This is a genomic window from Pseudomonas grandcourensis (assembly GCF_039909015.1).
Lineage (GTDB): Bacteria > Pseudomonadota > Gammaproteobacteria > Pseudomonadales > Pseudomonadaceae > Aquipseudomonas > Aquipseudomonas grandcourensis.
In genome coordinates, this window is record NZ_CP150919.1 from 5378114 (window position 1) to 5492006 (window position 113893).

The window sequence follows — 113893 nt, forward strand, 5'->3', positions numbered from 1 at the left end:
CCGGTGGCGTGCGGGTCAGGCGCAGGGCGATATCGGCATCCCGACGGCTGAGGTTGGCAAAATCATTGGACGTGCTGAGTTCGAGGGTCAGCGCCGGATAGTTCGGCATGAACTGCGCCAGCGCCGGCAACAGCAAACCTTGCAGGACCGAATCGGTACAGGTCAGGCGCACGATGCCGCTGATCACTTCACCGCCCTGCTCTACACCGATACGCGCTGCCTCCAATGCCTGCTCAGCGCGCTCGGCCTGTTCCGCCAGGGACTGCGCCAGGGTGGTGGGCAGGTAACCGGCACGGCTTTTTTCGAACAGTTGCTGACCCAGCGCAGCCTCCAGCCGGCGCACCGCTCGAAACACCGTCGAGACATCCACCTTGAGCAGTTGCGCGGCCCGGGCCAGAGAGCCGCCGCGCACCAGCGCGAGGATCAGGGCCAGATCCGGGTAGTCGAGTCGATAGTGCGTGGCTGCATTGATCACTTGGTTAAACGCCAATGTTGAGTGCGTGAACGCCAATCTATAGTGGGCACCAGCAATCAACAAGTGCAGAGGCCCCACATGGAAACCCGCCCGATTCGCATCGCCCTGATCGGCGACTACGACCCGCAAGTCACCGCCCACCAGGCCATTCCTGTCGCCCTGGAAAAAGCCGCCGAACACAGTGGCCTGAACGTGCAATGGCAATGGCTGGCCACCGATGAAATCCACGTCGAGACACCGCTGCACACATTCGACGGGTTCTGGTGTGTGCCGGCCAGCCCTTACCGCAGCACGGACGGCGCATTAAAAGCGATCCGTTTTGCCCGCGAACAACGGCGACCTTTCCTCGGCACCTGCGGCGGTTTTCAACACGCGGTGCTGGAATATGCGCGCAACGTGCTGGGCTGGTCAGATGCCGAACATGGCGAGACAAATCCCGATGCAGCACGGGCGCTGCTGACGCCGCTGTCGTGCGCGCTGGTGGAAGCGGTCGATACGATTCACCTGTGTGAAGGTTCGTTGATATCCGAGGCGTACGAAACTTCCGAAATTCGTGAAGGCTATCGCTGTCGCTATGGGGTGAATCCACAGTTCGAAGGGGAGTTGCTCAAGCGCGAACTACATGCCGTCGGCCACGATTCGGAACACGGACTGCGGGCGATCGAACTCAGCGGTCATCCGTTCTTTGTCGCGACCTTGTTCCAGCCCGAGCGGGCGGCGCTCAAGGGCGTCTTGCCGCCGCTGGTTGGGGCCTTTGTCGAAGCCTGTGCGGGGCGCTCGTCATGATCGCCGATACGCCAGCTGCGCCTTATTACGCGGTGATCTTCACCTCACTGCGCACCGAGGGTGACCAGGGTTACGCCGAAGCGGCTGCACGGATGCTGGAACTGGCCCGTGAACAGCCGGGGTTTCTTGGTGTGGAGTCGGCGCGGGGCGAGGATGGGCTTGGGATTACGGTGTCGTACTGGGCCAGTGAAGCGGCGATTCTGGCGTGGAAGCATCATCCGGAGCACACAGAGATTCGCGAGCGTGGGCGCTCGACCTGGTATGCGCGGTGTCATACGCGGGTATGCAGGGTTGAGCGGGCTTACGGGTTCAGTCTGTAAAGGATGCGGTGTTCTTGAGGACGTCTTCGCGGGCAAGCCCGCGAAGAGGCCAGTCAAGTCGGCGCAAAAACTCACCCCTGAACCAAACTGCGAACCGCCGAAATCTCCGGCACTTCCCGCCGGTTCATGTACACCCGCAACGGTTCGGTGATGTTGATCCGGTCATCGATGTTCTGGTCCAGCAGCAACTGAATCAATTCACGCTTTAGCATCATGGTCTGCTCAGGCCCCGCGGCCCAGACGAATTCGCTGGTCGGAATGATGCCGTCGTCCGCCACGTCCATGCCGAACGAGTCTTCGCTGAAGCGCACGATGTAGTGCCCGGTCTTGCGGTTGAGGCCGACGAAGCCTTTGAGTTGGTCAGCAGCCAGGCAGATGAGCTGGGAAGTGATGCGCATGGTAAACCCCGCAATGGTGATCGTTGGTTTGCACGCAGGGTCTGAGTTTCCCTCTACCGGGGAAATTGCAGGGCCCCAGCGTACTGCAAACGGGCGCACAAAAGCGCTGACGAAAATCAGCTTTAGACAGGTTTGTGTCGGTCTCGCGATAGCGCCTGCAAAGATGAATTGTTAAAAGGGACCGCTCACTTATTGCGAAAGGATCTCGACCATGCCCGCAACCTTTACCAAAAGCGCCCTGTTACTGAGCCTGTTGCTCGGCCTCGGTCACGCACAGGCCGCCAGCGAACCTGCCCCCTCGGCACTGGCGACCCGCTTGGGCATTCCGCATCCAGCGGTGATTGCCCACCGTGGCGCGTCGTTCGATGCGCCGGAATCTACCGCAGCCGCCTACAAGACGGCCCGCGACCTGGGCGTCGACTACCTGGAACTGGATCTGCAGCGCAGCAAGGATGGCGTGTTGTTTGCCCTGCACGACAACAACCTGCAACGCACCACCGACGTCGCGACAAAATTCCCCGAGCGCAAGGACAGCCCGGCCAATGCGTTCACCATGGCCGAACTGAAAACCCTGGACGCGGGCAGCTGGTTCAATGCCGCGTACCCGGATCGCGCACGTCCGGCCTTCGCCGGCCTGAAGATTCTGACCCTTGATGAAATCATCGACATCGCCGAGGGCAACAGCCTGCACAAGCCCGGCCTGTACATCGAAACCAAGGAGCCCAAGCAGTTTCCCGGCATCGAGCACGACCTCAAGGAAAAACTTCAGGACCGGGGCTGGCTGAGCCCGACCGCTTCGAAGCTGGCAAAAAGCGAGCTGGGAGTCGGCCAGGGCAAAGGCAAGGTGGTCCTGCAGACCTTCGAGAAGAGCAGCCTCGAATTGCTGCAAAAGGAGATGCCGATGGTGCCGAAGATCCTGCTGTTGTGGGTCGGTGAAGGCAGTATCGAGCCCAAGTCCAAGGTGACATTTGCCGAGTCCGGCGCCAAGGACAAGGCCGCGTACTACGCCGCACAGGAGCCGAAAGACAAAGCCGAATTCCAGCACTGGGTCGACTACGCCAAGGCCCAGGGCGCCATCGGCACCGGCCCGTCCGCCGCACTGACCCAGGGTGGCGACCAGAGCTACTCGGATCTGGTGCAACCCTGGATGAACCGGTACACCCACGACCAGGGCCTGCTGGTGCACGTCTACACCATCGACGATGCGGTGGACTACCGGAAAGTCATGGACGCCGGTGTCGACGGCATCTTCACCAATCGCGCCAGTGAGTTGCTGAAGTTCTATAAACGCCCGGCGCCGACGAGTGTCGATCAAGTGTTGAAGAACAACGGCTATTGAGCCCTGTCTGGCATGACACCGAGGTGCCTGCATCGCGAGCAGGCTCGCTCCCACAGGGATTGATGCAGGACATGTCGAGGGTTTTAAGGGTGGGTTAAGTTACACAAGGTAACCTGATCTCACTTGAACGGATCACCCAAGGAAAGAAGCCCATGAAGACCCTGACTGCTTTGTTTACCACTGCAACCCTGACCCTCACCGCCGGCCTGGCCCAGGCCGATGTGCGGGTCGATCAGATCCCGCAACTGGTCAAGGACGGCAAGATCAAGCCGTTGGAAGACCTGAACAAGATCGCGCTGGACCTGCACCCGGGTGCAACGATCACCAAGACCGAACTGGACAACCACTTCAACGGTTACGAGTACGAGATCGAGCTACGTGACGCCAAGAACGTCGAGTGGGATGTGGAGATCGATGCCTCCAACGGCAAGGTCCTGGAAAACAAACAGGACAAGTAATCCTCAAACAGACAAAAGCCGCACGATGGGAACATCGTGCGGCTTTTGCGTTTTCGGGATTCAAGCGCTCAGGCGCGCCGTCACCTCGTTCAACTGCCCCGACAAGCCGTGCAGATTGATGCTGGCCGCTTCGGTGCGCTGCACATTGTCCAGGTTGGTGCTGGCGATGCTGGTGATCTCGGTGAGGTTGCGCGAGATGTCTTCGGCCACCGAGGTCTGCTCTTCGGCGGCAGTGGCGATCTGGCGGTTCATGTCGCGGATGGCTTCCACGGCCAGGGTGATGCGTTCGAGCATGGCGCCGGCCTCGGTCACTTGCTGCACGCTTTGCTCACTGCGCGACTGACCGCTTTCAATCGCCTGGGCCGCTTCGATTGCACCGGTCTGCACGGTCTGGATGATCTGGTTGATCTCGATGATCGACGCCGCCGTGCGCTGGGCCAGGCTGCGCACTTCATCGGCCACCACCGCGAAACCGCGTCCGGCTTCACCGGCGCGGGCTGCTTCGATGGCCGCGTTGAGCGCCAGCAGGTTGGTCTGTTCGGCGATGCCGCGAATCACTTCCAGGACCTTGCCGATACGCCCGCTGTCGGTTTCCAGTTGGCGGATGACCGTGGCGGTGTTGGCGATTTCGCCGCGCATCTGGGTGATGGTATGGATGGTGCCCTGCATGACTTTTTCGCCCTGCTGGGCGGACTGGTCGGCATCGTCGGCGGCCCGCGCCGCTTCGGCGGCATGACGGGCGACTTCCTGTGCCGTAGCGGACATTTCGTTCATCGCAGTGGCCACCTGATCGGTGCGGTTGAACTGCTCGTTGGTACCGCCGGCCATCACGGTGGCGATCGAGTTCAACTCACCGCTGGCGCTGTCCAGGTCCGACGCACTGCGCTGCAAACGGCTGAAGGTTTCGGCGAGAAAATCGCGCAGGGTGTTGGCGGCCATCGCCAGTTTGCCCAACTCGTCCTGACGGGTGCTGGCCACGCGCTCGGCAATACGCCCCTGGCTGAGTTGCGCCACGTACTCGATCAGTTTGCGGATCGGCTCGACCAGGTTGCGGTTGACCAGCCACAGGCTCAGCAGGCCGATCAGCCCCCCCGAAACCAGCATCACAATGATCCCCAGAATCACCGTGCGATCGGCACTGGCACTGATCAGTGTCGATTGCTCGGCACCCTGCTTGCGTAGCTCGCTGACCAGTTCACTCATCTGATCGCTGGCCGCGCGGTCCACGCCCTTGACCGCCGCGTCGCCCGCCGTCGGATCACCACCGGCGGCCACGAACGCGTCCCGGCCCTTCTGATAGGCCGTGCCCAACTGGCGATGTTCGTCACGCAAGCGCTCGATGCGGCTCTTGAGTTGCGGCTCGATGCCCTTCCGCGCGGCCAGTTCGCCAAGGATGTTTTGCACATCGCGCTGACGCTCCTCGAATTGCCCCCAGTACTTGCTCAGGTCCGCCGGTTGCTTGCCGCGCAGCAGGACGTTTTTCCACTCTTGCACCTGCACCTTGAATTGCAGGTTGGCTTCATCAATCAATTGCGAGGTGTGCAGCGGGCCTTCGATCAGATTGGCGTAGTTCTGCACGCCGCTGGACAGGAAGTGAAAGCACGCCAGGGCGATCAACAGCATCGCCAGCAGGCTGCCGCTCAGCAGGGCGAGAATTTGTGCTCTCAGGGACTTTTGCAAAAGCATCGGAGGTTACTCATGACAGGAATGAGGCACGCCTGTTAAGGCGTGAAAAGTGTCCGGACATCCCTGTCTGCGGTCCCGGCCGAGGCCTGCGGCGCGCAACTTAACCCAAGCGTGATCGGCTGGCCAGAGCGGTTCTTGAGAAAATCCCGACCGCCGGTAGAACAATTGTTTGCGTTATTTTCCTGTCACAAAAACGTCATCCCCGCTTGCGATGATGCCGCTCAAGTGAACCTGTAAAACACGTGACAGGCGCCTCCCCTTGCGAGTCCTCATGAACCACAGCATCGATCAAAGCCATCGCGACACGGATCTGTTCGGCCTGCTTTACGGTTTCAGTTTTCGCCCCGGTGAGGCCGGTCGGGAAATCAATTCCGCCGAGGCCTTGCAGTACCTGCAACAACCGGAGAGCGACGAGCAATTTCTCTGGCTGCACCTGAACCTCGCCCATGCCGCGTGCGAGCGCTGGATGAAAAGCCATCTGGAATTGCCGGAGGAATTTTTCGAGGCGCTGCACGAAGGCTCGCGTTCGACGCGTATCGAACATGTCGACTCCGCGTTGTTGGCAGTGGTCAACGACGTGGTGTTCAACCTCAGCAACATGGTCTCGTCGGATGTCTCGACACTGTGGGTGTGCGCCCGCAGCCAATTGATCATCAGCGCCCGCCTGCAACCGCTGCACTCGGTGGACAAGTTGCGCTCGTCGGTGAAGGCCCGGGAGTGCTTTCGCTCCCCGCTGGAGTTGTTGGTGCATCTGCTGCGTGACCAGGGTGAAGTGCTGACCCAGATCGTGCGCAAGACCAGCCAGAGCGTGGATCAGATCGAAGACCAATTGCTGTCCTCACGCCTGTCGACCAACCGCGCCGAACTGGGCGCCAATCGCCGGGTACTGGTGCGATTGCAACGGCTGCTGGCGCTGGAACCGGGCTCGTTGCTGCGCCTGCTCAACCGGCCACCGCAATGGCTGCAAAAGGAGGACGTGAAGGAGCTGCGCAAATCCACCGAGGAGTTCGCGCTGATCATCAACGACCTCACGGCACTGGGTGAGCGGATCAAGCTGTTGCAGGAAGAGATCGCCGCCAACATCAACGAACAGACCAACCGCACGCTGTTCACCCTGACGGTGGTGACAGTGCTGGCGCTGCCGATCAACATCATCGCCGGTTTCTTCGGCATGAACGTCGGCGGCATTCCGCTGGCCGGTGATCCGGAGGGGTTCTGGATCCTGGTGGCGCTGGTCGCGACCTTTACCGTGATTGCCGGACGCTGGGCGTTTCGCAAGCAGCAGGATTATTGAATACACCTGTAGTCCCTGTGGGAGCCTGGGTTCACTTCCACAGACAGGTGACTTCAGATCACCGGCCCTGCAAAAAACCCAAACACTGACCCAGAGCAGTCTCGCTGTAACAATTGGCAACGATTATCACTGATACACCTCCCTCCTCAGGAATGTCAGTGATGGCTACGCCCTCCTTCACCGCCGCCTCGGCGCCCACCAGTAGCGCCAAACCGCAATTCGACAAAAAACCCGGCCTGCTCACCATCGTGGTGTTTTTCGCCGTGCTGGCCATCGGTTTGTTGTTTACCGCTTACAGCCTGATGCACGACATGAACGAACTCGGCACGGTGGTGACCACCTGGACGCCGTTCCTGCTGCTGGGCGTGGCACTTTTGATTGCCCTGGGCTTTGAGTTCGTCAACGGCTTCCATGACACCGCCAACGCAGTGGCCACGGTGATTTACACCAACTCGCTGCCGCCGAACGTTGCGGTGGTCTGGTCCGGTTTCTTCAACTTCCTCGGGGTGCTGCTGTCCAGCGGCGCGGTGGCGTTCGGCATTATCGCCCTGTTGCCGGTGGAGTTGATCCTGCAGGTCGGTTCGTCCGCCGGCTTCGCGATGATCTTCGCCCTGCTGATCGCTGCGATCCTGTGGAACCTCGGCACCTGGTGGCTGGGGCTGCCGGCGTCGTCTTCACATACCCTGATCGGTTCGATCATCGGGGTCGGCGTGGCCAACGCCCTGATGCACGGCCGCGACGGCACCAGCGGTGTGGACTGGGCCCAGGCCACCAAGATCGGTTACGCGCTGCTGCTCTCGCCACTGGTGGGCTTCGGCTTCGCGGCGCTGCTGTTGCTGGCCTTGCGCGCGTTCGTCAAGAATCGTGCGCTGTACAAGGAGCCAAAGGGCGAGACCCCGCCGCCATGGTGGATTCGCGGCTTGTTGATCGTGACCTGCACCGGTGTGTCGTTTGCCCACGGCTCGAACGACGGTCAGAAAGGCATGGGCCTGATCATGCTGATTCTGGTGGGCACGCTGCCAATGGCGTATGCATTGAACCGCACCATGCCGGCCGATCAAGCCTTGCAGTTCGCGGCGGTCGCCGAAGTGACCCAGCAGGCGCTGGTCAAGGCGGCACCGCTACCGGCCCCCGCCGACCCACGCGCGGTGCTGTCCGAATACGTGCGCAGCAAGGAAGCGACCCCGCAGTTGGTGCCGGCGCTGGCGGCGCTGACCGGCAGCATCGGCGCCCAGGTCAAGGGTTATGGCTCACTGTCGAAAGTCCCGGCCGAGGCCGTGGGCAACGTGCGTAACGACATGTATTTGAGCAGCGAAACCATTCGCCTGATGGACAAGAACAAGGTCGGCAATTTCGACGCCGACACCAGCGGCAAGCTGCAACTGTTCAAGCAGCAGATCGACAACTCCACGCGGTTCATTCCGTTATGGGTGAAGATCGCCGTGGCCATCGCCCTGGGCCTGGGCACCATGGTCGGCTGGAAGCGCATCGTGGTGACCGTCGGCGAAAAAATCGGCAAGACCCACCTGACCTACGCCCAAGGTGCCTCGGCAGAAACCGTGGCGATGCTGACCATCGGGGCCGCCGACATGTTCGGCCTGCCGGTGTCGACCACCCACGTGTTGTCCTCGGGCGTGGCCGGGACCATGGTCGCCAACGGCGGCGGCCTGCAGATGAAGACCATCCGCAACCTGCTGATGGCCTGGGTGCTGACCTTGCCGGCGGCGATCCTGCTGTCGGGCAGCCTGTACTGGTTGTTCACCCAACTCTTCTAAACACCGCAATACCCAGTGAGAGTGGGCTTACCCGCTCCCACTGGGACTCGTATCAGGCCACCGAGCGGACCACTTCCCCCAACCAATCCATGAACGCCCTGACCCGCAACGGCAGATGCCGCTGCCGTGCATAGAGCAGCGATGCCTCCATGGATGGCGCATTGAACTGCGGCAACACCTCGACCAGTTCTCCGCTTTGCAGGTAGGCGTGCATCCCCATTCTCGGCGCCTGAATCAGGCCGAAGCCCCCCAGGCACGCGGCCTCATAGGCATCAGTGCTGTTGACCGTGACACTGCCGGACATCGGCAGTCGCTGCACCTGCCCCTTGTCGACGTACACAAACCCTTCCGAACGCCCGCCCAGTACACCGACGTAGTGCACCAGCCGATGCTGCGCCAGGTCTTCCAGCCGCTCGGGCACGCCATGGCGCACCAAGTACGCCGGGCTGGCGCAGTTGACCATGGTGAAATCACACAGGTGTCGCGCCACCACCGATTGATCCGGTTGGGCGCCGATGCGCAGCACGCAATCGAACCCTTCGGCGAGCAGATCGACCCGGCGGTCGGTGCTGCTGATTTCCAGCTCCAGCAGCGGATGCTGCGCCATGAACGCCGGCAAGCGAGGCATCACCACTCGACGAGCGAGAATGTTCGGCAGGTCGATGCGAATCCGCCCGACCAGCGACGCCTCGTCCTGGCGAAACAATCCCTCGATCTCGTCCATGTGCGACAGCAGGTCCTTGCTGCGCTCATACAACGCCAGGCCATCCTGGGTCGCCTGGACCTTGCGCGTGGTACGTTGCAACAGGCGGGTACCGAGCAGTGCCTCCAGAGCCTGCACATGTTCGGACACCGTTGATCGAGGCAGGCCCAGGCTTTCTCCGGCCAAGGTAAAACTCGACATCTCGCTGACACGGACAAAGGTGCGCAACAGTTCCAGTTTGTTCATCAGCCCGCCTTTCTATTGTTCGGTCTATCCGACCAGTGATTCCGGTTTTACTCTGTTTATCACCACCCAGCGGATAAATAAACTTCCTCACATCACCCGCCCACTGCACTTGAGGAAGTCCCATGAACCGTAAAATCGCACTGATCACCGGCACCAGCCGCGGCCTCGGCAAAAACGCAGCCCTGCATCTGGTCGCCCAGGGAATCGACATCATCGGCACCTACAACAGCCGCGCCGATGAGGCGCAGGCACTGGTGGCCGAAATTGAAAGCCTGGGCGGTCGCGCCGTCATGCTGCAACTGGACGTTGCCCGGAGCGACAACTTCAGCGCCTTCGGCAACGAAGTGGCAAAGGTCCTGCAAAGCTACTTCGACCGCGAGCGCTTCGACTTTCTGGTGAACAACGCCGGGATCGGTCTGCACGCCAACTTCGTCGACACCACCGTCGAACAGTTCGACCTGCTGGTGAACATCCATTTGAAGGGGCCGTTTTTCCTGACGCAGACCTTGCTGCCATTGCTCAATGACGGCGGGCGCATCGTCAACATTTCCAGTGGCCTGGCCCGTTTCAGCCTGCCGGGGCACAGTGCCTATGCGGCGATGAAGGGCGCGATGGAAGTGCTGACCCGCTACCAGGCCAAGGAGCTCGGCGCGCGCAACATCGCGGTGAACATCCTGGCACCGGGCGCGATCGAAACCGACTTTGGCGACGGCGCCGTGCGCGACAACGCTGCCGTGAACCAAATGGTGACGAGCAACACTGCGCTGGGTCGCACCGGTTTGCCCGATGACATCGGCGCGGCGATTGCGATGCTGCTGTCACCGGGCAGTCAGTGGATCAATGGCCAGCGGATCGAGGCGTCGGGGGGGATGTTTTTGTAAAACGCTTAACGATGGCTGTTGGAAATCCTTGTGGCGAGGGAAATTGTTCCCTCGCCACAAAAACGGTACTTAGCAAACCTCGCGAGTCACCAGCATTCGCTCCCGAACCACGTCATACGCCCAGTGGTAGATGTAGGTGTACGGCAGGAAGAACAGCAACACACCGATATCCAGCAGGAACGCCTGCCACAGGCTGACATTCAGCCACCAGGCGATCAGCGGCACGCCAAGTGCGACCAGTCCACCTTCGAACAACAGCGCATGCACCACGCGGACCCAGGCGTTGTGCGCGATGGCGAGGCGCTTGAGTGCCCGATCGAACAGACCGTTGAAGACCACGTTCCAGCCCAGGGCCAGGCCGGCGATGAGGACGGTGACCATGCCCATTTCCAGCATCGGTTTTTTCATGATCCAGGCCAGCAACGGGGTACAGATCAGGATGGCCAGCAGTTCGAAGCCGATGGCTTGAAAAATACGTTCAGTAATGGATTTGTTGGCGCTCATGGCCGAACTCCCTTGAGTGACTGTGTGGTTGCCATGATCCGTCATCACATCGATACTTCATAACCAATAACCATCGATCAAGGCGATAGTTCATGGCGTCTCACGAAGTGTTGCTGGCCTTTGTCGAAGCCGCGACCCAAGGCTCGTTTTCCGCCGCGGCGCGCAAGTTGGGCCGCAGTCAGTCGACCATCAGCGCGGCGGTGGCCAGCCTGGAAATCGACCTGAACCTGACCCTGTTCGACCGCAGCAGCCGCAAGCCCGGCCTGACCCCGGCCGGGCACGTCATGCTGCAACGGGCCGAAGAGATCCTGGCCGCCACCAGTCGCCTGGAAATCGCCGCCAGCCAACTGTCCCAAGGGGTGGAAGCGAAGCTGACGGTGGCGCTGTCCGATACCTATCAGTCGGACCGCTTCGAAGCCGCCCTGAGTGCCTTCGAGCAGCGTTACCCGGACCTGGAGCTCGAGTGCCTGATCGCCGAATGCGATGACCTGATGTCGCTGGTGCAAAGCGGCCGGGCACAGATTGCCTTCGCCGAAATGCAGGACAGCTACCCGCCGGACCTGGTCAGCTCGACGGTGGACGAGCGCACGGAAATCGCCTTGTTCGTGTCCCCCACACACCCGCTGGCGACGCTGGACCACGTCGACCGGGACGTTCTGCAGCAACACCGCGAGCTGCGTCTGGCCACCATCATCAATCCCTATGAAAGTCGGGCGAAGGGCCGCGTCTGGTCGGCGCCGAGTTATCTGATGCTGCTGGAAATGGCCCAGGGCGGATTCGGCTGGGCGCCGTTGCCGCGCTGGCTGGTCGAGCGGTTCGGGCCCGGCACGTTGCAGGAACTGGTGGTGCGCGGCTGGCCGAAAACGGTGTCAGTGGATGCGTTGTGGTCGCGGCTGAATCCGCCGGGGCCGGCGGGGAGTTGGTTGTTGGGCAAGATGCTGGAGTGAAGGTCCTTCGGCCGCATCAATCCAACGCCTTGAGCCGCTCTTCGATAAACCGCCGCTCCGGCTCTTGCCGGGTCAACGCCAGCGCCCGCTCCCACGCCGCCCGCGCCTCTTGTTTGCGGCCCAGTTGCCAACAGAATTGCGCCCGCGCCGAATGCGCCAGGTGGTAGTCGAGCAGTTCTCCCCGCTCCAGAATGGCGTCGACCAACGTCAGCCCCGCCAGTGGACCATCGCGTTGCGAAATCGCCGCCGCACGATTCAACTCGATCACCGGTGACGGCACCGCCCGCAGCAGGACGTCATACAGCCCGACAATCTGCGGCCAATCGGTTTCCCCCGCCGTTGGTGCTTCGGCGTGCACCGCCGCGATCGCCGCTTGCAGGCAATAGGGTCCGAATCGTCCCATGGTCAATGCCCGCTCGACCAGCGTGCAGCCTTCGCGGATCAACCCGGCGTCCCACAGCGAACGGTCCTGCTCGTCCAGCACAATCAGCTCTCCGCTCGCCGAGGTCCTGGCCGGGCGGCGCGACTCGTGCAGCAGCATCAACGCCAGCAACCCCATCACCTCAGGTTCCGGCAGCAGTTCCACCAGCAACCGGCCGAGACGGATCGCTTCACGGGTCAAATCCTCGCGGATCAGTTCTGTCCCGATGGACGCCGAGTAGCCCTCGTTGAACACCAGGTAAATCACCCGCAATACGCTGTCCAGGCGCTCGGGCAACTCAGCGAGCGTCGGCACTTGATAGGGGATTTTCGCATCGCGGATCTTCGCCTTGGCGCGCACGATGCGCTGGGCGATGGTGGCCGGGGCCGAGAGAAAGGCCCGGGCGATTTCTTCCGTGGTCAGGTCGCAGACTTCCCGTAGCGTCAGCGGCACTTGTGCGTCGGCCGCCAGGGCCGGGTGGCAGCAAGTGAAGATCAGCCGCAGGCGATCGTCTTCCACGTCTTCATCACTCCAGTCGGCCTGCTCCAGCGCCTCCAGTTGCGCGATCAGCAAGGGCTGCGACGCGGCAAAACGTGCGCGCCGACGCAAGGCATCGATGGCCTTGAAGCGCCCGGTGGACACCAGCCAGGCCCGCGGATTGTCCGGCACACCATCACGCTGCCAGCGTTCGACCGCGATGAAAAACGCCTCGTGCAAGGCCTCTTCGGCGAGGTCGAAATCCCCCAGCAAGCGAATCAGAGTTGCAAGAATGCGCCGCGAGTCTTCGCGATAGACCCGCTCGACCTGCGCCTGAACCGGCAGCCCCGGCATCTTAAGGATTCAACTGCCGAACGGGGCGCACTTCGACACTGCCGACCCGGGCCGCCGGAATATTCCCGGCGACCTGGATGGCTTCGTTGAGGTCCTTGGCATCGATCAGGTAGAAGCCGGCCAACTGCTCCTTGGTTTCAGCGAATGGCCCGTCGGTGATCGACATCTTGCCGTTGCGCATGCGCACGGTGGTGGCGGTCTGCACCGACTCCAGTGCTTCGGCGGCGACCATCCGGCCGCTGCCCTGGATCGACTCGGCATAGGCCATGCACTCCTCGTCCTTCGGGCTTTCCGGCAGCGAATGCAGCAGACGCTCATCGCTGTAGACCAGGCATAAATACTTCATGAACGTCTCCTGAATCGAACGGATCAACTATGGCCGTGGATTGGCCATTTGGCGCGACGCCCCGACAAATAACATCGATCAGGGTTTCAGATCGAACAGGACGGTGCCGCTCATCATGTCGAACGGCGCCGACCAGTGCTCATGGACGATCTGCCACAACCCGTCTTCCTGGCGATAGCACGCACTGCCGCGCATCCAGCAGGCCTGGGTTTCGCCCTTGTCGTTGGTGCCGCCGCAATGGGCCAGCCAATGGGCGAAGGCGATCTCCTGGGACGCCTCGATGCGGATGTCCTGGAACTCGAAAATGTGCGGGCCGGGGCACATTTTCATGCAATCTTCCCAATGCGCGCGGTACGCCTCTTTGCCCTTGAATTGCAAGGCCTTGACCGCGTCGAAGGAGACGATGTCGTCGGCATACAGGGTCATGATTTTATCTACGTCCTTGGCCATCATGGCCTGACGATAGGTTTCGATCAGGTTCTGGATCTGGGTTTGCGAGTTCATGGTGGTTCTCCGTGGTTTTTATAGGAAGACACCCTTAGTCGTCTAGCGATCCGGCGAATCGACAGACGAAATAAAAATAATTCATAACGCCAGACTCGCTAGAATCCGAGACTCATTTTCAGTTGGAAAAAGGACACTCCAGTGACAGCCCGACTCGTGCCTTATGAAAGCCTGAACACGCTGCAGCGCCAACAGGTCGAGGCCATCGAAGTGCATCCGGAGCAAATCAGGTTCTCGGGTGACATCCACGGCGCCTTGCACACTTTGTTGTCCAGGCCCGGCCCCGGCGTCAAGGGGTTCGCCCTGCTGGCCGAAGATGTGCCGGTCGCTTTCCTGCTGCTCAAGCGCCCGCCGGTGTTGCCGGCCTGGGCCGATGAGCACAGCGCCACGCTGCACGCCCTGCAAGTCGATCAACGCGCCCAGGGCAAGGGCTACGGCAAGGCCTGCCTGCAAGCGCTGCCCGAAGCGGCGCGCCTGGCCTGGCCGGAAATCAGGGGGCTGGAGTTGTCGGTGGATGCCGACAACGAGGCTGCGATCGCCCTGTACGCCAGGTTTGGCTTTGTCGACAGCGGCGAGGCGTACAAGGGCCGGATCGGGTATGAACGGCGGATGGGGTTGGTGTTCTGACTGCGCGTTAGTTTTTTGCAGACATTACTGACACAGCTCCTACAGGGGATCTACGTCGGATCAGAGTTCGAGCACCATCTCATGCCACGCCATGCCGCCATGGTCGGACGCCGAGGGCTTGATGTAGGCAAAGCCGAAACCGGCATACAACGGAATATGCCGTTCCTTGCACATCAGGTTGATGGTGACCTTGCCCATCGCACGCATACGCTCGATGAACTCGCCCATCAGGCGCTTGGCCAGGCCTTGCCCCTGATAATCCGGGTGCACCACCACCGACATGATCACCACGTGCGGTCCGGCCGGGTCGTGACCGATCAGCTCCTTGAACGCCTCATCCGACATTTCCACCTGGAACGCCGCACCGGAATTGATGAAACCGGCGACGGCCCCATCCACTTCAGCGACGATAAACCCCTCGGGCCAGGTGGCGATGCGGGTGGCGATTTTCTCGCGGGTCGCGGCTTCATCACCTTCGTAGGCAAGGGTCTCGATGGCAAAGCAGCGGTCCAGATCGGCGGGGGTGACGTTGCGGATGACGGTGTTCATAGCAGCTCGGAATCGGCGTGGGAAAAGATGGGGATGATAAATCAGCCGCTGTGTGACATCGAGAGACGAATCGGCCGATCCGCCTCCCGACACACCTCTCACGCTTTGATCGGTATCCAGATCTCCAGCTTGCCGGTGTTGAGCTTCGGGTTGAAGTCTTCGCTGTATCGTTCCAGCTCCGGTGCATCCAACACCTCATGCCCCGACTGCGGCTGCCAGGTGCCGAAGATGTACTGAAACAGTTGCGGCAAGGTATCCAGCGACCCTTTGTGCTCGAACACCGCGTACAGCTGAGGCTGAACCTCTACCCAACGGTAGGTTTCCGGCAAGTCGTCGAGCTTGCTGATCTCGACGCCAGCGATGTAATCGAAGCCGCCCTTGCCGTCGAAATTGCAGCAGACACCGTAGGTGACTTCGCCTTTTTGGCCCGGAATGTTCCCAATGTGGGGCTCGAGTTTTTCCCAGAGCTTGGGAATGCCCTGGGTGGTTTGCTGGGTAAATCGTCCGCCCAGCCCTGCAATCAGCAGGAAGTGTCCGTGCTCAAAGCGTGGTTCCGTCACTTCGACGCGTGTTTGCTCATCCATGGCTCGGCTCCTGAAACGAAAAAATGGGTTCGGCTGGGAGTATAGAAGCCAAACCCGATTCGCCCAATTACAGTGCGTGCAACTGCTCGATGGCAGCGGCACCAACGAACTCGTTGTAACCCGATAGGATCACGTAGACCGCGAAATAGCAGAAGATCGCCGCTGATGCCATGTAGGAATAACGCAGCAGCTTGTCCCCCAGCAACTTGCCGCCATGGCTCGCGGCGAAGCACAACCCGGCTGACCAGAGCAGCCCGGCACAGAGGAAACCGCCGAGAAACAGTGCCGAGCTGAGCGGGCCACCGCCACCGGAACGCGCGATCAAGGTGCCGCCAACTGCCGCGAACCAGAGAATCGCGCTGGGCGAAGACATGGCCAGGAAAATCCCGCGGAAAAACTCCTTGCGATGGGAGTTGTTCCCGACCTCCGCCGTCTCGGCCAGCAGCGACTCGTGGTGAATCGCCGAATAGATCATCTTCGCCGCGAAGTACACCAACAGCGCCGAGCCACCGATCCACAATACCCAGCGCACGGTTTCGTATTGCAGCAACACGGTCATGCCGGCCAGTGCCAGTACCGCGTAGATCAGGTCGCCGACGCAGGTCCCCAGCCCCAGCGCAAAGCCCTGGAAATAGCCGCGCTGCATGGCCAGGGTGATCATCGCGATATTGGCCACGCCGATATCCAGGCACAGCGAGAGGCTCAGCAAGAAGCCACTGGTAAATTCCATCGAACCCTATCCTTCGGACAAATTTGTTTACATTGAGGCTGGACAGTCTGCCACAGCTGCCCTTACATTCCGCCACAGGTCACCGCAGTGACCAGCGTCGCTCGGACGGTTCCGGGCGCTTACGTTATCCGAGGCAACAATGGCCGAACAAGGTTCGCCGCGCCGCTTTGCGCGCATAGATCGACTCCCCCCTTACGTTTTCAACATCACTGCCGAGCTGAAGATGGCCGCCCGTCGTCGTGGCGAAGACATCATCGACTTGAGCATGGGCAACCCCGACGGCGCCACGCCGCCGCACATCGTCGAAAAACTTGTGCAGGTCGCTCAGCGTGAAGACACCCACGGTTACTCCACCTCCAAGGGCATTCCGCGCCTGCGCCGGGCGATTTCCAACTGGTACAAGGATCGTTACGCGGTCGACATCGACCCGGAAAGCGAAGCCATCGTCACCATCGGTTCCAAGGAAGGCCTGGCGCACTTGATGCTGGCCACCCTCGACCAGGGCGACACCGTGCTGGTGCCGAACCCGAGCTACCCGATTCACATCTACGGTGCCGTGATTGCCGGCGCCCAGGTGCGGTCGGTGCCGCTGGTGCCGGGCGTGGACTTCTTCGCGGAACTGGAGCGGGCCATTCGCGGTTCGATCCCGAAGCCGAAGATGATGATCCTCGGTTTCCCGTCCAACCCTACCGCCCAGTGCGTGGAGCTGGATTTCTTCGAGCGCGTCATCGCCCTCGCCAAGCAGTACGACGTGCTGGTGGTGCATGACCTGGCCTACGCCGACATCGTCTACGACGGCTGGAAAGCCCCGTCGATCATGCAAGTGCCCGGCGCCAAGGACATTGCGGTGGAGTTTTTCACCCTGTCCAAGAGCTACAACATGGCCGGCTGGCGCATTGGCTTCATGGTCGGCAACCCGGAACTGGTCAACGCCCTGGCGCGGATCAAGAGCTACCACGACTACGGCACCTTCACCCCGCTGCAAGTGGCGGCCATCGCTGCGCTTGAAGGCGACCAGCAATGCGTGCGCGACATCGCCGAGCAGTATCGGCAGCGGCGCAACGTGCTGGTCAAGGGCCTGCATGAACTGGGCTGGATGGTGGAAAACCCGAAAGCCTCGATGTACGTCTGGGCGAAGATTCCCGAGACTTATGCGCACCTGGGCTCGCTGGAGTTCGCCAAGAAACTGCTGGCCGAAGCCAAGGTGTGTGTCTCGCCGGGCGTTGGCTTCGGCGAGTACGGCGATGATCACGTGCGCTTTGCCCTGATCGAAAACCAGGACCGGATTCGTCAGGCCGTGCGCGGGATTCGCGGGATGTTCCGGGCGGATGGGTTGGCGCCGAAAACCAACGCCTGACCGATACCCCCTGTGGGAGCGAGCTTGCTCGCGATAGCGGTGTTTCAGTCGCCATTATTGTTGACTGATACGACGCCATCGCGAGCAAGCTCGCTCCCACAGGGTCTTGTATCCGTCCTTGAAATCGATCACCCACAAAAAAACCGCATCGCTGCGGTTTTTTTGTACCTGTCGAACCGCTTAGACGAACAGCGACAACAACAGGATAAAGCCCAGGCCAACCACGGAGAGGATGGTTTCCATCGCTGTCCAGGTCTTGAAGGTTTCGGCCACGGTCATGTTGAAGTACTGCTTCACCAGCCAGAAACCGGCGTCGTTGACGTGGGACAGGATCAGGGAACCTGCACCGGTGGCCAGCACCAGCAGCTCACGGTTAACCCCCGGAATCATCCCCACCACCGGCACCACGATGCCGGCGCCAGTAATGGTCGCCACGGTCGCCGAACCGGTCGCGATACGGATCACCGCCGCCACCAGCCAGGCCAGCAGGATCGGCGAGATCTGTGCGTTCACCGCCATGTGGCCGATCACATCACCCACGCCGCTGGTCACCAGCATCTGCTTGAAGCCACCACCGGCACCGATGATCAGGATGATCGCGGCGGTCGGCGCGAGGCTCGCATCCAGCCACTTCATCATTTGGCTGGAACCGATGCCCTGCTTGTAGCCGAAGGTGTACAGCGACAGCAGCAATGCCAGCAGCAACGCCGAAATCGGGTGACCGATCAGGTCCATGAAAGCGCGGAAGATGTTGCCATCGGGCAGCACCACGTCAGCAAAGGTTTTCAGCAGCATCAGGAACACCGGCAGCAGCACAGTCACCAGCGTGATGCCGAAGCTCGGCAGTTCGGCCGAATCGGTTTCGCGGGCCAGTTGATCCACCAGTTCCTGGTTCGGATGACCGGGAATGTGCTTGGCAATGAACGTACCGAAGATCGGACCAGCAATGATCGCCGTTGGCAGCGCCACGATCAGACCATAAAGAATGGTTTTACCGATGTCGGCACCGAACACGCCAATGGCCAGCAGCGGACCCGGGTGCGGCGGCACCAGGCCGTGTACGGCGGACAGACCGGCCAGCAGCGGGATACCGATCTTGATGATCGACACGCCAGTGCGGCGGGCCACGATGAACACCAGCGGAATCAGCAACACAAAGCCGATTTCGAAGAACAGCGGAATGCCGACCAGGAACGCGGCAAACATCATCGCCCACTGCACCTTGTCCTTGCCGAAGGCGCGGATCAACGTCTGCGCGATCTGATCCGCACCGCCTGATTCGGCCATCATTTTGCCGAGCATCGTGCCCAGCGCCAGGATGATGCCGACGAAACCAAGCACGCCACCGAAGCCGTCCTGGAACGCCTTGATGATGGTGCCGATCGGCATGCCGGAGGTCAGCCCGAGGAAGGCTGCGGCGATGATCAGTGCGAGGAATGGGTGCAACTTGAACTTGGTGATCAGGACGATAAGCCCGATCACCGTGACCACTGCATCAAGCAGCAGGAACGTCTCGTGGGACATGCCAAACATTAGGGGTGTCTCCTGGTTGTTGTTGTTATTAAAGCGGGTTGATCAGAAGTCGTGAGGACAGCGCTGTCTTTGCAAACACAGTCATACCGCCTGTTTCAGGCCGTTCGCCTGCCACCAGACATGAGCCTGCGCCGCCAGTTGCTCGACGCTATGGGTCGAAGCATCCAGCGCCAGGGTCAACGGCTCGCCGACGGGCGATTCGAGGGTGGCGAACTGGCTGTCGATCAGGGTCGACGGCATGAAGTGGCCTGGCCGATGGGAGACACGGTCGGCGGCGACTTCGGGGGTCAACTCAAGGAACACGAAGCCCAGGCCCGGCAAGGCACTGCGCAGACGTTCGCGATAGACGTGCTTGAGCGCCGAACAGGTCAGCACCGGGCGCTGGCCCTTGGCGTCGACACGGCGCAGTTCATCGCACAGGCTGTCGAGCCAGCCGGCACGGTCTTCATCGTTCAGGGGAATACCCGCGCTCATCTTTTCGATATTGGCGGCAGGGTGAAAAGAGTCGCCTTCAATGGCAGTGGCGCCGCTCAAATGGCACAGGGCCTCGCTGACGCACGTCTTGCCGCAACCGGCAACGCCCATGATGACCAGGGCGGTGATGGGATGATTCATGTAACACCTCAGCGCGCAGACAGCGCTACCTTTGCCAGTTATGACACTAGACCAAAAGCAGAAGTTGCCGACGCCTTTCTTGTCATTTTGTGGGTTGCAGCAGGTTAGGTCTCAACGCCAAAAAGCGAGGATCAGGCGAACCCTCGCTCACGCATTTGCAGCTGCATCGAGACAGCGCTACCTTAGTGCCTTGAATTTTGTTTGGCAAGCCGTCGATGAACACAACCAAGAACGATAAAAATACCCGCACCACTGGCCGCCCTACCCTGAACGAAGTTGCCCGATTGGCCGGCGTCAGCCCGATCACCGCCTCCCGCGCCTTGCGTGGCGTCAGCACCGTGGCCACTGAACTTGTGGAAAAGGTGCAGAAAGCGGCGCTGGAACTCAACTATGTGGTCAACCCTGCCGCCCGCGCCCTGGCCTCGGCCCAGAGCCATTCGGTGGTGGTGTTGGTGCCGTCGTTGTCCAACCTTCTGTTCATCGACACCCTGGAAGCCATTCATCAGGTTTTGCGCCCCAAGGGCTTCGAAGTGCTGATCGGCAACTTCCACTATTCGCGAGATGAAGAAGAAAACCTGCTGCGCAACTACATGGCCTATCAGCCGCGCGGCTTGTTGCTGACGGGTTTCGACCGCACCGAAAGTTCGCGGCGGATGATCGAAGCCAGCAACATTCCCTGCGTTTACATGATGGAACTGGACAGCGCAGCCGGGCTCAATTGCGTTGGTTTTTCGCAACTGGCCGCCGGTGAAACGGCTGCCGAGCACTTGCTGTCCCGCGGCCGCAAACGCCTGGCCTACATCGGCGCGCAGCTGGACCAGCGCACCTTGCTGCGCGGCGAAGGCTTCCGCAAGGCCCTGCAAAAGGCCGGTCGGTATGACCCGGACCTGGAAGTGCTGACGCCCCGCTCATCCTCCGTCGGCCTCGGCGGCGAACTGTTCCTGCAACTGCTGGCCAGTCATCCGGATGTCGACGCGATCTTCTTCGGTAACGACGACCTGGCCCAGGGCGCCCTGCTCGAAGCCATGCGCAATGGGATCAAGATTCCCGAGCAAGTGGCGATCCTCGGCTTCAACGACTTGCCCATGTCCGAACACATGGTCCCGCGCCTGAGCAGCATCAACACCCCGCGCGAAGCCATCGGCCGTCGCGCGGCGGAGCAGATGCTGACGCTGATGGCCGGCAACACCGTGGCCAAGCCGGTGCAGGACATGGGGTTTGAGTTGAAGGTGCGCGAGAGTACTTAAAGACACGTTCGGCGACACGGTTCAAGGAGTTTGCCGTGTCTGCCGTGTCAGGATCAGTTCCCATAAAAACGGGTCACAGTTTTGACGCACTTCACGCAAACGGCAGGATCATGGTAACCAACCCAGAAAGACGAACCATCCGTAATTGATGGGAACCAATACAACAAACGTTATGAATGCAAGCGCAAGACTCAATCGTAACGCTGCCATGAAAGGGATTTTTCCCATTTCAATAGCGAGAACAATCGGAGAGGATTGGTAAGGCAGGAGCGGTGTTGAAAACCCGATGACCTGAATCATCAGAACACTAAGTAAAGGCAATCCGGATGCGGTGGCTAACGTCTGTGCCAAGGGAGTAAATAATGCTGGTACACCGTTCGCTGTAACCACAAAATTTAGCAGCGTGGAAAGACCTACGATTGAGGTGTAGCTGCCGAACGGTGAAGCCGGATCCAACGGTGCGAGGGTAAGTACTTCATTACCAATTAATGTTCCGAGGCCGCTTTGTCCTACAAGTGCGGCGAGTCCGAGGATTGCTGCGACATAGAGTGCCGTCCGATGGTTGACCTCTTGTCCAAACTCTTCACTGGATACAAAGCCGACTCGTGGAAGGAGGCATACGCAAGCTGCCCCGAGACCGACCCATGCAGGGGAAATGCCGTGTAAGGAGTCGGTAAGCCAGAGCCCCAGAGTCATCAAAAGAAGGATACCCAACCTCTTTTCCTTAGGACTCAAAGGGCGAGCAGGTTCCACCTCTATGCTTTTTCCCGCTTTATCTGGAAACAACCAGACGATACATGCACATAGTGCAAGTCCCTTCAGGATGCCAAGTACGGGGGCATGCAATATCAGATAAGGCAGATAGGATAACTGCAACCCGTACGTGGTATCGATGGCCCCCGCCATGACAAGATTTGGAACATTCGCCGGCAGAATGGATGCTGAAAGCTGGAAGGTTCCAAAGCCGACAGCAAGTGAAAGGCCAATACGCCCTGGACTTTTCTCCCTGAAACCCACTCGATCAGCAAGCGCCAGGACAATCGGCATCAGTAGCGCAATACGCCCCATATTGGAAGGCATAACAAAAGCGAGCGCGTAAGTGAGGCCGACAATACCAAAGACCATTTGTGGATATGATCTGGAAAGATGGGTAGCGAGCACCCTCGCACTTCGAGCGGCCAATCCTGTCTTGCGGATAGCGATTCCAATGACATAGCCGCTGATAACGAGCCAGAATGCGGCCGAGGTAAACCCAGAGAAGATCAAGGAAGCGGGAGCGACATGGAGGATCATCGCGAACGCGAAGAACAAAAGTGCAGTCAAGTACTCTGGAAGTCTACGGGTTGCCCATAGCGCGATTGTCACAGCTACCAAACCGGCCACTGTTATGAGTTGAACATCCATATTGCTTTCCCATGTTCCGCGGACTCGGTTTACGTCTTGAATTATCTCAGTTCCCGAGGTCCGACTTCATAGCCGGGTTTATAACAAGTCCAAGGCAAGATACCGGCTGGTCTGAACGATTTTTTCGCGTTCCTCGAAGCTCGTCAATTGAGCTGCCATGGCGCTGCTATCTCCTGAGCGTTTGATTTCAGCCAAAACAATTTGCATCGCATGTATCGCAGCACGCTGCATATCCGAAGGAATGATGACGAGCTGATAGCCAAGGGAGGACAGCTCTTCAATGGGCATTAAGGGAGTCTTGCCGCCGTAAAACATATTCATCAGCTTTGGTCCCGGGATACGTCGGGCAATCGTGCGAATTTGATCCAGTGTCTCCGGGGCTTCTACGAAAATCATGTCTGCCCCTGCCTTCACATACTGTTCGGCTCGGGTTAACGCTGACTCAAAACCTTCTGTCGCAATTGCATCGGTACGGGCAATGATCATGCAGTCCTGATCGATCCGCGTATGGCGGGCAATCCGAATTTTTCGGCACATCTCGCTTACGTCTATTAGCTTTTTGTCATCCAGATGACCGCAGCGTTTGGGAAACGATTGATCCTCAAGGTGGAAGGCGGCGACACCGGCACACTCAAGAGCTCGAACCGTGCGCTGAACATTGGCTGATCCCCCAAATCCCGTATCGGCGTCTGCAATCACTGGCAAGCCACTTGCTTCAACAATTTTCTCGATCCGTTCTAATACTTCGCTGAAGCTCAGTAGACCGATGTCCGGATATCCAGCAGCACGCGCAATCGCACCACCGCTGGCATAGACCGCGTCGAAACCCGCCATGGCAACTAGCCGAGCGGATATACCGTCATAGGCGCCTGGTGCTATCACGGAAGAACCCAAGGATAGTTTTTCACGCAATTGTCGAGTTGGTTTCATATGAAATGCTCCTAATTCTCGGACCGTCAACGTTATGACCAAACCACTGGCGGTATCTTGGTTCAGAAGAAGCATGGCGCCACACAAACAAAATGTCTAATATTTAGAAAATACACAATTGGTATCTTTGGAGTCCTAATTGGAACTCAGGCATCTACGTTATTTCGTCGCTACGGCCCTGGCGGAGAACTTCACACGAGCCGCCGAACAACTTGGGATCGCCCAACCCCCGCTTGGACAGCAAATACGTGATTTGGAGGATGAAATTGGTACGCCGCTTTTTCACCGGGTAGGACGCGGCGTCATACTCAGTGATGCAGGCAAGGTATTCCTGATATCGGCACAAGATATTCTTGCGCGTGCCGAGGACGCCCAAAAAAATGCGCGGCGCGCCGCACGAGGAGAGATCGGCTCGTTGAACCTGGGGTTCACCGAATCCGCTTCGTTCAACGATACCGTCACCGGTTTGATCAGCCGTTACCAGCGACAACACCCCAAGGTGGAGGTAAACCTTGAGGAGAACGATAGCGAATCGCTTATTTCCAGGCTCGGCCGTGGAGAAATTGACGCCGCGTTTGTCAGGCCTCCGTTTGCTATGGGCGGCGACATTGACTTCATCACCTTATCCGAAGAACCGCTTATTGTTGTCCTGCCTGATGGCCACCCATTAACGTCACGCAAGCGCCTGTCGCTTGCTGATTTACGGCAGGAGAACTTCATCCTGTATTCACGCAAATCCGGTTATGGGCTGAGTGCGGATATCGTGGCCGCTTGCCGGCAATCCGGGTTCAATCCGACCATCCGTCAGCAGGCACCCCAACTATCTTCCGCTGTAAACCTGGTATCTGCCGGGATGGGTATTGCGGTGGTACCCGCATCGATGCAGCGAATTCAACGCGCTGACCTGCACTACAGAGCACTTCGGCTTGATTGGCCGAAGGCGATACTTGGATTGGCCACGCGAAAAGCGAATCAGTCAACCGTAGTCAAAGATCTGATCAGTTCGACGAGAATCGAAACTCCGTAGTTGATCCTCCGGATACAGATCATATTATTCCCGGGCTGCAACTGCTTGCCCAAGACCCGCAGCGCGACAAAAAAATGGGGGTTGGGTTGAAGGTTCTCCAGAGCACCTGAATCAACACTGTCCATTGTGGTGAAGGAGATTGCTCCCTCACCACAGCTGCACACTATTGCTGCGGATCGAGGTTATCCAGCACCCGGTTCACCGCCAACTCGGCCAGCATGATGATCTGTGCAATCGCCAATGCCGTATTGCGCTGGCTACCTTCCAGAAAAGCAGCAAAGTCACTGGTCATGACGCTCGCCGAGGCCAACGATTCGCAGGCGTGCGCCAACAGAGTCTCGTTATTGATGCCGGGTGAGATGGAGAACATCGGGCTGGGATTGCGCGGGGGGTTGGGCGTGGGTTTGAACATGGTGATGCTCCTGGAGTGATGGAGCTGCCACAGTTCGCTGCTAGACGAAAAACAAGGTGGCAGCTGTGCGCGGGCTAGCAGACCAGGACTCTAGTACCCGGTAGACCCGAAGGTCTTCCCACGCACAACCGCCATAACGTGAACTGACAGGCAAGATCACGAAGGATGGGCGTCATGCGTCTAAAGTATCCAGGCTGCTAGACCCGATCGCTGAATTTGCAGCGACGCGGAACGATAGAGTCCGGATACCAGGCGCACAAGCCGGCGGATTCTGGCGTAGTTGTAGGCAATGGAGCAAGAAACCGTAGCCTGCGGAAACCTGATGAAACCCCTTTCCTTCAGACCGCTCCTACAATTACATACACGCCATTCGCGATGGAGTTGCTCAAATGGAACACACCCTGAAGATTCTCGGCAAAGCCTCGTCCATCAACGTCCGAAAAGTCCTGTGGACCTGTGAGGAGCTGGGCATAACCTACGAACGCGAGGACTGGGGCAGTGGCTTCGCGTCCACCCACAGCCCCGAGTTCCTGCGCTTCAATCCCAACGCACAGGTGCCAGTGATCATCGATGAGGCCGGCGTGTTGTGGGAATCCAATACCATCTGTCGCTATCTGGCCGGCAAACACCAACACCAGCATGATCTGCTGCCTGGCGAACCGGCGGCACGCGCCCGGGTTGAACAGTGGATGGACTGGCAAGCCACCGAGCTCAATCCGTCCTGGAGCTATGCGTTCATGGCGCTGGTGCGCAAGGACCCGGAGTTCCAGGACGCCCATCGCCTGGAAGTCGGCATCCGCGGCTGGAACCAGAAGATGGGCATCCTCGAACATCAACTCGCGACCACCAAGGCGTATGTCGCCGGACCACACTTTACCCTGGCCGACGTTGTCATCGGCTTGTCGGTCAACCGCTGGCTGATGACGCCGATCGACCGGCCTGACTACCCCGCCGTCGATGAGTATTTCCAGCGCCTGGCGCAGCGTCCGGGGTTCCTCAAGCACGGCTGCAACGGCTTGCCCTGAATGGCCACAGGTTGCCGCCCGCCGCACAATAAAAAAGGGTCCCTCTACCGGAACCCTTTTTCATTTACCGCGACTAGTTCAATTGCAACGTCGAATTGAACTGACTGATCGCATCCACCACATGCCGCGAACCCTGCTGGATTTCCAGAATCACCTCCCCTGCCTCGTTCGCCAATTCAACGCCGAGCCCGGTTCGACTCAGGCTCGATTGCATGCTCGACACCGCACTCAACGACAAATCGTGGTTCTTGCGCACCACCTCGACAATCTCCAGCGTCGCCTGACTGGTGCGCGCCGCGAGGCTGCGCACTTCATCGGCCACCACCGCAAATCCGCGCCCGTGCTCACCGGCGCGGGCCGCTTCGATCGCCGCGTTGAGCGCCAGCAGGTTGGTCTGATCGGCAATGCCGCGAATCGTCTGCACGATGGTGCCGATGATGTCGGACTGTTTGCTCACGGCATCGATGCTCAGTGCCGCCTCGTTCAAGTCCCGGGAAATGTCCTGGATGATCTGCACTGTCTGCTGCACCACCTCGGAACCCTTGCGCGCGCAGACGTCGTTTTGCACCGAAGTGCTGTGGGCCGATTCTGCGGCGGTTTGCAGGGTGGTCATCTGGTGGGTGATATCGCTGGCGAACTTGACCACTTTGTACAACCGCCCCTTGGCGTCGAACAATGGGTTGTAGGACGCTTCCAGGAATATTGTCTGACCTTGCTTGTTCCTGCGCTCGAAACGATGGGAGTGATATTCGCCGCGGTTGAGCGAAGCCCAGAAATTCCGGTAACCCTGGGACTCGGCTTCGGCACGGTGGCAGAACAGGCTGTGATGCTGCCCCACCACTTCGTTGAGCGAGTACTGCATGGTTTTCAGGAAGTTCTCGTTGGCGGAGATGACCTTGCCTTCGGGCGTGAACTCGATCACCGCCATTGAGCGGCCGATCGCGGCGAGCCTGCTTTCGTTTTCGTGTTCCTTGTTGGTCCGTGCGGTGATGTCGGTGGCGACCTTGATCACACTTTTCACCTGCCGGTCGGGGCCCAGCACCGGCATGTAGCTGGCTTCGAGCCAAATCTCCCGGCCGCTTTTGTGCAAGCGTAGAAAGGTCCCGCTCAGCGGCTCGCCCCGCGCCAGGTCGCGCCACAACTTGGTGTACTCATCGCTGCGGTAATACTGCTCTTCACAAAAGACCCGGTGATGCTTGCCGCGTACTTCGTCGGCGCTGTAGCCCATGGCATTGCAAAAGCTTTCGTTGGCATCGATGACGATGCCGTCCGGGGTGAATTCAATCATCGCCATCGAACGACTGATCGCCGCCAACTTGGCATTAGCCTCAGTCAGCGCACAGCTGAATCGTTCGATTTCCAGCAGGTCAGCCTTGTGATGTAGGTTGAACATTGTTGTATCACCTTCAGCGCGGTTTTTTGATTGATGAAAGTTGCAGGTCTTTCAAATCCACCACTACGTTCCACGGAACAGGCACACGCATCCCTCCAAAAAGAAGGACTAGTCAGGTGATAATTGATGATCAATCGGAGGGTCCTTACAGCGACACGCTCATCAAGACATCCTTCTCTTGATAGCCCGCATGCGGGCCAGCCCTAACAGGTTCACAACAAAATCCATTTAGCGGACAGCTCCTTGTCGTCAAGTGTTGGTGCCTTCGATTGCGCACTCTTTCGCCAAGACATCGACCGCCTCATCACGGTCGACACAATTAGTTACAGCTGATCATAGACAGCAACCTCGGGCTTGCAAGGCCACTAGTCGGCCAGCATTGAGGACAAAAACGATTCAGCTACTTGCCGGGTGGTTGCCGTCCGTCGAGCATACCCAGCAGGGCTTGCACCGCCGCCGACGGTGGTTTGTTTGTCGCGACCACCAAAGCAAACTCACGGTCGATCCGCGGCAGCACCGGCACCACGCGCAAACCCTGCCGATTACCCGGCAGCGTCATCTCCGGAACCAGGCTCACGCCGATGTTTTCCCGCACCAGGGTAAACGCACTGCGCCACTCGCGGACCTCGACGCGCACATCCTGCAGTGGCAGCCCCGCATCGGCAGCCAGACTTCGCGCATTGGTCGAACAACCGCCCGTGGCCAGCACAAAAGGTTGCGTCACCAACTCGTCGAGGCGGACACCCTCTTCATGAGTGCGCCGCGCCAGCGGATGGCCACCGGGCAATACCGCCATCCAGGCATCGCGCCCCAAAGGACTGGCCTTGCGTTCGGCAGACGGATTGAGCACCACGCCGACATCCACCAGTCCCGCGTCGAGCAGGGTTTCCACTTCGTCATCGCTGACTTCCAGGGCAACCACCTCAATGCCGGGGTAAAGCCGATTGAACCGGCGCAGCAAAGGCGGCAGAAAGGTCGCCAGGACCATGGGAAAACTGGCCAGGCGAATCGTCCCGCGTTCAACACCTTTTGCGGCCTCGACGGTGCTGCGAATGGCTTGCAGCGCACCGAGCATGGTCCGCGCCTGCTCGATGACCGCCAGGCCGATGGCCGTCGGCAAGGTTTGGCGGTTTTCCCGGGTGAACAATTGAACACCGAGGTTTTCCTCGATCAATGCCAAGGCCTGGCTGGCCCCTGACTGGGTCATGCCGACCCGGTCGGCGGCCCGGGTGATGTTGCCGGTATCCGCCACAGCCACCACCATTCGCCAGTGCATCAGGTTCATCATGGCAGTAGCTTTCCTTATGGCAGTTTTCTGAAAGATTAATTTTATCGGGGGCGCCGTGCACTATGACACTGGCGTAAATCCACAACCAGAGCCCGCCCCATGAAGCTGTATTACGCCCCCGAAGCCTGCTCGCTGGCGCCACACATTGTGTTGCGCGAATTGGAACTGCCTTTCCAATTGATCCGCGTCGACAACATCAGCAAAACCACTGCCGACGGCGACGACTTTCTCGCCATCAACCCCAAGGGTTACGTCGCTGCCTTGCAACTGGATAACGGCGAAGTGCTGACTGAAGGGCCGGCGATTCTGCAATACCTGGCTGATCTACAGCCGCAAGCAAAACTGGCCGCTGCGCAGGAGACTTTCGAGCGGGTACGGTTACAGGAATGCCTGAACTTCATCTCGACGGAGATTCATGGCGGGCTCGGCTGGCTGTTCAACGCCCGATTTACCGAAGAGGTGAAGGCGCTGATCAAGGCGAAACTGTTCAAGCGTTTTGCCGTGTTGAACCAGACGTTGGAGCGGCAGGATTACTTGATGGCGGCCGGGTTCGGCATTGCTGATGTGTATTTGTTTACGGTGTTGCGTTGGGCTCGGTTGTTCGACATTGAATTGAATGAGTGGCCCGCGTTGGCAAGGTTTCAAGCCAGAGTGAATCAGCGGCCGGCGGTGAAAGCGGCACTGGCCGCCGAATTGGCGTAGGACGTTAGATCAATCGCGAGCAGGCTCGCGATGGCGACCTTCCAGACAACACAAAACTACAAGCTGGCACTCACCCTGGTGGCGACTTCCCCCGGCACCCAGCCCTTCCACACCTGCGGCTGCTCACGCAAAAACGCCTCGGCGACTTCGCGGGGTTTCTGCCGTTTTTCACTCATCTGGCCCAGGGTCTGGTTCAACAGATCGATCGGCAGATCGACCTTCTCGAAGAACGTCACCAGGTCCGGATACTGCGCCTTGAACGGTGCCGACACACCGATAGCCAGGCTCGCCGGCATCGAGCGCGTGCCCTTGGGGTTCGGGTTGTTGGCGTCGGCCAGGGTTTTCCAGGCTTCGGCGTCGAACGGCGGTTCGTCGAGCTTCACCAGTTTGAATCGCCCCAACAGCGGTGTCGGCGACCAGTAGTAGAACAACACCGGTTTGCCCCGGCGGATCGACGACGCCACCTCGGCATCCAGTGCGGCACCGGACCCCGTGCGGAAGTTGACGTAGCTGGCGGTCAGGTCATAGGCCTTGAGTTTCTGGCTGTTGACGATTTCCGATGTCCAGCCGGTCGGGCTGTTGAGGAAGCGTCCGCGGCTCGGGTCTTCGGGGTCGCGGAACACGTCCTTGTATTTCGCCAGGTCCGCAACGGATTTCAGTTCTGGAGCCAAGGGCTTGATGCCGCGCTCGGGATCGCCCTTGATCACGTACTCCGGCACCCACCAGCCTTCTGTGGCGCCTTTGACCGTATCGCCCAGGCCAAACACCTTGCCATCCGCTGCCGCCTTGACCCAGGCGGGACTACGCCCGGCCCACTCTTCACCGATGACCTGGATATCGTTTTTCGCCAGCGCCGCTTCAAGGCTGACGGTACTGCCCGGCAGTGTGTCGGTCGGGTAGCCGTAACCTTTTTCAACGATCAGGCGCAGGATTTCGGTGATGAGGCTGCCGCTTTCCCAGGTGATGTCGCCAAAGTGGATAGGCGCCGCTTTTTTCGTGGCCGATGCCGGGTGGGACAACAGGCTCAGGGCCAGCAGCGAACTGCCGAGCAGGGTTTTGATCGATCTCATGCGGACCTCTTGTTCTGGAGGGGACGGTTCGGTGATTGGTTGGCGCTGTGCCGGTCGCACAGGGCCTGGGAACGGGTCATGTAGTCGCTGACTGAACGCTGGGAGATGCCCAGCGCGGCGGCAATTTGCGGATAGGTCAGGCCGTCGACCCGCGACAACAGGAAGGTCGAGCGGACCTTGCCGGGCAGCCGCTGAAGACTGTGATCCACACGGGTCAGGGCCTGGGACACCTGAGCCAGTGCCTCCGGCGATTCGGCGTGGACCGGCTCGGCCTGTTGCAGTTGCTGAAGATACTGGCGCTCCAGATCCCCTCGACGCCAGCGCTGATAGAGCAGGCGCCGGGCGATGGTGGTGAGCAAGGCACGGGGTTCACGGATTGCCGTCAGACTTGGGGCCTGGAGCAGTTGCACGAAGGTTTCGCCGGCAATGTCTTCGACAGCAGCGGCATCGTTCAGGGACTGACGCAGGCGTTTGCAGAGCCAGTGGTAGTGAGCGCGGAACAGGCCGTCCACGTGTTTGCGATGAAGAATATCGGCGCCGGACATAGGGGCTCCTGGGTTAGGGGTCGCTGAATGTCCGGTGGTCCGGTGAGGCGAATCCTAGCAAGGAGCCTTATTCATTAATAATATTTAAAACTTATTTTTATATTCATTTATAGAATTAAAAGGAACACCTGACAGGCCTCTATCGCAAATCCCCATACCCCAACGTCTCAGCCTCACGCTGATAGTCGAGCACAATCTGATAGTCGCTTTCGTTGGCGGGCAGTACCTCTGGCAAACCGAGGGTTTCGGCAACCTGCGGCAGTTCGCGCAATGCCAGGTTCATCACCCGCAGAAGCGCTTCAGCCTGCTCATCGCTGACCGTCGCGGCGGTAATGAACGGTAAGGCAGGGCTGAGCGCACTGCGGGCAATCACCCGCAAACCGGCCACTTCCTCTGCGGCATGGCGTGCCAGATAGGCAAAGGTCACGCTGTCGATGGCCGCCAGATCGGCAAGGTCTTCACGTAACCAGCGCAGGCTTTCGCGATGGCTGCCGCTGATTCCCACCTGAGCAAAAAATCGCCCGTCACGTTGCAGCGGTGCCAAGCGGCGGCGCAGCAGATTCATGCCGCTGTTGGAGTCCTGGCCATTGATCACGCCTCGGCTGCCGCGAAAATCCGCCAGGGTTGGCCGTGCATCATCAAGACGTCCCAGAATCAGGCTGCAATGATTGCCGTTGCTGCTGTCCGGCAGTTCATAACGAGGGCGTCCCAGCACCCGGACCTTGCCGCGCAATGCCGTCATCAGCGGATAACCGCAGGTTTGTGTCAGCAGCAAGTTCGGCGACAACCACATCTGCATCAGGGACAGGCCTTCGGTATCACGGCGGGTGTCGCCCAGACGCTCGAGGATTCGCGCCAGCCAGCGTTCGTTGGCCCGGTGGATGGGTTCGGGGGCGGTGTACATCAGCAGTTCGGCGATGTGTTGGGTCATCAAAACTTCCTCATGCAACGCAATCCCCTGTGGGATTGGAGGTGATCCATACTTCAGTGAAACGGATGCCTGGGACTGTCGATGGCTTTGACGCCATGCTCACGCCACAACTGCCCATACCCCTGCACCAGGAATCCACCGCTGCGCGCCAACCATTGCTCGCGGCGGGCCTGGTATGCACGGGGCAAGTCGTACCAGGGCAACCCCGGCAACTCGTGATGCACCAGATGAAAGTTGAGGTTCAGGAACAGCCAGCGCCACGGCCAGGCCGCTTCGTTGAGTACCGTGCGTTGCTCCGGTGCCGCGTGAGGGCGATGTTCATAGTAGGAGCGAATCATGGCGATCGACAGCGCTGGCACACTGATCAACAACAGGTAATGCCAAACCGGCAGCACACTGACACTCGCGATGAACAGCAACATCACCCCGGTCATCAAGCCGTGACTCAACCACATCAACCACGCCTGACGCTCGCCGGCCCTGAGGCGCTGTAGCTCTTCACGGGCCAGCGCCAGCAAGGCCAGCGGTGCCCCCAGGGCAAAGCGGCCGAGCACGGTTTTGCTCAGCCAGTGCAGGCTGCGCACCAACGCCGAGCTGCCCTGCCACTGCCCGGCACTCAGGTAACGGCTTTCCGGATCGCGACCGGGGATCGTCAGGTCCTCGTCGCGGTGATGCAGCAAATGGCTATCGCGGTACAAGGTGTACGGATACCAAACGGCAAACGGTGCGTAGCCAAGGATTTTGTTCAGGATTGGCCAGCGTGTGGGATGACCATGCAACAGTTCGTGTTGCACGGATAACCACAACACCAGCAATGGAATCAGCAACAGCGTGCTCCACCACAAACCCAATCGATGGCTGTTCAACACGATGCCAAACCAGGCGCCATACACACCGATCAACAGCAACCAGGTCGGCCATTCGGTGCGCGCGGTGAAGCGTCGGCGCAGGGATTCGATTTCTGCTTGGTGGGCGCTATCAAAGTAATGGGGCATGGCGTTGCTCAGATCGGGGACCAGTCCCCTTCTGTGCAATGGCTTTGGGAAATCTTGCAGATTATTTTCAGGAGGATCGCTCCCATGTTGCATGGGAGCGATCAATCAATGCGGGATCAGTGACCGAACACGCCGACCTTTTTGGCCTTCTTGTCTGCGCGCTTCTCGATAGCGGTTTTCACCGGTTTCTTTTTCGCCGATTTCTTTGAATCCATACCTTTGGACATGATGCGTACTCCACTCATGGGGATGTGAGATCAGGTATACACCTATCCCGGCGCGCGCGTTCTTTTATAATCGCCCGCTTTGCATACCGACAGTCCGAGACCATGCCCGACACCCAATACGCCCTGCTTGACGAGCCGTTATGGCCATTGATGAACAAGTTCTATCGCACTCACCAATCGTCGATGAAAGCCGTGCGCGACGCAAAGCTGTGGGTGGCCCGGCGTGACCGGATTGTTGCCGTGCTGTGTTTGCGTCCGGTGTCCGGCGGGCATTGGCTGACCGGCTTGCTGGTCGATCCGGCCTGCCGCGAGCAAGGGCTTGCCGCCGGGTTGATTGCGGCCGCGGTGAAGGAGTGCGAACTGCCGGTGTGGTTGTTCTGCCATCCGGACTTGCGGGGGTTTTATGAGCGACGCGGGTTTACTTTCGATCCGCCGATGCCTTACGCGATGGTTGAACGGTTAAGCCGTTATGCGCGCAGCAAACCGATGATTGCGATGGGGTTGGAGCCGGCTCAAGCCTGATGAAGATCAAATGTGGTTTTGTGGTGGATTTGGGTCAATCGTCCGCGTTGGGATCCAGGTCCGGGAACATCACCTCGGTGAAGCCAAACTTGCTGAAGTCGGTAATGCGCGACGGGTACAGGCGGCCGATCAGGTGGTCACACTCATGCTGCACCACCCGTGCATGAAACCCCGAGGCAAAACGCACGATGGGTTCACCCTTGGGGTCGACACCTTCGTAGCGAATCTGCTGGTAACGCTGCACCGCGCCACGCAGGCCAGGCACGGACAAACAGCCTTCGAAGCCCTCTTCCAGGATCGGGCTCAGCGGTGTGATCAACGGGTTGATCAGGATCGTCTGCGGCACGGCCTCGGCATCCGGGTAACGCTCGCTGTGCTCGAAACCGAAGATCACCAGTTGCAGGTCGACGCCGATCTGCGGAGCGGCCAGGCCAACGCCCCCCACGCTTTCCATGGTCTGGAACATGTCATCGATCAGTTGCCACAGCTCGGGGCTGTCGAACATTTCGACCGGCACTGGCGGGGCAATGCGCAGCAGGCGCTCATCGCCCATTTTCAGAATTTCACGAATCATGATCAGGTTTCATCAATGGTCGGTTTGTGTGAGTGATCGCGGCCCAACCCCGACACGTGGTGTTTTTCCTCATGGACGGGACCATGCTCGCCAGCCACTTTTTCGCCAGGGTCCTTGCCCTCTCGCGACATGTGCTCGATCACGGCATTCATTTCCGCGCCCAGCAGCAGCACCGCAGCGGAAATGTAGAAGTACAGCAACAGCACGATGATCGCACCGATACTGCCATACATGGCGTTGTAGTTGGCGAACTCCTTGACGTACAAACCAAAGCCCAGGGACGCGATGATCCATACCACCACCGCCAGCACTGAGCCTGGGGTGATGAAGCGGAATTCCTGTTTGACGTCGGGCATGACGTAGTAGATCAACGCCACCGCGACCATCATCAAAATCACGATCACCGGCCAGCGCGCGATGGTCCAGAGCGTGACGATGAAGTACTCAAGGCCGACTTGCGCAGCGATCCATTCCATCACCTGTGGCCCGAGCACCATCAGCGCTGCGGCGATCAGCAGCATGCCGGCAATGCCGACGGTGTAGATGATCGACAACGGAAAGCGTTTCCACAGCGGGCGCCCTTCAACCACGTCGTAGGCAGCGTTCATCGCGCTCATCATCAGCCGCACACCGGCGGAGGCGGTATACAGCGCAATCACGATACCCACTGACAGCAGCCCCCCCTTGGACTGCTGAAGCTGGTCGATCACCGGGTTGACCTGCTCCAGCGCCTGGGGCGGCAATACGAGTTCCGATTGCAGGCGCAGCCAGGAAAAGAAGTCGGGCAGATGCAGGAAGCCGATCAGGGCAATCAGGAACAGAATGAACGGAAACAGCGAAAAGAGCATTTGATAGGCCAGCGCCGAGGCATAGGTCGACATCTCGTCGGCAATGAACTCGGTGACCGTGCGCATCATCACACGGTGCAGGGGCAAGCCTCTCATGTCCGGGAAAATCATTCGCGTCTCCATTCGCCGCATACGGATTGGGTTGAAGTCGTGGCGACTCAGGGGCTGTTTTCTTTCATCAAGGTAGCCCAGTTGGCGACTTTGAAACAAATTCAGCGTGCAAGTTCAGGCTGACACAAAAACGGCCATCTGAAGATGGCCGCGTCTTCTTTTCATTAAAGACATTTCAATGCAGGAAAGTCGTTACACAAGGTTGACCGGGGGCTTTTACAGGGAGTTTCATTTATTTCACCACGACATTTCATCGTTCAGTGCAGGTTGCGCTTTATGTTTGCGGGCCAACCCCTGAGAATGCGCATCACATTCAGGCCTTGGCGCTGAAGATCCAATCCCGTAGGAACGTTATGAAACTCGATAAAAAGCAGGCCATTGCCCGCAGAAACCAGGAACTCGGCGGTGCTGTGCTTGGCGTCAACAACTGCCACTTCGCCGAACTGAACCGTAACCGCAACATCTGGTGGTTCGACCTCCCGGTGACGCGCCTTGCAATCGGTCAGTACGAGTGGATTCACCTGCTGATGCACACGCCGGACACCGACGAGTTGCTGCACCTGAAAGTGCCGACCGTGTTCCTGCGCGAGAAGCTCGAAGGCCTGGTGGTGCGCAATGAAGGCAAGCGCAAGGCGGCATTGAGCCTGGAACTGAGCGCCGACAAGGACTCCTTCCTGCAGGACATGCGCCCGGCGGGCACCAACGTCAACTTCGCGCCGTTTCGCTTGTAGGAGCGAGCTTGCTCCGGGCGGCGTTCCGACGATGGATTCAAGAGCGCTGCGTTTAACCAGTAAACACGCGTAATCGTTAACGAGCATCGCGAGCAAGCTCGCTCCTACAGATACAAAAAGCCCCGCATCTGCGGGGTTTTTTGTTGATTACGCGGTGGCTTTCTTCGCGTTGATCTTCTTCAGTTCTTCATCGCGCAATTCACGACGCAGGATCTTGCCGACGTTGGTGGTCGGCAGTGCATCGCGGAACTCCACGGAGCGCGGGACCTTGTAGCCGGTGACGTTGGCGCGCATGTGCTCCATCACCTGTTCCTTGGTCAGGGTCACGCCCGGCTTGGCAACGATGAAAATCTTGATCGCCTCGCCCGACTTCTCGTCCGGTACACCGATGGCCGCGCATTGCAGCACGCCCGGCAAGGTGGCCAGCACGTCTTCGAGTTCGTTCGGATACACGTTGAAACCGGATACCAGGATCATGTCTTTCTTGCGATCGACAATGCGCATGTAGCCATCGGGCTGGATCAGTGCGATGTCACCGGTCTTCAACCAGCCTTCGCTGTCGAGGATTTCATCGGTGGCTTCCTGACGCTGCCAGTAGCCTTTCATGACCTGCGGACCTTTCACGCACAGTTCGCCGATTTCACCCATCGGCTGCTCGACGCCGGCATCGTTGATGACTTTGCACAGGGTCGACGGCACCGGAATGCCGATGGTGCCGATCTGGATGTTCTGGATTGGGTTGACCGTGGCCACCGGGCTGGTTTCGGTCATGCCGTAGCCTTCGCAGATGGCGCAACCGGTCACCGCTTTCCAGCGTTCGGCCGCAGCCAGTTGCAGGGCCATGCCGCCCGACAAGGTGACTTTCAGCGCGGAGAAATCCAGCTTGCGGAAGCCTTCGTTGTTGCACAGGGCCACGAACAACGTGTTCAGGCCGACGAAGCCGCTGAACTTCCACTTCGACAGTTCCTTGACCATCGCCGGCAGGTCGCGCGGGTTGCTGATCAGGATGTTGTGGTTGCCGATCAGCATCATCGCCATGCAGTGAAAGGTGAACGCATAGATGTGGTACAGCGGCAGCGGCGTGATCAGGATCTCGCAACCTTCATTGAGGTTGGAACCCATCAGCGCCTTGCACTGCAGCATGTTCGCCACCAGGTTGCGGTGGGTCAGCATCGCGCCCTTGGCCACGCCGGTGGTGCCGCCGGTGTATTGCAACACCGCGACATCGCCACTGGCCGGGTTGGCTTCGGCCACTGGCTGGCCCAGGCCTTTGCTCAGCACGTCGTTGAACTTGACGGCCTTGGGCAAGTGATAGGCCGGCACCATCTTCTTCACGTACTTGATGACGCTGTTGATCAGCAGACGCTTGAGCGGCGGCAGCAGGTCGGCGACTTCGGTGACGATCACGTGCTTGATGCCGGTCTTCGGCACCACGATTTCCGCCAGGTGCGCCATGTTGGCCAGGCAGACAAGGGCCTTGGCACCGGAGTCGTTGAATTGATGTTCCATTTCCCGCGCGGTGTAGAGCGGGTTGGTGTTGACCACGATCAGCCCGGCGCGGATTGCACCGAAGACGGCTACCGGGTACTGCAACACGTTGGGCAGTTGCACGGCGATTCGATCGCCAGGCTGCAAGTCGGTATGCTGTTGCAGATAAGCGGCAAACGCACCGGACAATTCGTACAGTTCACCGTAGGTGAGTGTCTTGCCCAGGTTGCTGAATGCCGGCTTGTTGGCGAAGCGTTGGCAGGATTGCTTCAACACTGCCTGAATATTCGGATACTCGTCTGGATTGATGTCGGCAGCAATCCCAGCTGGGTACTTATCCTTCCAAAAGTCTTCGATCATGGAAGCCCACTCCTCAGCAACGCGAATTCAGCACCGCATTTGATGCGATTATTATTGGTGTTTGGTCATTGGTGAATCTGGCTGATAGTAGGCCGAGAAGTCACAAAGCGCGCCGAGAGTAGCAGCTTTGCCAAGGGTCGACTAGAGCCAAAAGCGGCCTCTACGGTCACATTTGTGACTCAAGACCTTCAGGCAGTCATTTTAGAGCAAAAAACCTATAAAGCCCTGTAGCCCGTGAAAACCGGGGCTTTAGCGTCCGCCGAAAAGCATCGCGGGCAAGCCCGCTCCCACAATGTTCGCGTCGTTCACATCCATTCTGGACGACACTGAACCTTGTGGGAGCGTGGCTTGCCCGCGATCCGCGCAAAGCGCGGCCATTCACCGATCAGGCGATATCACGCAACTCCCGCCGCAAAATCTTGCCCACCGGCGTCATCGGCAGCGACTCACGCAGCACGATGTGCTTCGGTACTTTGTACGCCGTGAAGTTCTCCTTGCAGTAAGCCTTCAGCTCTTCAAGGCTGACCCCAGCTTCACGGGCCACCACGAACAGCTTCACCGCCTCCCCCGACCGCTCGTCGGGCACACCGATGACCGCACAGTTGGCGACGTTCGGGTGAGCCATCACCACGTCTTCGATTTCGTTCGGGTACACGTTGAAGCCAGAGACAATGATCATGTCCTTCTTGCGGTCAACGATGCGCACGAAACCGTCCGGGTCGATCACCGCAATGTCACCGGACTTGAACCAGCCTTCGGCATCCAGCACCTCGGCCGTGGCATCGGGTTTCTGCCAGTAGCCCTTCATGATCTGCGGGCCCTTGATGCACAACTCGCCACGTTCGCCCAAAGGTTGCTCGACGCCGTCATCGCTGATGACTTTCAGCGTGGTGCCCGGCACCGGCAGGCCGACCGTGCCGATCCGCGACTGGTCGCCATAGGGGTTGGTGCAGGCCACCGGCGAAGTTTCGGTCAGGCCGTAGCCTTCGGTGATGCGGCAACCGGTCAGTTGTTCCCAACGCTCGGCGGTGGCCTTGACCAGCGCAGTGCCGCCGGAGTTGGTGAGCTTGAGGCTGGAGAAGTCCAGGGTCTTGAAGTCCGGGTGATCCATCAATGCGACGAACAGTGTGTTGAGCCCCAGCAGCGCCGAGAACCGCCAGTTCTTCAGCTCCTTGATGAAGCCGGCGATGTCCCGTGGATTGGTGATCAGCACGTTGTGGTTACCGGTCACCATCATGCACATGCAGTTCGCTGTGAAGGCATAGATGTGGTACAGCGGCAGCGGCGCGATCATTACCTCCTGCCCTTCGCGCAACAACGGCTGACCGTCGCTGGCCGACTGGCTGAGACAGGCCCGTGCCTGTTGCATGTTCGCCACCAGGTTGCCGTGGGTCAGCATCGCGCCCTTGGCCAGGCCAGTGGTGCCGCCGGTGTATTGCAGCACGGCGATGTCGTCGAGGCCGACCTTCAGCGGCTTGATACCCAGGCCACGACCCATGCGCAGCGCACTCTTGAAGGAAACGGCCTGGGGCAAGGAGTAGTCCGGGACCATCTTCTTGACCTTGCTCACCACAGTGTTGACCAGCCACCCCTTGGCGGTGGGCATCAGGTCGCCCATCTTCGCTTCGATCAGGTACTGGATATCGGTGTCGGGCAGCACTTCCTGGACTTTCTGGCCGAACATGTTCAGGTACACCAGCGCCCGGGCACCGGAGTCCTTGAACTGGTGGCGCATTTCCCGCGCGGTGTACAGCGGGTTGGTGTTGACCACGATCAATCCGGCGCGCAAGGCACCGAACACGGCAATCGGGTAATGCAGGACGTTGGGCATCTGCACCGCGATGCGGTCACCCGGCACCAGGTCGGTGTGGGCTTGCAGGTAGCCGGCGAAGGCAGCGCTCTGGCGTTCCAGTTCGGCGTAAGTCAGGGTCACGCCCATGTTGCTGAACGCAGGGCGGTCAGCAAACTTCTTGCAGGAACGCTCGAACACCTCGATTACCGACTTGTAGGCTCCCAGATCGATGTCCAGGGGTACGCCGGCCGGGCGTTTGTCATTCCAGAAATCAGGTTGCATTGTTCTTGTCCTCTTTACCTGAATCTATCCGGGGCCACTTTTCTGTCACTTTTCAAAAAAAATGCAAAAAGCGGAGCTTCACGGACACTAGCAGTTATGACGTAGCAGGCAAATATGCCCACGGCCGTCATTGACCGTATGAATCTACTCGCCGTGGCGTAGGCTGATCAGACGCCCAGCCAAGGATGCGCTATAAACTGCAACGAGCTGTTTCCAACCAGGCAGCCTCATGCAAAGGAACCGCCATGATCCATGACACTTTCTGGCTGACCACGAGCGACCACAGCCGCCTCTTCGTCAACCAGTGGCTCCCCGACGGCAGCCTCAAGGCAATGATTCTGCTGGCCCACGGCATGGCCGAACACAGCGGCCGCTATGGCCCCCTGGCGGAAAAACTCTGTGAACAGGGCTATGGCGTATGCGCGCCGGACCTGCGTGGACATGGCAAAACCGCCGAAAACGGGACACTCGGGCATTTCGCCGATGACGATGGCTGGTGCAAGGTCGTGAGCGACCTGGCCAGCCTCAACCAGCACATCGGCCAGCAGCACCCTGGCGTCCCGATCGTGCTGCTCGGTCACAGCATGGGCAGTTACATCGCCCAGGCCTATCTGCTGCACCACAGTGCCAGCCTGCACGGGGCCATCCTCAGCGGCTCGAACTTCCAGCCTGTGGCGCTTTATCGCGCAGCCCGGCAAATCGCCCGTCTCGAACGCCTGCGCCAGGGCGGCAAAGGACGCAGCGCTTTGATCGAATGGCTGTCGTTCGGCTCGTTCAACAACAAATTCAAACCGGCACGCACGCCGTTTGACTGGCTCAGCCGTGATCCGGAGCAGGTCGATCTGTACGTCAACGACCCGCTCTGCGGTTTCCGTTGCACCAATCAACTGTGGATCGATTTGCTCGGCGGCTTGCAGCAAATCAGCAAAGCGTCCAATCTCGCCCAGATCGACCCGGGCCTGCCGCTGCTGGTGATTGGCGGCGAATGTGATCCGGTGAGCGAAGGCAAGCGTCTCAAGGATCTGGCCGACGCGCTGCGAGCGGCCGGCAGCCGACACCTGCAACTGACCGTTTACCCGCAGGCGAGGCACGAACTGTTCAATGAGAGCAACCGCGATGAAATCATCGCCGATGTGCTGAACTGGATCGCACAGGCCTTGAGCGCTCCTCGGCCGCACCGGTCCGAATAGTTTTTTTGTGAATTTTTTAATTCGTCACAGGAATTGAGACAGATGACCCAGGTTACCAACACCCCTTACGAAGCCCTCGAAGTCGGCCAGACCGCCAGTTTCAGCAAGACGGTCGAAGAGCGCGACATCCAGTTGTTCGCTGCGATGTCCGGCGACCACAACCCGGTACACCTGGATGCCGAATACGCCGCCAGCACCATGTTCAAGGAGCGCATCGCCCACGGCATGTTCAGCGGCGCGTTGATCAGCGCAGCGGTCGCCTGCGAATTGCCTGGCCCGGGGACCATCTACATCGGCCAGCAAATGAGCTTTCAGAAACCGGTGAAGATCGGCGACACCCTGACCGTGCGCCTGGAAATCCTCGAAAAACTGCCGAAGTTTCGCGTACGCATCGCCACTCGCGTGTTCAACCAGCGCGATGAACTGGTGGTGGATGGCGAGGCGGAGATCCTCGCGCCACGCAAGCAGCAAAGCGTGACCTTGACCACGCTGCCAGCGATCAGCATCGGCTAACCCTCTGTGACGAGGGGGCATTCCGACAAGCCCCCTCGCCACAGTCCCCGTAGCACCTCAAATACTGCAGTCTCTTGCAATTCCTTTTCGCATAAAAAACGCCAGGCTAGCTGGCATTATTCATGTCGGTCATTTGGCCTGCATGCAGAAGGCCTGTATTTTCCAGACTGACCGAATCAAGACGACCGATTGATGAACCCTGAAAAGCTCGAACTGCTGATCACCCGCGAAATGCCCTTCGGCAAGTACAAGGGCCGAATCATTGCCGACCTGCCCGGCCCTTACCTGAACTGGTTCGCCCGGGAGGGCTTCCCTCACGGCGAGTTGGGCGGCCTGCTGGCCCTGATGCAGGAGATCGACCACAACGGATTGTCGGACTTGCTCGAACCGCTGCGCGCCAAACACGGCAAACCGGCCCCGCGCCACTGAATCACCTGACGAGTACCCCATGCCCGACAACACCCGCCGCGCCCGTGATGAAGCCTTCTGGCAAACCTTTGCCGACCGCTACGATGTCGAACCCGGCCCGCTCAACCTGGAGAACGGTTACTTCGGACGCATGTCGCGCACGGTGGTCGAGGAATACCAGCGCAACATCGAGCTGATCAACCGCAGTAACTCGGTCTATGTGCGCCAGCGTTTCGAGCAGGGCGACAGCCTGAAAATCCGCGCGCAACTGGCCAGGCTGATTGGCGTACCCGCCGACAGCATCGCCCTGACCCGCAACGCCTCGGAAGGTTTGCAGTCGCTGATCCGCAACTACAACCGGCTGCAGCCCGGCGATCAGGTACTGATTTGCGATCTGGAATACGACACGGTCAAAGGCGCCATGCGCTGGCTCGCGCGTAATCGTGGTGTCGAAGTGATCGAGATCGATCACGCACACCCGGCAACCTTCGACAGCCTGCTCAATACCTATCGGGAAGCCTTCGCCCGGTATCCGCGGCTGAAGCTGATGGCCCTGACCCACGTCACCCATCGCACGGGCCTGGTGATGCCGGTGCAGGCGATTGCAGCGGCTGCGAAAGAGCATGGCATCGACGTCATCCTCGACAGCGCCCATGCCCTCGGTCAGCTCGAATTCGACCTGAACGATCTTGGTATCACCTTCGCCGGCTTCAATCTGCACAAGTGGATCGGCGCACCGCTGACCCTCGGTTTTATCTACATCGCCCCCGAACGCCTGGCCGACATCGATCCGGACATGGGAGAGATGCATTTTCCACCCACTGACATTCGCGCCCGCACCTCGTACAGCACCCCTAACATCCCGGCGCTGCTGACCCTGCCACTGGTACTCGAAGAACATTGGGCGATGGGGGGTGCCGCGGCCAAGGGCGCGCGGCTCAATTATCTGCGCAACCGCTGGGTCGGTGCAGCGCGGCAGTTACCGGGCGTTGAAGTCCTGACTCCGGATGACCCGCGCCTGTATTGCGGCATCACCTCGTTGCGCTTTACCCGGCATGCCGACCAGCAAGCCATGGTCGAGCGCCTGCTCAATGAGTACAACCTGTTCACCGTGACCCGCAGTGGCGCGGCATGCGGTCCGTGCATCCGCATTACACCGGGGCTTACCACCACGGCGACCGACATGGATGTGCTGGCCAGGGCACTGACCGAACTGGGCTGACGTCAGACGGTGTACTTGTCAAAGTCCTCGGGCTTGATCTGGGTCGACACGGCGAACGTGTCGATGCCAATGGTCATCTGCCCGAAGTAGCCGTCTTCAGCCGAATCCCGCCCCAGGGTGTGCACGCTCAAGGTCGATTCTTCACCGTCCATGGTTGTATAGAAAAAGTCCTGATCGTTGGTCAGTGCCGGCACGGTTCGACCGCTGTACGCGCGGCTGCCGAGCACCGAGCGCGACGCCACCTCAGGCAGGTAAAGCTGCCCGACCCAGGCGACATGCCGTTCTTGCAGATAGTTGTTGCCGGCCGTGATGCGCACGGCGACGTGAATGTGCAAAGCGCGGCCGGCGTAAAAACCCGGATAGATCGAGGTGAAGCGCACGATGCCCGACTTGTCGGTGAACTGCCCGCCGCGCAGGTAGGTATCGTCATCGGTGCGCGGGACGGCGCCGATGTCTCCGGTATCGACCTCGACGTCCGGGTTGATCTTGCTCCAGCCCGAATAGGCACCGCGGGCATTGCAGTGCCAGATATCCACCAGTGCATCGGGGACCGGCTCGCCGGTCATGGCATCGACAATGGTCAGCCGCAGCACCAACGGAACGCCTTCGGCGCCTTCGCTGATGTTTCTGCGAATCAGTTTGGGGTTGCGGAAATACGGGCCGGCAATCTGTTCGGGTGACAGCAGGTAAAGCGGTGCCGGGGGTGCAACTGAGGTGGTAGCGTCCATGACGTTCTCTCTTCCATAAGATGAACGCAGGCTAGCACCGGTCGATTTTCGTCATGCGGTAACTATGTATCGCAGGATGTCCCTGGTCCCACAGGTTTCGAGTCGTACCTGTTTGTTCCGGGCAAAAAAAAACGGTGCACCGACCAAGCGCACCGTAAAGCCGTAGAACACACAACGAGGTGTCGGGTGAAGCGATCAGTCCAGCAGCGCCAAAGCCTCGGCGGTGCATTCCTGAATGCGGGCCCAGTCGCCGTTCTTGATCCACTCCGGATCAAGCATCCAGCTACCGCCCACGCACATGACGTTTTTCAACGCCATGTAGCTCTTGATGTTGGCAGGCCCCACGCCGCCGGTCGGGCAGAATTTCACTTCGCCGAACGGACCGCCCAAAGCCTTGATGGCCGCGACGCCGCCGCTGACTTCGGCCGGGAACAGCTTGAAGCGGCGATAACCCAGGCCGTAGCCTTCCATGATGCCCGAGGCATTGCTGATGCCTGGCAACAGTGGAATCGGGCTGGCGACGCTGGCTTCCAGCAGGTCGCGGGTGATACCCGGGGTGACGATGAATTGCGAGCCGGCCGCTTCGGCCGCCGCCAGCATGTGGCGATCCAGCACGGTGCCGGCACCGGTCACCAGTTCCGGACGCTGCTCGCGCAGAATCTGGATGGCCTTGAGGCCGAATTGCGAACGCAGGGTCACTTCCAGGGCCGTCAGGCCACCGGCTGCGAGGGCGTCGGCCAGCGGCAGAACGTCCTGCTCGCGGGCGATGGTGATCACCGGCAGGATCCGCGCTTTCGCGCAGATGCTGTCGATCAGGGCAACTTTGTCCGCCATGGAAACGGTCGGGGATGGGGTTGTCATAGCGGCTGTTCCTTGGCTCATGGGCACCAGTAAATCTCTAACGTGGGTTGCAGAAACGCCCGAATCGGCATTGCGGCGACATCGTCGCCGGCCAGTGCGGTACTCAGGGTGGTCAGCTTGGACTGACCGGAAATCGATAGAACCTTGTGTTTGGCCGAGGCCAGCAGCGCGCGGCTCATGGTCAGGCGCTGATGCGGCACAGTCGGCGCCAGCATCGGCCAGCAACGACGAACGCCATCGGCCTGCAATGCCTCGGCAAGGTTCGGGCTGTTGGGGAACAGCGATGCGGTGTGGCCGTCATCGCCCATACCGAGGATCAGCACGTCGATCACCGGCAACTCCGACAGCAATCGGTCGGCCTGCTCGGCTGCCTGTTCCAGGTTGGCACTGGCGCTGTACAGGCTCAGGAACTGCGCCTTGGCCGCCGGACCTTGCAGCAGGTAGCGCTTGATCAGGCCGGCGTTGCTGTCGGCGTGTTCGACCGGCACCCAGCGCTCGTCGGCCAGGCTGACCACCACGTTCGACCAGTCCAGCGCCTGCTTGGCCAGGTGCTGGAAAAACGCCACCGGGCTGCGGCCACCGGAAACCACCAGGGTCGCCGTGCCCTGGGCGTCGATCGCGTCGCTCAGTTGCTTCGCCACGTTCAGTGCCAGGCTTTCAGCCAGCAGCACCGGGCTCTTGTATGCATGGGCGCTGACGCCCTGCGGCAGTTTCAAATCAGATATCGCCATACCACGACCTCCCGTCCCGCGTGATCAGTGCAATGGAGCTCATCGGCCCCCAGGACCCGGCCGCGTACGGCTTGGGCGCATCACCGGATTTTTTCCACCCGGCGATCAACTGGTCACACCACTTCCACGCGGCTTCGATTTCATCTTTACGGACAAACAGGTTCTGATTGCCGCGCATCACTTCCAGCAACAACCGTTCGTAGGCATCGGGAATCCGTGCGCTGCTCCAGGTGTCGGAAAAATTCAGCTGCAACGGACCGCTGCGCAGCTGCATGCCCTTGTCCAGGCCTTGATCTTTGGTCATGACACGCAAGGAAATGCCTTCGTCCGGTTGCAGGCGGATAATCAGCTTGTTGCTGATCTGCAGGCGCTGCTCGGGAGCGAAGATGTAGTGCGACGGTTCCTTGAAGTGGATGACGATCTGCGACAGCTTCTGCGGCATGCGCTTGCCGGTACGCAGGTAAAACGGCACGCCGGCCCAGCGCCAGTTGCGGATATCGGCACGCAGGGCGACAAAGGTTTCGGTGTCGCTCTGGGTGTTGGAATTGGGTTCTTCCAGGTACCCCGGTACCGCTTTGCCTTCGCTGTAGCCGGCGATGTACTGGCCGCGCACCACTTGAGTGGTCAGGCCTTCCGGGCTGATCGGCGCCAGGGCCTTGAGCACTTTGACCTTCTCGTCACGGATGCTGTCGGCGGACAGGTCGGCCGGCGGGTCCATGGCGATCAGGCAGAGCAGTTGCAGCAGGTGATTCTGGATCATGTCCCGCAGCTGGCCGGCCTTGTCGAAGTAACCCCAGCGGCCTTCGATACCTACCTTCTCGGCCACGGTGATTTCCACGTGGGAGATGTAGTTCTGGTTCCACTGGGTTTCGAACAGGCTGTTGGCGAAACGCAGGGCGATCAGGTTCTGGACGGTCTCTTTACCCAGATAATGGTCGATGCGGTAGGTGCGGTTCTCCGGGAAGAACTGCGCCACGGCGTCGTTGACCTTGCGCGAGGATTCCAGGTCCGAACCGATGGGCTTTTCCAGCACCACACGGGTGTTTTGCGCCAGGCCGACCTTGGCCAGATTCTCGCAAATCGCGCCATACACGGCGGCCGGGGTCGCAAAGTAGGCGATGACCCGCTGCGCACTGCCGGCGGATTCGGCCAGGGCCACATAATCTTCGGGGTTGAGGAAGTCGACGTGCAGGTAGCTCAGGCGCGCCAGAAAACGCTCGACCACAGCTTCGTCCAGCTCTTTGGCACCGACATAGCGGCGCAGCTCGGAGGTGATGAACGCCAGGTGTTCCTGCTCGCTGCCCGGCTCACGGGCCAGCGCGATGATCCGCGTGTCCTCGTGCAACAGGCCGGCGCCGTCGAGTTGATAAAGGGCAGGAAACAGCTTGCGCAAGGCCAGATCGCCAAGGGCGCCGAACAAGGCAAAGGTGCACGGTTCAACCGTAATCGAGAGCATGATGTTTGTTCTTTTATCAAGTTAAGCTACAAATACCTTTTTTCAAGGCATCACTCAAGGGAAAATGTAGTAATAACCACAACATTTTCGCAAAATACAGATTCCGAGTGGTGGTCGGTCAGAGCCATCAGTAGGATAGGCCACCGTTACGGGCCTCACCAAAGGCCCTTTTTGCATTAGCCGCGCGCTTATCGGTGCCGGTGAATCAAGGATACTTATATGGACCGCGTGCGAAATTTACTGGAGCAAATCCAGAATCGCCTTGAAGAGCTGAACAAGGCCGAACGCAAAGTCGCCGAGGTGATCCTGCTCAACCCGCAGCAGGCCACCCGCTTCAGCATCGCCGCCCTCGCCCAGGCCGCCTCGGTCAGCGAACCGACGGTCAACCGTTTCTGCCGTTCGTTCGGTGTCAGCGGCTATCCCGAGCTCAAACTGCAATTGGCCCAAAGCCTGGCCAGCGGAGCCGCGTATGTCAGCCGAGCGGTCGAAGCCGACGACAATCCGGAAGCGTATACCAAGAAGATTTTCGGCAGCGCCATTGCGTCCCTGGACAGTGCCTTGCAGGCCCTGGACCCGAGCCTGATCAGCCGTGCCGTCGACCTGTTGATCCAGGCCCGGCAGATCCACTTCTTCGGCCTCGGCGCCTCGGCCCCGGTGGCACTGGATGCGCAGCACAAGTTCTTCCGTTTCAACCTCGCCGTCACGGCCCACGCGGATGTGCTGATGCAGCGCATGATTGCCTCGGTGGCCCATACCGGCGAGTTGTTCGTAATCATTTCCTACACCGGTCGCACCCGCGAACTGGTGGAAGTGGCGCGCATCGCCCGGGAAAACGGCGCTTCGGTGCTTGGCTTGACCGCCGAGAACTCGCCACTGGCCAAGGCCAGCACCCTGAGCCTGAACATCCCGCTGCCGGAAGACACTGACATCTACATGCCGATGACGTCGCGGATCATCCAGCTGACCGTGCTGGATGTGCTGGCGACCGGCATGACCTTGCGCCGGGGCGTGGATTTCCAGCCGCATTTGCGCAAGATCAAGGAGAGCTTGAATGCCAGCCGGTATCCGGTTGGGGATGAGTTCAACTGACCCAACATTTGCGCTGACTGTACTGGCCTCATCGCGAGCAAGCTCGCTCCCACAGGTATTTGGTTTGAACATAAACCTTGTGTTCACCGAAGACCCAATGTGGGAGCGAGCCTGCTCGCGAAGGGGCCAGCCCAGACACCACAAGATCCAGAACTAAACCCCCATCCGCGCCTGCAAACTCAAATGCGCCCGCTCCCCAGGCTTCAGGCACAGGCTGTCGGTACCGCCGCTGGCCGCTTCCACACAGACAAATTCGGATATCTCGTTCCAGGTCACGCCGAGCAACGGGCGTGAACCGGGATGCCACACCACCGTGTCAGCCGTATCCCCGGTATCAATGCACAACGCCCGGTCCCAGGCATGGTCGTTCAGCTGCAATTCGCCGTCATGCTGGAACACCCGCTGGCATCCGCCGTCCACGCGTAGTTCGCCTTCCTGCTGACAAACCTGCCGGCTCAACTGGTCGTAACCCTGCGCCCCCTCGAGCCCAGACAGCGCTATCTCGCTGACATCGCCAATACGCCAGTAAGCGTGCAAAGCCTGGCTCAACTGGCACGGCATGTCGTCCTGATGCTCGGTACTCAGGCGCAGTTCCATGCGTTCACCCAGATGCGCATGCAGGTCCACCTGCCAGTCGCACAACTTCAGTTGCCAGTGCAGTCGCACGCCATCGTCGTCACTGTTGCTGTCGAGCAGCTTCCAGTCGAGCAACCGCGCCCAGCCATGGGACGGCCAGGCGTTTTCACTCGGATGCCGGCCATACCAAGGCCAACACACCGGCACGCCGCCACGAATGGCGCCGACCTGCGGCCACTTTGCCGCGCACCACAGCCAGGGTTTCTGGCCCTTGGGCTGGAAGTGCAACAACTGCGCGCCCTGACGGCTGAACACCGCCTGACACAGCGGATGATCGATCACCAGTACATCGCGCGTCTGATAGCGCTCCCACGCGAACACCGGACGCTCGCGCAAGGATTTGAAGAAGCGTTGTAGCGGATGCTCAAGCATGTGCCACGGTCCTGAAATCAACTGTCACCGGGGTGCGCGACCCGCAAAAAAAAGCGGACAGCCATGGCTGTCCGCAAATATGCGCACATGGAGAGAAGCTTATCGCAGACGCGTTAGAACACCGACTGAATTTTCAGGCCGGCCACCAGCGCGTTGTCGACTTCATCCACACCACCCGGGTGAGTGACGTATTGCAGGTTGGGGCGTACGGTCAGCCAGTTGGTCACGTGGAAGCCGTAGTTGATCTCGTAGTTGTATTCGGTTTCACGAATGGGTGAGAACAGCGGATTTTCGTATTCCGAAACACCATTGGCCGCATTGGTCAGCTCGGCGTTTTTCTTCACGTCATCGTTGACATGGATACGGGCGAAACCGATGCCCACGTCATCCTTCGGACGCGCGTCAAACGGGCCCTTGTACACGAACATCAGCGACTGGTAGTTGTCGATGAAGTTGGTGTCCTTGTCGTGGAACGTGGCGTTGGCCGCGATGTTCAGACCACGGGAAGCGTCGCCATTGTGGCTGGTGAGTTGCTGCTGCGCGACGAACCAATAGCCGTGCTTGCTATCGTGGACGCGATACGGGTTGCCGCTGGTCGCAGCGTTCTGGCCGTTGTCGTCCTCGAGAACGTCGTCGGCAGGGGCGGTACTTTTGTAGTAACCGACACGGTATTCGCCCGGCAGGCTGTTGACCTTCGGCGACCAGACCAGCTCGACCGGCAGGACGGTGCCATTGGTGCCACTGCCGCTGAGCTTGAAGCCGTTACCGTGCTCCAGTTGCGACGTGTTCTGGTTGTACGCGCCGATCTGGGCGTAGAGCTCGTCATTGATGTTGTACTTCACGCGGATCGCCGCCTGCATCACCGGCCAGTTGTACCAGATGTTGGTGGCCCAGTTACCCACCTGGGAGCCGCAGAACGCCAGGTTCTGGAATTCACACGGGAAGGTGTTGAAGTCTTCACCTTCGCCGAAGTAACCGGCCTTGACGTCCAGCTTGTTGTCGAAGAACTGGTGCTGAATCCACAACTGGGTCAGACGGACCATGTGGCCGCGACCATAGACTTCCTGGGAGGAGCTCAAGGTGCCGGCACGTGGATCGCCGATACGGTCATTGGAGATGTTCTCACCGTTACGGTTGGTGAGCTGGATCTTGGCCTGGGTGTTATCCCAGCCGAACAGTTTTTCCAGGTCCAGCGCCGCGCCCAGGCCAAACTGGTCGGCGTAGCGCGCGGTCTTGTCATCGTTGAACCCGCCATGCAGGTTGCCGCCGACTTCACCGACGTAGTCCATCTTGATGTCGATGCCTTGCTCGATCAGCTTGGTACGCTCGCCACCCCAGTCGCCCGTCATCCACTTGGAATCGGAGCTGAACGCTTCTGCGGCCATCGCATTACCGGCCAGAACCAGTGCTGCCGCTGCTGAAACCTGGCAGATCAACCGGGCCTTGTTCTTCATCTTCATCCCTACTTCCTCGTTTTATTGTTATTAACTTTTCTTCTTTAACGCGGTTACATCAGTTGCGACGGATGTCTCTACCCGACGCATGTCCCCCTGTGGGAGCAGGCTCGCTCCCACATTTGTTCTTCAGCGGCCTTTGAACTGTGCGACGTTGTCAGCATGCGCCTCGGTTTTAGGCACGCCGGCCACCCCCAGCCGCTCCCCGGTCTTGGCATCGAACAGCAGCACTTTCGCCGGATCGAATTGCAGGGTCAGGGTCTCGCCCACCGCCGGTGCCACGTCCGGTGCCAGGCGGCAGCAGACCTTGGTGTCGTTGAGGTTGACGAAGACCAGGGTGTCGGGCCCGGTCGGTTCGGTGACCTGGACTTCGGCACGAATGGTCGGCAAACCGTTCGCTTCGCCGTTGGCCAGGATGATCTGCTCAGGGCGCATGCCGAGGATCACTTCGCGATCTTCAAGACCGGCGTCCTGCATGCCCAGCGGCAACTCGCAACGGGCCTGGCCGCTGTCGAGCAGCGCCAGCAGACGACCGTCCTTGCGCTGCAGGCGCAGCGGGATGAAGTTCATCGGTGGCGAACCGATGAAGCTCGCCACGAACAGGTTGGCCGGGTTGTTATAGATGTCTTTCGGCGTGCCGAACTGCTGGATGATCCCGTCCTTCATCACCGCAACCTTGTCGCCCAGGGTCATGGCTTCGATCTGGTCGTGGGTCACGTAGACCGTGGTGGTTTTCAGGCGCTGGTGCATCAGTTTCATTTCGGTGCGCATCTCGACCCGCAGCTTGGCGTCGAGGTTGGACAGCGGCTCGTCGAACAGATAAATCTTCGGCCGCCGCGCCAGTGCACGGCCCATCGCCACACGCTGTTGCTGTCCACCGGAGAGTTGGCCGGGTTTGCGGCTGAGCAGGTGTTCGATCTGCAACAGCTTGGAAACCCGAGCGACTTCTTCGTCGATTTCGGCGGTGGGCATTTTGCGGATCTTCAGGCCGAACGCGATGTTGTCGCGCACGCTCATGGTCGGATACAGCGCGTAGGACTGGAACACCATGGCGATGTCGCGATCCTTGGGGCTCATGCCGCTGATGTCGGCGTCGTCCACCAGGATCGCGCCGCCGCTGATGGTTTCCAGGCCGGCGATGCAGTTCATCAAGGTCGATTTACCGCAGCCCGAGGGGCCGACCAGGATCAGGAACTCACCGTCATCGATCTTCAGTTCGATGTTTTTCAGGGTGTCCGGCAAGCCGGGGCCGTAGGTCTTGTTGACGTTGCGTAATTCGAGAGTTGCCATGTTTCTACCCCTTGACCGCGCCGGACGTCAGCCCACGCAGGAAATACTTGCCAGCGAATATGTAGACCAGCAGTGTCGGCAGCCCGGCGATCATCGCGGCGGCCATATCAACGTTGTATTCCTTGGCCCCGGTGCTGGTGTTGACCAGGTTGTTCAGGGCCACGGTAATTGGCTGGGCATCGCCACTGGCGAACACCACGCCGAACAGGAAGTCGTTCCAGATCTGGGTGAACTGCCAGATCAGGCAGACCATCACGATCGGGATCGACATCGGCAGCAGGATCTTCAGGAAGATCGTGAAGAAGCCCGCGCCATCGAGCCTGGCGGCCTTGACCAGCGCATCCGGAATACTCACGTAGTAGTTGCGGAAGAACAGCGTGGTGAACGCCAGGCCGTAGACCACGTGCACCAGCACCAGGCCCGTGGTGGTGTTGGCCAGGCCGAACTTGCCGAGGGTGAACGAGGCTGGCAGCAGCACGGTCTGGAACGGCAGGAAGCAACCGAACAGCAGCAGGCCGAAGAACAGCTGTGAACCACGGAAGCGCCACATCGACAGCACGTAGCCGTTCATCGCACCAATAAACGTGGAAATCAGCACCGCCGGCACGGTGATCTTCACCGAGTTCCAAAAGTAGCCGCCGACCACGTCCCAGGCCTTGATCCAGCCGATGCCGTCGATCACGGTCGGCCAGCTCAACAGGTTGCCGGTACGGATGTCTTCCGGGGATTTGAAGCTGGTCAGCAGCATCACCACCAGCGGGATCAGGTACACCGCCGCTGCCAGCAACAGAGTTGCGTAGATAGCGATGCGGCTGAAACTGATACCCGATTTTCCGAGTTGATTAGTCATGGCGTTTGCCTCGCAGCTCGGAGTACAGGTACGGCACGAGGATGGCCAGCACGGCGCCGAGCATCAGCATGGCGCTGGCCGAACCGATGCCCATCTGGCCACGGCTGAAGGTGAAGGAATACATGAACATCGCCGGCAGGTCGGAGGAGTAACCCGGACCGCCCGCGGTCATCGCCGCGACCAGGTCGAAGCTCTTGATCGCGATGTGCGCCAGGATCATGAAGGCACTGAAGAACACCGGGCGCAGGCTCGGCAGGACGATCTTCAGGTAGATGGTCGGCAGGCTCGCCCCGTCGACTTGCGCGGCACGGATGATCGATTGATCGACACCGCGCAGGCCGGCGAGGAACATCGCCATGACAAACCCGGAGGCTTGCCACACGGCGGCGATCACCAGGCAGTAGACGACGCGATCCTGATCCACCAGCCAGTCGAGACGGAAGCCTTCCCAGCCCCAGTCACGCAGCATCTTGTCCAGACCCAGGCCTGGGTTGAGCAGCCATTTCCACGCCGTACCGGTGACGATCATCGACAGCGCCATCGGGTACAGGTAGACGGTGCGGATGAAGCCTTCCTTGCGAATGCGCTGGTCCAGCAGCACGGCGAGGAACACACCCAGCACCAGGCTGATGCCGATGAACATGCCACCGAACACCGCGAGGTTCTTGCTCGCGACCCACCAGCGGTCGTTGTCCATCAAGCGCATGTATTGCTGCAGGCCGACCCACTTGTAGCTCGGCATGAAGCTGGAGTTGGTGAAGGACAGAATGAACGTCCAGATGATGTAACCGTAGAAACCAACCAACACGATCAGCATGCTCGGCGCGAGTACCAACTTGGGTAGCCAGCGTTGCAGCGCATCGAACGGTGAGGCTTTGCTGAAAACCGCCACAGAGCTCATCGGGATAATCCAGGTGGAGAAGTGAAATCCGGACTGCACGCCCCCCGCCGCATGGGCCAAGGCACATACAGGGAGGCGACAGTCAGGGGTTTGCCGCAGGCTTTACCTGCGACCGATCTCGAATTACTGGGCCGCTTTGACAGCCGAGGCCAGTTGGGCGCTGGCCTTGGCCGGGTCAGCATCCTTGTCGTTCATGAAGTTGGTGACCACGTCGAAGATCGCGCCCTGCACGGCCAGGGAAGTGGCCATGTTGTGCGCCATGCTCGGTTGCAGGCCGCCAGTCTTGTCGTCCGCGATGAAGTCCTTCGCCGACTTCTGGGCGCACTCGTCGAAGCCGAGCTTGTCCATTTCGTTCAGCATGTCGTTGCGCACCGGGATCGAACCCTTGTTCATGCTGAAGACTTTCTGGAAGTCGGTACCCAAGGCGACCTTGGCCAGGTCTTGCTGGGCAGCGATGTCGCCCTTGCGATCAGCCTTGAGCTTGAACACCGCCAGGGAGTCGATGTTGTAGGTGAAGGCTTTTTCAGTGCCCGGGAACGCTACGCACTGGTAGTCCTTGCCCGCGACTTTCTTCGCCGCAGTCCACTCGCTTTTTGCCCAGTCGCCCATCATCTGCATGCCGGCCTTGCCATTGATGACTTCGGCGGCGGCGATGTTCCAGTCACGACCGGCGCGGTTCGGGTCCATGTAGCCGGTGATCTTTTTCAGCTCGGCGAACGACTTGGTCATCTCCGGGCCGGACAGGGTTTTCTGGTCCAGGTCGACCAGGGCTTTCTTGTAACCGTCAGCGCCCATGACCGAGAGCACCACGTCTTCGAACACGGTGCTGTCCTGCCAAGGCTGGCCGCCGTGGGCGAGCGCGATGAAGCCTGCGGCCTTGAGCTTGTCACCGGCGGCATAGAATTCTTCGAGGGTAGTCGGGGCTTTTTCGATCCCGGCTTTCTTGAACACCTCCGGGTTGATCCACAGCCAGTTGACGCGGTGGATGTTCACCGGCACGGCGACGTAGTCACCTTCGTACTTCACGGTGTCGGAGACTTTCTTCGACAGCAGGCCATCCCAGTTTTCGGACTTGGATACTTCTTTCAACGCATCGGTGCTGAGCAGGCCAGTGCTGCCCCACTCCTGGATGTCCGGACCTTTGATCTGTGCAACGCCCGGCGGGTTGCCGGCTACGGCGCGACTCTTGAGTACGGTCATGGCCGTGGAACCGCCACCACCGGCGACTGCGCCGTCCTTCCAGGTGAAGCCGTCTTTTTCGACTTGAGCCTTCAGGACATCGACCGCTGCTTTTTCACCGCCGGAAGTCCACCAGTGAACGACTTCAACGGAACCTTTGGATTCGGCAGCCAGGACACTGAGAGGGAGTGCAGACAGGGAAGCGAGAGAAATGACAGTAGCGAGGCGAGAAATCGCATTCATCTAGGAGCACCTTTCTTGTTGTTATGCATGCAAGTCTGTTGCTTGCGCTGCATAGGATTCTAAACAGGGGATATCCCCTCGCAGGTAACGAAGGGATGCGCGAATGTCACCGCATGGTTACATAGAACCGCTCTGGGACAACTGCGCCAGCGCCGTGGCCATGCTCGGCGCCAGCGTCAGGCGCGGAATCAGCACGGCTTGCCAGGCGTGGTAAAGGTCAGGTTTGCCGGGCCAGATATCGGCACTCGGGCGGTTCAGCGGGTCGAGTTCGTGATGCCAGCTGCCATCGCAACGGTCGATGAAATGACTGTCACAGAATTCCCAGAACAGTCGGTACCAGTGTTCGTACTGAGCCTCCCCGGTGCGCTTGAGCAAGGCACTGGCGGCGGCGCTGGCTTCGCAATGGGTCCAGTGCAGGCGATGGCGGACCACCGCTTTATTGTTCCAGTCCAGGGTGTAGACAATGCCCGGCGCGCCATCGACGTCCCAGCCGTGGAGGCAATTTTGCTCGAACAGTTTTTGCGCGTCGGTGACCAGCCAGCCCGGTGTGAGCATCCCGGCCTTCACCCGCGACGCCTCGAGGTGCAGCAACAGGCGCGCCCACTCGAAACCATGGCCCGGGGTGGTGCCGTAGGGGCGGAAGCCGTCGGCCGGATTGTCGCGGTTGTAGTCGCGCAGCGGTTGCCAGCCGCGGTCGAAATGCTCGATCACCAGGTAATCGTTGGCAGCGGCGTGACCATGGATCACCCGCTCGACAATTCGTTGGGCACGGCTCAGCCAGCGGCTGTCATCGGTGACATCGGCCAGGGCGAGGAAGGCTTCGGTGGCGTGCATGTTGCTGTTGGCGCCCCGGTACGCCTCCTCTTCGCTCCAGTCGCGATTGAAAGACTCGCGCATCGCGCCTTCTTCTTCGCTCCAGAAATAAGTGTCGATGATATCGATCGCATCATCGAGCAAGGCTTGCGCTCCGGGGCGCTGCGCGACCACCGCGGAGCTCGCGGCCAGCGCGACGAAAGCGTGCAGGTAGGCATTCTTGTCGGTGTTGCCGTCGCGATGTTCGGCAGTCGCGAACCAGCCGCCATGCAGCGCGTCGCGCAACGGCCCGCGCAGGGCGGCAACCCCGTGATCGACCAGCCCGGCAAAACCCGGCAAGCCCTGAATGTGGGCCATGGCGAAGCTGTGGGTCATGCGCGCGGTGTTCATGGTCTGGGCTTGCGCATCAGGCGGGAGGCGGCCTTTTTCATCGAGGTTGCCAAAGCCTTCAGGCAGCTTCGAAGCCTTGGCGAAGGCCAGCAGGCGCGAGCCTTCGGTGGCGAGCCATTGCTGATGGGCAGGTGCGCTCAGCCAACTGCTGAAGACCGGTTGGAAGGTGTCCATGGCGTACCTTTTTTGTTGTTATGACTGTGGGGCAGCATAAACAACGGACGAAGGTCGGCTTGTAACGAAGGGGGTGGGTTGTGTCACTGCCTTGTGACATTTCCGAATTGAGTGATTTTTTGTGGCGAGGTGTCAATCCACTGAACGGGGCAACTGCAGGGTCACCCGCAATCCGCCTTCACGCAAATTCTGCAAGCTGACCTCACCGCCATGGCTATGGGCAATGTTGCGGGCAATCCCCAGCCCCAGGCCATAACCCTGCTGCTGCCCGGCCAGGCGGAAGTGCGGTTCGAACACCTGCTCCAGCCGCTGCTCCGGCACGCCCGGCCCTTCATCATCGACATGCAGGATGAACGCGCTTTCGTCGTCATCGATGTGCAGGTGCGCGTTCTGCCCGTACTTCAACGCATTGTCGATCAGGTTGCCGATGCAGCGCTTGAGCGCCAGTGGTTTGCCCGGGTACGCCGCCAGCGCCCGTCCCTGTTGGGTCACGCGACCGTTGCCGTTGGGGGCCAGGTACGGCTCCACCAGGCAATCGAGCACATGGTTGAGGTCCACCGGCTCGATGTTCTCGTGGATGTCGGTGTCTTTCACGCATTGCAGCGCACCCTTGACCAGCAATTCGAGCTCGTCCAGATCGCGCCCGAACTTGGCTTGCAGTGTTTCGTCTTCGAGCAACTCGACCCGCAGGCGCAGGCGGGTGATCGGCGTGCGCAGGTCGTGGGAAATGGCGCTGAACAACTGGCTGCGCTCGGTCAGGTAACGGCTGATGCGCTCGCGCATGGTGTTGAAGGCGCGCCCGACCTCGACCACTTCGCTGCCGCCGCCCTCGGCCACCGGTTCCACGTCGGCCCCCAGCGACAGGTCCCGCGCCGCCCGCGCCAGGCGCTTGAGCGGACGACTCTGCCAGTGCACCAGCAGGCCGATGAACAACAGCAAAAAGCTGCTGGTCAGGACGATGAACCACACCTGTTGCGCCGGCAGGCCCTGCTCTTCAAGACTGGTGTAGGGCTCGGGCAACAGCGAGGCGATGTACAGCCATTCGCCCGGCGCCATCTGGATCTGCGTGACCAGCACCGGCGGATTCACCGGTTCCAGAGTCAGCGCGTAGTGCGCCCAGGAGCGTGGCAACTCATCGAGCTTCAGGCCGCCATTGAAGATGCGCAGGTCTTCCGGGCTGACGAAGGTCACCGAGATGTCCGTGTCCTGACCAAGGGACTGGCGCAGCACTTCGTCCACCGCCTTGAGCACCGCCTCTTTGCGCGGGGTGATGGGCAGCACTTCCATGCCCAGGGGCTTGTCGTTGAGCGTCACCACGAACCGGGTGCCGCCCATGCTGCGCAACTGGTCGAGCACCAAGGGTCGAAACGCCACCGGTAACGAACGGAAATAACTGACGCTGGCGGTCATTGAATGGGCCAGGCTGCGGGCGCTGGTGACCAGGCCCTCGAGCTGGGTGGCACGCAGTTGCGACACCCAGATCACGCTCGACAATGTCTGGGCGAACAGCACCGCCAGCAGGGTCAACAGCAACATTCGCCCGAGCAACGAACGCGGCATCGGCACCTTGGTGGCGAGCTTGCGCAACGTCTCAGTGACCATTACTGGCAACCACGTTGGCTGCCAGTTGGTAGCCGCTGCCACGCACGGTGCGGATCAGTCGCGGCGGTTTCTCGGTGTCACGCAGGCGCTGGCGCAACCGGCTGACCGCCATGTCGACGATGCGATCCAGGGGCATCAGTTCACGGCCGCGGGTGGCATTGCCGATGGTGTCGCGGTCGAGGATTTCCTGCGGATGATCGAGGAACAGCTTGAGCAGCGCAAAGTCGGCACCCGAGAGAATCACCTCTTCGCCGTCGATGTGAAACAACCGATGGCTGACCATGTCCAGCCGCCAGTCATCGAAGGCCAGCACCTCTCCGCCACTGCGCTCCTGACCGAACTGCGCGCGGCGCAGCAACGCCTTGATCCGTGCCTGCAATTCCCGTGGGCTGAAGGGCTTGCCGAGGTAATCGTCGGCGCCCAGCTCCAGGCCGATGACGCGATCGGCTTCGTCGGAACTGGCGGTGAGCATGATGATCGGCACCTGCGCCTGGCGTGGATGCTGGCGAATCCAGCGGCACAGGCTGAAGCCGTCTTCGTCGGGCAGCATCACATCAAGGATCACCAGATCACTCGGCGCCTCGTTCAGCGCCTGGCGAAAGCCGGCACCGTCGGGCGTGGTACGTACCTGGAAACCGGCACGGGTCAGGTAGGTATCCAGCAACTCGCGTATCTCTTGATCGTCATCGACCAACAAAATCGACTTGTTGACTGAGCTCACGGGGCGGCGTCCTTGATATTGGAATTGGGCGGATTATGCCTGATGCACCATTTTTACAAACACCACAAAACCACTGTAGGAGTGAGCCTGCTCGCGATTACGGTTTCACATTCAACATTTCTGTCGACTGACACACCGTCCATCGCGAGCAGGCTCGCTCCTACAAGTAATCGGGTTTCAAGCCGGGAGAGATTGTTCCAAAGCCACACCCGCACCCATCAACCCCGAATACGGCGCCGTCACCAGCCACACCGGAATCCCCTTGAAGTAATCGCTCATGCAACCCTTGTCGGCGAAGCACCGGGCGAAACCGCTTTCGAGGAAGAAATCGGCAAACCGCGGAATCACCCCGCCAACGATGTACACGCCACCGCGTCCGCCAGTGGTCAGTACGTTGTTGCCGGCCACGCGACCGAGCCAGCAGCAGAACTGCTCAAGCACTTCCACGGCAATCGGGTCGCCCGCCAGCCCGGCAGCGGTAATCGCTTCCGGCGTGTCGAGCACCGGCGTGTGCCCGTCCACCGCGCAGATCGCCCGGTAGACGCGGGGCAAGCCGCCACCGCTCAGGGCTGTTTCTGCACTGACATGGCCAATTTCGTTGAAGATGTGCTGCCAGAGTTGGGTTTCACGCGGACTGCTCAACGGCAGATCGACGTGACCGCCCTCTCCCGGCAACGCGGCGAAACGGCCCTCGCCCAGATCGAGCAAGGTGCCGACGCCCAGGCCAGTGCCCGGGCCAATCACCACCGCCGGGCGCAGCGGCTCCGGCGTGCCTTCGCAGACCACGCGGAATTCGCCGGGCTGCAAACGGGTCATGCCCAGGGCCATGGCCGAGAAATCGTTGACCAGCAGCAACTGATCCACTTGCAAGGCCTGGCAAAAGCCCTTGCGGCTCAAGCGCCAGTGATTGTTGGTGAACTTGAATTCGTCGCCGCTCACGGGACCGGCCACCGACAGGCAAACCGAGCCAATTGAACCTGGCGCCAGACCGAGCCCGCTCAGGTAGAGACTTATCGCCTCCTCCGGGCTGGCATGGTCGGCCGTCGCCAGCACCTGGACGCTTTCTAGTTGCTGGTTTTTCCACAACGCGAAACGTGCGTTGGTCCCACCGATGTCACCGACCAAAGCCAGTTTCAATTAAGCGTCTCCAGGGCAGAAGTAAAGGCGCTGGCGCCCTGCTCCGCCGAGCTGAAGGCCATGCGCATGAAACCGAACAGCTCGCGACCGGTGCCGATGTTGTTGCCCAACAGGCATTTGGCCGGCGTGCGCGCTGCGAATTCTTCGGCGTCCACCTTAAGCTCCAGGGTGCCTTTGACGCCATCGACGCGGATGATATCGCCCTCTTGCACCCGCGCCAAAGCGCCACCGACATAAGCTTCGGGGCTGACATGAATGGCCGCCGGGATTTTTCCCGACGCGCCGGACATGCGCCCGTCGGTCACCAGCGCGACTTTGAAGCCGCGATCCTGCAGCACGCCGAGGAACGGCGTCATCTTGTGCAGCTCCGGCATGCCGTTGGAGCGCGGGCCCTGGAAGCGCATCACCGCGACAAAATCCTTCTCCAGCAAACCGGCCTTGAACGCATCGGCCAGGTCCTGCTGATCCTGGAACACCATGGCCGGCGCTTCGACGATCTGGTTTTCCACGGCCACGGCGGAGACTTTCATCACGCCACGACCGAGATTGCCTTCCATCACCCGCAGGCCACCTTCAGCCGAGAACGCACGGGCGACCGGACGCAGGATGCTTTCATCGAGGCTGTCGGTCACGCCTTCGCGCCAGACCAGTTGGCCATTGTCGAGGAACGGCTCCTGGGTGTAGCGGCTCAGGCCGTGGCCCATCACGGTGTTGACGTTTTCGTGGAGCAGCCCGGCTTCCAGCAGTTCGCGAATCAGGAACGACATGCCGCCCGCGGCCTGGAAGTGGTTGATGTCGGCTTTGCCGTTCGGGTACACGTGGCTGAGGGTCGGCACGACTTCGGAGAGGTCGGCCATGTCCTGCCAGGTCAACTGAATGCCCGCCGCCATGGCGATGGCCGGCATGTGCAGGGTGTGGTTGGTCGAGCCGCCCGTAGCGTGCAGCGCGACAATCGAGTTGACCAGCGAACGCTCGTCGACGATTTCACCAATCGGGATGTAGTCACCGTTCTGCTTGGTCAGGCGCGTGACTTGGTGCGCGGCTTCGCGGGTCAAGGCGTCGCGCAACGGCGTGTTCGGGTTGACGAAGGACGCGCCCGGCAGGTGCAGGCCCATGACTTCCATCAGCAACTGGTTGGTGTTGGCGGTGCCGTAGAAGGTGCAGGTGCCAGGGCTGTGGTAGGACTTCATTTCCGATTCCAGCAGCTCTTCGCGGGTCGCCTTGCCCTCGGCGTACTTCTGGCGCACGTCGGCTTTCTGCTTGTTGGAAATGCCCGACACCATCGGCCCGCCCGGCACGAAGATCATCGGCAGATGGCCAAAGCGCAGCGCGCCCATCATCAGGCCCGGCACGATCTTGTCGCAGATGCCGAGCATCAGCGCGCCGTCGAACATGTTGTGAGACAGCGCCACGGCCGTGGACAACGCGATCACTTCGCGGCTCGGCAGGCTCAGTTCCATGCCCGGCTCGCCCTGGGTCACGCCATCGCACATGGCCGGGGTGCCACCGGCGAACTGGCCGACGGAGCCGATCTCGCGCAGGGCCTTTTTGATCATCTCCGGGAAGACTTCGTACGGCTGGTGCGCCGAGAGCATGTCGTTATATGACGAAACTATCGCGATGTTGGCGGAGTTCATCATCCGCAGGCTGTGCTTGTCATCGCTGCCGCAACCGGCCACGCCATGGGCGAAGTTGGCGCATTGCAGCTTGCCGCGCATCGGACCGTCGCTGGCTGCACCGCGAATCAATGCAAGGTAAGCCTCACGCGTGGCGCGGCTGCGGGCGATAAGCCGTTCGGTGACCTCAAGGACGCGGGGATGCATGTGTAGAACTCCAGGCTAACGGATGTGGCGACCTGATTGTCTATGCTGATCAAAGGCCGGTGTCGATGGGATGACAGACGGTTTTCTTGATCGGTTGGACCAGTTGATTCAGGTCACTCGTTGTAGATTGAACAAAATATTGCCATTAAAAAGGCTTGTTTTCTATTTTTTTGCGAATAATCTTGTAATTCCAACAACAAAACGACGGTAGCGCCGCACTATGACTCTTCGAATCGCAATCAATGGTTTTGGCCGCATCGGCCGTAATGTCCTGCGCGCACTCTATACCCAGGGCTACCGTCAGGATCTGCAGATCGTCGCCATCAACGACCTGGGCGACAGCGCGATCAATGCTCATCTGCTCAAGTACGACACCGTTCACGGCACGTTCGATGCCGATGTCCAGCACGACCAGGAGAGCCTGACGGTCAACGGCGACCGCATTTCGGTCAGCGCCATCCGCAACCCGGCCGACCTGCCCTGGGCCGCGGAAAAGATTGACGTGGTGTTCGAATGCACCGGTCTGTTCACCGACCGGGCCAAGGCCGCCGCGCATATTACGGCGGGCGCGCGCAAAGTGATTATCTCGGCCCCGGCCAAAGGCGCCGACGCCACCGTCGTTTACGGGGTGAACCACGACATTCTGCGCCAATCGCACCAGATCATTTCCAATGCGTCGTGCACCACCAACTGCCTGGCCCCGGTGGCCCAGGTGCTGCATCGCGAGCTGGGCATCGAAAGCGGCCTGATGACCACCATCCACGCCTACACCAACGATCAGCACCTGACCGACGTCTATCACGTCGATCCGTACCGCGCCCGTTCGGCTACCCAGAACATGATCCCGAGCAAGACCGGTGCTGCTGAAGCGGTGGGGCTGGTGCTGCCGGAACTGGCGGGCAAACTGACCGGCATGTCGGTGCGCGTACCGGTGATCAATGTGTCGCTGGTGGACCTGACGGTGCAGCTCAAGCGCGAAGCGTCGGCCGATGAGGTCAATGCGCTGATGAAAGAAGCCAGCCAGCACTCGAAGATTCTTGGCTACAACACCCTGCCGCTGGTCTCCAGCGACTTCAACCACAACCCGCTGTCGTCGATCTTCGACGCCAACCACACCAAATCCAGCGGCAAGCTGCTCAAGGTGCTGGCGTGGTATGACAACGAATGGGGCTTCTCCAACCGCATGCTCGATAACTGCCTGGCGCTGTGCAACGCCGAATAAGCCCGGAGCAACTATCGATGATCGGCATCAGCTTTACGCAAAAGACCATTGCGGCGCGCAAGCGTATCGCCCTGGTCGCCCATGACCACTGCAAGGTGTTCTTGCTGGACTGGGCCGAACGGCAAAAAGACAGGCTGGCCCGGCATGATCTGGTCGCCACCGGCACCACGGGGTTGTTGTTGCAACAACGCCTCGACCTGCCGGTGCAAAGCATGATCAGTGGGCCGCTGGGCGGCGACCAACAGCTCGGCGCGCAAATCGCCGAGCAGCGGGTCGACATGCTGGTGTTTTTCTGGGACCCGTTCGAACCCCAGCCCCACGACCCGGACATCAAGGCATTGCTGCGGGTCGCGGCGGTGTGGAACATTCCGGTGGCGTGCAACGAATGCAGCGCCGACTATCTGCTCAGCAGTCCGCTGATGGATCAGGCGCACTCCCATCGGATTCCCGATTACGCCACCTATTTGCAGGGCCGCGCATAAGGCTTCACAAATCAGTACTTGACCATTCGAGTAGATGATAAGCATTATCATCTACTCGAAATGGATCAGGTTCCCCCGTGAGTCAGTCACGCTTCAACCACGTTTTCCTCGCCCAGCGCACCTCCCTGCTGCGCACGCTGGAACGGATGGTCAACAATCACAGCACCGCTGAAGACCTCTTGCAGGAAACCTACCTGCGGGTGACCCGCGCATTGAACGAACGGGCCATCGATCATCTTGAGCCCTTTGTCTTCCAGACGGCGCGCAACCTGGCGCTGGACCATCTGCGCGCGCGGCGTATTCATTCGCGCACCATGGTCGACGACGTGCCGCAGGAGGTGATGCACAGCATCGCCGCCCCCACCAGCAGCACCGAAGACGCCGCCCACGCCGAACAATTGCTGGAGCGCCTGAACGTGAGCCTCGGTCAACTCAGCGCCCGCCAACAGCGGATTTTCATCCTCAGCCGCCTGCACGGGCACAGCTACCAGGAAATCGCCGAGGAGCTGAACGTGTCCCTCAGCACCGTGCAGAAAGAACTCAAACTGATCATGTCGATCTGCATCGGGGTTGCCGATCGCTTGAACGCCAACTGAGCGCCACTCCCCTGCGCTTACTTGGACCGACTGCGTTGACCATCGGGCTTTGCTACCCTTGGCCCACTTTTTACGCTTCACTAAAAAAACAGCCGTGCACAGACACTGCCGAGGAAACACCGTGACGGACAACCACCGCTCCCCTGAGCCTACATCGGCGCAGGGCCCCGCAAGTGCGATGGACCAGGCCCTGGACTGGCTGATCGTGCTCGGCAGTCCCGACGAGGAGCAGACCCGCCAGTTCCATGCATGGCTCGACGCCGATCCGTTGAATGCCCAGGCGTTCGCCAAGGCCCAGGCGATCTGGGACGGCCCGCAAGTGGCGCGGTGCGCGCAAAACCTGGCTTCCCGTCCGGCGAAAGTCACTGTCCTCGCCCGTCTGCGTCCGCACTGGAAACCACTGGCCACGGCCGCCGTGCTGATCCTCGGACTGTTCAGTTTCAGCAATCTGCCGATGCGCCTGCAGGCCGATCACCTGACCGTGGTCGGCGAGCGCCAGCGCCTGCAACTGGAGGACGGGTCCACGGTTCTGCTCAATACCAATTCGGCGTTCTCAAGCACCATCAACAACCAGCAACGTGTTGCCCGCCTGTATCAGGGCGAAGCGTTTTTCGAAGTGCAGGCCAATCGCGGCCAACCACTGGAAATCGACGCCGGCCCGGTCACCGCCAGCGTTCGCGATACCGCGTTTGCCGTGCGTTACCTCGACGGCGTAGCGCAGGTGCAGGTACAGCGTGGGGATGTCGATTTGCGCGCCACCCGGAATGACGCGCGGGTGCGCTTGTCCGCCGGGGAAAGCATCCGCATCGGCCCCAACGGTTTCGACCGCCCGGCCAGGCTGGATGCCGCCACTGACCTGGCGTGGGTCCAGGGACGGCTGGTGTTCGAAAACTGCCCGTTGAACCAGGTGCTGGCAGAACTTCGCCGCTACTACCCGGGCTGGATCATCAACAACAACGAACAGTTGGCCGATGTCACCGTGACGGGCAACTACCGCCTCGATCAGCCGCTGGACGTGGTTCGCTCCCTGGCGCACATCACCTCGGCCCGGCTCCAGGAATTCCCGGCGCTGGTCATCCTGAACTGAATGAGAATTATTTTTACTCGATAGCCAAACCCCGTACGTCTCGTTATAGCCAATGCAATTGATTCGCATCTCACTATGCCAATCAGCACCTATAAAGATTCGTGCGACACGGAGCGCTATCGATGTCCTCTCGCCTTACCCGCCAAGCCCCTTCACCCTCCCGCGTGCTGTCGCTGCTGACCGCTGCCATCCTGATGGCCGGTACCGCACCGCTGATGGCCGCCACCGCCACCGAGCAATCGAGCCGCAAAATGGGCGACTACTCGTTCGCCATTCCCCAGCAATCACTGGTGTCGGCACTCAATGCCTTTACCGCCGTGACCGGCTGGCAGGTCGGCGTGTCGTCGGAACTGGCACAGGGTGTGGCCTCGCCGGGAGTACGCGGCTCGCTGTCACCGGAGAAAGCCCTGGATCGCCTGTTGGTGGGGACCAACCTGGGCTATCGCAAACTGGGCAACAACAGCATCGTGCTGGAGAAGCGCAGCGGTAGCAGTGCCCTCAATCTGGATCAGGTCACCATCAGCGCCACCCGTACCGAGCAGGATGTGAACAGCGTCCCGAGCACGGTCTCCGTCTACACCCGCGAAGATCTGGACCGCAACAACGTCAATACCATCAAGGAACTGGTGCGCTACGAACCCGGTGTTTCGGTGGGCGGTTCAGGCCAACGCGCCGGCATCACCGGCTACAACATTCGCGGCATTGATGGCGACCGCGTGCTGACCCAGGTCGATGGCGTGCAGGTGCCCGACGGTTTCTTCAATGGCCCCTATGCCCAGACCAACCGTAACTATGTCGACCCGGAAATCGTCAAGCGTGTGGAAATCCTCCGGGGCCCGGCGTCGGTGCTGTATGGCAGCAACGCCATTGGCGGTGCGGTCAGCTACTACACGCTGGACCCGGACGACATCATCAAGCCGGGCAAGGATGTCGGCGCACGCCTGAAAACCGGCTACAGCTCCGCTGACGACAGCTGGCTGACGTCCGGCACCGTCGCCGGCCGCACCGGCGAGTTCGATGGCCTGTTGCATCTGAGTCAACGCAACGGTCATGAAACAGAGTCCTATGGCGAAACCGGCGGCACTGGCCTGAACCGTACTGAAGCCAACCCCCAGGACGCGCGCACCACCAGCGTGCTGGCCAAACTGGGCTGGAACTATGCCGACGACGCGCGCCTGGGCCTGACCTACGAGCATTACAAGGACGACCGTGACACCAATCAATTGAGCGCGGTGGGCGGCCCGTTCAATGCCGGACGCGGTTTCGGCTTCTACAAGTCCCGTACCGGCAACGACACGATCACCCGCGAACGCTTTGGCCTGGAACACAGCTTCGGTCTGGACAGCGCACTGGCTGACAACATCAAGTGGACGCTGAACTACCAGATCGCCAAGACCGACCAGAGCACCGAAGAGATCTACGCGCCGTCGCGGACCGTGTTGCGTAACCGCGATACCAACTACAAGGATCGCCAATGGGTGTTCGACGCCCAGGCTGACAAGTCGTTTGCCATCGCCGACACCGAACACCTCGTCACCTATGGCACCACCATCAAGCAGGACAAAATCACCGGCCTGCGTACCGGTACCGGCACTTGCCTGACCGTGGCCGGCGCCTGCCGGGCCATCGGTGCGCCTAGCGCCACCGACACGCTGACACCCGCCAGTGACTTCCCGAACCCGACCGTCAACAGCTACGCCCTGTTCGCCCAGGATCAGATCAGTTGGGGCAACTGGACCTTCGTACCCAGTGCCCGCTACGACTACACCCAACTCAAGCCGCACATCACCGAAGAGTTCCTGGCCACCGCCGATCAGAGCGGCAACGGCACGGTGAGCGACGAGACCAAGACCTGGCATCGCCTGTCGCCGAAGTTCGGCACCACCTACAGCTTCAACGACCACTACACCTGGTACGGCCAGTACGCCGAAGGCTTCCGCACCCCGACCGCCAAGGCTTTGTATGGTCGTTTCGAAAACATCGCTGGCGGCTATCGGGTCGCGCCTAATCCGGACCTGGAACCGGAAAAAAGCAAAAGTTACGAGACGGGTTTGCGCGGCAACTTCGAGCAGGGCTCCTTTGATGTGGCGGTGTTCTACAACAAGTACCGCGACTTCATTAACGAAAACGCCATCACTCCGGGCTACACCGAGACCACGTTCCAGAGCAACAACATCAAGCACGCCACCATCAAGGGTGCCGAGGTCAAGGGCCGCCTGAACCTCGACACCTTCGGCGCACCGCAAGGCCTCTATACCCAGGGCTCGGTGGCCTATGCCTACGGTCGCAACGACGACAACGGCGAGCCGCTCAACAGCGTCAACCCGCTGACCGGCGTATTCGGCCTCGGCTACGACCAGGACACCTACGGCGGTTTGCTCAGCTGGACGCTGGTGAAGAAGAAGGACCGCGTCGACAGCACCAGCTTCAAGACTCCGGACGGCACCAGCACCCAGTTCAAGACCCCCGGTTTCGGCATTCTGGACCTGAGCGCGTTCTACAAGGTGACCGACGACGTGACCGTCAGCGGCGGCGTCTACAACCTCACCGACAAGAAGTACTGGCTGTGGGATGACGTGCGCGGTTACGACAGCGTCGGCGAAGCCTCGGTGACCCAACCGGCCAACCTCGACCGCCTGACCCAGCCGGGTCGCAACTTTGCGGTCAACCTGATCTGGGATATCTGATCCGCTCATCTCGCCGGGCTGTTTCGTCAAGCCGCCCGGTGAGGATTTTTTACTGTCAGGCGCCTCCCTGTTCGTCTCGTTACCAAGCGCCTCTTCTTTCTCCAAGGAATTGCCATGACTACCCAGGCCACCGAACAACGCCCCAACCTGCGTTCGCAACGTTTGAACCAGATCACCAACGAGCCGCACAGCAAGCTCGATGCCCTGGTCAAGGCCCATGCCCCGTTTGAAACCCCGGCCAATTTCGCCCGCTTCGTGGTGGCGCAGTACCTGTTCCAGTCGGAACTGGTGTCGCTGTACAACGATGCCGAACTGACCGCCATCGTCCCGGACCTGCCCGCCCGCTGCCGTGCCGATGCCGCCAGGGCCGACCTCGCGGACCTGGACACCGACGTGCCGGCACCTGTCGCCGGCGCACTGAAGAACCCGACCAAGGCTCAAGCCCTGGGCTGGATCTTTGTTTCGGAAGGCTCGAAGCTCGGTGCGGCGTTCCTGATCAAGCGTGCCGTAGGCCTTGGCCTGAGCGAAACCTTCGGCGCCCGCCACCTCGGCGAACCGGCCGGTGGCCGCGCTGACGGCTGGAAGAGCTTCGTCAAAACCCTGGATAGCCTGGAGTTCAGCACCCAGGAGGAAGCCGAAGTGGAAAAAGGCGCCATCGACGCGTTCAACCGTTTTACCGTGTTGCTGGAGCAGGCATACGCCAGCGCACCGGAAGTCGCCTGACACAACACCGACCCTGTAGGAGCGAGCCTGCTCGCGATGACGGTATTCCAGACAGCATTATTGTCGACTGATACTCAGCTATCGCGAGCAGGCTCGCTCCCACAAAAGGCCGGGTGAATCTGTAAGATCTCCATTCAGCGTCACACGCCCCCCCAGAGCCCATGCCTACCTCTTCCAAACTCTCCCGCCTCCTCTTCGGCCTGCTGGCCTATGTCAGCCTGGGCATTGGCCTGATCGCCATCGTCATACCCGGCCTGCCAACCACCGAGTTCATCCTGCTGGCCGCCTGGGCCGCGACCCGCAGCTCGCCGCGCCTGAGTGCATGGCTGGAAAATCACCGGCTGTTCGGCCCCATCCTCCATAACTGGCGCAACGGCAAGATCATCGCGCGCCGGGCAAAAGTCAGCGCCACTGTCAGCATGCTGTTATGCGCCGGTCTGATGCTGGTGATGCTCGATCACGGCTGGCCGATCTACCTGGCGATTGCCGGGATGGGCCTGGGCAACCTGTGGATCTGGTCGAGACCGGAATCACTGCCGCAAGTCACCTGAAACCTCTTCAAACCTCCCTGTAATTTCCAGCAACAGCGCACTTGAAAGCACCTACTTCCCGTTCGGATTTTTCCTACGTGTTTATCAGGTCATCCATTTTTGGGCCTGGCCGTTAAGCACCATGCCCCCACAACGAGAAGCCGATATGAATATAAGTGCCGCTGCATCTTTTCAAATTCCGAACCCGCAGCCCGTGAAAACGAGCACGGAAACAGCCCAACCCAAGAAAGTCGAAGACCTGGCAATAGATGAGAAAAGGGTGAATTTGACCATCGAGAAACTCCGGTCCCCTATAAGAACAGGTATCACTAGCAAAGACCTGGATGATTTGGAAAAGTTTTTGGAGGTATCCGGTACAGGCAGCAAGTATTCCGGCCTGCCTTATCAAATAGAGTGCTACAGAGACGTAATCCTTTGGGCTAAAGAGCTTCGCGCAGGAGATATGCTCCGCGATATGGAAGGGATATACGCCGACTTCAAGAAAGACCTGCAGAGCAAATGGTCAAGCATGGCCAAAAACGTCATCGGCTTCACGATAGCCGAAGACGGTCAGTTGAAAGTCACTTCGCCCCCCAACACATTGACCCCCAAGGATGAGGAGATACTGAATAGCCTGTTGAACGAGACCAAAGGCTTGCAATCCTTGACTCTCAAGCACGCAATCGCCGTGATCGAACTGGTCCAGCTGGACAAGCCACAGTTCGAGGGCAAGGTGAAACTTGGCCTGAGCAACTTCCATACGCTGATTGACTATGGATTATTGTTGAGCAAAGGCGCATTGGACCTGAGAAGTCCGGACTCTTGGCTGGACCAATTGCATAAAAAGTCCGAACAGGATCCGAGCGTGAAAAAGCAGGGGCTGCACATCGAGGCCTGATCGTATGATTCGCCCGGCAAAGCGCTCATGCACAGTCGCTTTGCCGGGAAGATGACAGCCCTAATTACGCAACATCCTTTGATTGCATATCTGTGCGAATGAAACGTTCGGCACGCTGCGACCTCCCACCCCCGACGCGTCTTTGCCTTGAACCTGGATCAACCAATACCCCAGGTTGTACTCGACTTCCCACTTATAGTGATACTTGCCACTGCTGGTCCAGAAAGGGTCAGACTTCAGTTGGCCATGACACCCGCCCAACTGAATGGCGCCCGCAGCGTTACCAGTACCGTCTGTTACAAGATCGAACGAAGCCTCATCCGCACCCTTGTTCAATTTTAAAGTAGCGGTACCACCCTCGAGTGGGTTGCCTGTCGAATCCTTCAACCGGACCGACCAATTCAAAACTCTGTAAGCCTGTGTGGTCGCCCAGTAAGACGGTAGCTCGCCTGCATCGCCCCGAACGTGACTGTCGGCGTAATAAGGTGCTGAACCCAACTTAAGGTCGTAGGTATCACCCACCACGAACGGGGCAGACAGCGTCTTCGAGATGCGAACCAGAACTACTTGATTCGGCTCCAGGCCAGACACCGTAAAGGGTTCCCCCCAAGGGATAGTCACCCAGTTTTCATTGCGACTATATTCCAGGGTAAATGGCCCGCCTTTTGTCCCACCCGCATGGATCAACACGTTCTGTCCCCGTACGGCGATGAAGCTGTAATGCTTCAAATCCGCTTCGTCAGCCAGACCGTCCTCAAGCGTGTTCAGTTTGTCCGGCAGTACCGTTACCGCCGTTGTTACTTGAGAGGCGATACCCGAAACAACTGCCGCACTCAGAAAGGACATTGCAGGTGTCGCATCCGCCGCCAGTAACATCCCCAAGAACAACAACGAGCGTAACCCGGCACTTTTACAACTTGTGTTCCACATGATGTGTTTTCTCACTACTTAAAATCAGATGCCAGAAGCCAAGACTTCCGGAAGCGTTCCACCGAAGTGGCATCTGCATTTAAACGTCCCGCCCACCACGAGAAGCGGTACATATATATATATATGCTGGAACACACGCCCCCTAGCCTGTCGCCTCAAAACTCGAGGCGTGAACTCCTCCTGAATCCGTCCCGCGTTTTTTTCTCTTTTTAACCCCGTTTTCGGCACATTTTTCTGCGCAAACGTTCAACCATTACCGTTCGTCGGGTTGCCCCTCATGTAACCTCAACGCCACGCCGATGTGCATTGACCGGCGCTAAATGGATTTAGCGAGTGAGCCGCAACGGCCCACAGCCAACACTTCATCCATTCGCGAGCTCGCCCTATGTTCGACTCACTGTCCATCCGCCTGAAAATCGTCCTGCTGTCCGGTCTGTGCCTGCTGGGCGTAGTCGCCTTGATAGTGGGTATGAACATCTACCAGACCAATCAGAACGATGACCTGGTCAGCGACTCCAGCAGCACAATGCTCACCGCCAGTGGACAGGACCTGCTCCAGGCCAAGGCCGCCGAGCAAGCGGTGCGGGTGCAAAAGACCTTCGGTGAAACCCTGACGGTGGTGACCGCCCTCGCGGACCAGATCCAGGGCATGCGCAACCTGGCCGCCAAGCGCGAGCTTGCGCCCGGCGTCTTGCGAGAAGAGTTGAACCAGAGCCTGAAAACCGCGTTCGAGCGCAACGGCAAAGTGCTGGGCATCTGGCTGGCGTTCGAACCCAACGGCCTGGATGGCAAGGACAGCGAGTTCGTCGATGACGCCGCCCGCCAGTCCAACGAGATCGGTCGTTTCGCCACCTACTGGAGCCGTGCCGGTGGTGAGTCACTGAACACGATCATGGTCGAAGAGGACATGACCAAAACTACCCTGAACCTCAGCGGCACGCCGTACAACGTCTGGTACACCTGCCCGCGGGACAGCAAGCGCACCTGCCTGCTCGACCCCTACGCCGATACGGTCGGCGGCAAGGAAGTGTTGATGACCACCATTTCCGTACCGCTGCTGGTGGAGGGCAAGTCCATCGGCGTGGTCGGTATCGACATCGCCCTCGACGCCCTGCAAGCGGCGGCGGTCAACTCCCAACGCGACCTGTTCAACAGTGCCGGGCACATGCTCATCGTTTCCGGCACTGGCGTGCTGGCCGCCTACAGTGTCGATGCCGGCAAAGTCGGCAAGAACATCGGCGATGCCCTGGGCGGCGATGGCAAGGACATCCTGCAATTGGTCGCCAATGGCGCGCCGAAGATTCTCCAGCAAGGCGATCTGATCCGCGCGGTGTACCCGGTCAGCCCGATTGCCGACGCCAAGGCCTGGGCCGTGGTGATCGACCTGCCCAAACAAGTGCTGCTGGCCGACTCGGTGAAGCTGCAAGCAGTCCTCGACGATGCCCAGCAAAGCGGCACGCTCAAGGCGCTGTCGGTGGCGGTGATTGCCGGCTTGCTCGGGCTATTGCTGATGTGGCTCACCGCGTCCGGCGTGACCCGCCCGATCAACAGCGTGGCCGACATGCTCAAGGCGATTGCCAGCGGCGACGGCGACCTGACCCAGCGTCTGCACTACAGCAAAAAGGACGAACTGGGCGAACTGGTCAGCTGGTTCAACCGCTTCCTGGACAAGCTGCAACCGACCATCGCGCAGATCAAGCAAAGCATCACCGATGCCCGTGGCACCGCCGACCAGTCTTCGGAAATCGCCCGCCAGACCAGTGAAGGCATGCAGGTGCAGTTCCGCGAAATCGACCAGGTCGCCACGGCGTCCAACGAAATGAGCGCCACCGCCCACGATGTCGCCAACAGCGCCTCGAACGCGGCCAATGCGGCGAAAGGTGCCGACCAGTCGGCCCGCGACGGCATGTCGATCATCGAGCGCAGCACCCGCGACATCAATCAACTGGCCGAAGAAGTCAGCAAGGCCGTGACCGAAGTCGAGGCCCTGGCAGTCAACAGCGAGCAGATCGGTTCGGTGCTGGAGGTGATTCGCAGCATCGCCGAGCAAACCAACCTGCTGGCGCTCAACGCCGCCATCGAAGCCGCCCGTGCCGGTGAAAGCGGTCGTGGCTTCGCGGTGGTCGCCGATGAAGTGCGCAACCTGGCCAAACGCACCCAGGACTCGGTGGAAGAAATTCGCCTGGTGATCGAACGCATCCAGAGCGGCACCCGCGGCGTGGTCGCCACCATGCACTCAAGCCAGACCCAGGCCCACAGCAACGCCGGGCAGATCCAGCAGGCGGTCCAGGCCTTGGGCAAGATCAGCGATGCGGTCACCGTGATCAGCGACATGAACCTGCAAATCGCCAGCGCCGCCGAACAGCAAAGCGCCGTCGCCGAAGAGGTCAACCGCAACGTCTCGGCGATCCGCACCGTCACCGAAACCCTGACCGGCCAGGCCACGGAATCGGCGCAGATCAGCAGCCAGCTCAACTCCCTGACCACTCACCAGATGAAGTTGATGGATCAGTTCCGCGTTTAAAGAAACTACCGAAGATCCCCTGTGGGAGCGAGCTTGCTCGCGATAGCGGTCTTTCAATCAACATTGATGTTGAATGTAGTTCCGTCTTCGCGAGCAAGCCCGCTCCCACAAAGGGATGTCATCGGGACTCGAGTTTTGATCTAAGATCTGGCTCTCACTCCGGAGAGCCCTTCGATGACTGATCTGCTCACGTCCATTCAAGCCGCACTCGGTTTGCCTCACACCCCGGTTCCATTCACCTCCAGCGGCGCCCTGCCCTCGGCGTTTGCCGTTACGGATCTGGCCTGCGCCAGCATCGCTGCCGCAGGCCACGCCGCCAGCGATCTGTTGCACCAGCAAACCGGGCACCTGCCCGACCTTGAGGTCGACCGACGCCTCGCATCATTCTGGTTCTCAACCTCGATTCGTCCGCTTGACTGGAGCGTTCCGCCGCTGTGGGACCCTATCGCCGGTGACTACGCCACCCGCGATGGCTGGATTCGCCTGCATACCAATGCGCCTCATCACCGCGCCGCTGCCGAAAGCGTGCTCGGTGCCTGTAGCGACCGCGCCGCGATGGCCGGCAAAGTGGCTCGATGGGCGAACAGCGAGCTGGAGCAGGCGGTGGTCGAGGCCGGTGGTTGCGCCGCCGAAATGCGTACCTGGGAACAATGGCAGGTCCATCCTCAAGGCCAGGCGGTCAATGCCGAACCCTTGGTTCTGTTCGCCAACCACCCAATCCAGAGCCGCAAACTGTGGACAGGTTCAGTGGCTCGACCACTGGCCGGCATCAAGGTACTGGACTTGACCCGAGTACTGGCAGGCCCCATCGCCAGTCGCTTTCTGGCAGGCCTGGGCGCCGATGTCTTGCGCATCGATCCGCCGACCTGGAACGAGCCTGGGGTGGTGCCGGAAGTCACCCTGGGAAAACGTTGCGCGCGTCTTGATCTGAACGACAGGTCCGATCGCGCCGTATTCGACTCCCTGCTCAAGGACTCCGACATTCTGCTCCACGGCTATCGCGCCGATGCGCTGGAACGACTTGGCCTGGGCATGAATGAGCGTCGGCAACTGAACCCAGGCCTGATCGATGTTTGCCTAAACGCCTATGGCTGGAGCGGCCCCTGGCAAAACCGGCGGGGCTTCGACAGCCTGGTGCAGATGAGCAGCGGCATTGCCGAAGCGGGCATGCGCTGGAAGCAGGCGGACAAGCCGACGCCATTGCCGGTGCAGGCCCTCGATCACGCCACCGGGTACTTGATGGCGGCCAGTGCGATCCGGTTGTTGGCACAGCGGTTGAACGACGGTACGGGGGGCTCGGCACGATTGTCGTTGGCGCGTACGGCGAGGTTGTTGATCGAGCAAGGTGCCGGCCCGGATGAGCCGCTGCGCGCCGAAGACCAAAACGATCAGGGGATTCAGGTTGAACAAACATCCTGGGGGCCGGCGCATCGGTTGCATGTGCCGCTTAAGATGACGGGGATACCGTTGCAATGGACATTGCCAGCAACTGATTTGGGTTCACATCGCGCGCAGTGGTGGTGACCGTCAGATCGCCTTCGCGGGCAAGCCCGCTCCCACAGGGACTGCGTTTTTCCTGACTATCGCGATCAAATGTGGGAGCGGGCTTGCCCGCGAAGGCGTCAGGACTGCCAGTACAAATTCCGGATCAGCTCAGTCCGCCCGACTCAACGAAGTCCACAGCACCTGCGCCGCATACCCTCGATAAGGCCGCCACCCTTCAGCCCGCTGCAATAGCTGCCTGGCTGTCACCGGTCCACCCTCCAGCGCCGCCAACGCATTGATCAACCCCACGTCACCATTGGGAAACCCATCCATCTCCCGCAACTGACGCAAGGCAATATATTGCGCCGTCCAGTCACCAATCCCGTGCAAGGCCAGAAGCCGCGCTACGCCCCCTTCCCGGCCGGGCTCAAACAATCGCGGATCATCGAGCAGTTCCTGAGCCACTCCCGACAAGGTCCGGCCTCGGCTTTTCGGCATGCCCAGCGCGGCCAGATCTGCGTCCGCCAAAACCCTGGCCTGGGGAAAGACATGGGTCACTCCCGGTAACGCGGAACTCAACGGCGTGCCGTACTGCGCAACCAGTTTGCCCGCCAACCGGATCGCCGCCACCACCGTAATCTGCTGTCCCAGTACCGCGCGAATCGCCAGCTCCAACCCATCCCACGCCCCCGGTACACGCAGGCCCGGGCGTTCGGCAATCAACCGCGCCATCAGCGGATCAACCGTCAGGTGCCGGTGAATCGTGGACAGGTCGGCATCCAGGTCGAACATTCGCCGCACTCGCGCAACGATCTCGGGCACGGCAGCAGCCTCCGGAAAGTCCAGATTCAGCTCAAGTGCATCGGATGCAACAGGCCGGATCGAAAACGTACCGTGAACGCCATGCACGTCGATGCTGCGCGAGTAGACACCCTCGACCACGGTTTCCAGACCCACAATCGCCCGCGCCGACAAGAACCCCAGCAAAGCAGGCCAGTCATAGGGCGGCTGGTACGCCAGCAACAACCTCACAGGCTGAGCACCCCGCTGTACAACCCATAAGCCGCCAGCCCCGCACCACCGATGACGCAGGTAAAAATGCCTTTCTCGACCACCGTGAACAGCGGCTTGCCCTGCTCATTACGAGCCTTGGCAAACAGGATCACACCCGGCGCATACAGCAGCGCCGACAACAGCAAATACTTCAGGCCGCCGGCATATAGCAACCACACTGCATAGCCCAGGGCGATGCCACCGATCAGCAAATCCTTGATCCGCTCGGCGGGCGCCTGTTGATAGGTTTCACCCCGCGCGCACAACAACACCGCATAGGCCGCCGACCACAAGTACGGCACCAGAATCATCGAGGACGCCAGATAAATCAGGCTGGTGTAGGTGCCAGCGGAAAACAGCGTGATCAGCAGGAACAGCTGGATCATCGAGTTGGTCAGCCACATCGCATTGACCGGCACATGGTTGGCGTTTTCCTTGGTCAGGAATGCCGGCATGGTCTTGTCTTTCGCCGTGGCGAACAGGATTTCGGCGCACAGCAGCGCCCAGGACAACAAGGCCCCCAACAGCGAGATCGCCAGGCCGACGCTGATCAGCAACGCCCCCCAGGGGCCGACGATATGTTCAAGCACCGCCGCCAGCGAGGGGTTCTGCAATTTCGCCAGTTGCGGCTGGGACATTATCCCCAGCGACAGCACGTTCACCAGCACCAGCAGCGCCAATACCCCAATGAACCCGATCACCGTCGCCCGGCCCACGTCGGAACGTTTCTCCGCCCGGGCCGAATAGACACTGGCGCCCTCGATACCGATAAACACGAACACAGTGACCAGCATCATGTGCCGAACCTGGTTCATCACACTGCCGAATTCCGGGTTGCTGCGCCCCCAGATATCGAGGGTAAAGATGTCCGCCTTGAACGCCACGGCGGCAATTACGATGAACATGATCAGCGGCACGATCTTGGCCACGGTGGTCACTTGATTGATGAACGCAGCCTCCTTGATCCCGCGCAGCACCACAAAATGCACGGTCCAGAGCAACACCGAAGCGCAGACGATAGCGATCGGTGTGTTGCCTTCACCAAAGACCGGAACGAAATAACCGAGGGTACTGAACAGCAGCACGAAGTAGCCGACGTTGCCCAGCCAGGCGCTGATCCAGTAGCCCCAAGCCGAAGAAAAACCCATGTAGTTGCCGAACCCGGCCTTGGCGTAGGCGTATACCCCGGAGTCCAGCTCCGGCTTGCGATTGGCCAGGGTCTGGAACACGAACGCCAGGGTCAGCATGCCGACGGCGGTGATTGCCCAACCGATCAGGATCGCCCCGGCATCGGCCCTGGCCGCCATGTTTTGCGGCAGGGAAAAAATCCCGCCACCGATCATCGAACCTACCACCAACGCGATCAATGCGCTCAGGCGAAGCTTGCTCGGTGATTGCGCCATCGTTGCATCTCCATTTCTGTGGGGGCGACAACTGCCGCGAGATCGTCACATAACAGGCGTCAACTAAACTGTTGAAGAGTAATAACGTTTATTGGATAACGCCAACATGCGTCTTTTTACTTGCACAAAACGGCTATTAGAGGCGCCGATATAATCATTTGTTGTATACGTTTTTCTAATACTTCCATTTTGTACAAAAAACCCGAATGGAAAATTTGCGAATTCTGAAAAACCAACTAGCGTCATAATTCGAAACAAACTCTAAAAGTACTGAAATAATATACAAAAGGCTCTAAAACAAGCATTACAGGCAGCCGCCTTGCAAATGATGGCACTCGGCCAACAAACTGGGAACGCTCTCATTTAGTGATCCAAGTCAGCTGATTGGATAGCCAACAGAATTAGTCTGTTGCCTCTCTTCTCCTGCATTGGAGTCATGCAATGTCTGAAGCTCCCGGAAAACTGAAACTCGGCGCGCTGGTTGCGTTAGTCGTGGGTTCGATGATTGGTGGCGGGATCTTTTCCCTGCCACAAAACATGGCGGCCAGCGCGGATGTCGGCGCCATTCTGATCGGTTGGGCGATCACCGCCGTCGGCATGTTGACCCTGGCGTTCGTGTTCCAGACCCTGGCCAACCGCAAACCCGATCTGGATGGCGGGGTGTACGCCTACGCCAAGGCCGGTTTCGGCGACTACATGGGCTTCTCGTCCGCCTGGGGGTACTGGATCAGTGCCTGGCTGGGCAACGTTGGCTACTTCGTCTTGCTGTTCAGCACGCTCGGCTACTTCTTTCCGCTATTTGGGGAGGGGAATACCCCTGCCGCCGTGATCGGTGCCTCGGTGCTGCTCTGGGCCGTACATTTCCTCGTGCTGCGAGGAATAAAGGAAGCAGCGTTCATCAACCTGGTGACCACCGTCGCCAAGATCGTGCCGCTGCTGCTGTTCATGTTGATTGCGCTGTTCGCTTTCAAACTGGACATCTTCACCGCCGACATCTGGGGCCTGAAGAACCCGGACCTGGGCAGCGTGATGGACCAGGTGCGCAAGATGATGCTGGTCACCGTGTGGGTGTTCATCGGCATCGAAGGCGCGAGCATCTTTTCGGCCCGCGCGGAAAAACGCAGCGATGTGGGTAAGGCCACCGTGATCGGCTTTGTCACCGTGCTGCTGTTTTTGGTTCTGGTCAACGTGCTGTCGCTGGGGATCATGACCCAGCCGGAACTGGCCAAACTGCAGAACCCCTCGATGGCCGCCGTGCTGGAACACGTGGTCGGTCACTGGGGCGCGGTGCTGATCAGCGTCGGTTTGATCATCTCGTTGCTGGGGGCGTTGCTGTCGTGGGTGCTGCTGTGCGCGGAGATCATGTTCGCCGCCGCCAAGGACCACACCATGCCGGCGTTTTTGCGCAAGGAAAACGCCAACCATGTACCGGTCAACGCCCTGTGGCTGACCAATGCCATGGTCCAGGTTTTCCTGATCATCACGCTGTTCTCCGCCAGCACTTACCTGTCGCTGATCTACCTCGCCACCTCGATGATCCTGGTGCCTTACCTGTGGTCGGCGGCCTACGCCTTGCTGTTGGCGGTGCGTGGCGAAAGCTACGAAGGCGCGGCGGGCGAGCGGCAGAAGGATCTCATCATCGGTGCGGTGGCAGTGATCTACGCGATCTGGCTGCTGTACGCCGGCGGCATCAAGTACCTGCTGCTGTCCGCCCTGCTCTACGCCCCCGGCGTGATCCTGTTCGCCAAGGCCAAGCTGGAAATAAACAAACCGGTTTTCACCAACGTCGAGAAGCTGATTTTCGCTGCAGTGGTCGTCGGCGCCGTGGTGGCGGCCTACGGTCTCTACGACGGTTTCCTGACTCTGTAACAACCCTGTTTAGTCATCTGGAGGATCACTGTAATGACCAAGGAAAAAGTTAAGTACGGCGTCCATTCCGAAGCCGGCAAACTGCGCAAAGTCATGGTTTGCTCCCCCGGCCTGGCCCATCAGCGGCTGACCCCGAACAACTGCGATGAACTGCTGTTCGACGATGTGCTGTGGGTGGCCCAGGCCAAGCGCGACCACTTCGACTTCGTCACCAAAATGCGCGAACGCAACATCGATGTGCTGGAAATGCACAACCTGCTGACCGACATCGTCGCCATTCCCGAAGCCCTGGACTGGATTCTGGAACGCAAGATCACCGCCAACTCGGTGGGGCTGGGCCTGATCAACGAAACGGCCTCGTGGCTGCGCAGCCTGGAGCCGCGCAAGATCGCCGAGTTCCTGATCGGCGGCGTATCGGGTGACGATTTGCCCACCAGTTTCGGCGGCAAGGCCATCGAGATGTTCCGCGACTTCCTCGGCAACTCCAGCTTCATCCTGCCGCCGTTGCCCAACACCCAGTTCACCCGCGATACCACCTGCTGGATCTACGGTGGCGTCACCCTCAACCCGATGTACTGGCCGGCGCGCCGTCAGGAAACCCTGCTGGCCACCGCCATCTACAAGTTCCACCCCGAGTTCACCAACGCCGACTTCCAGATCTGGTACGGCGACCCGGACAAAGAACATGGCAACTCCACCCTTGAGGGCGGTGATGTGATGCCGATCGGCAACGGCGTGGTGTTGATCGGCATGGGCGAACGCTCGTCGCGACAGGCCATTGCCCAACTGGCGGTGAACCTGTTCAAAAACAAGGCCGTCGAGAAAGTGATTGTCGCCGGCCTGCCGAAATCCCGCGCGGCGATGCACCTGGACACCGTGTTCAGCTTCTGCGATCGCGACCTCGTCACGATCTTCCCGGAAGTGGTGAACCAGATTGTCGCCTTCACCCTGCGTCCCGATGAAAGCAAGGCGGGCGGCATCGACATCCGTCGCGAAGAAACCAACTTCCTCGACACCGTCGCCCAGGCCCTGAACCTCAAGGCCCTGCGCGTGGTGGAAACCGGCGGCAACAGCTTCGCCGCCGAACGCGAGCAATGGGACGACGGCAACAACGTAGTGGCTGTGGAACCGGGCGTGGTCATCGGCTACGACCGCAATACCTACACCAACACCCTGCTGCGCAAGGCCGGCGTGGAAGTGATCACCATCAGCGCCGGCGAACTCGGCCGGGGACGGGGCGGTGGCCATTGCATGACCTGCCCGATCATCCGCGATCCGATTGACTACTAACCTATTACCTTGGCCCGCGCTGCCCTCTACCCAAGGGCATGCGCAGGCCAAGGGGATAACCGACACCTTAGGAGATCCAAAATGGCGTTCAATATCCATAACCGCAATCTGCTGAGCCTGGAACACCACACCCCTCGCGAATTGCGCTACCTGCTCGACCTGTCCCGCGACCTCAAGCGTGCCAAGTACACCGGCACCGAACAGCAGCATCTCAAGGGCAACAACATCGCGCTGATCTTCGAGAAAACCTCGACCCGCACCCGCTGCGCGTTCGAAGTTGCAGCCTATGACCAGGGCGCCAACGTCACCTACATCGACCCGAACTCCTCGCAGATCGGCCACAAGGAAAGCATGAAGGACACCGCCCGCGTGCTCGGGCGCATGTACGACGCCATCGAGTACCGTGGCTTCAAGCAGGAAATCGTCGAGGAACTGGCCAAGTTCGCCGGCGTGCCGGTGTTCAACGGCCTGACCGACGAATATCACCCGACGCAAATGATCGCCGACGTGCTGACCATGCGTGAACACGCTGACAAGCCGATCCACGAGATCAGCTACGTCTACCTGGGCGACGCGCGCAACAACATGGGTAACTCCCTGCTGTTGATCGGCGCCAAGCTCGGCATGGACGTGCGCATCTGCGCCCCGAAAGCCCTGTGGCCGGCGGACGACCTGGTGGCGCGCTGCAAAAAGTACGCTGAAGAAAGTGGTGCGCGCATCACCCTCACCGAAGACCCGAAAGCGGCGGTCAAGGGTGTGGACTTCATCCACACCGACGTGTGGGTGTCGATGGGCGAGCCGGTTGAAGCCTGGGCCGAGCGCATCCAGCAACTGCTGCCGTATCAGGTCAACGCCGAACTGATGAAAGCCACCGGCAACCCGCGCACCAAGTTCATGCACTGCCTGCCGGCGTTCCACAACAGCGATACCAAGATCGGCAAACAGATTGCCGAACAGTACCCGTTCCTGAACAACGGCATCGAAGTGACCGATGACGTGTTCGAGTCGCCGGCCTGCATCGCCTTCGAGCAAGCGGAAAACCGCATGCACACCATCAAGGCGATTCTGGTGTCGACGCTGGCGGATCTATAAGACCGGCACCGGTCAATGTAGGAGCGAGCCTGCTCGCGATAACGGTCTGACATTCAACATTAATGTCGACAGTTGCTGCGCAATCGCGAGCAGGCTCACTCCTACAATTGACCGAGTCGTTTGCCTTTCCTCTGTTTAGAAGGACTAGCACCATGCGTATCGTCGTTGCTCTGGGCGGTAATGCCCTGCTCCGCCGGGGCGAACCCATGACCGCTGACAACCAGCGCGCCAACATCCGGATCGCCACCGAACAGATCGCCAAGATCCATCCCGGCAACCAACTGGTCATCGCCCACGGCAATGGCCCTCAGGTCGGCCTGCTGTCATTGCAGGCGGCGGCCTACACCTCGGTTTCGCCCTATCCGCTGGACGTGCTCGGCGCCGAGACCGAAGGCATGATCGGCTACATCATCGAACAGGAACTGGGCAACCTGCTGGACTTCGAAGTGCCCTTCGCGACCTTGCTGACCCAGGTCGAAGTCGATGCCAATGACCCGGCCTTCAAGAACCCGACCAAACCCATCGGCCCTGTCTATTCCAAGGATGAGGCCGAAGCACTCGCCGCCGAGAAAGGCTGGGCCATTGCCCCGGACGGCGACAAATACCGTCGCGTGGTCGCCAGCCCGAAACCGAAACGCATCTTTGAAATCCGTCCGATCAAATGGCTGCTGGAAAAAAGCAGCATCGTGATCTGCGCCGGCGGTGGCGGCATTCCGACCATGTATACCTCGCCCGGCAAACTCGAGGGCGTCGAAGCGGTCATCGACAAGGACCTGTGCTCGGCGCTGCTGGCCGAACAGCTTGAAGCCGATCTGCTGGTGATCGCCACCGACGTCAACGCCGCCTTCATCGACTTTGGAAAACCCACGCAGAAAGCCATCGCCCAGGCCCACCCCGACGAAATGGAAAAACTCGGCTTCGCCGCCGGTTCCATGGGACCGAAGGTGCAGGCAGCCTGCGAATTCGCGCGCCATACTGGAAAAGTGGCGGTGATCGGTTCGCTCGCGGACATCGAAGCGATCGTCCAGGGCAAGGCCGGCACGCGCATCAGTACGGCGACACCGGGCATTACCTACTTGTAAGGAGAGACGTCTATGGCACAGTTTGAGCCAGGTCACTTGCACATCGAACGACATGCGCTGACCCCGGATGATGTCAGCTACAACGTGCACCTCGACTATGAAGTCAGCAAGAATGCCAAAGGGGAAAAAGGCATCCAGTTCACTATGCATGGCAGCATTCAGGGCAAGGAAATGTCAGAGCCCTTCTTCCTGCCCAAGGAGGAGGCCTACAACTTCGCCAGCAATGTGACGAAAATCGCCGAGAAGTACGGGATTCCGAAGACGCACAGCCAGATCGGATCGGTCCACAAACATTACGATTTGATGTTTGAAGACATCCGGCAGCAGTTGAATATGAAATCAGGCGACCCGGTAAACCCCGAACACTTCGAATAACCCAGTCTCCAAGTAGAAGCTGTACCTGTGGGAGCGAGCTTGCTCGCTCCCACAGGGATCTTCGTTACCCGTATATCCCGCGCAAAATTTCACCATTAGCCCGCCCCAAGGCATACTTGCCACCCTCCGCACTGCAGACCCCAAGACCGCCCCATGCGTATCCACGTCAGCTTCATCGACCGCGTCGGTATCACCCAGGAAGTCCTGGCCCTGCTCGGCGGGCGCAATCTGAACCTGGATGCGGTGGAAATGGTCCCGCCCAATGTCTATATCGACGCCCCGACCCTGAGCCCGCAAGTCCTCGAAGAACTGCGCGATGCCCTGTTCAGCGTGCGTGGCGTGCAAGCGGTGACGGTGGTCGACATCCTGCCCGGCCAGCGCCGGCACTTGCAGCTCGACGCCTTGCTGGCAGCCATGACCGACCCGGTGCTGGCACTGGACAGCGACGGCAAGGTGCTGCTGGCCAACCCGGCCCTGATCGCCCTGTACGGCCGCGAACCGGACGGTGAAAGCGTGGGGGACCTGTTTGCCGACCCGGCCTTGCTCGACGCCCTGCTCGAACACGGCTTTCGCCTGCCGCTGCGGGAAATCACCGTCAACGGCCAGACCCTGTTGCTCGACGCCACGCCGATCACCGACGCCGGTGCCCTGCTGACCCTGTACCAACCGAACCGCATCGGCGAACGTCTGTCCGCGCTGCACCATGACCACGCCGAAGGTTTCGATGCACTGCTCGGCGAGTCCCCGGTGATCCGCACCCTCAAGGCACGCGCCCAGCGGGTGGCGGCCCTCGATGCGCCGCTGCTGATCCAGGGCGAAACCGGCACCGGCAAGGAACTGGTGGCCCGCGCCTGCCACGCCATCAGCGCCCGGCACAGTTCACCCTTTCTGGCGTTGAACTGCGCGGCATTACCCGAGAACCTCGCCGAAAGTGAACTGTTCGGCTACGCCCCCGGCGCCTTCACCGGCGCGCAGCGAGGTGGTAAGCCGGGGCTGATGGAGCTGGCCAACCAGGGCACGGTGTTTCTCGATGAAATCGGCGAGATGTCACCGTACTTGCAGGCCAAATTGCTGCGATTCCTCAATGACGGCAGTTTTCGCCGGGTCGGAGGTGACCGTGAGGTCAAGGTCAACGTGCGGATCCTCAGCGCGACCCACCGCGACCTGGAAAAAATGGTCAGCGAAGGCCTGTTCCGCGAAGACCTGTTCTATCGCCTCAACGTCCTCAACGTCGAAGTGCCGCCCCTGCGTGAGCGTGGCCAGGACATTCTGCTGCTGGCCCGCTACTTCATGCAGCAGGCCTGTGCACAGATCCAGCGACCAATCTGCCGCCTGGCACCGGGCACTTACCCGGCGCTGCTGGGCAACCGCTGGCCGGGCAACGTGCGGCAATTGCAGAACGTGATTTTCCGCGCCGCAGCGATTTGCGAAAGCAGCCTGGTGGACATCGGCGACCTCGACATCGCCGGCACCTCGGTAGCCCGCCAGAGCGACCATGACGTCGACAGCCTGGAACAGGCCATGGACGGGTTCGAGAAAACCCTGCTGGAAAAACTCTACGTTAGCTATCCCTCGACCCGGCAACTGGCGACCCGTCTGCAAACCTCCCACACGGCGATTGCCCACCGGTTGCGCAAGTACGGGATTCCGAGCAAGGCCTGAGGCCTGGCGTCCACAGATGGTGGATTGTGTACACCAACCTGTGTAGGAGCTGCCGCAGGCTGCGATCTTTTGACTTTGATCTTATGGTGCCTGCGACAAGATCGCAGCCTGCGGCAGCTCCTACGGAACGGATTGTCACTTCGAAAACTTCTTCACCTGTTTAAAAACGACCTCCATCTGTACTGAAAGCGCTACAGCGGAACGATATCGCTACACCCCTCTCCGATCACGGCTGTGCAAGGCTTTGATCCACCTCGGCTTTTATCATTGACATATGCCGTATCGATTTCGCTACAACGATTGATTTTCAGCCTTTGTCGAAACCACCTAAATCATTGATCAACAACAACAAAAACAACGTTGGCCGCGTTCTTGCTATGTACTCCCCCATAACCCGGGCATTGCCCAAGCATTCAATCGCGTCCACCAGACGAGTCTGGCCCCTTAGGAGTTTCCATGAGCGAGTTGCGTTTTACTGAAGATCACGAATGGCTGCGCACCGAAGCTGACGGCAGCGTCACGGTCGGCATCACCGCTTTCGCACAGAACGCCCTGGGCGACGTGGTTTTCGTTCAACTGCCTGAGCTGCAGTCCTACGACAAAGGCGCCGAAGCCGCCACCGTGGAATCGGTAAAGGCTGCCAGCGGCGTGTACATGCCGCTGGACGGCGAAGTGCTGGAAGTGAACCCGGCGCTCGACAGCAGCCCTGAATTGGTCAACGAAGATCCGCTGGGCGAAGGCTGGTTCTTCCGCTTCCAGCCAAGCGACGTCTCGGCAGTCGCCCAACTGCTGGATCAGGACGCCTACGACCGTCTGATCAAAGCCCAAGCCGAAGCCTGAGGAGCACCGACATGACTCAAGTGAATCTGACCACCGCTAATGAATTCATCGCCCGTCACATCGGCCCGCGCGCCGGCGACGAGCAAGCCATGCTCAACAGCCTCGGTTTCGACTCCCTGGAAGCCCTGAGCGCCAGCGTGATTCCCGACAGCATCAAGGGCACCAGCGTCCTCGGCCTGGAAGACGGCTTGAGCGAAGCCGATGCCCTGGCCTTGATCAAGTCCATTGCGACTAAAAACCAACTGTTCAAGACCTTCATCGGCCAGGGTTACTACGGCACCCACACGCCGTCGCCGATCCTGCGCAACCTGCTGGAAAACCCGGCCTGGTACACCGCCTACACCCCGTACCAGCCGGAAATCTCCCAGGGCCGTCTCGAAGCGCTGCTGAACTTCCAGACCCTGATCAGCGACCTCACCGGACTGCCGATCGCCAACGCCTCGCTGCTCGACGAAGCCACCGCCGCTGCCGAAGCCATGACCTTCTGCAAACGCCTGAGCAAGAACAAGGGCAGCCACGCCTTCTTCGCCTCCGTGCATTGCCACCCACAGACCCTCGACGTACTGCGCACCCGTGCCGAGCCTTTGGGCATCGACGTGGTGGTTGGCGACGAGCGCGAACTGACTGACGTGACGCCGTTCTTCGGCGCACTGCTGCAATACCCGGCGAGCAACGGTGACGTGTTCGATTACCGCGAGCTGACCGAACGCTTCCACGCCGCCAATGCCCTCGTTGCCGTGGCTGCCGACCTGCTGGCCCTGACCGTGCTGACCGCGCCAGGCGAATTCGGCGCCGACGTGGCCATCGGCAGTGCACAGCGCTTCGGCGTGCCGCTGGGCTTCGGTGGCCCGCACGCGGCGTACTTCTCCACCAAGGACGCGTTCAAGCGTGACATGCCGGGCCGCTTGGTCGGTGTTTCCGTAGACCGTTTCGGCAACCCGGCCCTGCGCCTGGCCATGCAGACCCGCGAGCAACACATCCGTCGCGAGAAAGCCACCAGCAACATCTGCACCGCGCAAGTACTGCTGGCCAACATCGCCAGCATGTACGCCGTGTACCACGGTCCGAAAGGCCTGACGCAGATCGCCAATCGCATCCATCACCTGACCGCGATCCTGGCCAAAGGCTTGAGCGCATTGGGCCTGAGCGTCGAACAAGCGAGCTTCTTCGACACCCTGACCGTGAAGACCGGCGCGCAAACCGCCGCCCTGCACGACAAGGCACACGCCCAGCGCATCAACCTGCGCGTGGTCGATGGCGAGCGCCTGGGCCTGTCCCTGGACGAAACCACCATTCAGGCCGACGTTGAAACCCTGTGGAGCCTGCTGTCCGACGGCAAAGCCCTGCCGGACTTCGCCGCCCTCGCCGCCTCGGTCGTCAGCACCATCCCGGCCGCGCTGGTGCGTCAGTCGCCGATCCTCAGCCACCCGGTGTTCAACCGCTATCACTCGGAAACCGAGCTGATGCGCTACCTGCGCAAACTGGCGGACAAGGACCTGGCGCTGGACCGCACCATGATCCCGCTGGGTTCGTGCACCATGAAACTCAACGCCGCCAGCGAAATGATCCCGGTGACCTGGGCCGAGTTCGGCGCCCTGCACCCGTTCGCCCCGGCCGAGCAAAGCGCCGGCTACCAGCAACTGACCGACGAACTGGAAGCAATGCTTTGCGCTGCGACCGGCTACGACTCGGTTTCGCTGCAACCGAACGCCGGTTCGCAAGGTGAATACGCAGGTCTGCTGGCGATCCGTGCCTACCACCAGAGCCGTGGCGAAGACCGTCGCGACATCTGCCTGATCCCGTCGTCGGCCCACGGCACCAACCCGGCCACCGCACAAATGGCCGGCATGCGTGTCGTCGTTACTGCCTGCGATGCCCGTGGCAACGTTGATATCGAAGACCTGCGCGCCAAGGCCATCGAGCACCGCGAACACCTCGCCGCGCTGATGATCACCTACCCGTCGACCCACGGCGTGTTCGAAGAAGGCATCCGCGAAATCTGCGGCATCGTTCATGACAACGGCGGCCAGGTGTACATCGACGGCGCCAACATGAACGCCATGGTCGGCCTCTGCGCCCCGGGCAAGTTCGGCGGCGACGTGTCGCACCTGAACCTGCACAAGACCTTCTGCATCCCCCACGGCGGTGGCGGCCCGGGTGTCGGCCCGATCGGTGTGAAATCGCACCTGGCGCCATTCCTGCCGGGCCACGCACAGATGGAGCGCAAGGAAGGCGCCGTTTGCGCGGCACCGTTCGGCAGCGCGAGCATTCTGCCGATCACCTGGATGTACATTCGTATGATGGGTGGCGCTGGCCTCAAGCGTGCTTCGCAACTGGCGATCCTCAATGCCAACTACATCTCCCGTCGCCTCGAAGAGCACTATCCAGTGCTGTACACCGGCAGCAACGGCCTGGTGGCGCATGAGTGCATCCTCGACCTGCGTCCATTGAAAGACAGCAGCGGCATCAGCGTCGATGACGTCGCCAAGCGCCTGATCGACTTCGGCTTCCACGCACCGACCATGTCGTTCCCGGTGGCCGGCACGTTGATGATCGAGCCGACCGAAAGTGAATCCAAGGAAGAACTGGACCGTTTCTGCGACGCCATGATCCGCATCCGCGAAGAAATCCGCGCAGTTGAAAACGGCACACTGGACAAGGACGACAACCCGCTGAAAAACGCCCCGCACACCGCCAAGGAGCTGGTGGGCGAGTGGTCGCACCCGTACAGCCGTGAGCAAGCGGTGTACCCGGTTGCGTCGCTGATCGAAGGCAAGTACTGGCCGCCGGTCGGTCGCGTCGACAACGTGTTCGGCGACCGCAACCTGGTCTGCGCCTGCCCGTCGATCGAAAGCTACGCTTAAACGAATGAGGGGGCGGATTGATCCGCCCCCACTTTCAGAAACACCGCAATACCCTGTAGGAGCTGCCGCAGGCTGCGATCTTTTGATCTTGATCTTGAAAAAACAGGATCAAAAGATCGCAGCCTGCGGCAGCGCCTACGCAAAGCATCTCCCGTGATACGCCTATAAAAAGAAACCGGAGAACCACCATGTCGTTAAGCGTGTTCGACCTGTTCAAGATTGGCATCGGCCCCTCCAGTTCCCACACCGTCGGCCCGATGCGCGCCGCTGCGCGCTTCGTCGAAGGTTTGCGCCGCGAAAACCTGCTGACGGCCACCACCTGCGTCAAGGTCGAGCTGTACGGCTCGCTGGGCGCCACCGGCAAAGGCCACGGCAGTGACAAGGCTGTGCTGCTCGGCCTGGAAGGCGAACACCCGGACACCGTGGATACAGAAACCGTCGCCGCGCGCCTGCAAGAGATTCGCGGCAACGGCCGTTTGAACCTGCTCGGCGAACACAGCATTGCGTTCAACGAGAAAGAACACCTGGCGATGATTCGCAAACCGTTGCCCTATCACCCCAACGGCATGATTTTCCGCGCCTTCGACGCAGCGGGCCTGCAGGTCCGCAGCCGCGAGTACTACTCGGTCGGTGGCGGTTTTGTGGTCGATGAGGACGCCGCCGGCGCCGACCGCATCGTCGAAGACGCCACGCCCCTGACCTTTCCGTTCAAAAGCGCCAAGGATCTTCTCGGTCATTGCGTCAAATACGGGCTATCCATCAGCCAGGTGATGCTGACCAACGAAAGCGCCTGGCGCCCGGAAGCGGAAACCCGCGCCGGCCTGTTGAAAATCTGGCAAGTGATGCAGGACTGCGTCGCCGCCGGATGCCGTAATGAAGGCATCCTCCCCGGCGGACTGAAGGTCAAGCGTCGGGCCGCCGCGCTGCATCGGCAGTTGTGCAAGAACCCGGAGTCATCTTTGCGCGACCCGCTGTCGGTGCTCGACTGGGTCAACCTCTACGCCCTGGCCGTCAACGAGGAGAACGCCAACGGCGGGCGTGTCGTAACGGCGCCCACCAATGGCGCGGCCGGGATCATTCCAGCGGTATTGCATTACTACATGCGCTTTATCCCGGGCTCCAATGACGACGGTGTGGTGCGATTCCTGCTGACCGCCGCGGCCATCGGCATTCTGTACAAGGAAAACGCCTCCATCTCCGGCGCCGAAGTCGGCTGCCAGGGCGAAGTCGGCGTCGCCTGCTCGATGGCCGCCGGTGCCCTGTGCGAAGTGCTGGGCGGCACCGTGCAACAAGTGGAGAACGCCGCGGAAATCGGCATGGAACACAACCTCGGACTGACCTGTGACCCGATTGGCGGGCTGGTGCAAGTGCCTTGCATCGAGCGCAACGCCATGGGCTCGGTCAAGGCCATCAATGCCGTGCGCATGGCTCTGCGCGGCGACGGGCAACACTTCGTCTCCCTCGACAAGGTCATCCGCACCATGCGCCAGACCGGCGCCGACATGAAAAGCAAATACAAGGAAACCGCCCGTGGCGGTTTGGCGGTCAACATTATCGAGTGCTGATGCGCGCTCATCTGCACCCTTCTTCAGGAGCTGAATATGTCCACCGAACAACTGTTGAAAACCCCGTTGCACGCACTGCACATCGAACTCGGCGCGCGCATGGTGCCCTTCGCCGGCTACGACATGCCCGTGCAGTACCCGCTGGGCGTGATGAAGGAACACCAGCACACCCGCGACCAGGCCGGGCTGTTCGACGTCTCGCACATGGGCCAGATTCGCCTGACCGGCGCCAATGCCGCCAAGGCCCTGGAAACCCTGGTGCCGGTGGACATCATCGACCTGCCGGTGGGCATGCAACGTTACGCGATGTTCACCAATGCGACGGGCGGTATCCTTGATGACCTGATGGTCGCCAACCTGGGTAACGACGAACTGTTCCTGGTGGTCAACGCCGCCTGCAAGGACCAGGACCTGGCCCACCTGCGCAAGCACATTGGCGACCAGTGCACGATCGAGCCGCTGTTCGAAGAACGTGCCCTGCTCGCCCTGCAAGGCCCGGCTGCAGTGACCGTGCTGGCACGCCTGGCACCGGAAGTTGCAAAGATGACCTTCATGCAGTTCGCCCGCGTGAAGCTGCTGGGCGTGGACTGCTTCGCCAGCCGTTCGGGTTACACCGGTGAAGACGGTTTCGAAATTTCCGTACCCGCCGCCAGCGCCGAAGCCCTGGCTCGCGCACTGCTCGCTGAAGCCGAAGTGGCCGCCATCGGCCTTGGCGCCCGCGACTCCCTGCGCCTGGAAGCCGGCCTGTGCCTGTACGGCCACGACATGAACACCGACACCACTCCAATCGAGGCGAGCCTGCTGTGGGCGATCTCCAAGCCACGTCGCGCTGATGGCGCACGGGCCGGCGGCTTCCCTGGCGCCGAAACCGTATTCGCCCAGCAACAGGCAGGCGTGAGCCGCAAACGTGTAGGCCTGCTGCCACAGGAACGTACACCCGTGCGTGAAGGCGCCGAGATCGTCAACGAAGCCGGCGACATCATCGGTAGCGTCTGCAGCGGTGGTTTCGGGCCGACCCTGGGCGGTCCGCTGGCCATGGGTTACGTCGACAGCGCTTACATCACACTGGACACACCGGTCTGGGCGATCGTTCGTGGGAAAAAGGTGCCTTTGCTTGTAAGCAAAATGCCATTTGTTCCACAACGCTACTATCGTGGCTGATTGACTGTTCCTATAAGTAACGCGGTTGCGTTAACGGTGCACTAATGTGTAACGCAACCGCCATAAAATAGTGCAATGTTTGGCTCTAAGCTTCGATTATGAACTTTGCTTATAACGATCGAAAACAATTGAACAAGGTTAGTGAATAAGGCCCCACTAGTGGACTTACTTTGCCATCAACCTGAGGAAATACGGGGCCTTCACGGGGCTTGTTTTTTCTCCCGTAGTTGGCGTAGAGTTTGTTCACTGTGTTTGCATGGGTCGCTTGGAATCGTGACCTGGGCAGTAGCCTACAAGTTAGCTACATCCCGTTCGACGTCTTCTTACTCTCCTGCAACCAGCCCCAGTACTCTTTCATGAGAAGGAGACTGTCATTAATTTTTGCGTCAAAGGAAATAAGAAATGTCCCAACGTCAGAGCGGTACCGTCAAGTGGTTTAACGACGAGAAAGGTTTTGGTTTTATCACTCCTGAAAGCGGTCCGGATCTGTTCGTGCATTTCCGCGCCATCCAGGGCAACGGCTTCAAAAGCCTGAAAGAAGGCCAGAAAGTGACTTTCATCGCCGTGCAGGGCCAGAAAGGCATGCAGGCTGACGAAGTACAAGCAGAAGCCTAATCTTCTGTAACGAAAAAGCCCCTGATGCTGACATCAGGGGCTTTTTTGTGCGCGTAAATCCGTAAAATGGCTTCTTTTTTTCACCGAGAGCCTGCCATGTCGAAACACCTGCTTACTCCCCAGGGCGACTTTCCTGCCGCTGGCCTGGGTCGTCGCCTGGCAGCCATGTTCTATGATTTCCTGCTGTGCACCGCCCTGCTGATCGTCACCAGCGGCATCTACAAGATGATCCAGATGGCGATCATCGGCGAAGAAAGGATGCGCACCCTGACCGAAGCCGGTGCCCTGGACGGCGATCCCCTGCTCTCCACAGTGCTGCTGTTCGTACTGTTCGGCTTCTTCGCCAAATTCTGGACCTGGTCCGGTCAGACGCTGGGCATGCAGGTCTGGTGCATCCGCGTGCAGAATGCCGATGGCTCGTCCATCAGCCTGTGGCAGGCACTGCTGCGCTTTGTGGTATCGATTGCCTCGCTGCTTTGCGTTGGCCTGGGATTCTTCTGGTCGCTGTTCGACAAACAGAAACGCAGCTGGCATGACATCTACTCCAATACCGAACTGGTGCGGATTCCGAAAAAGACCAAGTAACGCCCACAAAAAAAGATCGCAGCCTTCGGCAGCTCCTACAGGGTTTCGTTTACACCTGTAGGAGCTGCCGAAGGCTGCGATCTTTTGCTTTCTGGCTTTTAAGCGTTACCGGCCAGCTTCATCCGCGCCGCCTGGGTGAAATCGAGCATGCGCTTGAGCGGGCGAATCGCCTGCGGAATCAGTGCCGGATCGACAAAGATCTCGTTCGACCCTTCCTTCAACGCCTTGAGCGTGCGTTCAAGGGTGTTCATGGCCATCCAAGGGCAATGCGCACAACTGCGGCATGCCGCGCCGTTACCCGCCGTAGGGGCTTCGATAAAGACCTTGTCCGGGCACAGCTGCTGCATCTTGTAGAAAATGCCGCGGTCGGTCGCAACGATCAGCGTCTTGTTCGGCAGGCTCTGTGCCGCCGCGATCAACTGACTGGTGGAACCCACGGCGTCCGCCAGCTCGATCACTGAGGTCGGCGACTCCGGGTGCACCAGAATCGCCGCATCCGGGTACAGCGCTTTCATGTCTTCAAGCTGCTTGGACTTGAACTCTTCGTGAACGATGCAGGCACCGTCCCACAGCAGCATGTCGGCACCGGTCTGGCGCTGGATGTAGGTTCCCAGGTGCTTGTCTGGGCCCCAGATGATGGTCTCGCCGTTGTCCATCAGGCTTTCGACGATTTCCAGCGCACAGCTTGAAGTCACTACCCAATCCGCTCGGGCCTTTACCGCAGCCGAAGTGTTGGCGTACACCACCACCGTGCGCTCCGGGTGTTGATCGCAGAACGCGGAAAATTCGTCCACCGGGCAACCCAGGTCGAGCGAACAGGTCGCTTCGAGCGTCGGCATCAGCACACGTTTTTCCGGGTTGAGGATCTTGGCGGTCTCACCCATGAACTTCACGCCGGCGACGACCACGGTCTTGGCCGGATGGGCGTTGCCGAAACGGGCCATTTCCAGCGAGTCGGAGACACAGCCGCCCGTCTCTTCGGCCAGCGCCTGAATGACAGGATCACAATAGAAGTGGGCCACCAGCACCGCGTCCTGAGCCTTGAGCTCGGCAGCGATGGCAGCACGGTAATAAGCCTCTTCGTCGGCGGTCAGCGGCTTGGGCTGTTTGGCGTCGAGGTGGGCTTGAACCAGAAGGCGTTCGGAAATTTGCGTCATGTTCGCAAGACCTGCAGGCGCATTCGCGCGAAAGTCGAGTATACACCCGGCTCCGGACCCTTCAGGGTACCGCCGGGAAAGTGAGTATTCATCAGGCACGGACAGCGTTGAAGCTGCGCAAGGCTACAGAATATCCGACGGATGCAAAAGGTGATTCTGACCTGCGTGATGCGCAGCAGCCCGCAGCGAAGCGGACTGGAATCGCAGGCAAAAAAAAACCCGGAAATCCTCACTTGCGTGGGCCTTCCGGATTTTCTAAACCGCCAAAAATGGTGGGTCGTGTGGGATTCGAACCTACGACCAATTGGTTAAAAGCCAACTGCTCTACCAACTGAGCTAACGACCCGCTGTGTGGTGGCGCGTATAATACTGATTTTTAAGGACTATTCAACACCTATTTTGAAATAAATCAAAAATAAGGGGTTGGATCGCTGATTCCGGCCGCCGCAAAGCCTTCTGCACGCAGTCGACAGCTGTCGCACTTGCCGCAGGCACGGCCTTCATCGTCGGCCTGATAGCAGGAAACAGTCAGTCCGTAGTTCACGCCAAGCCTCACGCCCTCCAGGACGATCTGCGCCTTGCTGAGGTTTTGCAGCGGTGCCTGGATACGGAAACCATTGCCTTCAACGCCGGCTTTGGTTGCCAGGTTGGCCATGCGCTCGAACGACTCGATGAACTCGGGACGGCAGTCCGGGTAACCGGAGTAATCCACCGCGTTGACGCCGATGAAGATGTCCCGTGCGCCGAGTACCTCTGCCCAGCCCAGGGCCAGGGACAGGAACACCGTGTTACGCGCAGGCACATAAGTCACCGGAATGCCCTCGCCCAACTCTTCCGGAATATCGATGCTGGTGTCGGTCAGGGCCGAGCCGCCCATGCCGTTCAGGTTCAGGCCGATCACCTTGTGCTCGACCACACCCAAGTCCCGCGCCACACGCTCGGCGGCGTACAGTTCGGCATGAGAGCGCTGACCGTAGTCGAAGCTCATGGTGTAGCAGCTGTAGCCTTCGGCGCAGGCCATGGCCACGACAGTCGCCGAGTCCAGGCCACCGGACAGCAGGATGACCGCACGTTTTTCAGGAGTGTTCAGTTGTTCAGTCATTTCAGCGCCCCGGCTCGTCATTCCATAGATATTTATGCAGCTGCAATTGCAAACGCACTGGCAGGTTGTCCGCCACCACCCAGTCCGCCAGATCCCGGGCATTGAGATCATGGTGACTTGGCGAGAACAGGACTTCACCGGCACGCCGGTCCAGACCGTACTGGATCAGTTTGGACACCGACCAGTCATAGTCTTCCCGCGAGCAGATGACAAACTTCACCTGATCGTTGGGCGTGAGCAGCTCGATGTTTTCGTAGCGGTTGCGGTGCGCTTCCTTCGAACCCGGGGTTTTCAGGTCGACAACGCGACTGACCCGGGAATCTACTGCCGAGATATCGATAGAGCCACTGGTTTCCAGTGACACTTCGTAACCGGCGTCACACAGGCGCTTGAGCAAGGGAATGGCGTTGGGCTGTGCCAGGGGCTCGCCGCCCGTGACGCAGACGTATCGCGGGCGAAACCCGGCAACTTGCTCGAGGATATCCTCGAGCGTGCGAATGGTTCCGCCGGTGAACGCGTAGGCGCTGTCGCAGTATTGGCAACGCAGAGGGCAACCGGTCAGGCGCACAAAAACAGTGGGCAGGCCGGCAGTCCGCGTTTCACCCTGCAACGAGTAGAAAACTTCGGTGATTCTCAATGTGTCTTGCATAGTCGCCACGGGCGTAACAGCTAAACAGGCTGTCCGCCTCCGTCAGGCACTTGAAGGAACCCCGGCAAAGCGCAGGCCCCTAAAAGCGTGTTTCATAAAAAGGGCGTGAATTCTAACGAAAAAACCCGCGACAAGCGCGGGTTTCTTTGAAACGGGTCAAGCAGGCTTACATTTTTTGCAGATCGCGCTGGGCCAACTGAGCGGCGGAAGTGCCCGGATATTGGGACACCACCTGCTGCAGAATGCCTTTGACCCGGTCGGTATGACCCAGGCGACGCTCTACATCAGCGAGCTTGTACAGCGAGTCCGGCACTTTGGCGTGCTTGGGATATAGCTGCGAAACCTTGGCAAATGCCTGACCTGCACCTTGCAGATCGCCTTTGGCCAGGTTCACTTCGCCCAACCAGTATTGGGCGTTGCCCGCGTACTGGCTGTTCGGGTATTTGCGCAGGAAAGCGGCAAAAGCCTGGCTGGCCTTGTCGAAATCCTTGGCCTTGATCAGGTCGAAGGCAGCATCGTAATAGAGCTTTTCCTTCGCCGGATCCGCCGGTTCGCTACCCGCGGCAGGTGCTTGAGCGGCGGTTGCGCCAGCTGCCGCACCTGCGGCTGCACCAGCGGCATTCGAATCACCACCGGTGGAAGAATTTTCAGGAGTCGCGGCTGGTGCAACGCCGGTTCCTATGCGCCGATCAAGATCCTGGTATCGCTCCAGGTTTTCCTGCTTCATGCGCGCTACATCATTTTGCAGAACTTCGATCGCACCTTGCTGGCGCTCGATCTGTTGCTGCATTGATTGCAGTTGGTTGAACAGCTCGCCCTGTGCCGAGACAGGGGCCGAAACCCCTCCCCCGGCATAGGCGCCGTTCGTACCGTAACCTGCAGGCGGATAACTGCTCCCGCTATTGTTATAGCCGGAGTCGTTATCGACCACAGGAACCGCAGCCCACACCGCAAGCGGCGCGAGGCTGAGAGCCAGAACAGTTACAGCACGACGGCACGTTCGCATGACGAATTACTTACGCAGTTCGACGCGACGGTTTTGAGCCCAGGACTGCTCGTCGTTGCCGGTAGCAACTGGACGCTCTTCGCCGTAGGAAACCAGTTCCAGCTGAGCTGGGGAAACACCTTGCAGTACCAGGTAGCGCTGAACGGCTTTCGCACGACGCTCGCCCAGTGCCATGTTGTACTCACGAGTACCACGTTCGTCGGTGTTGCCTTCCAGAACAACGCGAGCGCCGTTTGCTTTCAGGTCTTTGGCGTGAACGTCCAGAGCGCGCATGGCTTCTGGCTTCAGGTCCGAACTGTCGTATTCGAAGTAGAAAGTGGTGATAGCGCGCAGTGCAGCTTCTTCGCTCAGAGAGCCGTCAACTGCACCAGTGTTTGCGCCGTAACCAGCGTTTGGATCTACCGCGCCTTCACCGGCATTGTCGCCGCCTTTGGACGAGCAACCTACAGCTACAGCCATGGCCAGTGCCAGCGCAGCAAATTTACCAAACTTCAGCATTTCCATCGTGAAACTCCTAATGAACCCCAGTGTGTTAAGTACAACGTATAGCGCCGCGTCAGTTCAGGTAAGGGGACCAGGAAGGTTCTCTGACTTCGCCTTGTGCGGTAGGAAGCGGGAGCCTTACGCGTCCATTGATGGACACGAGCATCAAGACTCCCCGGCCCTGCTGGCGGGTGGCGTAGATTACCATGGTGCCGTTGGGCGCGACAGTAGGCGACTCGTCCAGAGTGCTATCAGTGAGGATTTTTACGCTACCGCGCTGCAAATCCTGGGCCGCCACCTTGAAATTGGTGAAGCCATCCTGACGGTGAATCATGACAAGCGTCTTTTCATCAGCCGACAATTTAGGGTTGGCGTTGTAGTTACCGACGAAAGTCACGCGTTCGGCACCGCCACCACCGGCACTGGTCTTGTAGATCTGCGGTTTGCCGCCACGGTCGGACGTGAAGTAGATGGTCGAGCCATCCTTGCCCCAAAACGGTTCGGTGTTGATGCCCGGACCGTTGGTAACGCGACTGATCTGACGCGAACCCAGGTTCATCACGTAGATGTCCGGGTTGCCGTCTTTCGACAGTACGAACGCCAGGCGATTGCCATCCGGCGACCAGGCTGGCGCACCGTTCAGGCCTTCGAAGTTGGTGATCTGCTCACGGCGACCGGTGTCGATGTTCTGCATGAAGATGCGTGGACGCTTCTGCTCGAAGGAGACATAAGCGATGCGCTTGCCATCCGGTGCGAAACGCGGCGACAGGATCGGCTCGCGCGACTGCAGCAGGGTCACGGCGCGAGCACCGTCGTAGTCCGAACGTTGCAGGGTGTAGCGAGTGTTGTTCTCGGAGAAACGCTCGGCCGTTACATACAGCAGGCGAGTCGAGAAGGCACCCTTGATACCGGTGAGTTTTTCGAACGACTGGTCGGAGATGTAGTGCGCCATGTCGCGCAACTGATCGACGCCGCCGGACACGCTGCCGGTCAGCACTTGCTGCTCGGTGGCCACGTTGAACAGTGCGTATTGCACCTGCAGGCGACCGCCCGCCGGCACAATGCTGCCGACCATGACGTACTGGGCACCCAGCGCCTTGAAGTCACGGAAGATGATTTCGCTGGCCTGGCTCGGCTGGCTGATCATGTTCTGCTTTGGAAGCGGCGAGTAGTAACCCGAGTTGCGCAGGTCGTTACCGATGATTTCCGCCATGTCGTCCGGCAGTACGCTACCGCCCTGGAAGCCGAACGGCACGACTGCGATCGGGGTCGCCCGATCGCTGCCGCTGGTAACCAGAATGTTTTTCTCATCTGCCATCGCCATCCCTGCCATGCAGCAGATAACGACCAGCATTCCTCGAAGAAGGTTTCTCACAAGGCTAGATCCTCAGGTGTGAATGTCATCTTGAATGAACGATACGGAGCGAAATCACTCGGCTTCATTCCCTGCATTTCTGTCAAACGTCCAATATTCTTCACCGCTGCAACAGCCGATGCGTCAAACGGACCGTCGCCACTGGACTTGGACACGCTGACCGAAGTCACCGTACCGTCCGGCAACATGCCGATTTGCAGCACGACCGTCATGCCTTTGCGTGCCGAAGGGGGACGAGCCCAGCCTTCCGCTGCACGTGCACGAATCAGGTCATCGAAACTGCCGGCGACTTCGTCGCCCTGCTCATCGGCCAAGGCCTGCTGACGCTGCGGCGTGTCGGAAAGCAAATCTGCCAGGGCCTGGGCCTTTTTGTCTTCGGCGGATTTACGTGCCGCGTCCTGCGATTTCTTCTTCGCAGCATCGGCAGTAGCTTTCTTCTTCGCATCCTCGGCGACTTTCTTCTTCGCCTCTTCAGCTTCAGCTTTCTTCTTGGCGTCTTCCGCGGCTTTCTTCTTCGCGTCTTCGACGATCTTTTTCTTGGCTTCTTCAGCGGCCGCTTTCTTGGCCTCTTCTTCCGCGGCTTTCTTGGCTTCTTCTTCAGCTTTCTTCTTGGCTATATCAGCCAATTGTTTCTCTTCTGCCTTCTTGGCTTCCGCGGTTTTCTTCGCATCGTCGGCTTTCTTGGCTTCATCAGCCTTTTTCGCCTCGTCCGCTTTCTTCGCCTCGTCGGCCTTCTTGGCTTCTTCGGCCTTTTGAGCCGCCTCTTCTTTCTTTTGTTCCGCAGCCTTCACCGCTTCCTGCTCGACCTTTTTCTGTTCCATCTGCTCGACTTCGGTTTGACGCGCAGCGGATTTCTGCGCCTCACCGGCAATCTTCTGATTGGTCTGGGTGGTCGCCCGACTTTTCGATTTCAGCTGGTACAAGGTCGCCTGGACAATCGGCTTGGCCGGCGGCAGTTCCGGGGTAAAGGCAAAACTGACGAACAGCATGCCGAACACCAGCACGTGCAAGCCAATCGCCCAGACACTAGGCCAGAAGTAGCTTTCCGAGGCGGACGGCTCTCGCTGTTGCTGCATCAGGGCGCCTCGGTAATCAAGCCAACATTACCGACCCCGGCTTTCTGCAACCCGCCCATGGCCCCCATGACGGAGCCGTAATCGACACTCTTGTCGCCGCGGATGAAGACCTGGGTACGCTTGCCGCCTTCGTTGCCGACGCGAATGATCTTGGTCACCGCGTCAGTCATCTGCGGCAGGGTCATGGCCCGATCCTGCTGCTTTTCGGTGTCGACTTCGCTGCCAAGGTTCCAGTAGTAGGTCTTGTCGGATTTGATGGAAATGGTCAGGACCTGGGTGTTGTTGTCCTGCGGCAAGGCTTCGCTGGAAACCTTGGGCAGATCAACTTTCACGCCCTGATTGAGCATCGGCGCGGTCACCATGAAAATGACCAGCAGCACCAACATCACGTCGATGTAAGGCACCACGTTCATCTCGGCGACCGGCTTGCGCTTTTTGCGAGCTCGAGCGATTAAAGCCATTGGAAATTACCTGCTTATTCTTCGCTGGTGTGCACTTTGCGGTGCAGGATCGCCTGGAACTCGTCGGCGAAGGTGTAGTAGCGGCCCAGCAGGGTTTCGCTGCGAGCAGCAAAACGGTTGTAAGCGATAACGGCTGGAATGGCGGCGAACAGACCGATCGCGGTGGCGATCAGTGCTTCGGCGATACCCGGGGCCACAGTGGCCAGGGTCGCTTGCTGGGCGGTCGCCAGACCACGGAAGGAGTTCATGATCCCCCAGACCGTACCGAACAGACCGATGTACGGGCTGACGGAACCAACGGTGGCCAGGAAGGGCAGGCTCTGCTCGAGCTTTTCTTCTTCGCGGGAAATGGCGACGCGCATGGCACGGGCCACGCCTTCCATGACCGCTTCCGGGTCAACGCCTGGTTGCTGGCGCAGACGGGAGAATTCCTTGAATCCGGCACGGAAGATTTGCTCGACGCCCGAATCAGGGTCCGGATTGCTGCCGGCCTGACGGTAGAGTTTGGACAGGTCGATACCCGACCAGAAGCGCTCTTCGAAGCTCTCCAGGGCACGTCGACCGGCGCGCAGCAGGTTGCTGCGCTGAAAGATCATGATCCACGAGGTCACCGATGCGGCTACCAGGATCAGCATTACCAGTTGCACCACGATACTGGCATTGCTGACCAGGCTCCACATGGAGGAATGGTCGACGACGTTAGCTTCCACGCTTTATCTCCTGCTTTGAGTGTGTACCCGCGCCGCTCACGTCGGCAAAGGCCGCTCGTAGAGCTTCGGGAATGGCCCGGGGTTTCAAACTTTCAGTGCGCACACAGGCCACCAGAAACTGCCCTTCGCAGAGCAGCACATTATCCGTCGCCCGCCTGACCTGCTGTTTAAAGCGCAGGCTGGCACGGTTCAATTCGATTACTTCAGCGCTTACCAGCAGTTCGTCATCCAGTCGCGCCGGCGCGTGGTAGCGCGCTTCGCTGGAATGCACGACGAACAACAGGTCCTCCCCGGCAAGCTGCGACTGGGCAAAGCCCAGATCTCGTAGCCGCTCGGTTCGAGCCCGTTCCATAAACTTGAGGTAATTAACGTAATACACGATGCCGCCCGCATCGGTGTCCTCGTAATAAACGCGACAACGATGTGCGAAAGGCTCAAGCCCGTTTTGCGCGCGCATACTCTAGTGCTTACTCCTCAGGTTGCCAATCCGGCATGGCAACTGTTTTTCATTGTTCTGCGGCTTTCACGTGAAAGTACGGTCCTGGGACCCTACATTGCCCGAAAAAATCAGCACGCAATGTTAATTAATCGTCAGCGGCATCGAGAAACTCGTCTACCACGGGCATTTCGCCCAATCGTGACGGAATGTTTAAACCGAAATGCAGGTAGGCATGCCGCGTCACCACCCGCCCCCGAGGCGTGCGCATGATGTAACCCTGCTGGATCAGGTAAGGCTCCAGCACGTCTTCAATGGTGTGACGTTCTTCGCTGATGGCCGCAGCCAGGCTGTCGACCCCGACTGGCCCACCGTCGAATTTCTCGATCATGGTCAGCAACAGACGCCGGTCCTGGTGATCGAAGCCACGCTCGTCGACATCCAGCAGGTTCAGCGCCAGGTCGGCAATCGGCTTGGTGATATGCCCATTGGCGCGAACTTCGGCGAAATCACGCACCCGGCGCAGCAGCCTGTTGGCGATCCGCGGCGTGCCACGGGCACGGCGGGCGATTTCGAAGGCGCCTTCCGGGTCCAGCGGCAAACCGAGGATGCTCGCCGAACGACTGACAATCGTCGACAGGTCGGCGGTATTGTAGAACTCAAGACGCTGAACGATGCCGAAACGGTCACGCAACGGATTAGTGAGCATCCCCGCCCGTGTCGTTGCGCCCACCAGGGTGAACGGCGGCAGATCCAGCTTGATCGAACGCGCGGCCGGGCCTTCGCCGATCATGATGTCGAGCTGGAAATCCTCCATGGCCGGGTACAGCACTTCTTCAACGATGGGCGACAGGCGATGGATTTCGTCGATGAACAGCACATCGTGAGGCTCAAGGTTGGTCAACAGCGCCGCCAGGTCACCGGGGCGCTCCAGCACCGGCCCCGAGGTGCTCTTGATCGATACGCCCATTTCCTGGGCGATGATGTTGGCGAGGGTGGTCTTGCCCAGGCCGGGCGGCCCGAAGATCAGTGTGTGATCCAGGGATTCTTTACGACCGCGAGCGGCCTGGATGAACAACTCCATCTGCTCGCGAACGGTCGGCTGGCCAATGTATTCGGCCAGGCTGACCGGTCGAATGGCACGGTCCTGGACTTCTTCGCGCTCACGCGGGCTGTGCGTGGCAGCGATCAGACGATCAGCTTCAATCACTTAGATCATTCCCTTCAAGGCGCGGCGGATCATGTCTTCACTGCTCAAATCTTTCTCCTTGATCGCAGACACCGCCTTGCTCGCTTCCTGTGGCTTGTAGCCCAGGGAAATCAAGGCGCTGACCGCGTCAGTCTCGGCAGTGTTCACCGGGGCCGGTCCATCCGGCTGGTTCGGCACCAGGGCGAACATGGCCGGTACGGTTTCCCAGGCCTTGAAGCGATCCTTGAGCTCCACCAGCAAGCGCTCGGCGGTTTTCTTGCCGACGCCAGGGACCTTGGTCAGCGCCGAAGTGTCCTGTGACTGTACGCAACGAACCAGTTCGTCGACTTCCAGGCTCGACATCAAGGCCAGGGCCAGTTTCGGCCCGACGCCGTTGAGGCGGATCAATTCGCGAAAAAAATCGCGCTCACGCTTGCCGACAAAACCATAGAGTAACTGTGCGTCTTCGCGCACGACCAAATGGGTATGCAAGGTTAGCGGCTCACCGACCGACGGCAAGCGGTAAAGGGTCGTCATGGGCACTTCAAGTTCATAGCCCAGGCCATTTACATCCAGAATCAGATGGGGAGGCTGCTTCTCAGCCAGGGTGCCGCGCAAACGTCCAATCACGTTACAAATCCTTGAGCGTTGGCCAGCTCTTGGCCAGCGACTGATAGAGCGAGGAAATGCCGCCGACAACACAGGCGGAACACACTCACTCCATGAAAATGATTGCTGATGCTATCAGAGACGCAGGCGCCCGCCACGACTGCGTGCAGCTCCCAGCCCATGGGGCAGCAGGCTGGAACGGGTGTGAGCGTGGCAGATGGCAATGGCCAGGGCGTCCGAGGCATCGATCTGCGGCTTGCTGGTGAGCTTGAGCATGTGCATGACCATCATTTGCACCTGTTCCTTGTTGGCCGCACCGGTGCCGACGACCGCCTGCTTGACCTGGGTTGCGGTGTATTCGGCAATTTCCAGGCTTTCCTCGGCACCCGCCACGATCGCGGCGCCACGGGCCTGCCCCAGTTTCAGGGCGGAATCGGCGTTACGGGCCATGAACACCTTTTCGATGCCCATGGTCACCGGGTGGTAAGTCTGAATGATCTCCCGCACCCCTCGGTAGACAATCTGCAGGCGCTCGTGCAGCTCGCCGGCACCGGTGCGGATACAACCGGAGGCGACGTACTCGCAGCCACGGCCGGTATCACGAACCACACCGTAACCGGTGATGCGCGAACCGGGGTCGATACCAAGAATTAAAGTCATAACGCCTGCAAAGAGAGATCGCCGTTAGCCGAGGATAACCGGGTAGGAGCTGCCGAAGGCTGCGATCATTCAAATAAACCGCTGAAAATCAAAAGATCGCAGCCTTCGGCAGCTCCTACAGAGTGAGCACCAACCGAAACCTGCGATCTTTTAAGAGACCATCAACCGAGCTGTGCGGCCACCGACTCCGGAATCTCCGCGTTGGAGTAGACGTTTTGCACGTCATCCAGGTCTTCAAGCATGTCGATCAACTTGAGGACTTTCTCGGCGCCTTCCAGATCGAGCTCGGCGCTGGTGGTCGGCAACATGACGATTTCCGCGTCGTCACCTTTGAAACCCGCCGCTTCCAGTGCGTTACGCACGGAATAGAACCCGGCAAACGAGGTGAACACGTCGATCGAACCGTCTTCGTTGGTCACTACGTCATCGGCGTCGGCTTCCATGGCTGCCTCCATCAGTGCGTCTTCGTCAACGCCGGCAGCGAAGGAGATCTGCCCCTTGCGCTCGAACAGATAAGCCACCGAACCGTCAGTCCCCAGATTACCGCCGCATTTGCTGAACGCGTGACGAACAGCGGCTGCGGTGCGATTACGGTTGTCGGTCATGCATTCGACCATCACCGCCACGCCGCCCGGACCGTAACCTTCGTAGGTCAGCTCGACCACGTCGTCGGTGTCGGCAGCGCCGGTACCGCGAGCGACGGCACGATCGATGATGTCGCGGCTCATGTTCGCACCCAGGGCCTTGTCCAGGGCCAGGCGCAGACGCGGATTGGAGCCTGGATCGCCACCACCCTGACGGGCAGCGACGGTCAGTTCACGAATCCACTTGGTGAAGATCTTGCCCCTCTTGGCATCCTGACGTTCTTTGCGGTGCTTGATGTTCGCCCACTTGGAATGACCTGCCATAACTCGCTCCGAATTCTCTTTGAAACATTGCCCGCCGCGCTGTATTGCGCCGGCCGGCAAACAAAAATCTTGAACAGCTCTATCTATAAAGAAAGGGCGCATCCACAGATGCGCCCTTCAGGTCAGCCTTACTCGGCCTTAGGCGTTTCGCGCAGACGAATGTGCAGTTCGCGCAATGCCTTGGCATCCACCTGGCCCGGAGCCTGAGTCATGACATCTGCCGCGCTCTGGGTTTTCGGGAAGGCGATCACTTCACGGATCGACTGGGCGCCAGTCATCAGCATCACCAGACGGTCCAGACCGAAGGCCAAGCCACCGTGCGGCGGTGCACCGTATTTCAGGGCGTCGAGCAGGAAGCCGAATTTCTCTTCCTGTTCCGCTTCGTTGATGCCCAACAGACGGAATACCGACTGTTGCATCTCTTTGCGGTGGATACGGATCGAACCGCCACCCAGTTCGGTACCGTTCAACACCATGTCGTAGGCGCGGGACAGAGCGCCAGCCGGGTTGGCTTCCAGCTCTTGCGGGGTGCACTTCGGTGCGGTGAACGGGTGGTGCAAGGCGGTGAAGCTGCCGTCGTCGTTCTCTTCGAACATCGGGAAGTCGACGACCCACATTGGCGCCCACTTGCAGGTCAGCATGTCCAGGTCGTGACCCAGCTTGATCCGCAGCGCGCCCAGGGCTTCGCTGACGATCTTGGCCTTGTCGGCACCGAAGAACACGATGTCGCCGTCGACCGCACCGACGCGATCGAGGATCACGTTGAGGTTGGCTTCAGGGATGTTCTTCACGATCGGCGATTGCAGACCGTCAACGCCATTCGCGCGCTCGTTGACCTTGATGTACGCCAGGCCCTTGGCACCGTAGATACCGACAAACTTGGTGTAGTCGTCGATCTGCTTGCGCGGCATGCTCGCCCCGCCTGGGACGCGCAAAGCGGCGATACGGCATTTCGGGTCGTTGGCCGGGCCGCTGAACACCTTGAAGTCGACTTCCTTGAGCTGGTCGGCCACGTCAACCAGTTCCAGCGGGTTACGCAGGTCTGGCTTGTCGGAACCGTAGCGGCGCATGGCTTCTTCGAAGGTCATGTGCGGGAAATCGCCGAATTCCAGATCCAGCACTTCCTTGAACAGGTTGCGGATCATTTGCTCGGTCAGGCCCATGATCTCTTTTTCATCGAGGAAGCTGGTCTCGATGTCGATCTGGGTGAATTCCGGCTGACGGTCGGCCCGCAGGTCTTCGTCACGGAAGCACTTGGCGATCTGGTAGTAACGGTCGAAGCCGGCCACCATCAGCAGTTGCTTGAACAGCTGCGGCGATTGCGGCAAGGCGAAGAACGAACCGGCGTGAGTACGGCTCGGCACCAGGTAGTCGCGCGCGCCTTCCGGAGTAGCACGGGTCAGGATCGGCGTCTCGACGTCGAGGAAGCCGTTCTCGTCCAGGAAGCGGCGGATGCTGGTGGTCATGCGCGAACGCAGACGCAGCTTCTCGGCCATTTCCGGGCGACGCAGGTCGAGGAAGCGATAGCGCAGGCGGGTTTCTTCGCCGACGTCGGAGAACTCGTTCAGCGGGAACGGCGGGGTTTCCGATTCGTTCAGCACTTCCAGTTCGTAGCCCAGGACTTCAATCATGCCCGACGCCATGTTGGCGTTGGTCGCACCGGCCGGACGCAGGCGAACCTTGCCGGTGATCTTCACGACGTACTCGCTGCGCACGCGATCGGCAGCGGCGAAGGTTTCAGCGCGGTCCGGATCGAACACGACCTGGGCCAGACCATCACGATCACGGATATCGAGGAAAATCACCCCACCGTGGTCACGGCGACGGTGGACCCATCCGCAAAGGGTAATTTCCTGGCCGTCCAGGCTTTCGTTCAGTTGGCCGCAATAATGGCTGCGCATCATGGTCGTGGTTTCACTTCTCGTAATTCGAAATTCGGTTGGAGGCCTTGGGCACATCCCTGCGGGATGATGCAAGAACCCACGCGTGTCGTTCAACTCAGGTCACAACTCAGGGGCCGGGCCTTAGTCAGCTTTGTCGCCGCCGGCCAGGTTCTTCTTGGAACCGGTCTTGAAATCGGTTTCGTACCAACCCGTGCCGCTGAGGCGGAAGCCCGGCATGGACAGCAACTTTTTAAGCTCTGGCGCCTGACAGGCAGGGCAGTCGACCAGCGGTGCATCGCTGATCTTTTGAATGGCTTCCAACTGATGACCACAGGAAGCACATTGATAATCGTACATCGGCATGGAGGTTGTCTCGGCGATCAGATTGCTACCGCACACGCAGGGTTTTGCGGCAAAGAGCGGGATTATATCCATTAAATGCGGCGTGTGCAGCCGTAAGACTGCACACGCCGACACTCTGCCGTTTTCGCTGTCCAGACTAGGCCGTGGCGATGCAACCTCCTTCCTTGAGACTGTGCACGACGCAGACAACCCGCACCAATCCACTGAAGTTCCTTACCCCGCCGTGACGCAAGTGAACTTCGCGATCCACATGAGACAACAGGTTACTGACCGAGCAACCATTGAGCCGGGCCATCTCTCCCAAAATATCCCAGTAAACCTGCTCAAGCCGCAAACAGGTGGCGAAGCCATTCAATCGTACGGAACGGGACAAGGGCTGGGCCAGCCCCATATCGAACTCGCGAACAAACGGATCAACCCTTACATCCTTGTGCGAACCGTATCGCCCCTCTTCTTGCCTTTCATAAACCATAACGCTGACACTCCTTTGCCATCCTGGTTTCGTTAAGAGCAACTGTCTGTCGCCTTATAAGAACGCAGGTGCAAAGGTATTTTCCAGCCGACTTTATGACCCTCGACGTAGGATAAGCCAACAACTTTTGGCAGACCCCGGAGAACGTCCTACTCCGGACATTTTCCCACGCAGCGAAGCGATGCCCCCTTCAGAAGCACCGTATGGAATGGTGTAGGAAAGAAGAGCGCGGAGCATCCACGCCGTTTTTTCATACCTCTGCATACGCAGGGTCAACAAGTCGGCCGCAGTCAGGTACCGCAACCCCGTAACTTGGGGGCAACCTGCGGCAATTTGCCCCCAAAAAGAGCCGCCGGACGCCCTGATTTGAGTAGCCTGCGGCTTTGCTGTTAAATAGACAGCGTGTCGTCAATGCCTATTTTTCCGGGCATGGCGCATAGGCTGATACCGGGTACGTGTCCAACGCCTCTTTATTATCTTGAAGCGAACCGTGCGCCATCAGCTCTTCCTTGTGAGCTGTCTTAACGTGAGTTAATCAAAATGTTGAAAATCGTCCATCTGTTGATAGGCGCAGCGGCCTTGCTGCTGTCCTTCATCCCTAGCCTGCAATCCGAAGCCTTACCTTACCTGCAACAACCTGACGCACTGTACCTGGCCTTTTTCGGCCTGCTCAACCTGACACTTGCACCTGTCATCCCTTACTGGAACAAAGGCCCGCGCCACCAACTGCAAAACCTGGTCAGCGCCCTGCTGGTTCTGAGCGTGGTCCTGCAAACCCTGACGCTGATCGCACCGATGCCCGTCATCGCAGGTCAACCCGCGGTACTGTTCAGCCTGATCGCAGCCCTGATCGCCGTTGCTCTGCACCTGGGCATCAGCTTCTACAAGTCGTCACCAGCCGCCGCCTCGCCAAGCTACGACATGAGCAACCGCGATACCGGTACCGTCAAGTGGTTCAATACGTCCAAAGGCTTCGGCTTCATCTCCCGCGATTCCGGCGACGATATCTTCGTCCACTTCCGGGCCATTCGCGGTGAAGGCCACCGCGTCCTGGTCGAAGGCCAGCGCGTGGAGTTCTCCGTCATGAATCGTGACAAGGGCCTGCAAGCCGAAGACGTGATCGCCGCACTGCCGCGCCGCTGATTCAAGGCCCAAAAAAAACCGCGCACAGCCTAGCTGTCCGCGGTTTTTTCATGCCTGCGACATGCTTAATAGTGCGGCGGCGGTGCTTCTTCTTCGAATGACTCGAACTGCCCGACCATTTCCTCTTGCCGCTTGAGCAGCGCGGCCATTTGCAGTTGCAGACGCTCGACCACCCGCTGCTGCGCCACCAGCACATCGTTCAATGCCTGGATGGTGTCATCCTGAAACGCCAGACGGCTTTCAAGTTCGGTAACGCGTTCTTCCAGGCTCATGGTTCAGCCCTCCAGAAACGTAAAATCATCGGCCAAAATCAAGCGCAAACGTTCGCGAATCGCGGCGATTTGCTCCAAACCGTAGGGTTTTGCCGGATGTTTACCCCAAACCGGCGCTGGCCAGGCGGCATCTTCGCGCTTGCGCACAATCACATGCATGTGCAACTGACTGACGACATTGCCCAGCGCCGCCACATTCAACTTGTCCGCATCGAACGCGTCCTTGAGCACTTGTGACAGCGCAGTGGTTTCCTGCCAAAGCTGTTGCTGGTCTGCGACATCCAACTGAAATATCTCGCTGATAGCCTCGCGACGAGGTACCAGGATGAACCAGGGATAGTTCGAATCGTTAGACAGCAGCAACCGGCAGAGCGGAAAGTCCCCGATCGGTAACGTGTCTTGTTGAAGTCGTGGATCTAAAGCGAACACTGCGCGTACTCCCGCCGGCTCATCATTTTTCAGCTTAGCGCCCATCCTGACGGGACGGCGCACCAAGCGACCGGACGGCAGCATACCTGCGAACGGCGTACGCTTCACGGCGAACCTTGCATCGAAGCCACGAGCGCCAAAGAAAAGCTGCAAGCCGCCCCCGGATGGGACAATTTTCGCTGCCGCGCACCATTGCAGAACCGTATAGCAGAAAAAAACGCCGAAATGACTGATCAACAAGGAAAAGTTCGCTTCAGGCAAATGGCCGACGGAGATGAATTCAATACAAAGCTAAATTTTTTTTGCACCAAAACCGCACAGTGGGTCTACGCTGAATGCTTCGACATCCGCCATTTACTCAGTGATGGGGTGAACCGGTAACATTTCTGGTGCCAGGATGTCGATGAGAAGGGAGCAACATGATGCCGGGCAAGGCGTCAAGCCCAAACTAAAAGCGCTTGAACCCCCCGGTTTTATGAGGTTTTTACAGCACCTGGTTGTCAATTAGAAAAAAAGCGTAACAAAATACGATTTTGTGCACGCTTGTTGCATTCATACCCAACATCGCCCGATGTGGCACCCGCTGGAAGCGGAGACCCTCAGGCAAAAAAAACAGTGGCAAGGTAGCCCGATGGAGATTCAAACGTTTCACCAGGACTCTTTTTACCGACGACAAGGCGCAGAAAACAGCATTAAAGTTGTCCGCCGGGTTGCGTCGGAGCTGGAAATTTGCGACATCTACCATGCTGTTTGCGACAGGGTCGTAAAGAAGGCGAAAGGTTAGATGCGCAAGTATCGCCAACATTGTCGGCGTGATATAAGTTTGCGCCGACACAAAAAGAAAGAGCCGCCCAGATAATAAAACAGGTGGGACGGCAGTACTCTTCTAAAACCAAAGGAGCAAATCACGATGCGCGTGATGAAGTGGAGCATGATCGCACTGGCAGTTGCAGCAGCAGCCAGTACTCAGTTGGCAGTAGCCGCACCTTTCGTAAGCGACCAGGCCGAAGCCAAAGGTTTCGTTGAAGACAGCAAACTCGACTTGCTGGTTCGCAACTACTACTACAACCGTAACAAGAAAGACGGCGCAGTCGATGACAAAGACTGGACCCAGGGCATTCAGGGCATGTACAGCTCGGGCTACACCCAAGGTCTGATCGGTGTTGGCGTTGAAGCTTGGGGCCAACTGGCCATTAAGCTGGACGGTTCCGACAAATATGCCGGTACCGGCAACATGTCCGTGGACTCTGATGGCGAAGTCAACAACAGCCAGGGCAAAGCCGGCGCTGCCGCCAAGTTCCGCATCTCCAAGACCGAGCTGAAAATCGGCGACATGCAGCCAAGCACCTCTCCGGTGTTCGCTGTAGGCGGTTCCCGTATCCTTCACCAAACTGCCAGCGGTATCCAACTGCAGAGCAGCGAAGTTACTGACCTCGACCTCGAAGCCGGTCACTTCTACTCGGCAACCAGCCAGGACCGCAACGCTCGTGACGGCGAACTGTTCGCTACTTACGCTGGCGTGACAGCCAACTCCATCGACTACTTCGGTGGCAAGTACGGCATTACCCCGGACCTGAGCGTATCGCTTTACGGTGCCAAGCTCGAAGACGTCTGGAACCAGTACTACGCCAACGCGAACTACACCCTCGCACTGGGCGGCGACAACTCGATCAACTTCGACGGTAACATCTACAACACCAAGGATACCGGTAACGCTAAAGCAGGCGACATCAGCAACACCGCCTACTCCCTGGCTGCTGCTTACTCGTTCCTGAAAGCACACACCCTGACCCTGGCCTTCCAGAAGGTCAACGGCGATACCCCGTTCGACTACATCGGTGTGGGTGACAACAACCGTGGTGGCGACTCGATTTTCCTCGCCAACTCCATCCAGTACTCTGACTTCAACGCCCCTGGCGAGAAGTCGGTACAAGCCCGTTACGACCTGAAAATGGCCGAGTACGGCGTACCTGGCCTGAGCTTCATGGCCCGTTACGTGAATGGTTGGAACATCGACGGTACCAACACTCCATCGAACAGCACCTACACCGGTCTGTACGGTGCAGACGGTAAACACCACGAAACCAACGTGGAAGCCAAGTACGTCATTCAATCCGGCCCAGCCAAAGATCTGTCCTTCCGCATCCGTCAAGCATGGCACTCCGCCAATGCTGACGAAGGCGAAGGCGATATCTCTGAGTTCCGCCTGATCACCGACTACCCACTCAACATTCTGTAATTGCAGAAAGTTAGTTCGCGGTAATCAAAAAAAGGCCCATCTTCGGATGGGCCTTTTTCGTTGTCTTCTGTACAATATTTAACCAAACAGACTCTGCAGTACATGCCTGACCAAGAAGTCAGGCACTAACCGCACACCCTATTACTGCACCGCCGACTCCTGAACCACACGAATAACCCGCTGTGGAAATGGAATATCGATGCCGGCCTCTCGCAGACGATCACGGGATAGTTCGTTGAACATGAACATCACGTCCCAGTAATCGGCAGTCTTTACCCAGACACGAAGCGAAAGCGTGATCGAACTGTCACCCAGGGTAGAAACAACTGCCAGCGGTTCCGGATCCGCCAATACTCGCGGGTCCTTGGCCAATTCCAGCAAAACTTTACGGGCTTTCTGCAGGTCCGCCTCGTAATCAACGCCTACATCAAACACGACCTTGCGGGTCGGCTGACGGTTTGTGTTGGTGATGATGCCGTTCGACAGATTGCCGTTAGGCACGATGATGGTCTTGTTGTCACCAGTACGCAGTACGGTATGGAAAATCTGGATGCTGTCTACAGTACCGGCGATACCCTGAGCCTCGATCCAGTCACCGATGCGAAACGGACGGAACAGCAGAATCAGCACGCCACCGGCGAAGTTCGCCAGGCTGCCCTGCAAGGCCAGGCCAATGGCCAGGCCTGCCGCACCAATCGCCGCCACAAACGAAGTGGTTTCCACACCGATCATCGAGGCCACGCTGACGATCAGCAGGATCTTGAGGATGATGTTCGCCAGGCTGCTGATAAAGCCTTGCAGCGCCAGGTCGGCGTTACGCAATGCAATCAGGCCGCCGAGTTTTTTCGTGACCTTGTTGATCAGCCACCAGCCGATGGCCAGGGTAATGACCGCCAGCAGTACACGGCTGCCGTATTCCATGATCATCGGGATCCAGCTTTGGGATACCTTGACCAGATTGTCTACCTCGGCATTTAAGTCCATCTACTCTCTCCTGTTTTCCGGCTACCCGGCATGCGTAAAAAAAAGCGGCAGAAAGATCGAACCGCGACGGGCTCAATCGTTTCTGCCGTTGCTTGGGTCTGCGACGTCACAAACGCCAAGAGGTTCCCGCTTTCAGACTCAGTCGCGGAAGTTGTTGAACTGCAGCGGCATACCGAACTCCTTGGCCCGCAGCACTGCAATGGCTTCTTGCAGGTCATCACGCTTTTTGCCGGTGATGCGCACTTGCTCACCCTGGATGGCGGCCTGGACCTTGAGCTTGGCGTCTTTGACGTGAGCGACGATCTTCTTCGCCAACTCCTTGTCGATGCCTTCCTTGAGGACGGCGTCCTGCTTCATCAGCTTGCCCGACGCAAACGCGTCCTTGACTTCAAGGCACTGCACATCGATTTTGCGCTTGACCAGCGCCAGCTTGAGGATCTCAATCATCGCTTCGAGCTGAAAATCCGCTTCGGCGGTCAGGTTGACGGTCAGGTCTTTTTCCTTGAACTCGAAGCTGCCTTTGCCTTTCAGGTCATAACGACGATCGAGTTCCTTGACGGCGTTCTCGACCGCGTTGGTGACTTCGTGTTTGTCCAGTTCGGATACCACGTCGAACGACGGCATGTAATCTCTCCAAATTTAAAGGCGCACTGATGGAGCACGCCTGGCTTGCGGTTAAAATCCGCGCTGATTATAACGGGTCTTTCCCATCATTCACTGCGAGCTGCCGATGCACGCCTTAAACAGAGCAAAAAGCTGATGTCCACCACCTGGCATGTACTGGGCGCCGGCAGCCTCGGCACTTTATGGGCGACACGTCTGGCACGGGCTGGAGTGCCAGTCAGGCTGGTCCTGCGGGACACCGCGAGACTGCAGGCCTATGAAGCGGCCGGTGGATTGACACTGGTTGAACACGGCGAGGCGCGACACTATGCCGTGCCCGCCGAGACAGCCGACGGCACCCAACCGATCAACCGCCTGCTGGTGGCGTGCAAAGCCTACGATACCGAAAGTGCGGTGGCCCGGTTGGCGCCACGCCTGGCCCCAGGCGCCGAACTGATCCTGCTGCAAAATGGCCTGGGCAGTCAGGACGCGGTGGCCGCAAAGGTTCCTCAGGCACGCTGCATCTATGCCTCGAGCACCGAAGGTGCCTTCCGCGATGGCGATTGGCGCGTGGTGTTTGCCGGGCATGGCTTCACCTGGCTGGGAGACGCGAGCCATCCGGTGGCGCCGATCTGGCTCGATGACCTGAGCGCTGCCGGCATCCCTCACGAGTGGAGCACAGAAATCCTGACCAGGCTGTGGCGCAAACTTGCCCTCAACTGTGCGATCAATCCGCTGACGGTGCTGCACGATTGCCGCAACGGCGGCTTGCAGCTACATCACTGCGAAGTCGCCACCCTGTGCGGTGAACTGGTGGAGTTGCTCGAGCGTTGTGGTCAGCCGGCAGCCGCCGAAAACCTGCAGCAGGAAGTCGAACGGGTGATCCACGCCACCGCAGCCAACTACTCCTCGATGCATCAGGACGTCACGAGCCAGCGCCGCACGGAAATCAGCTACTTGCTCGGTTATGCCTGCAAAGTGGCCGGGCGCCATCAACTGAACCTGCCTCACCTCAATCAACTTGAGGCAAGGTTGATCGCTCGCCTGCAAAGCCTTGGATTGCCCAGCGACTGAGCAGCGGCTACGCTGGCCACTTGTTCCTATTCTGCGATGAATCCGATGCCATTGCGCCAGCGCCTTGAAAACCTGCCCGTCGGCCAGAAACTGCTGGCCGCCCTGCTGGTACTGATGGTCACCGTCCTGCTGGTTGCCAACCTGACCTTTATCAGCGCCGCCTACTACATCTCCCAGGAAAGCATGGCGCCCCAGGCCCTGCAGACTATCGGCCGGCTGGTGTCCAACCCGAGCCTGGCCTCCGAAGCCCTGGAATCCCCCCAAAGCGCCGAGCGCCTGCTGAATGAACTCAACAGCTATTCGCCGTTGCGCGCGGCAGCCCTGTATGACGCAAAGGGCGAGCGATTGGCGCAATTGCAACATGGCGACAACCTGGAGCTGCCGAAGCGTTTCC

The 113893-nt window shown here is 59.7% G+C and carries 112 protein-coding genes and 1 tRNA gene (2 of these 113 cut by a window edge); 47 read left to right on the plus strand and 66 right to left on the minus strand.

The window, feature by feature from the left end; genetic code table 11:
- A protein-coding gene (locus tag AABM52_RS24025; protein WP_347908462.1) for a LysR family transcriptional regulator crosses the window boundary here: on the minus strand, window positions 1-538 show its 5' portion. 404 nt of this gene lie to the left of the window's left edge; the window shows 538 of its 942 coding nt (coding positions 1-538); the start codon lies at window positions 536-538; the stop codon falls past the left edge of the window.
- A gap of 15 nt (window positions 539-553) precedes the next feature.
- On the opposite strand from AABM52_RS24025, the gene AABM52_RS24030 reads away from it, so the two are divergent.
- Both AABM52_RS24030 and AABM52_RS24035 read left to right on the plus strand, forming a co-directional pair.
- A complete protein-coding gene (locus AABM52_RS24030; RefSeq protein ID WP_347908463.1) occupies window positions 554-1261 on the plus strand; it encodes a CTP synthase in 708 nt (235 codons plus the stop codon).
- Window positions 1258-1581: an antibiotic biosynthesis monooxygenase gene (locus AABM52_RS24035; protein ID WP_347908464.1), complete on the plus strand. Its 324-nt coding sequence runs from the start codon at window positions 1258-1260 to the stop codon at window positions 1579-1581. The genes AABM52_RS24030 and AABM52_RS24035 overlap by 4 nt, the downstream gene beginning before the upstream one ends.
- A gap of 71 nt (window positions 1582-1652) precedes the next feature.
- Here the strand turns inward: AABM52_RS24035 and AABM52_RS24040 are convergent, their stop codons facing one another.
- Window positions 1653-1979, minus strand: coding sequence for a DUF2025 family protein (locus AABM52_RS24040; RefSeq protein ID WP_347908466.1), 327 nt, complete (start codon window positions 1977-1979; stop codon window positions 1653-1655).
- Window positions 1980-2190: 211 nt separating this feature from the next.
- Here AABM52_RS24040 and AABM52_RS24045 point away from each other — a divergent pair, with 211 nt between their 5' ends.
- On the plus strand, window positions 2191-3318 hold the full coding sequence (locus tag AABM52_RS24045; protein ID WP_347908469.1) for a glycerophosphodiester phosphodiesterase: 1128 nt from the start codon (window positions 2191-2193) through the stop codon (window positions 3316-3318).
- A gap of 152 nt (window positions 3319-3470) precedes the next feature.
- Window positions 3471-3776, plus strand: coding sequence for a PepSY domain-containing protein (locus AABM52_RS24050; RefSeq protein WP_347908472.1), 306 nt, complete (start codon window positions 3471-3473; stop codon window positions 3774-3776).
- A 60-nt stretch (window positions 3777-3836) separates the two neighbouring features.
- Here AABM52_RS24050 and AABM52_RS24055 read toward each other — a convergent pair whose 3' ends face one another.
- Window positions 3837-5462 (minus strand): methyl-accepting chemotaxis protein, encoded by a 1626-nt coding sequence (locus tag AABM52_RS24055; protein WP_347908475.1) that lies wholly within the window; start codon window positions 5460-5462, stop codon window positions 3837-3839.
- A 271-nt stretch (window positions 5463-5733) separates the two neighbouring features.
- Here AABM52_RS24055 and AABM52_RS24060 point away from each other — a divergent pair, with 271 nt between their 5' ends.
- Both AABM52_RS24060 and AABM52_RS24065 read left to right on the plus strand, forming a co-directional pair.
- On the plus strand, window positions 5734-6756 hold the full coding sequence (locus tag AABM52_RS24060) for a transporter (protein WP_347908477.1): 1023 nt from the start codon (window positions 5734-5736) through the stop codon (window positions 6754-6756).
- Window positions 6757-6917: 161 nt separating this feature from the next.
- The gene (locus AABM52_RS24065; RefSeq protein WP_347908479.1) at window positions 6918-8531 is read left to right on the plus strand and encodes an inorganic phosphate transporter; all 1614 of its coding nucleotides are present in this window, start codon (window positions 6918-6920) and stop codon (window positions 8529-8531) included.
- Between the two features lie 52 nt (window positions 8532-8583).
- Here AABM52_RS24065 and AABM52_RS24070 read toward each other — a convergent pair whose 3' ends face one another.
- Window positions 8584-9480: a LysR family transcriptional regulator gene (locus AABM52_RS24070; RefSeq protein ID WP_347908482.1), complete on the minus strand. Its 897-nt coding sequence runs from the start codon at window positions 9478-9480 to the stop codon at window positions 8584-8586.
- A gap of 122 nt (window positions 9481-9602) precedes the next feature.
- On the opposite strand from AABM52_RS24070, the gene AABM52_RS24075 reads away from it, so the two are divergent.
- Entirely contained in the window at window positions 9603-10361 is a 759-nt protein-coding gene (locus tag AABM52_RS24075; RefSeq protein WP_347908485.1) for an SDR family oxidoreductase, read from the plus strand.
- Window positions 10362-10430: 69 nt separating this feature from the next.
- Here AABM52_RS24075 and AABM52_RS24080 read toward each other — a convergent pair whose 3' ends face one another.
- A complete protein-coding gene (locus tag AABM52_RS24080) occupies window positions 10431-10865 on the minus strand; it encodes a multidrug/biocide efflux PACE transporter (RefSeq protein WP_347908488.1) in 435 nt (144 codons plus the stop codon).
- A 92-nt stretch (window positions 10866-10957) separates the two neighbouring features.
- Here AABM52_RS24080 and AABM52_RS24085 point away from each other — a divergent pair, with 92 nt between their 5' ends.
- Entirely contained in the window at window positions 10958-11812 is an 855-nt protein-coding gene (locus AABM52_RS24085; protein ID WP_347908490.1) for a LysR family transcriptional regulator, read from the plus strand.
- Between the two features lie 16 nt (window positions 11813-11828).
- On the opposite strand, the gene AABM52_RS24090 is transcribed toward AABM52_RS24085, so the two are convergent.
- From AABM52_RS24090 to AABM52_RS24100, 3 genes are all read right to left on the minus strand, one after another.
- Window positions 11829-13064: an RNA polymerase sigma factor gene (locus AABM52_RS24090; RefSeq protein WP_347908493.1), complete on the minus strand. Its 1236-nt coding sequence runs from the start codon at window positions 13062-13064 to the stop codon at window positions 11829-11831.
- Window position 13065: 1 nt separating this feature from the next.
- Window positions 13066-13410, minus strand: a complete 345-nt coding sequence (locus AABM52_RS24095) for a YciI family protein (RefSeq protein WP_057713581.1) — start codon at window positions 13408-13410, stop codon at window positions 13066-13068.
- Window positions 13411-13488: 78 nt separating this feature from the next.
- Entirely contained in the window at window positions 13489-13914 is a 426-nt protein-coding gene (locus AABM52_RS24100) for an SgcJ/EcaC family oxidoreductase (RefSeq protein WP_347908495.1), read from the minus strand.
- A gap of 141 nt (window positions 13915-14055) precedes the next feature.
- Between AABM52_RS24100 and AABM52_RS24105 the strand changes: the two genes are divergently transcribed.
- Entirely contained in the window at window positions 14056-14541 is a 486-nt protein-coding gene (locus AABM52_RS24105; RefSeq protein ID WP_347908497.1) for a GNAT family N-acetyltransferase, read from the plus strand.
- A gap of 60 nt (window positions 14542-14601) precedes the next feature.
- Here the strand turns inward: AABM52_RS24105 and AABM52_RS24110 are convergent, their stop codons facing one another.
- From AABM52_RS24110 to AABM52_RS24120, 3 genes are all read right to left on the minus strand, one after another.
- On the minus strand, window positions 14602-15090 hold the full coding sequence (locus AABM52_RS24110; protein WP_347908499.1) for an N-acetyltransferase: 489 nt from the start codon (window positions 15088-15090) through the stop codon (window positions 14602-14604).
- A 98-nt stretch (window positions 15091-15188) separates the two neighbouring features.
- Window positions 15189-15674 carry a GyrI-like domain-containing protein gene (locus AABM52_RS24115; protein ID WP_347908500.1) on the minus strand — a complete coding sequence of 162 codons (486 nt, stop codon included), beginning with the start codon at window positions 15672-15674 and terminating at the stop codon, window positions 15189-15191.
- 67 nt (window positions 15675-15741) lie between these two features.
- Window positions 15742-16404 (minus strand): LysE family translocator, encoded by a 663-nt coding sequence (locus AABM52_RS24120; RefSeq protein ID WP_347908503.1) that lies wholly within the window; start codon window positions 16402-16404, stop codon window positions 15742-15744.
- 139 nt (window positions 16405-16543) lie between these two features.
- On the opposite strand from AABM52_RS24120, the gene alaC reads away from it, so the two are divergent.
- Window positions 16544-17761: an alanine transaminase gene (gene alaC, locus AABM52_RS24125; protein WP_347908505.1), complete on the plus strand. Its 1218-nt coding sequence runs from the start codon at window positions 16544-16546 to the stop codon at window positions 17759-17761.
- Window positions 17762-17941: 180 nt separating this feature from the next.
- On the opposite strand, the gene AABM52_RS24130 is transcribed toward alaC, so the two are convergent.
- The gene (locus tag AABM52_RS24130) at window positions 17942-19294 is read right to left on the minus strand and encodes a GntP family permease (protein WP_007974485.1); all 1353 of its coding nucleotides are present in this window, start codon (window positions 19292-19294) and stop codon (window positions 17942-17944) included.
- Window positions 19295-19375: 81 nt separating this feature from the next.
- Window positions 19376-19909 carry a gluconokinase gene (locus AABM52_RS24135; protein ID WP_347908508.1) on the minus strand — a complete coding sequence of 178 codons (534 nt, stop codon included), beginning with the start codon at window positions 19907-19909 and terminating at the stop codon, window positions 19376-19378.
- A 215-nt stretch (window positions 19910-20124) separates the two neighbouring features.
- Here AABM52_RS24135 and AABM52_RS24140 point away from each other — a divergent pair, with 215 nt between their 5' ends.
- Window positions 20125-21156: a LacI family DNA-binding transcriptional regulator gene (locus AABM52_RS24140; RefSeq protein WP_347908511.1), complete on the plus strand. Its 1032-nt coding sequence runs from the start codon at window positions 20125-20127 to the stop codon at window positions 21154-21156.
- 108 nt (window positions 21157-21264) lie between these two features.
- On the opposite strand, the gene AABM52_RS24145 is transcribed toward AABM52_RS24140, so the two are convergent.
- A complete protein-coding gene (locus tag AABM52_RS24145) occupies window positions 21265-22560 on the minus strand; it encodes an SLC13 family permease (protein ID WP_347908513.1) in 1296 nt (431 codons plus the stop codon).
- 78 nt (window positions 22561-22638) lie between these two features.
- Window positions 22639-23565, minus strand: coding sequence for an isocitrate lyase/PEP mutase family protein (locus AABM52_RS24150; RefSeq protein ID WP_347908516.1), 927 nt, complete (start codon window positions 23563-23565; stop codon window positions 22639-22641).
- 64 nt (window positions 23566-23629) lie between these two features.
- On the opposite strand from AABM52_RS24150, the gene AABM52_RS24155 reads away from it, so the two are divergent.
- The gene (locus AABM52_RS24155) at window positions 23630-24517 is read left to right on the plus strand and encodes a LysR family transcriptional regulator (protein WP_347908519.1); all 888 of its coding nucleotides are present in this window, start codon (window positions 23630-23632) and stop codon (window positions 24515-24517) included.
- 163 nt (window positions 24518-24680) lie between these two features.
- Here the strand turns inward: AABM52_RS24155 and AABM52_RS24160 are convergent, their stop codons facing one another.
- Complete coding sequence (locus AABM52_RS24160; RefSeq protein WP_347908521.1) at window positions 24681-24929, minus strand: DUF6124 family protein; 249 nt, start codon at window positions 24927-24929, stop codon at window positions 24681-24683.
- Window positions 24930-25318: 389 nt separating this feature from the next.
- On the opposite strand from AABM52_RS24160, the gene AABM52_RS24165 reads away from it, so the two are divergent.
- The gene (locus tag AABM52_RS24165) at window positions 25319-25954 is read left to right on the plus strand and encodes a glutathione S-transferase (protein WP_347908523.1); all 636 of its coding nucleotides are present in this window, start codon (window positions 25319-25321) and stop codon (window positions 25952-25954) included.
- Window positions 25955-26027: 73 nt separating this feature from the next.
- On the opposite strand, the gene AABM52_RS24170 is transcribed toward AABM52_RS24165, so the two are convergent.
- Both AABM52_RS24170 and AABM52_RS24175 read right to left on the minus strand, forming a co-directional pair.
- Entirely contained in the window at window positions 26028-27347 is a 1320-nt protein-coding gene (locus tag AABM52_RS24170; protein WP_347908524.1) for a PAS domain-containing methyl-accepting chemotaxis protein, read from the minus strand.
- Window positions 27348-27747: 400 nt separating this feature from the next.
- Complete coding sequence (locus AABM52_RS24175; RefSeq protein WP_347908527.1) at window positions 27748-28635, minus strand: LysR family transcriptional regulator; 888 nt, start codon at window positions 28633-28635, stop codon at window positions 27748-27750.
- A 99-nt stretch (window positions 28636-28734) separates the two neighbouring features.
- Between AABM52_RS24175 and gstA the strand changes: the two genes are divergently transcribed.
- The gene (gene gstA, locus AABM52_RS24180; RefSeq protein ID WP_347908530.1) at window positions 28735-29337 is read left to right on the plus strand and encodes a glutathione transferase GstA; all 603 of its coding nucleotides are present in this window, start codon (window positions 28735-28737) and stop codon (window positions 29335-29337) included.
- A gap of 56 nt (window positions 29338-29393) precedes the next feature.
- On the opposite strand, the gene AABM52_RS24185 is transcribed toward gstA, so the two are convergent.
- From AABM52_RS24185 to AABM52_RS24200, 4 genes are all read right to left on the minus strand, one after another.
- Window positions 29394-30407 (minus strand): ABC transporter substrate-binding protein, encoded by a 1014-nt coding sequence (locus tag AABM52_RS24185; RefSeq protein WP_347908533.1) that lies wholly within the window; start codon window positions 30405-30407, stop codon window positions 29394-29396.
- A complete protein-coding gene (locus tag AABM52_RS24190) occupies window positions 30404-30952 on the minus strand; it encodes a sigma-70 family RNA polymerase sigma factor (protein ID WP_347908536.1) in 549 nt (182 codons plus the stop codon). Before AABM52_RS24190 ends, AABM52_RS24185 begins: the two co-directional genes overlap by 4 nt.
- A 139-nt stretch (window positions 30953-31091) precedes the next feature.
- Window positions 31092-31883 (minus strand): PhnD/SsuA/transferrin family substrate-binding protein, encoded by a 792-nt coding sequence (locus tag AABM52_RS24195; RefSeq protein WP_347908539.1) that lies wholly within the window; start codon window positions 31881-31883, stop codon window positions 31092-31094.
- Between the two features lie 53 nt (window positions 31884-31936).
- Window positions 31937-32878, minus strand: a complete 942-nt coding sequence (locus tag AABM52_RS24200) for a fatty acid desaturase (protein WP_347908545.1) — start codon at window positions 32876-32878, stop codon at window positions 31937-31939.
- 329 nt (window positions 32879-33207) lie between these two features.
- On the opposite strand from AABM52_RS24200, the gene AABM52_RS24205 reads away from it, so the two are divergent.
- The gene (locus AABM52_RS24205) at window positions 33208-33627 is read left to right on the plus strand and encodes a GNAT family N-acetyltransferase (protein ID WP_347908550.1); all 420 of its coding nucleotides are present in this window, start codon (window positions 33208-33210) and stop codon (window positions 33625-33627) included.
- A gap of 34 nt (window positions 33628-33661) precedes the next feature.
- Here the strand turns inward: AABM52_RS24205 and def are convergent, their stop codons facing one another.
- Complete coding sequence (gene def / locus AABM52_RS24210) at window positions 33662-34201, minus strand: peptide deformylase (protein WP_154947525.1); 540 nt, start codon at window positions 34199-34201, stop codon at window positions 33662-33664.
- Window positions 34202-34203: 2 nt separating this feature from the next.
- Window positions 34204-35160: a YihY/virulence factor BrkB family protein gene (locus tag AABM52_RS24215; RefSeq protein WP_008054263.1), complete on the minus strand. Its 957-nt coding sequence runs from the start codon at window positions 35158-35160 to the stop codon at window positions 34204-34206.
- A 353-nt stretch (window positions 35161-35513) separates the two neighbouring features.
- On the opposite strand from AABM52_RS24215, the gene AABM52_RS24220 reads away from it, so the two are divergent.
- Window positions 35514-35891 carry a hypothetical protein gene (locus AABM52_RS24220; protein WP_046042266.1) on the plus strand — a complete coding sequence of 126 codons (378 nt, stop codon included), beginning with the start codon at window positions 35514-35516 and terminating at the stop codon, window positions 35889-35891.
- A gap of 147 nt (window positions 35892-36038) precedes the next feature.
- Here the strand turns inward: AABM52_RS24220 and fadD1 are convergent, their stop codons facing one another.
- Together fadD1 and fadD2 are read right to left on the minus strand one after the other, a co-directional pair.
- Window positions 36039-37739 (minus strand): long-chain-fatty-acid--CoA ligase FadD1, encoded by a 1701-nt coding sequence (gene fadD1 / locus AABM52_RS24225; protein ID WP_347908554.1) that lies wholly within the window; start codon window positions 37737-37739, stop codon window positions 36039-36041.
- Window positions 37740-38124: 385 nt separating this feature from the next.
- Window positions 38125-39813, minus strand: coding sequence for a long-chain-fatty-acid--CoA ligase FadD2 (gene fadD2, locus AABM52_RS24230; RefSeq protein WP_347908557.1), 1689 nt, complete (start codon window positions 39811-39813; stop codon window positions 38125-38127).
- 245 nt (window positions 39814-40058) lie between these two features.
- On the opposite strand from fadD2, the gene AABM52_RS24235 reads away from it, so the two are divergent.
- From AABM52_RS24235 to AABM52_RS24250, 4 genes are all read left to right on the plus strand, one after another.
- On the plus strand, window positions 40059-41003 hold the full coding sequence (locus tag AABM52_RS24235; RefSeq protein WP_347908559.1) for an alpha/beta hydrolase: 945 nt from the start codon (window positions 40059-40061) through the stop codon (window positions 41001-41003).
- Window positions 41004-41045: 42 nt separating this feature from the next.
- Window positions 41046-41516, plus strand: coding sequence for a MaoC family dehydratase (locus tag AABM52_RS24240; RefSeq protein WP_007995982.1), 471 nt, complete (start codon window positions 41046-41048; stop codon window positions 41514-41516).
- A 192-nt stretch (window positions 41517-41708) separates the two neighbouring features.
- Window positions 41709-41945 (plus strand): DUF3820 family protein, encoded by a 237-nt coding sequence (locus tag AABM52_RS24245; RefSeq protein ID WP_003227425.1) that lies wholly within the window; start codon window positions 41709-41711, stop codon window positions 41943-41945.
- Window positions 41946-41964: 19 nt separating this feature from the next.
- Window positions 41965-43146 (plus strand): aminotransferase class V-fold PLP-dependent enzyme, encoded by a 1182-nt coding sequence (locus AABM52_RS24250; protein WP_347908563.1) that lies wholly within the window; start codon window positions 41965-41967, stop codon window positions 43144-43146.
- A 2-nt stretch (window positions 43147-43148) separates the two neighbouring features.
- Here the strand turns inward: AABM52_RS24250 and AABM52_RS24255 are convergent, their stop codons facing one another.
- The 4 genes from AABM52_RS24255 to zwf all read right to left on the minus strand — a co-directional run bounded on the left by AABM52_RS24255 (window position 43149) and on the right by zwf (window position 46922).
- Window positions 43149-43874 carry an intradiol ring-cleavage dioxygenase gene (locus AABM52_RS24255; RefSeq protein ID WP_347908564.1) on the minus strand — a complete coding sequence of 242 codons (726 nt, stop codon included), beginning with the start codon at window positions 43872-43874 and terminating at the stop codon, window positions 43149-43151.
- Between the two features lie 195 nt (window positions 43875-44069).
- Complete coding sequence (locus tag AABM52_RS24260; protein WP_347908566.1) at window positions 44070-44735, minus strand: bifunctional 4-hydroxy-2-oxoglutarate aldolase/2-dehydro-3-deoxy-phosphogluconate aldolase; 666 nt, start codon at window positions 44733-44735, stop codon at window positions 44070-44072.
- Between the two features lie 17 nt (window positions 44736-44752).
- Entirely contained in the window at window positions 44753-45466 is a 714-nt protein-coding gene (gene pgl / locus AABM52_RS24265; protein ID WP_347908567.1) for a 6-phosphogluconolactonase, read from the minus strand.
- Window positions 45453-46922: a glucose-6-phosphate dehydrogenase gene (zwf, locus tag AABM52_RS24270; RefSeq protein ID WP_347908569.1), complete on the minus strand. Its 1470-nt coding sequence runs from the start codon at window positions 46920-46922 to the stop codon at window positions 45453-45455. Before zwf ends, pgl begins: the two co-directional genes overlap by 14 nt.
- A gap of 228 nt (window positions 46923-47150) precedes the next feature.
- On the opposite strand from zwf, the gene AABM52_RS24275 reads away from it, so the two are divergent.
- Window positions 47151-48011: a MurR/RpiR family transcriptional regulator gene (locus AABM52_RS24275; RefSeq protein ID WP_191623047.1), complete on the plus strand. Its 861-nt coding sequence runs from the start codon at window positions 47151-47153 to the stop codon at window positions 48009-48011.
- Between the two features lie 153 nt (window positions 48012-48164).
- Here the strand turns inward: AABM52_RS24275 and AABM52_RS24280 are convergent, their stop codons facing one another.
- The 11 genes from AABM52_RS24280 to edd form a co-directional block, all read right to left on the minus strand.
- The gene (locus AABM52_RS24280) at window positions 48165-49019 is read right to left on the minus strand and encodes a D-hexose-6-phosphate mutarotase (RefSeq protein ID WP_347908572.1); all 855 of its coding nucleotides are present in this window, start codon (window positions 49017-49019) and stop codon (window positions 48165-48167) included.
- Between the two features lie 113 nt (window positions 49020-49132).
- The gene (locus tag AABM52_RS24285) at window positions 49133-50479 is read right to left on the minus strand and encodes a carbohydrate porin (protein ID WP_347908574.1); all 1347 of its coding nucleotides are present in this window, start codon (window positions 50477-50479) and stop codon (window positions 49133-49135) included.
- Window positions 50480-50602: 123 nt separating this feature from the next.
- A complete protein-coding gene (locus AABM52_RS24290) occupies window positions 50603-51763 on the minus strand; it encodes an ABC transporter ATP-binding protein (RefSeq protein WP_347908576.1) in 1161 nt (386 codons plus the stop codon).
- 4 nt (window positions 51764-51767) lie between these two features.
- On the minus strand, window positions 51768-52613 hold the full coding sequence (locus AABM52_RS24295) for a carbohydrate ABC transporter permease (RefSeq protein WP_007974434.1): 846 nt from the start codon (window positions 52611-52613) through the stop codon (window positions 51768-51770).
- A complete protein-coding gene (locus tag AABM52_RS24300) occupies window positions 52606-53514 on the minus strand; it encodes a sugar ABC transporter permease (RefSeq protein ID WP_347908578.1) in 909 nt (302 codons plus the stop codon). The genes AABM52_RS24295 and AABM52_RS24300 overlap by 8 nt, the downstream gene beginning before the upstream one ends.
- A 123-nt stretch (window positions 53515-53637) precedes the next feature.
- Window positions 53638-54936 (minus strand): ABC transporter substrate-binding protein, encoded by a 1299-nt coding sequence (locus AABM52_RS24305; protein WP_347908580.1) that lies wholly within the window; start codon window positions 54934-54936, stop codon window positions 53638-53640.
- Between the two features lie 117 nt (window positions 54937-55053).
- Window positions 55054-56313 (minus strand): AGE family epimerase/isomerase, encoded by a 1260-nt coding sequence (locus AABM52_RS24310; protein WP_347908582.1) that lies wholly within the window; start codon window positions 56311-56313, stop codon window positions 55054-55056.
- Window positions 56314-56445: 132 nt separating this feature from the next.
- Window positions 56446-57915 (minus strand): ATP-binding protein, encoded by a 1470-nt coding sequence (locus AABM52_RS24315; protein ID WP_347908584.1) that lies wholly within the window; start codon window positions 57913-57915, stop codon window positions 56446-56448.
- A complete protein-coding gene (locus AABM52_RS24320) occupies window positions 57905-58636 on the minus strand; it encodes a response regulator (RefSeq protein ID WP_008050538.1) in 732 nt (243 codons plus the stop codon). The genes AABM52_RS24315 and AABM52_RS24320 overlap by 11 nt, the downstream gene beginning before the upstream one ends.
- 177 nt (window positions 58637-58813) lie before the next feature.
- Complete coding sequence (locus AABM52_RS24325) at window positions 58814-59773, minus strand: glucokinase (protein ID WP_347908586.1); 960 nt, start codon at window positions 59771-59773, stop codon at window positions 58814-58816.
- Entirely contained in the window at window positions 59770-61596 is a 1827-nt protein-coding gene (edd, locus tag AABM52_RS24330; RefSeq protein ID WP_347908588.1) for a phosphogluconate dehydratase, read from the minus strand. Before edd ends, AABM52_RS24325 begins: the two co-directional genes overlap by 4 nt.
- 220 nt (window positions 61597-61816) lie before the next feature.
- Between edd and gap the strand changes: the two genes are divergently transcribed.
- The 8 genes from gap (at window position 61817) to AABM52_RS24370 (ending at window position 69821) form a co-directional block, all read left to right on the plus strand.
- Window positions 61817-62818 (plus strand): type I glyceraldehyde-3-phosphate dehydrogenase, encoded by a 1002-nt coding sequence (gene gap / locus AABM52_RS24335; protein WP_007974423.1) that lies wholly within the window; start codon window positions 61817-61819, stop codon window positions 62816-62818.
- Between the two features lie 17 nt (window positions 62819-62835).
- Window positions 62836-63300, plus strand: a complete 465-nt coding sequence (locus AABM52_RS24340) for a methylglyoxal synthase (RefSeq protein ID WP_347908590.1) — start codon at window positions 62836-62838, stop codon at window positions 63298-63300.
- A gap of 77 nt (window positions 63301-63377) precedes the next feature.
- Window positions 63378-63896, plus strand: a complete 519-nt coding sequence (locus tag AABM52_RS24345) for a sigma-70 family RNA polymerase sigma factor (protein WP_347908591.1) — start codon at window positions 63378-63380, stop codon at window positions 63894-63896.
- 121 nt (window positions 63897-64017) lie between these two features.
- Entirely contained in the window at window positions 64018-64983 is a 966-nt protein-coding gene (locus AABM52_RS24350; protein ID WP_347908593.1) for a FecR domain-containing protein, read from the plus strand.
- Between the two features lie 122 nt (window positions 64984-65105).
- Entirely contained in the window at window positions 65106-67670 is a 2565-nt protein-coding gene (locus tag AABM52_RS24355; RefSeq protein ID WP_347908595.1) for a TonB-dependent receptor, read from the plus strand.
- Window positions 67671-67784: 114 nt separating this feature from the next.
- Complete coding sequence (locus AABM52_RS24360) at window positions 67785-68393, plus strand: biliverdin-producing heme oxygenase (protein WP_347908597.1); 609 nt, start codon at window positions 67785-67787, stop codon at window positions 68391-68393.
- 161 nt (window positions 68394-68554) lie between these two features.
- Window positions 68555-68944 (plus strand): YbaN family protein, encoded by a 390-nt coding sequence (locus tag AABM52_RS24365; RefSeq protein WP_347908599.1) that lies wholly within the window; start codon window positions 68555-68557, stop codon window positions 68942-68944.
- Window positions 68945-69089: 145 nt separating this feature from the next.
- On the plus strand, window positions 69090-69821 hold the full coding sequence (locus AABM52_RS24370; RefSeq protein ID WP_347908601.1) for a hypothetical protein: 732 nt from the start codon (window positions 69090-69092) through the stop codon (window positions 69819-69821).
- A 60-nt stretch (window positions 69822-69881) separates the two neighbouring features.
- On the opposite strand, the gene AABM52_RS24375 is transcribed toward AABM52_RS24370, so the two are convergent.
- Complete coding sequence (locus tag AABM52_RS24375; protein WP_347908603.1) at window positions 69882-70751, minus strand: hypothetical protein; 870 nt, start codon at window positions 70749-70751, stop codon at window positions 69882-69884.
- A gap of 385 nt (window positions 70752-71136) precedes the next feature.
- On the opposite strand from AABM52_RS24375, the gene AABM52_RS24380 reads away from it, so the two are divergent.
- Window positions 71137-73275 carry a methyl-accepting chemotaxis protein gene (locus AABM52_RS24380; RefSeq protein ID WP_347908605.1) on the plus strand — a complete coding sequence of 713 codons (2139 nt, stop codon included), beginning with the start codon at window positions 71137-71139 and terminating at the stop codon, window positions 73273-73275.
- A 174-nt stretch (window positions 73276-73449) separates the two neighbouring features.
- Entirely contained in the window at window positions 73450-74799 is a 1350-nt protein-coding gene (locus tag AABM52_RS24385) for a CoA transferase (RefSeq protein WP_347908607.1), read from the plus strand.
- 129 nt (window positions 74800-74928) lie between these two features.
- Here AABM52_RS24385 and AABM52_RS24390 read toward each other — a convergent pair whose 3' ends face one another.
- Both AABM52_RS24390 and arcD (AABM52_RS24395) read right to left on the minus strand, forming a co-directional pair.
- Entirely contained in the window at window positions 74929-75792 is an 864-nt protein-coding gene (locus tag AABM52_RS24390; protein ID WP_347908609.1) for a DNA-3-methyladenine glycosylase, read from the minus strand.
- Complete coding sequence (gene arcD / locus AABM52_RS24395) at window positions 75789-77216, minus strand: arginine-ornithine antiporter (RefSeq protein WP_347908611.1); 1428 nt, start codon at window positions 77214-77216, stop codon at window positions 75789-75791. The genes AABM52_RS24390 and arcD (AABM52_RS24395) overlap by 4 nt, the downstream gene beginning before the upstream one ends.
- A gap of 441 nt (window positions 77217-77657) precedes the next feature.
- On the opposite strand from arcD (AABM52_RS24395), the gene arcD (AABM52_RS24400) reads away from it, so the two are divergent.
- The 12 genes from arcD (AABM52_RS24400) (at window position 77658) to AABM52_RS24455 (ending at window position 92216) form a co-directional block, all read left to right on the plus strand.
- Window positions 77658-79085, plus strand: coding sequence for an arginine-ornithine antiporter (gene arcD / locus AABM52_RS24400; protein ID WP_046042233.1), 1428 nt, complete (start codon window positions 77658-77660; stop codon window positions 79083-79085).
- Window positions 79086-79118: 33 nt separating this feature from the next.
- Window positions 79119-80375 carry an arginine deiminase gene (gene arcA / locus AABM52_RS24405; RefSeq protein WP_347908613.1) on the plus strand — a complete coding sequence of 419 codons (1257 nt, stop codon included), beginning with the start codon at window positions 79119-79121 and terminating at the stop codon, window positions 80373-80375.
- 81 nt (window positions 80376-80456) lie between these two features.
- Window positions 80457-81467 carry an ornithine carbamoyltransferase gene (locus AABM52_RS24410; protein ID WP_347908615.1) on the plus strand — a complete coding sequence of 337 codons (1011 nt, stop codon included), beginning with the start codon at window positions 80457-80459 and terminating at the stop codon, window positions 81465-81467.
- A gap of 152 nt (window positions 81468-81619) precedes the next feature.
- Window positions 81620-82549 carry a carbamate kinase gene (gene arcC / locus AABM52_RS24415; RefSeq protein ID WP_347908617.1) on the plus strand — a complete coding sequence of 310 codons (930 nt, stop codon included), beginning with the start codon at window positions 81620-81622 and terminating at the stop codon, window positions 82547-82549.
- Between the two features lie 12 nt (window positions 82550-82561).
- On the plus strand, window positions 82562-82924 hold the full coding sequence (locus AABM52_RS24420) for a DUF5064 family protein (protein ID WP_108215109.1): 363 nt from the start codon (window positions 82562-82564) through the stop codon (window positions 82922-82924).
- 153 nt (window positions 82925-83077) lie between these two features.
- A complete protein-coding gene (locus AABM52_RS24425) occupies window positions 83078-84586 on the plus strand; it encodes a sigma-54-dependent transcriptional regulator (RefSeq protein ID WP_347908619.1) in 1509 nt (502 codons plus the stop codon).
- 456 nt (window positions 84587-85042) lie between these two features.
- Entirely contained in the window at window positions 85043-85426 is a 384-nt protein-coding gene (gcvH, locus tag AABM52_RS24430) for a glycine cleavage system protein GcvH (protein ID WP_347908620.1), read from the plus strand.
- An 11-nt stretch (window positions 85427-85437) separates the two neighbouring features.
- Window positions 85438-88290, plus strand: a complete 2853-nt coding sequence (gcvP, locus tag AABM52_RS24435; RefSeq protein ID WP_347908622.1) for an aminomethyl-transferring glycine dehydrogenase — start codon at window positions 85438-85440, stop codon at window positions 88288-88290.
- A 188-nt stretch (window positions 88291-88478) separates the two neighbouring features.
- Window positions 88479-89855, plus strand: coding sequence for an L-serine ammonia-lyase (locus AABM52_RS24440; RefSeq protein ID WP_347908624.1), 1377 nt, complete (start codon window positions 88479-88481; stop codon window positions 89853-89855).
- Between the two features lie 36 nt (window positions 89856-89891).
- Complete coding sequence (gene gcvT / locus AABM52_RS24445) at window positions 89892-91016, plus strand: glycine cleavage system aminomethyltransferase GcvT (protein WP_347908626.1); 1125 nt, start codon at window positions 89892-89894, stop codon at window positions 91014-91016.
- A gap of 402 nt (window positions 91017-91418) precedes the next feature.
- A complete protein-coding gene (locus AABM52_RS24450) occupies window positions 91419-91631 on the plus strand; it encodes a cold-shock protein (protein ID WP_007977299.1) in 213 nt (70 codons plus the stop codon).
- 96 nt (window positions 91632-91727) lie between these two features.
- Window positions 91728-92216, plus strand: coding sequence for an RDD family protein (locus AABM52_RS24455; RefSeq protein ID WP_057713522.1), 489 nt, complete (start codon window positions 91728-91730; stop codon window positions 92214-92216).
- A gap of 98 nt (window positions 92217-92314) precedes the next feature.
- On the opposite strand, the gene nadA is transcribed toward AABM52_RS24455, so the two are convergent.
- From nadA to AABM52_RS24545, 18 genes are all read right to left on the minus strand, one after another.
- On the minus strand, window positions 92315-93373 hold the full coding sequence (nadA, locus tag AABM52_RS24460) for a quinolinate synthase NadA (protein WP_095942772.1): 1059 nt from the start codon (window positions 93371-93373) through the stop codon (window positions 92315-92317).
- Window positions 93374-93643: 270 nt separating this feature from the next.
- Window positions 93644-93719, minus strand: a tRNA-Lys gene (locus AABM52_RS24465).
- 63 nt (window positions 93720-93782) lie between these two features.
- Window positions 93783-94475 carry a 7-cyano-7-deazaguanine synthase QueC gene (queC, locus tag AABM52_RS24470; RefSeq protein ID WP_347908629.1) on the minus strand — a complete coding sequence of 231 codons (693 nt, stop codon included), beginning with the start codon at window positions 94473-94475 and terminating at the stop codon, window positions 93783-93785.
- 1 nt (window position 94476) lies between these two features.
- On the minus strand, window positions 94477-95124 hold the full coding sequence (queE, locus tag AABM52_RS24475) for a 7-carboxy-7-deazaguanine synthase QueE (protein WP_347908631.1): 648 nt from the start codon (window positions 95122-95124) through the stop codon (window positions 94477-94479).
- Window positions 95125-95290: 166 nt separating this feature from the next.
- Complete coding sequence (gene ybgF / locus AABM52_RS24480) at window positions 95291-96130, minus strand: tol-pal system protein YbgF (RefSeq protein WP_347908633.1); 840 nt, start codon at window positions 96128-96130, stop codon at window positions 95291-95293.
- 6 nt (window positions 96131-96136) lie between these two features.
- Window positions 96137-96634 carry a peptidoglycan-associated lipoprotein Pal gene (gene pal / locus AABM52_RS24485; RefSeq protein ID WP_003178634.1) on the minus strand — a complete coding sequence of 166 codons (498 nt, stop codon included), beginning with the start codon at window positions 96632-96634 and terminating at the stop codon, window positions 96137-96139.
- Window positions 96635-96686: 52 nt separating this feature from the next.
- Window positions 96687-97967 (minus strand): Tol-Pal system beta propeller repeat protein TolB, encoded by a 1281-nt coding sequence (gene tolB / locus AABM52_RS24490; protein ID WP_167362903.1) that lies wholly within the window; start codon window positions 97965-97967, stop codon window positions 96687-96689.
- Between the two features lie 17 nt (window positions 97968-97984).
- Window positions 97985-99064 (minus strand): cell envelope integrity protein TolA, encoded by a 1080-nt coding sequence (gene tolA, locus AABM52_RS24495; RefSeq protein WP_347908635.1) that lies wholly within the window; start codon window positions 99062-99064, stop codon window positions 97985-97987.
- Window positions 99064-99516, minus strand: coding sequence for a protein TolR (gene tolR, locus AABM52_RS24500; protein ID WP_162135951.1), 453 nt, complete (start codon window positions 99514-99516; stop codon window positions 99064-99066). The genes tolA and tolR overlap by 1 nt, the downstream gene beginning before the upstream one ends.
- 23 nt (window positions 99517-99539) lie before the next feature.
- Window positions 99540-100235: a protein TolQ gene (tolQ, locus tag AABM52_RS24505; RefSeq protein WP_008147369.1), complete on the minus strand. Its 696-nt coding sequence runs from the start codon at window positions 100233-100235 to the stop codon at window positions 99540-99542.
- Window positions 100225-100692 carry a tol-pal system-associated acyl-CoA thioesterase gene (ybgC, locus tag AABM52_RS24510; protein WP_007990726.1) on the minus strand — a complete coding sequence of 156 codons (468 nt, stop codon included), beginning with the start codon at window positions 100690-100692 and terminating at the stop codon, window positions 100225-100227. The genes tolQ and ybgC overlap by 11 nt, the downstream gene beginning before the upstream one ends.
- A 127-nt stretch (window positions 100693-100819) precedes the next feature.
- On the minus strand, window positions 100820-101881 hold the full coding sequence (gene ruvB, locus AABM52_RS24515) for a Holliday junction branch migration DNA helicase RuvB (RefSeq protein ID WP_347908637.1): 1062 nt from the start codon (window positions 101879-101881) through the stop codon (window positions 100820-100822).
- Window positions 101882-102490 (minus strand): Holliday junction branch migration protein RuvA, encoded by a 609-nt coding sequence (gene ruvA, locus AABM52_RS24520; protein ID WP_008052450.1) that lies wholly within the window; start codon window positions 102488-102490, stop codon window positions 101882-101884.
- A 114-nt stretch (window positions 102491-102604) separates the two neighbouring features.
- Window positions 102605-103129 (minus strand): crossover junction endodeoxyribonuclease RuvC, encoded by a 525-nt coding sequence (gene ruvC, locus AABM52_RS24525; RefSeq protein WP_008015799.1) that lies wholly within the window; start codon window positions 103127-103129, stop codon window positions 102605-102607.
- A 161-nt stretch (window positions 103130-103290) separates the two neighbouring features.
- Window positions 103291-104037, minus strand: coding sequence for a YebC/PmpR family DNA-binding transcriptional regulator (locus AABM52_RS24530; protein WP_007995641.1), 747 nt, complete (start codon window positions 104035-104037; stop codon window positions 103291-103293).
- A 128-nt stretch (window positions 104038-104165) separates the two neighbouring features.
- Window positions 104166-105941 (minus strand): aspartate--tRNA ligase, encoded by a 1776-nt coding sequence (gene aspS / locus AABM52_RS24535; RefSeq protein WP_347908640.1) that lies wholly within the window; start codon window positions 105939-105941, stop codon window positions 104166-104168.
- Window positions 105942-106061: 120 nt separating this feature from the next.
- Window positions 106062-106283 (minus strand): FmdB family zinc ribbon protein, encoded by a 222-nt coding sequence (locus tag AABM52_RS24540; RefSeq protein ID WP_032829812.1) that lies wholly within the window; start codon window positions 106281-106283, stop codon window positions 106062-106064.
- A 136-nt stretch (window positions 106284-106419) separates the two neighbouring features.
- Complete coding sequence (locus tag AABM52_RS24545) at window positions 106420-106755, minus strand: ribbon-helix-helix domain-containing protein (protein WP_347908642.1); 336 nt, start codon at window positions 106753-106755, stop codon at window positions 106420-106422.
- A 540-nt stretch (window positions 106756-107295) separates the two neighbouring features.
- On the opposite strand from AABM52_RS24545, the gene AABM52_RS24550 reads away from it, so the two are divergent.
- Window positions 107296-107898 (plus strand): cold-shock protein, encoded by a 603-nt coding sequence (locus AABM52_RS24550; RefSeq protein WP_150726714.1) that lies wholly within the window; start codon window positions 107296-107298, stop codon window positions 107896-107898.
- Window positions 107899-107963: 65 nt separating this feature from the next.
- On the opposite strand, the gene AABM52_RS24555 is transcribed toward AABM52_RS24550, so the two are convergent.
- On the minus strand, window positions 107964-108170 hold the full coding sequence (locus tag AABM52_RS24555) for a SlyX family protein (RefSeq protein ID WP_008052459.1): 207 nt from the start codon (window positions 108168-108170) through the stop codon (window positions 107964-107966).
- A 3-nt stretch (window positions 108171-108173) separates the two neighbouring features.
- Complete coding sequence (locus AABM52_RS24560) at window positions 108174-108599, minus strand: HIT domain-containing protein (protein ID WP_347912682.1); 426 nt, start codon at window positions 108597-108599, stop codon at window positions 108174-108176.
- Window positions 108600-109509: 910 nt separating this feature from the next.
- On the opposite strand from AABM52_RS24560, the gene AABM52_RS24565 reads away from it, so the two are divergent.
- On the plus strand, window positions 109510-110838 hold the full coding sequence (locus AABM52_RS24565) for an OprD family porin (RefSeq protein ID WP_347908644.1): 1329 nt from the start codon (window positions 109510-109512) through the stop codon (window positions 110836-110838).
- Between the two features lie 141 nt (window positions 110839-110979).
- Here the strand turns inward: AABM52_RS24565 and AABM52_RS24570 are convergent, their stop codons facing one another.
- Both AABM52_RS24570 and AABM52_RS24575 read right to left on the minus strand, forming a co-directional pair.
- On the minus strand, window positions 110980-111822 hold the full coding sequence (locus tag AABM52_RS24570; RefSeq protein WP_347908646.1) for a mechanosensitive ion channel family protein: 843 nt from the start codon (window positions 111820-111822) through the stop codon (window positions 110980-110982).
- 138 nt (window positions 111823-111960) lie between these two features.
- Window positions 111961-112446: a YajQ family cyclic di-GMP-binding protein gene (locus AABM52_RS24575; RefSeq protein ID WP_007990750.1), complete on the minus strand. Its 486-nt coding sequence runs from the start codon at window positions 112444-112446 to the stop codon at window positions 111961-111963.
- Between the two features lie 135 nt (window positions 112447-112581).
- Here AABM52_RS24575 and AABM52_RS24580 point away from each other — a divergent pair, with 135 nt between their 5' ends.
- Both AABM52_RS24580 and AABM52_RS24585 read left to right on the plus strand, forming a co-directional pair.
- Entirely contained in the window at window positions 112582-113499 is a 918-nt protein-coding gene (locus tag AABM52_RS24580) for a putative 2-dehydropantoate 2-reductase (protein ID WP_347908648.1), read from the plus strand.
- Between the two features lie 45 nt (window positions 113500-113544).
- Window positions 113545-113893, plus strand: the beginning of a protein-coding gene (locus AABM52_RS24585) for an ATP-binding protein (protein WP_347908650.1). 1688 nt of this gene lie beyond the right edge of the window; the window shows 349 of its 2037 coding nt (coding positions 1-349); it begins with the start codon at window positions 113545-113547; its stop codon lies beyond the right edge, outside the window.

Bases quoted from the DNA above. Each gene is read 5' to 3' on its own strand.
- gap (WP_007974423.1), top strand. From the start codon at position 61,817: ATGACTCTTCGAATCGCAATCAATGGTTTTGGCCGCATCGGCCGTAAT.
- tolA (WP_347908635.1), bottom strand. From the start codon at position 99,064: ATGCAGCAACAGCGAGAGCCGTCCGCCTCGGAAAGCTACTTCTGGCCT.
- AABM52_RS24545 (WP_347908642.1), bottom strand. From the start codon at position 106,755: ATGGTTTATGAAAGGCAAGAAGAGGGGCGATACGGTTCGCACAAGGAT.
- arcA (WP_347908613.1), top strand. From the start codon at position 79,119: ATGACCAAGGAAAAAGTTAAGTACGGCGTCCATTCCGAAGCCGGCAAA.
- AABM52_RS24290 (WP_347908576.1), bottom strand. From the start codon at position 51,763: ATGGCAACTCTCGAATTACGCAACGTCAACAAGACCTACGGCCCCGGC.
- arcC (WP_347908617.1), top strand. From the start codon at position 81,620: ATGCGTATCGTCGTTGCTCTGGGCGGTAATGCCCTGCTCCGCCGGGGC.
- AABM52_RS24185 (WP_347908533.1), bottom strand. From the start codon at position 30,407: ATGAGATCGATCAAAACCCTGCTCGGCAGTTCGCTGCTGGCCCTGAGC.
- AABM52_RS24565 (WP_347908644.1), top strand. From the start codon at position 109,510: ATGCGCGTGATGAAGTGGAGCATGATCGCACTGGCAGTTGCAGCAGCA.
- AABM52_RS24090 (WP_347908493.1), bottom strand. From the start codon at position 13,064: ATGCCGGGGCTGCCGGTTCAGGCGCAGGTCGAGCGGGTCTATCGCGAA.
- AABM52_RS24315 (WP_347908584.1), bottom strand. From the start codon at position 57,915: ATGGTCACTGAGACGTTGCGCAAGCTCGCCACCAAGGTGCCGATGCCG.
- fadD1 (WP_347908554.1), bottom strand. From the start codon at position 37,739: ATGATCGAAGACTTTTGGAAGGATAAGTACCCAGCTGGGATTGCTGCC.
- arcD (WP_046042233.1), top strand. From the start codon at position 77,658: ATGTCTGAAGCTCCCGGAAAACTGAAACTCGGCGCGCTGGTTGCGTTA.
- AABM52_RS24365 (WP_347908599.1), top strand. From the start codon at position 68,555: ATGCCTACCTCTTCCAAACTCTCCCGCCTCCTCTTCGGCCTGCTGGCC.
- AABM52_RS24075 (WP_347908485.1), top strand. From the start codon at position 9,603: ATGAACCGTAAAATCGCACTGATCACCGGCACCAGCCGCGGCCTCGGC.
- AABM52_RS24420 (WP_108215109.1), top strand. From the start codon at position 82,562: ATGGCACAGTTTGAGCCAGGTCACTTGCACATCGAACGACATGCGCTG.
- aspS (WP_347908640.1), bottom strand. From the start codon at position 105,941: ATGATGCGCAGCCATTATTGCGGCCAACTGAACGAAAGCCTGGACGGC.
- pgl (WP_347908567.1), bottom strand. From the start codon at position 45,466: ATGGCGATATCTGATTTGAAACTGCCGCAGGGCGTCAGCGCCCATGCA.
- AABM52_RS24385 (WP_347908607.1), top strand. From the start codon at position 73,450: ATGACTGATCTGCTCACGTCCATTCAAGCCGCACTCGGTTTGCCTCAC.
- AABM52_RS24280 (WP_347908572.1), bottom strand. From the start codon at position 49,019: ATGCTTGAGCATCCGCTACAACGCTTCTTCAAATCCTTGCGCGAGCGT.
- edd (WP_347908588.1), bottom strand. From the start codon at position 61,596: ATGCATCCCCGCGTCCTTGAGGTCACCGAACGGCTTATCGCCCGCAGC.
- AABM52_RS24555 (WP_008052459.1), bottom strand. From the start codon at position 108,170: ATGAGCCTGGAAGAACGCGTTACCGAACTTGAAAGCCGTCTGGCGTTT.
- AABM52_RS24360 (WP_347908597.1), top strand. From the start codon at position 67,785: ATGACTACCCAGGCCACCGAACAACGCCCCAACCTGCGTTCGCAACGT.
- AABM52_RS24305 (WP_347908580.1), bottom strand. From the start codon at position 54,936: ATGAATGCGATTTCTCGCCTCGCTACTGTCATTTCTCTCGCTTCCCTG.
- AABM52_RS24170 (WP_347908524.1), bottom strand. From the start codon at position 27,347: ATGTTCAACCTACATCACAAGGCTGACCTGCTGGAAATCGAACGATTC.
- AABM52_RS24255 (WP_347908564.1), bottom strand. From the start codon at position 43,874: ATGGACGCTACCACCTCAGTTGCACCCCCGGCACCGCTTTACCTGCTG.
- AABM52_RS24045 (WP_347908469.1), top strand. From the start codon at position 2,191: ATGCCCGCAACCTTTACCAAAAGCGCCCTGTTACTGAGCCTGTTGCTC.
- ybgC (WP_007990726.1), bottom strand. From the start codon at position 100,692: ATGCGCGCGCAAAACGGGCTTGAGCCTTTCGCACATCGTTGTCGCGTT.
- AABM52_RS24165 (WP_347908523.1), top strand. From the start codon at position 25,319: ATGGAACACACCCTGAAGATTCTCGGCAAAGCCTCGTCCATCAACGTC.
- AABM52_RS24425 (WP_347908619.1), top strand. From the start codon at position 83,078: ATGCGTATCCACGTCAGCTTCATCGACCGCGTCGGTATCACCCAGGAA.
- AABM52_RS24375 (WP_347908603.1), bottom strand. From the start codon at position 70,751: ATGTGGAACACAAGTTGTAAAAGTGCCGGGTTACGCTCGTTGTTGTTC.
- AABM52_RS24070 (WP_347908482.1), bottom strand. From the start codon at position 9,480: ATGAACAAACTGGAACTGTTGCGCACCTTTGTCCGTGTCAGCGAGATG.
- zwf (WP_347908569.1), bottom strand. From the start codon at position 46,922: ATGCTCTCGATTACGGTTGAACCGTGCACCTTTGCCTTGTTCGGCGCC.
- AABM52_RS24200 (WP_347908545.1), bottom strand. From the start codon at position 32,878: ATGCCCCATTACTTTGATAGCGCCCACCAAGCAGAAATCGAATCCCTG.
- AABM52_RS24410 (WP_347908615.1), top strand. From the start codon at position 80,457: ATGGCGTTCAATATCCATAACCGCAATCTGCTGAGCCTGGAACACCAC.
- AABM52_RS24440 (WP_347908624.1), top strand. From the start codon at position 88,479: ATGTCGTTAAGCGTGTTCGACCTGTTCAAGATTGGCATCGGCCCCTCC.
- tolB (WP_167362903.1), bottom strand. From the start codon at position 97,967: ATGCTGGTCGTTATCTGCTGCATGGCAGGGATGGCGATGGCAGATGAG.
- AABM52_RS24235 (WP_347908559.1), top strand. From the start codon at position 40,059: ATGATCCATGACACTTTCTGGCTGACCACGAGCGACCACAGCCGCCTC.
- AABM52_RS24245 (WP_003227425.1), top strand. From the start codon at position 41,709: ATGAACCCTGAAAAGCTCGAACTGCTGATCACCCGCGAAATGCCCTTC.
- AABM52_RS24065 (WP_347908479.1), top strand. From the start codon at position 6,918: ATGGCTACGCCCTCCTTCACCGCCGCCTCGGCGCCCACCAGTAGCGCC.
- AABM52_RS24120 (WP_347908503.1), bottom strand. From the start codon at position 16,404: ATGGAATTTACCAGTGGCTTCTTGCTGAGCCTCTCGCTGTGCCTGGAT.
- AABM52_RS24130 (WP_007974485.1), bottom strand. From the start codon at position 19,294: ATGTTTGGCATGTCCCACGAGACGTTCCTGCTGCTTGATGCAGTGGTC.
- AABM52_RS24550 (WP_150726714.1), top strand. From the start codon at position 107,296: ATGTTGAAAATCGTCCATCTGTTGATAGGCGCAGCGGCCTTGCTGCTG.
- AABM52_RS24030 (WP_347908463.1), top strand. From the start codon at position 554: ATGGAAACCCGCCCGATTCGCATCGCCCTGATCGGCGACTACGACCCG.
- AABM52_RS24340 (WP_347908590.1), top strand. From the start codon at position 62,836: ATGATCGGCATCAGCTTTACGCAAAAGACCATTGCGGCGCGCAAGCGT.
- queE (WP_347908631.1), bottom strand. From the start codon at position 95,124: ATGCAAGACACATTGAGAATCACCGAAGTTTTCTACTCGTTGCAGGGT.
- AABM52_RS24260 (WP_347908566.1), bottom strand. From the start codon at position 44,735: ATGACAACCCCATCCCCGACCGTTTCCATGGCGGACAAAGTTGCCCTG.
- AABM52_RS24370 (WP_347908601.1), top strand. From the start codon at position 69,090: ATGAATATAAGTGCCGCTGCATCTTTTCAAATTCCGAACCCGCAGCCC.
- gcvP (WP_347908622.1), top strand. From the start codon at position 85,438: ATGACTCAAGTGAATCTGACCACCGCTAATGAATTCATCGCCCGTCAC.
- AABM52_RS24085 (WP_347908490.1), top strand. From the start codon at position 10,958: ATGGCGTCTCACGAAGTGTTGCTGGCCTTTGTCGAAGCCGCGACCCAA.
- AABM52_RS24115 (WP_347908500.1), bottom strand. From the start codon at position 15,674: ATGGATGAGCAAACACGCGTCGAAGTGACGGAACCACGCTTTGAGCAC.
- AABM52_RS24055 (WP_347908475.1), bottom strand. From the start codon at position 5,462: ATGCTTTTGCAAAAGTCCCTGAGAGCACAAATTCTCGCCCTGCTGAGC.
- AABM52_RS24455 (WP_057713522.1), top strand. From the start codon at position 91,728: ATGTCGAAACACCTGCTTACTCCCCAGGGCGACTTTCCTGCCGCTGGC.
- AABM52_RS24310 (WP_347908582.1), bottom strand. From the start codon at position 56,313: ATGGACACCTTCCAACCGGTCTTCAGCAGTTGGCTGAGCGCACCTGCC.
- AABM52_RS24355 (WP_347908595.1), top strand. From the start codon at position 65,106: ATGTCCTCTCGCCTTACCCGCCAAGCCCCTTCACCCTCCCGCGTGCTG.
- gcvT (WP_347908626.1), top strand. From the start codon at position 89,892: ATGTCCACCGAACAACTGTTGAAAACCCCGTTGCACGCACTGCACATC.
- AABM52_RS24160 (WP_347908521.1), bottom strand. From the start codon at position 24,929: ATGTTCAAACCCACGCCCAACCCCCCGCGCAATCCCAGCCCGATGTTC.
- nadA (WP_095942772.1), bottom strand. From the start codon at position 93,373: ATGACGCAAATTTCCGAACGCCTTCTGGTTCAAGCCCACCTCGACGCC.
- AABM52_RS24035 (WP_347908464.1), top strand. From the start codon at position 1,258: ATGATCGCCGATACGCCAGCTGCGCCTTATTACGCGGTGATCTTCACC.
- pal (WP_003178634.1), bottom strand. From the start codon at position 96,634: ATGGAAATGCTGAAGTTTGGTAAATTTGCTGCGCTGGCACTGGCCATG.
- AABM52_RS24285 (WP_347908574.1), bottom strand. From the start codon at position 50,479: ATGAAGATGAAGAACAAGGCCCGGTTGATCTGCCAGGTTTCAGCAGCG.
- AABM52_RS24150 (WP_347908516.1), bottom strand. From the start codon at position 23,565: ATGCTTCTTCTGAACCAAGATACCGCCAGTGGTTTGGTCATAACGTTG.
- AABM52_RS24175 (WP_347908527.1), bottom strand. From the start codon at position 28,635: ATGATGAACCTGATGCACTGGCGAATGGTGGTGGCTGTGGCGGATACC.
- queC (WP_347908629.1), bottom strand. From the start codon at position 94,475: ATGACTGAACAACTGAACACTCCTGAAAAACGTGCGGTCATCCTGCTG.
- AABM52_RS24190 (WP_347908536.1), bottom strand. From the start codon at position 30,952: ATGTCCGGCGCCGATATTCTTCATCGCAAACACGTGGACGGCCTGTTC.
- AABM52_RS24050 (WP_347908472.1), top strand. From the start codon at position 3,471: ATGAAGACCCTGACTGCTTTGTTTACCACTGCAACCCTGACCCTCACC.
- AABM52_RS24080 (WP_347908488.1), bottom strand. From the start codon at position 10,865: ATGAGCGCCAACAAATCCATTACTGAACGTATTTTTCAAGCCATCGGC.
- AABM52_RS24195 (WP_347908539.1), bottom strand. From the start codon at position 31,883: ATGACCCAACACATCGCCGAACTGCTGATGTACACCGCCCCCGAACCC.
- AABM52_RS24220 (WP_046042266.1), top strand. From the start codon at position 35,514: ATGAAACTCGATAAAAAGCAGGCCATTGCCCGCAGAAACCAGGAACTC.
- AABM52_RS24300 (WP_347908578.1), bottom strand. From the start codon at position 53,514: ATGAGCTCTGTGGCGGTTTTCAGCAAAGCCTCACCGTTCGATGCGCTG.
- gcvH (WP_347908620.1), top strand. From the start codon at position 85,043: ATGAGCGAGTTGCGTTTTACTGAAGATCACGAATGGCTGCGCACCGAA.
- AABM52_RS24580 (WP_347908648.1), top strand. From the start codon at position 112,582: ATGTCCACCACCTGGCATGTACTGGGCGCCGGCAGCCTCGGCACTTTA.
- AABM52_RS24215 (WP_008054263.1), bottom strand. From the start codon at position 35,160: ATGATTTTCCCGGACATGAGAGGCTTGCCCCTGCACCGTGTGATGATG.
- AABM52_RS24380 (WP_347908605.1), top strand. From the start codon at position 71,137: ATGTTCGACTCACTGTCCATCCGCCTGAAAATCGTCCTGCTGTCCGGT.
- ruvC (WP_008015799.1), bottom strand. From the start codon at position 103,129: ATGACTTTAATTCTTGGTATCGACCCCGGTTCGCGCATCACCGGTTAC.
- AABM52_RS24060 (WP_347908477.1), top strand. From the start codon at position 5,734: ATGAACCACAGCATCGATCAAAGCCATCGCGACACGGATCTGTTCGGC.
- AABM52_RS24145 (WP_347908513.1), bottom strand. From the start codon at position 22,560: ATGGATGTTCAACTCATAACAGTGGCCGGTTTGGTAGCTGTGACAATC.
- AABM52_RS24135 (WP_347908508.1), bottom strand. From the start codon at position 19,909: ATGAATCATCCCATCACCGCCCTGGTCATCATGGGCGTTGCCGGTTGC.
- AABM52_RS24570 (WP_347908646.1), bottom strand. From the start codon at position 111,822: ATGGACTTAAATGCCGAGGTAGACAATCTGGTCAAGGTATCCCAAAGC.
- gstA (WP_347908530.1), top strand. From the start codon at position 28,735: ATGAAGCTGTATTACGCCCCCGAAGCCTGCTCGCTGGCGCCACACATT.
- AABM52_RS24240 (WP_007995982.1), top strand. From the start codon at position 41,046: ATGACCCAGGTTACCAACACCCCTTACGAAGCCCTCGAAGTCGGCCAG.
- arcD (WP_347908611.1), bottom strand. From the start codon at position 77,216: ATGGCGCAATCACCGAGCAAGCTTCGCCTGAGCGCATTGATCGCGTTG.
- def (WP_154947525.1), bottom strand. From the start codon at position 34,201: ATGATTCGTGAAATTCTGAAAATGGGCGATGAGCGCCTGCTGCGCATT.
- AABM52_RS24140 (WP_347908511.1), top strand. From the start codon at position 20,125: ATGAACACAACCAAGAACGATAAAAATACCCGCACCACTGGCCGCCCT.
- AABM52_RS24040 (WP_347908466.1), bottom strand. From the start codon at position 1,979: ATGCGCATCACTTCCCAGCTCATCTGCCTGGCTGCTGACCAACTCAAA.
- AABM52_RS24095 (WP_057713581.1), bottom strand. From the start codon at position 13,410: ATGAAGTATTTATGCCTGGTCTACAGCGATGAGCGTCTGCTGCATTCG.
- AABM52_RS24530 (WP_007995641.1), bottom strand. From the start codon at position 104,037: ATGGCAGGTCATTCCAAGTGGGCGAACATCAAGCACCGCAAAGAACGT.
- AABM52_RS24250 (WP_347908563.1), top strand. From the start codon at position 41,965: ATGCCCGACAACACCCGCCGCGCCCGTGATGAAGCCTTCTGGCAAACC.
- AABM52_RS24575 (WP_007990750.1), bottom strand. From the start codon at position 112,446: ATGCCGTCGTTCGACGTGGTATCCGAACTGGACAAACACGAAGTCACC.
- ybgF (WP_347908633.1), bottom strand. From the start codon at position 96,130: ATGCGAACGTGCCGTCGTGCTGTAACTGTTCTGGCTCTCAGCCTCGCG.
- fadD2 (WP_347908557.1), bottom strand. From the start codon at position 39,813: ATGCAACCTGATTTCTGGAATGACAAACGCCCGGCCGGCGTACCCCTG.
- AABM52_RS24205 (WP_347908550.1), top strand. From the start codon at position 33,208: ATGCCCGACACCCAATACGCCCTGCTTGACGAGCCGTTATGGCCATTG.
- AABM52_RS24295 (WP_007974434.1), bottom strand. From the start codon at position 52,613: ATGACTAATCAACTCGGAAAATCGGGTATCAGTTTCAGCCGCATCGCT.
- AABM52_RS24110 (WP_347908499.1), bottom strand. From the start codon at position 15,090: ATGAACACCGTCATCCGCAACGTCACCCCCGCCGATCTGGACCGCTGC.
- AABM52_RS24100 (WP_347908495.1), bottom strand. From the start codon at position 13,914: ATGAACTCGCAAACCCAGATCCAGAACCTGATCGAAACCTATCGTCAG.
- AABM52_RS24450 (WP_007977299.1), top strand. From the start codon at position 91,419: ATGTCCCAACGTCAGAGCGGTACCGTCAAGTGGTTTAACGACGAGAAA.
- alaC (WP_347908505.1), top strand. From the start codon at position 16,544: ATGGCCGAACAAGGTTCGCCGCGCCGCTTTGCGCGCATAGATCGACTC.
- AABM52_RS24540 (WP_032829812.1), bottom strand. From the start codon at position 106,283: ATGCCGATGTACGATTATCAATGTGCTTCCTGTGGTCATCAGTTGGAA.